Source organism: Kitasatospora sp. NPDC056731 (genome assembly GCF_040687675.1).
In the GTDB taxonomy this organism is placed as follows: Bacteria; Actinomycetota; Actinomycetes; order Streptomycetales; family Streptomycetaceae; genus Kitasatospora.
This window is the reverse complement of the sequence record NZ_JBFBNR010000009.1, coordinates 113,646-226,085: the sequence shown is the minus strand read 5'-3', so window position 1 is coordinate 226,085 and position 112,440 is coordinate 113,646. Positions and strand designations below refer to the sequence as shown.

Below are 112,440 nucleotides of genomic sequence, written 5' to 3'. Positions count from 1 at the left end.
ATCCGCGAGGACCTCTTCGCGGCGCACGCGGCGCTGACCGCCGACATCCTCGCCTGCGGCCCCGAGGGCGCCACCCCGGAGGAGCGCTACACGGCCTGGGCGGACCTCAACGCGACCCTGCTGAACCGAGCCAAGAGCACCCTCGACGACATAAGGGGTTCGGACAACTACGAGCTGTCCAGCCTCTCGGTCGCGATGCGCGTCATCCGCACCCTCCTGCGCACGGGCTCCATGCGCTGACGGCCGACTGCACAGCTAGGCGGCGGGCCCGCGTCCACGGACGCGGGCCCGCCGCTTTTCGTTGCCGCCGGCGGGCGGCCGGCGGGCGGCGGATTCCGGACGGTGACGGAGCCGTCACGCTGCGCGCGAGCCGGGGTGCGGCCGGGAAGTGTCCCCGCGATTAACGTCGCGCTACGAAGTCCGCCCATTCCCACCGGAGTTCCCGTCCGGTCGCGAAATTTCGCCCCAACTGCCCTTTTTGGCAGCTGTTCTGACCTACCGGGAGTTGCAGTAGGCTGACCCCGCGATAGGCGTCGCCGCAGGTCCCGTGCCGGAAAGCACCGCGATGTGATGTGACATCAGGTGTCTTTCGGAGGGGGTTCAGGCCGCCAGTCCCATTCGCGCCTTGGGGCCCGGACCGGCTCCACACGGTGCCACCTGAAGAGAGTTTCATGACGTCATTTGTGCAGGAACCCTTTTTCTGGGTCTTCATCGTGGTGATGCTCGCAGCCGTCGGAGCGGCCCTCCAGGCCCGCAGGACGAACCTCGCCCTGCGGAGGCGAAACGTTTCCCTGGAGGAGGCCGGCGCCCTGGCGCAGCGGCAGCGCGACGAGTTCGCCGTGCTGCACGACCAGCTGCGCAGCCAGCACGCGTCCGAGCTGACGGACGTCCGCCGCGACGCCGAGGAGGACACCAAGGCCGTCCTCAAGGCGGCGATGCGGACGCTGCAGGGCTTGGCCGACGAGCAGCAGGTCGTCATCGACAAGGTGCAGCGCAAGTACGGCGACAGCCCGCAGATCCTGGCCGACCTGATGACGATCGACCACACGAACAGCCAGTTCGGCCGACGCGCCCAGGGCATCGCGGTGCTCTGCGGCGGCTGGCTGGGCCGCCGTGAGAGCGTCGCCTCGGTCTACGACGTGGTCCGCAGCGCCCAGGGCCGGATCCGGCACTTCGACCGGGTGCGGATCCACTCCCAGGTCAGCGTCGCGCTCGTCAGCAAGGTCGTCGAGCCCGTCGCCGTCGTGCTGTCCGAGCTGCTCGCCAACGCGACCAACTACTCCGCCCCGGACACCCCGGTGGAGGTCAGCGTCCAGGCCGTCCCCACCGGCGTCTGCCTGATCGTCGACGACGCCGGCCTCGGCATGGGCCAGGAGGAGAAGGACCGCGCGGCGGTGCTCCTGAACCCGGGCGCGCCGATCGGCCTCACCAGCCTGGGCAACCCCCCGAAGTTCGGCTTCGCCGTCTCCGGCATGCTGGCCGCCCGCTACGGCTTCCGGGTCTCCGTCGACTCGGTCTCCCCGTACGGGGGCGTGCGGGCCGTGGTGCTGCTGCCGGCCGAGCTGCTCAGCAGCGAGGTCGCGGCCCCGGCCCCGGCCACCGCCGTGCACGGCGACCACCAGGCCGCGCACGGCGACCACCAGGGCGCGCGCGGCGACTACCAAGGCGTGCACGGCGACTACCAGGCCCCGCCGGCGGAGCAGCCCGCGCCGGCCTGGGCGCAGGCCCCCGGTCAGCGGCTCGTGTCGCTGCCCGAACCGGCGGCGCCGCTGGCCCCGGTGCCGGCGGCGGCGGTGACGGAACCGGAGATGACCGCGGACGGACAGCTGCCCCGCCGCCGCCGCAACCGCCCGGTGTCCGTCCTCCCCTCCCCGCAGGACCCCGGCCGGGCCGAGGCACCGGTGCGGAGCCCCGTCCAGAACACGCCGTCCCGCCTCGGCGCGTTCCAGCGCGGCACGCTGTCCGGGCGCAACACCACGACCACGGAAGGAACCGAGATCCAGTGAGCCGCGATCTTTCCTGGGTACTCAACGACGTACTCCAGGTACCCGGCGCCCGGCACGCCATCCTCGTCTCCGCCGACGGCCTCCTGCTCGAACGGTCCAGCGAGATAGGCCGTGACGAGGCGGAGACCAACGCCGCCGCGATGAGCTCGATGCAGTCGCTGAGCCGCGCGGTCGCCCCGTTCGTCGGCACCGACGGCGCAGGCGCCGGGGTCTGGCGCCAGACCCTGCTGGAGTACGACCACGGCTGGATCTTCCTGATCGCGGCCGGCAGCGGCGCGTACCTGGCCGCCTCCACCGCCCCCGACGTCGACATGGAGGCGATGTCCTTCCGGATGCAGCAGCAGGTCGGCGCGCTCGGACGGGCGATGTCGGCGGCGCCGCGCCAGAGCACGCTCAGCGGCTCATGACGGCCGGCGGCGAGGAACAGCGGGTCACCGGCGGCTTCATCCGCTCCTACGTGATCACCGGTGGGCGCGAGTTACCGAGTGCGGAGGCCCTGTCTCTGATCACCTTGGTCACCGTCGCGCCCGAGCAGGACCTCCCGGCCCTGCCGAGCCCGGAGACCCGGGCGATCTGGGAGCTGTGCTCCGGCGGCTACCTCTCGGTGGCCGAGGTCGCGGCCCGGCTGGAGCTGCCGGTGGGGGTCGTGAGGCTGCTGCTGACGGACCTGATCCATGAGGGACGGTTGCTGTGCCGGTCGGCCCCGCCCCCGGCCCAGGCCCCGGATCCGAGACTTCTAGAGAAGGTACTGCATGGACTTCAACGCCGGTTCGCCTGAGGACATCTATGTCCCGGGCGCGGTGACGACCGCGGTCAAGATCCTGGTCGTGGGGCACTTCGCGGTCGGCAAGACCACGCTCATCGGGGCCTTGTCGGAGATCGCCCCGCTGAGCACCGAGGAGAGCATGACGCAGGCGTCCATCCGCGTCGACGACCTCCGCGGCGTACCGGACAAGAAGACCACGACCGTCGCCCTGGACTTCGGCCGGCTGACACTCGGCGACGACCTGGTGCTGTACCTGTTCGGCACGCCGGGGCAGCAACGGTTCATGCAGCTCTGGGAGGACATGGCGCGGGGCGCGCTGGGCGCGCTGCTGCTGGCCGACCCGACCCGCCTCGCGGACACCTTCCCCGTCATCGACCTGATCGAGCAGTACGGCCTGGAGTACGCCGTGGCGGTCAACAGCTTCGACCGGCAGGACGAGTACACCGAGGACCAGCTGCGCGAGGCACTCGACCTGCTGCCGCACACCCCGGTGGTGTTCTGCGACGCGCGGGACCAGCGCTCCTCGGCCGACGCCCTGCTGACGCTCGTCCGGCACCTGCTCGCCCGCGCCTCCTGACCTCCCCCGCGCCTCCCTCCCCGCACGCCTCCCGGGTCCGCACCCGCCCGGGGCCACCTCCAAGGAACGACCCATGGATTCTCCGCAGCGACCCGCCCCGCAGTCGCCTCCGCAGGGCTGCCCGATGCACGTCGGCGTGAGCACACCGCTCTACGGGGAGATGTTCTCGTCCGACCCCGGCGCGGTCTACGACAAGCTGCGCGCCAACGGTCCCGCCGCGCCGGTGGAGTTGGCCCCGGGGGTGGAGGCCACCCTGGTCACCTCGCACGAGGCCGCTCTGCGGGTGCTGCAGAACCCGGGGATGTTCGCCCGGGACTCGCGGCGCTGGGCGGCGCTCAACGAAGGACGGGTGCCGATGGACAGCCCCGTCCTGCCGATGATGTTCTACCGGCCCAACTGCCTCTTCACGGACGGCGCCGAGCACCTGCGGCTGCGCAAGGCCGTCACCGAGAGCCTGGGCCGGCTCAACGACAACCGGCTCAACCGGCACGTCGAGCGGATCGCCGGCTACCTGATCGACCAGTTCAGTCCGCTGGGCCGGGCCGACCTGCTCAACGACTACGCCAAGCTGCTGCCGCTGCTGCTGTTCAACCAGCTGTTCGGCTGCCCGGCCGACATCGGCGACCGGCTGACCCGCAGCATGTCCGCGCTCTTCGACGGCCTCGACGTGATCCAGGCCAACGAGGAGCTGACCGCCTGCCTGATGGACCTGGTCGCGCTGAAGCGCCGCCAGCCCGGCGACGACATCACCTCGTGGCTCATCCAGCACCCGGCCGGCCTGCGGGACGAGGAGCTCAAGGACCAGCTGGTCATGCTGATGGGCGCCGGCGTCGAGCCCGAGCGCAACCTGATCGGCAACGCGCTGCTCCTGCTGCTGTCCGGCGAGGGCCGCTCCGGACTGCGCATCGAGGACGCCCTCGACGACGTGCTGTGGAACAACCCGCCGATCGCCAACTACGCCACGCACTACCCGATGCAGGACCTCGACGTGGGCGGGGTCCCGATGGACGCGGGCAGCCCGGTGGTGATCAGCTTCGCCGCCGCCAACAGCGACCCCGCGCTGACGGACGCCCGGCTGACCCTCAGCAAGGGGGCCCACCTGGCCTGGGGCGCCGGCCCGCACGCGTGCCCGGCCAAGTCCCCGGCCCAGCTGATCGCCCTGAGCGCGATCGAGTGCCTGCTCAACGCCCTCCCGGACGTCACGCTCGCGGTGCCCGCGGAGAGCGTGGAGTGGCGGCCGGGCCCGTTCCAGCGCGGCCTGGTCTCGCTGCCGGTCCGGTTCAGCCCGGCGCCCGCCCGCACCACGCGGCCGGCCGCGGGCGCGGACACCGCGCCGGGCGGATCGCCGGCCGGCGCCGAGGCGACGCAGGCGTACCCGCAGGCCAGCGCCCCCGCGCCGGGCCGGGCCGGGCAGAAGAAGGGGTGGTGGAGCTCCTTCCTGGACGTCTTCCGGGTCTGACACACCCCGGGCTCCGATCCGACGCGCCGTCGGAAGCCGTTCCGCCACCGCGGCGTGAACGGAGTCCGACGGCGGTGCGGGTACGTGACGGGGGCAACACGGATCGACGCTTGAGCGCGCTGTTGCTGGGTAGATCGCCGCCGTACTGCCCGCCCGCGCGTAAGGAGCCCCGTGTGACCGCCACGTTGGAAGCCCGCCCCGCAGACCCGGAGCGCCCGGACGGAAGGGTGGTCGACCGCCGTGCCGCCGTGCCGCTCCTGCGCAGGCTGCGGTCGGCCGAGGGACTCGCCGACCCGAGCCCGGTCTACGACGGGCTGCGGGCGCTGGGAGACCTCGTCCCGGCGCCCTGGGGCGGCTACCTGGTCACCGGGTACGACGCGTGCGACCAGGTCCTGCGCGGCAGGACCTGGCTCGTCCCCGACTTCGCGTGGCAGGAACGGCAGACCGAGACGGGGCGCTGGGACGCCGTCGCCACCCAGGAGATGAGCCGGACCCTCTCCCGGCTCAACGCCCCCGACCACACCCGGCAGCGGCGCAGCCTCGGGAACCTCTTCGACCGGAACACCCTGCGGGACATGGAGCCGCAGATCGAGGCCGACGTCGCCGAACTGCTCGACCGCCTGGCCGAGCGAATACGGACGGACGGCGAGGCGGACCTCTCCGCCCTGGTCAGCGAGCAGCTGCCGATCGGCACCGTCGGGCGCTGGCTGGACATCGCCCCGGCGGACTACCCGCACATCCTGACGATGACCCACAACCAGGTGCACGCCCAGGAACTCCTGCCCACCAAGAGCCAGCTGGCGGTCTCCGAGCAGGCCACCATGGACCTGCGCGAGTACTTCACCCGCCTCGTCCGGGAGCGCCGCGACAACGACGGCGACGACGTGATCGCCGGCTGGATCCGCACCTGGGACGCGCTGGAGTCCGACCGCGAGGCCACCGACCGGATGGTCTACCAGCTCACCATGTTCGTCACCATCGCCTCGCTGGAGACCACGGCGACGCTGCTCTCCTCGCTGGTGTGGTCGCTGCTGCGGTCGCCCGGCCGGTGGGAGTGGCTGCGGGAGCGGCCGGAGCACATCGACGACGCGATCGACGAGGCGCTGCGCTACGACCCGCCGGTCCGCGTCAACAGCCGCGTCGCGGGCGAGGACACCGAGCTGGCCGGGGTGTTCCTGCCCAAGGACACCATGGTCCACGTGATGTACGGCGCGGCCAACCGCGATCCGCGCCGCAACCCGGACCCGCACACCTTCGACGTGCTCCGCCGGGGCACCCACCTCACCTTCGGCGGCGGCGCCCACTACTGCCTCGGCGCGGGCCTGGCCAGGCTGGAGGCACGCGCCCTGCTCGGCCAGCTGCTGCGGCGCTTCCCGACCCTGCGGGCGGTGAGCCCGCCCGAGTACGCACCCCGGATGGTCTTCCACCGGGTGACGTCCCTGAGAGTGGCCGCATGAACGTGTTCCCGCAGGTTCCCCAGGTTCCCCAGGTGCCCCAGGTTCCGCAGTACCCGCCGCACGCGGCGCAGCCGTCGTACCTCCCGTACCCGCACCCGTACCCCGAGCCCGTCGCGTCGTTCGTCCCGCCGCCCGCCCCGGAGCCCGTTCCCGCGCCCGCGGTGGCCCGTACGGTCCGTACCGAGCGCCAGGGCCCCGTGCTCCACATCGAGCTGGACAGCCCGGCGACCGGGAACGCCGTCACCTCGGCCATGCTGGACGAACTCCTCGCCGTGCTGGCCGTACCCGACCCGGCCGTGCGCGTGATCGTGCTGTCCGGGGCCGGCCGGGACTTCTGCCTCGGCGGCGACCGCGACGAACTCTTCGCGGGCCTGGAGCAGGACCCGACCGGCGGCGGCATACGGAGCTACGGGGAGAAGGCCCGCAGGGTCTGCGATGCCCTCACCAACAGCTCCGCCGTGACCGTCGCCCGGGTCCAGGGCAGGGCGACCGGCGCCGGCTTCGCCCTGGCGCTCGCCTGCGACCTGCGGGTCGGCGCCGACAACGCCGTCTTCCGGCTGCCCGAACTCGCCCTGGGCCTGCCCGTCGCATGGGGCGGACTGCTGCCCCGGCTGCTCCACGAGGTCGGCGCGGCCCGGGTCCGCGAGATCATCCTCACCAGCCGCCCGGTCGGCGCGGTGGAGGCGCGGGAGCTCGCCATCCTGCAACGCGTCGTCCCCGAGCAGGACCTGGACGGGGCGGTCGCCGAGTGGGTCAGGCCCGTCACCCGCCGCCCCGAGGCCGCACTGCGGGTCACCAAGACGCTGCTCGCCTCCCACGCGGCGGCGACCCGGATGGCCGACGCCTCCGTGCTCGACGCCGAGTTGATGGCCTCGGTCCTGGCCGCCGCCCACTACACCCGCGGCCTCGCCGCCCAGCCCCCGGCCCACTGACCGGCAGCTGCCGTCCGCCGCCGTCCGCCGCCTCCGGAAGACGGCGGACGGCGGGGTGACCAGTCGTCGGCCGTTCACGGCGACGTCCCTTCCGCCGGTGTGGACACCGATTGTGAATGATGCCCGCATATTCGCTACCGTGTGTGATCGACACAGGGGAGGGGATCACCGTGGGGATGATGCGCAGCGCGCGCACGGCGGGGGCCGTACTGACGATGGCTCTGGTCGCGGCCGGAGCGGCGGCCTGCGAGGGCGGCGGGCAGAAGGCCGGCCCGACCTCGGCGGCCAGTACGCCGCCGCAGCCGTTCGGCACCGGCGGCTACCGCGGACTGCAGCTGTCGATGACCAAGGACGAGGCGCTCGCCTCCGGAGCCCTGGAGCCGTCGCCGGTCTCCCTGCTCAACGGCTGCAGCGACTACGTGTACAAGGGCGGCCCGGCGCCGGACCCGGTCCGGATGGCGGCCGAGACGGAGGCCCGCACGAAGGCCGACAAGGCGATGACCAGGATCGACGAGATCAGGGCGAAGCGGAAGCCGGTCGCGCCACTGACGACCGGGGCCTCGCTGAAGGAGCTGCAGGAGTACAACGCGCGCCTCCAGGAGCGGATCCAGCAGGACGCCGCCGACCAGCAGGAGATCTCCGCGCTCGACAAGGACCTGGACCTCATCGGCCCGGCCCGCAAGAACCGGGACCAGGCCTTCCTGGCCACCGGCCGGGTCAACTTCGGTACCGAGGGCCTGCGCCAGCTGGTCGCCCCGGCGGACGCCCGCACCGCCGAGGGAGTCGGCGCCGGCTCGGCGGAGGAGGAGCTCAAGCGGGCCTACGAGGGCAAGGACCTCAAGCCGACCAAGGACGGCACGTACGAACTCCCGGCCGAGGGCGGCAACGGCGGCCCGGACTGGTTCTACGAGTTCACCATGGCCGAAGGCAAGGTCGCCGGCCTCGCCCTGGTCAAGCACAACACGTACTGCTCCTGACGTACCGCTCCTGAGAATCGACGGCGACGCCTCGGCCGAGGAAAGGCGCACGGCGCCAGGACCTCCGTCCGGTCGAGGCGGCACGTACGTGGCTCCGCTTTCGGCGGCCCCGGCCGACCCCGGCCGGGGTCGTCGGCGTGTTCGCGGTCCCTGGGAAGTGGGTGGCGCGCTGGTGCGAGCCGGTCAGTGGGCGGCCGCGCGTTGGAGGGCGCTGGCGAGGAGGGCGAGGTCGGTGGGGCCGTTGCCGAGTTCGCGGACCGGGCGGCGGGCGGGCGGGGCGCCGAGTTGGAGCGGGTCGATCGCGACGACGGTGGGGCGCAGGGTGGCGGTGCGCGGGATGCGGCCGCTGATCCGGGCGGTCTGGAAGGCGGTGACGCCGCCGTCCGGCAGGCGCAGGTAGCCGCGGCCGGGGGTGTCCTCGGGCAGGGCGGCCGCGTCGCCGAGGTGGATCAGCAGGTCGGAGTCGGCCGGGTCCTCGGTGCGCAGCGCGATGCGGAGCAGGGCGGCCTCGTCGACCTCGGTGCCGGCGCTCTCCTCCGGGTGGCCGGTGGTGACCGCGAGGTGGACGCCGAGCGGGCCGCCGTGGCGGGCGACGACGGCGAGGGCGCGGGCGAGCGGGCGGCCGGCCGGGGAGGTGGGGGAGAGGAGGGCGTCGTAGTCGTCCACGACGACGACCAGGCGGGCGGGGCAGGGGGCGGCGGCGGGGGAGGTGCCCGGCCGGGGGCCGTCGCCACCGCTGCGCGGGTGGATGATCTTCGGGGTGGCGGCGGAGGCCGCGCCGACGACGGCGGGCACCGGGACGGCCGGGTGTCCAGCCAGGCCCTGCCCGTCCAGGCTCTGCGCGTCCAGGCTCTGCCCGTCCAAGATACGGGCGGCGTGCCAGGAGGCGAAGTCCAGTCCGTCGAACAGCCGCTCGCGCAGAGCGAGTTCGTCCTCCAGAGCCTCCGCGGCGAGCAGCGCGGCCCGCGGGTCGTCGGCGGCGTTCACCAGGCCGGTGACGTGCGGCAGTTCGGTGCAGCCGTCCAGGCCGTCCTCGGTGGACCGGCCCTCGATGAGGGTGACGGTGAGGCGCTCGGGGCGTTCCGAGACGGCGAGCGAGGCGACCAGGGTGCGCAGCAGCTCGGTCTTGCCGGAGCCGCGGGCGCCGCCGATGAGCAGGTGCGGGCCGCCCGGGTCGGGGGAGGGGAGGGCGAGTTCGGGGTCGGCCAGGTCGAGCGTGCAGAGCTCGTCCCGGGTGGTGCCGAGCAGCGCGGTGGCGGCGCCGATGCCGCCGGCGTGCGCCGCCCAGCGGGCGGACAGCTTGGCCGGGGTGACGGTGTCGAGCTGGAGCAGGTCGAGCAGCCGCAGTGCGTCGGGCAGCGGGCCGCGGGCGGCCGGGGCGGCCTCGCGCAGCGGGGCGAGCACGCGGGCGAGCCGTTCGGCCCAGGCGTCGGAGACGGCGTCCAGGGAGACCTCGTGCAAGGTCTCCCGGCCGCGGGCGACGGGGCGGTCGAGGGAGAGCTGGGTGCCGACCTCACCGGTGATCAGGGCGGTGGCGCCGAGGCCTCGGGGGAGCAGTTCGGGCTGCTCGGCGAGGCAGACCGGGAAGATGCCGACGGCCGGGCCCTGGCGCAGCAGCAGGTCGACGGCCTGCCGGGCGGTCTCGGTGGTCGGGCGGCCGTCCACCACGACGACGGTGGCGGGGTGGCCGCCGAGGCCGGCCGGGCCGCTGAGCCGGGCGGTGAGTTCGGTCAGCCGGGCGGTGGCCTGTTCGTCGTCGAGGCCGAGCAGCAGCCGGCAGTCCTGGCCGTCGGCGGGGCGCAGGTGGGGCAGCCAGAGGGCCCAGGCCCAGGTGTCGGCGCGTTCTTCGGGGGTGCGGGCCTGGTCGGCGTCGACGACGACCAGGCTCAGGCCGGTCGGCGGGTGCAGGGCGGCGAGCTGGGCGACGACGGCCCGGGTGAGTGCGTCCAGGCGTTCGCGCGGGCCGCTGAGGCCGAGGCTGCCGGCGGTCTGCAGGTCGAGGGTGACGGGGACGGCGGGCAGCATGGTGCCGGGTGCGGTGCCGGGGCCGCCGGGGCGGTCGGCGGTGCCCAGGCGCAGGGTGAGCGCGTCGGGGTGGCCGGGGCCGCGCTCCCAGAGCCGGGGGCCGGGGCCGACGGCGTTGAGCAGCAGGGTGGCGAGATCCGGCCACCGTTCGCGCTGGGCGGCGGCCTGGCGCAGCCGTACGGCGGTGTGGTGGCGTTCGGCGCTCTCCTGGCCGGGCGGTTCGGCGGTGCGGCCGAGCCGCAGCGAGAGCAGGCCGCGGCCGCGGCCGGGGGCGGGTTCGGGGGCGGCGGGGGGTTCGGCCACCGGCGGGGTGGGGCGGACCGGGCCGGGGGCGGCGAGCTGGAGGTGGCCGTGGCCGTCGGGCAGGGCGGCGCGGCCGTGGCCGTCGGCCGGGTCGGGGGCGGCCACGTGCAGGGTGGATTCGCCGATGCGCAGCAGGGCGCCGGCTTCCAGCGGGACGGCTTCCTCGGGGGCTCCGGGCGGGACGAGCCGACCGTCCAGGGTGGTGCCGTTGGTGGAGCCGAGGTCGCGGACGGTGATCCTGCCGTCGTCGGCGAGGTGCAGGGCCAGGTGCAGCCGGGAGACGTCGGGGTCGTCGAGCGGGACGTCGGCTTCGCCGGAGCGGCCGATCCGGATCTCCCGGCCGTGCAGCCGGTGCACTCCGCCGGCGTCCGGGCCGCCGACCACGCGCAGTTCGGCGGCGGCGGGGGTGTCGTCGGGGTCGTCGGCGGTCGGGTCGGGCTCGTTGAGGCTGAGGACGGCCCCGTCGAGGAGCGGGGGGTGGCCGAGCAGCGTGTGCTCGTCGACCCGGTGCGCCCCGGCGTACAGGTGCACGTGGGTGGCGGCCCGGGGCCCGCGCACGCCGACGGCGCCCGCGAGGGCGCCCGCGAGGGACCCGAGCGCGGTGCCGACGGGGGCGGTGACCAGCACGTCCACGTAGGGGATGGCGGAGCCGGCGGCGGCCGGGCCGCTGCGCGGTCGGAGGACGGTCAGCCGGATCTGCATCTCGCCCGCGGGTCCCTTCTGCTGGTGTGGAGCCTGGTACCGCTGCCCGGTGTCGTCGCGGGCGCGCGGGGCGGCCGCGGCGACCCTTTGGGCCACACGAGTGGCGAGTGTCCATCCTGCCATCCGTCACGGACAGTCCGCGCACCGTACCGGATTTGACGATCTTGCGATCATCGCCATGGTGGAGGCGACGGAGGGTCAGGTCAACCGGTGCGGGGAGGGCCCCGTCGGCGGGCCCGCCGAACCGGTCCGGGAACTCCCCTAGGGGATGTCCCCCAACCCCTCCGGGATGGCCTGCCGGTCGCCCCAAAAACCTGAACGGACACCGTTAGAGTGGCCGCAGACACGGGCCCGGCAGGCTCACCGCACCGGCGGAGGAGCGCCCCGCGCGGGCGGCACGACGAGGAGTGCGACAGGTGCGGCCAGTCGGCAGCAAGTATCTGCTTGAGGAGACCCTCGGACGGGGTGCCACCGGGACGGTCTGGCGCGGCCGGGTGCGCCCCGACGTCCAGGTGCCCGGCAGCGAGCCCGGGCAGCTGGTGGCGATCAAGGTGCTGCGCGAGGAACTGGCGTCCGACCCGGACGTCGTGATGCGCTTCCTGCGCGAGCGCTCGCTGCTGCTGCGACTGACCCACCCGAACATCGTCCGGGTCCGCGACCTGGTGGTCGAGGGCGAGCTGCTGGCCCTGGTGATGGACCTGATCGACGGCCCCGACCTGGCCCGCTACCTGCGCTCCAACGGCCCGTTCAGCCCGATCGCCGGCGCCCTGCTGATGGCCCAGGTCGCGGACGCGCTGGCGGCCAGCCACGAGGACGGGATCGTCCACCGCGACCTCAAGCCGGCCAACGTGCTGCTCGCCTCCACGGTGTTGGACGGCACCGAGCAGATGCACCCGATGCTGACCGACTTCGGCATCGCCCGCCTCGCCGACTCCCCGGGCATCACCCGCACCCACGAGTTCGTCGGCACCCCCGCCTACATCGCGCCGGAGTCCGCCGAGGGCCGCCCGCAGACCTCCGCGGTGGACGTCTACGGCGCCGGGATCATGCTGTACGAGCTGGTCACCGGCCGCCAGCCGTTCCAGGGCGACAGCGCGATCGCGCTCCTCCACGCCCACCTGGCGCAGGAGCCGCAGCGGCCCAGCACCATGCCCGAGCCGCTGTGGACGGTGATCGAGCGCTGCCTGCGCAAGGACCCGGCGCAGCGGCCGTCCGCGACCTCGCTGGCCCGCGCGCTGCGGGTGGTGGCGGCCGGCGTCGGGGTGCACGCCTCCCCGTCGGCGGTGGACGAGGCGCTCGCGGTCGGCTCGTTGCTGCTGCCGGACCCGCGCCCGACCTCCGTCCCGAGCGCCGGCGCGGGCGTCCCCGGCCTGACGCCGACCACCCCGGCCGCCCCCGCGGCCCCGCAGTACGACCCGGCCGGGGCGACCCAGGTGATGGGCACCCAGCCGCCGCCCGCCCCGCCGTTCGGGGCCCCTGACCGCACCCAGGTGATGCCGCCCACCGTCGTGCCGCCGCCCCCGCCGGGTGCTCCGGGTGTTCCGGGCGCTCCGGCGGAGGAGACGCCGCACCCGTGGCAGACGCAGCTGCGGGCGGCCCGGGACCGCAACCAGCAGACCCAGGTCGGCTACTTCGGCCCGGAGGACTTCGAGGACCCGCAGGTCGCCCCGCGGCCCTTCCAGGCCGGGCCGGCCGGCCCCCCCGGCTACCAGCCGCAGCCGCCGGCCGGCTACCACCCGGACCAGCGGCGCCAGGGCCCGCCGCCGCCCGGGTACGCCCAGCGGCCGCCGGTGGCCCCGCCGCCTTACCAGGGCGGTCAGGGAGGCCAGGGCTACCAGGCCGGGCAGTCCGGTCACGGCGGCCCGCCGCAGCCCGGGCCCGGTGGACGCCCGCAGCCGCCCGGCGGCTACCGGCCGGCCCCGGCCGCGTACGGGCAGTCGCAGGGCGGCTACCCGCCCCCGCCCGCCCCGGTCCCGCGCCGGGCCGAGCCGCCGGCGCCGCAGCACCGCGAGCCCCCGCAGCGTCGGGACGAGCAGCGCCGGGACGAGCCGCGCGAGCAGGACCGCCGCGAGCCCGCCCCGCCGCGCGAGCGGCGCCCGCGCAGCCGCAACCGGATGTACATCCCCGGGCTCGGCTGCCTCAAGGGGTGCCTGATGGTGCTGGTGGTGCTGGTGGTGGCCGGGGTGGCGCTGTGGAACTTCACGCCGCTGCCGCACTACTGGGACAACATCCAGGGCTGGTTCAACACCGTGCGCGACTGGGCGGACGCCCTGTTCGGCAGCTCGAAGAACTGACGCCGGGCCAGGCCCTGCCGCGCGGGCCCGCCCGGTCCAGGGCCGGGCCCGCGCGGCGGGATTGACGCTTTGTCGACAATCCGCAAGATTTCTCGCCCGCGGCTGCCCGCCCAGGGCCCTCGGGCGGCCCGCGCGGGGCGCCGGGGCGCGTAGGTTGGTCGCTGTTGTCCCGCCCCATCGAGCGCACCGGACCCCCGGGCGCGCTCCCGCGCCGCCCACGGAGCAGCATTGGCACGCAAGATCGGCAGCCGGTACACGGTCCACCAGGTGATCGGCCGGGGTTCGGCCGGGACGGTCTGGCTCGGTGAGGGGCCCGACGGCCCGGTGGCGGTCAAGCTGCTGCGCGAGGACCTGGCCGCCGACCAGGTGCTGGTCGGCCGCTTCGTCCAGGAGCGCGCCGCGCTGACCAGCCTCGACCACCCCCGGGTGGTCGGCGTGCGCGACATGGTCGTGGACGGCAGCGACCTCGCCCTGGTGATGGAGCTGGTCCAGGGCACCGACCTGCGCTCCCGGCTGGAGCGCGACGGCGCGCTCCCGCCGCAGACCGCCGCCTCGGTCATCGCGGACGTCGCCGACGGTCTGGCCGCCGCGCACGCCGCCGGCATCGTCCACCGCGACGTCAAGCCGGAGAACGTCCTGCTCGACCTCGCCGCCGCCCCCGGCCCCGGCGGCGCCCCGCGCGCCAAGCTCACCGACTTCGGCGTGGCCCGCCTGGTCGACGCCCCGCGCCGCACCCGGGCCACCCGGATCATCGGCACCCCCGACTACCTCGCCCCGGAGATCATCGAGGGCCTGGAGCCGCGCGCCGCCGTCGACATCTACGCCCTCGCCACCGTGCTGTACGAGCTGCTGGCCGGGTTCACCCCGTTCGGCGGCGGCCACACCGGCGCGGTGCTGCGCCGGCACGTCACCGAGCAGGTGCCGCCGATCCCCGGCCTGCCGGACGGGCTGTGGCGGATCATCTCCGAGTGCCTGGCCAAGGCCCCGGCCTCCCGGCTGCGGGCCGCCGAGCTGGCCGCCCGGCTGCGCGAGCAGCTGCCCTCGCTGGCCGGCCTGCCGGTGCTGGCCGTCCCCTCCCAGGGCCGCGCCCCGGCGGAGGAGGCGCTGACCCCCGGTGAGGCCGTGTACGCCGAGGTGGACGCCGGCCCGGGCATCCACAAGCGCCGCCGGGGCCCGGCCGTCCCGCTGGTGCCCGGCGTCGCCCCCGACTCCACCCGGGACACCCACACCAGCCTGCGCCGCCCTTCCGCGGACGAGCTGGCCGCGTACGCCGCGGAGTCCCGCGCCCAGCGCACCGCCCCGGGCACCGGGCACCGCCGGGACCGGCAGGCGCTGCTGCGCCGCCGCCGGGTGCTGGCCGTCCTGCTGGCCACCGTCCTGCTGCTGGCGGGCGCCGCCGCGGCCTGGACGGCCTTCGCGGCCACCGCCCCGGACGCCGGTCACCCGGCCCGCCCGACGGTGTCCGGCACGGCCCCGCGGGCGCCGTAGCGGGCCGTCGGGCGGGTCCCGAGAGAGCCGGAGGACCCCGGTGTCGTCATGACCACCCCCGGAACCATTACCCTGGGGGCGTGGCAGCCGTCGATCCTTCCGAAGAGCTCAAGAACCTCGAAACGACCATGGGGTCGATCGAGGCCGTCCTCGACCTGGACAAGATCCGGGCCGACATCGCTGTCCTGGAGGAGGCGGCAGGCGCCCCCAACCTGTGGGACGACATCGCGAACGCGCAGAAGGTGACCAGCCGGCTCTCCTTCCTCCAAGGCGAACTGCGCAAGGTCGAGGGCCTGCGCAGCCGCATCGACGACCTGGGTGTGCTGTTCGAGCTGGCCGAGGCCGAGGACGACGCGGACACCCGGGTCGAGGCCGAGTCCGAGCTCGTCTCCCTCCAGAAGGCGGTCGAGGAGCTGGAGGTCCGCACCCTCCTGTCCGGCGAGTACGACGCCCGCGAGGCGCTGATCAACATCCGCGCCGAGGCCGGTGGCGTCGACGCCGCCGACTTCGCCGAGCAGCTGATGCGCATGTACCTGCGCTGGGCCGAGCGGCACGGGTACCCCACCGAGGTGTACGACACCTCGTACGCCGAAGAGGCCGGCATCAAGTCCGCGACCTTCACGGTCAAGGCGCCGTACGCCTACGGCACCCTGTCGGTCGAGCAGGGCACCCACCGCCTGGTCCGCATCTCGCCCTTCGACAACCAGGGCCGCCGGCAGACCTCCTTCGCCGGTGTCGAGGTGCTCCCGGTCGTCGAGCAGTCCGACCACGTCGACATCGACGAGGGCGACCTGCGGATCGACGTCTACCGCGCCTCCGGCCCCGGCGGCCAGGGCGTCAACACCACCGACTCGGCGGTGCGCATCACGCACCTCCCGACCGGTGTCGTGGTCTCCTGCCAGAACGAGCGCTCGCAGATCCAGAACAAGGCGTCCGCGATGAACGTCCTCCAGGCGAAGCTGCTGGAGCGGCGCCGCCAGGAGGAGCGGGCGGCGATGGACGCGCTCAAGGACAGCGGCAGCTCCTGGGGCAACCAGATGCGCTCCTACGTGCTGCACCCGTACCAGATGGTCAAGGACGTCCGGACCGAGTACGAGGTCGGCAACCCGCAGGGCGTGCTGGACGGCGACATCGACGGCTTCATCGAGGCCGGCATCCGCTGGCGCAAGCAGCGCGAGACCGCCGCGCAGTAGGCGCAGGCATATGAAAGGGCCCCCGACCGCAGTGGTCGGGGGCCCTTTCGTATGCCTCGGTGGGGTCAGGCCAGTGCCTGTCGGGCGATCAGCGCCACCGCGAGCAGACCGGCCAGCAGGGCCAGCAGCATCGCGGGGGAGAGCGCCGCGAACGGACCCTGCTGCTCCTGCAGCCGGGCCCGGTTGGCGCGGCAGACCGCGCAGCGCCCGTCACTCACGCGGCCGTTGCAGTTGGCGCACACCAGATGGTCGCAGGTCATGCGATCTCCTCCTCGCTGCTACAGCCAACGCACCGGACGGGGCTTTGGTTCCTCTTCTTGCCCTGTGCGGGGGAGCGCCCGAACACGGACGCCACCTCCACTCTGCCAGGTTCTGACCGTTCCGGCTCCCGGGCTGTGAGATGCCTCCCAATTTTCGGGGCATAACCAGACATTCTCCCCCAGATTTCGACGGCTGTCCTGGGCGGGCCCTGCGCACCGACCGCCGATTCGCGTATGGTCCCAGACCGGGAGCGGCCCTTTCCGCTCCCGCCACCCGCCCCAGGGCCGGGCGCCCGGGGTGGACCGACCGAGGACTGGCGCCGCCTAGGATGGCCTCCGTGATGCAGCCGTGATCAGATTCGACAACGTCTCCAAGACCTATCCCAAGCAGAACCGTCCCGCCCTGGACAACGTCTCGCTGGAGATCGAGAAGGGTGAGTTCGTCTTCCTGGTCGGCTCGTCCGGCTCGGGCAAGTCCACCTTCCTGCGCCTGTGCCTGCGCGAGGAGCGCCCCTCTACGGGCGAGGTGCACGTGCTGGGCAAGGACCTCGGCAAGCTGTCCAACTGGAAGGTGCCGCACATGCGCCGCCAGCTGGGCACCGTCTTCCAGGACTTCCGCCTGCTGCCCAACAAGACGGTCGCGCAGAACGTCGCCTTCGCCCTCGAAGTGATCGGCAAGCCCAAGAGCGCCATCAACAAGGTGGTGCCCGAGGTGCTGGAGCTGGTCGGCCTCGGCGGCAAGGAGGACCGCATGCCGGGCGAGCTCTCCGGTGGTGAGCAGCAGCGCGTGGCGATCGCCCGCGCGTTCGTGAACCGTCCGATGCTGCTGATCGCGGACGAGCCCACCGGCAACCTCGACCCGCAGAACTCGGTCGGCATCATGAAGCTGCTCGACCGTATCAACCGCACCGGCACCACGGTGCTGATGGCCACCCACGACCAGGCCATCGTCGACCAGATGCGCAAGCGCGTCATCGAGCTCGACAAGGGGCTGCTCGTCCGCGACCAGGCCCGCGGCGTCTACGGATACCAGCACTGACCGACCGGCGCAGCCGGCGCTGAACCCGTAGGGCCGTCCGCCCGCGTCGCCAGACCAGCAGTACCGACCCTGGAGTTGTTACCCGCATGCGTGCCCAGTTCGTCCTGTCGGAGATCGGTGTGGGTCTCCGCCGCAACCTGACGATGACCATCGCGGTCGTGGTCAGTGTCGCGCTCTCCCTCGCCCTGGCCGGTTCCTCGCTCCTGGTCCGCGACCAGGTGAACTCCATGAAGGGGTACTGGTACGACAAGGTCGAGGTGAGCATCTACTTCTGCACCAAGTCGGACGCGCGCAACTCGCCGCAGTGCGACAAGGGTGCGGCCACCGACCAGCAGGTGCAGGACATCAAGGCCCAGCTGGACAAGATGGACTCGGTGGTCCAGTCGTCGGCCTTCGAGAGCTCCGCCGAGGCGTACAAGCACTGGAAGGAGATGAACCCGGACAACCCGCTCATCTCCGTCCTGGGCCCGGACGCGATGCCGCAGTCCTGGCGGGTCAAGCTGAACGACCCGACCAAGTACGACGTCATCCAGAGCGCCTTCGCGGGCAAACCCGGCGTCAAGTCGGTGGAGGACCAGCGGAAGATCCTGGAGAACCTGTTCGGCCTGCTCAACGGCCTCCAGACGGCGGCCTTCGTGATCATGGTGCTGATGCTGTTCGTCGCCCTGCTGCTGATCGTCAACACCGTCCGGGTGTCGGCGTACAGCAGGCGGCGCGAAACCGGCATCATGCGCCTGGTCGGTGCCTCGAACTTCTACGTCCAGATGCCGTTCATCGCCGAGGCCGCGTTCTCCGCGCTGCTCGGCGCGGCCATGGCCTCCGGGCTGCTGGTCGGCGGGCACTTCTTCGTCCAGAACTGGCTGGCCGACCGGGTGCAGTTCATCCACTTCATCGGCCTCGGCTCGGTGCTCGCGGTGATACCGCTGCTGATCGTGGTCGGTATGGGCATGGCCGGCGTGGCGGCGTTCTTCACCCTGCGCAAGTACCTCAAGGTCTGACCACCTCCGGCCCCGGCGGCCCCGGACGGCACTGCGCCGTCCGGGGCCGCCGTCGTTTCGCCCGCCGTTGTGGCCCGTCGCGCCCGACACGGTGTCTACACTCCGGTGCCATGCTGGAAACTCCGCGCAGGGCACGTCAGGTGGCCACCCTCAGCCTGGTGTTCGGCGTCGTGCTGATCGCCGGCGCCGCCACCGGCGCCTGGGGCGACCCGCCACGGCACCCGGCCGCCGGCGCCGCCCCGGTCGCGGGCGCCGCCCCGGGCCTCCCGGCGGACCCGGCCGGCACCGCGCTGTCCGAGCAGCAGGCCGAGCACCTGCTCGGGGCCAACGGCGACCGCTGGGGCGCCTACTACAGCGCCCAGGAGTACGCCGCGTTCAGCCAGGGACTGGACGGCCGCTACCTGGGCGTCGGGCTCTCGGTCGGCCGCGGCGAGGACGGCGCCACCGCGGTCTCCCAGGTCGCGCCCGCCGGGCCGGCCGCCACGGCCGGGATCGAGGCCGGCGACCGGCTGCTGCGGATCGACCAGGACCAGGCCGACCACCTGCCGGTCACCGAGGTGGTGGCCCGGCTGCGCGGGCGCGACGGCGAGCGCGGGGTGGGCTCCGAGGTCACCCTCGCCGTGCGGCGCGGTGCCGGCGAGGTCCGCGAACTGCGGCTGCGGCGCGCCCTGTTGGACAGTCGGCAGGTCACCGCCGAGCAGGTGGAGAAGGGCGTGCTGCGGATCGCCGTACGGGCCTTCACCAGCGGCGTGACCGATCAGGTGCGCGCCGCTCTGCGCGCTCCGCACGCCGGTGTGGTGCTCGATCTGCGCGGCAACTCGGGCGGGTTGGTCGAGGAGGCCGCCGGCACCGCCGGGATCTTCCTGGACGGCGGCCCGGTCGGCTCGTACCAGGAGCGCGGCGAGACCAGGGAGTTGACCGCCCCGCCCGGGGGCGACCAGCGCACCCCGCTGGTGGTGCTGGTCGACGGCGGCACGATGAGCGCCGCCGAACTGCTCGCCGGCGCGCTCCAGGACCGCAGCCGCGCCGTGGTGGTGGGCTCCCGGACCTTCGGCAAGGGCACCGTCCAGCAGCCCAGCCGGCTCGCCGACGGCGCCGTGCTGGAGCTGACCGTCGGCCGCTACTACACCCCGGCCGGCCGCTCCCCGGAGGGCTCCGGCCTGACCCCGGACGTCCCGGCGGCGGCCGGCGAGGACGCCGACGCGCTCGCCCTGCGGGTGCTGGCCGGGCTCGGCACCCGGGCCTAAAGGGGCTGCCCCGAACCGGCCGAAGTGCGAGAATGGCCGCGCTATGGCAAAGGAAACCGGACAGAAGCTGATCGCGCAGAACAAGAAGGCGCGACACGAGTACACGATCCTCGACACCTATGAGTGCGGCCTCGTGCTCACCGGCACGGAGGTGAAGTCACTGCGCGAGGGGCGGGCCAACCTGGTCGACGGCTACGCCTACATCCAGAACCACGAGGCCTGGATCGACAACGTGTTCATCCCCGAGTACACCCAGGGGACGTGGACCAACCACGCGGCCCGGCGCAAGCGCAAGCTGCTGCTGCACCGGCTGGAGATCCGCAAGATCGAGAGCACGGTCCGCGACGCGGGCCACACGCTCGTCCCGCTCTCGCTGTACTTCAAGGACGGCCGGGTGAAGCTCGAACTCGCGCTCGCGGTCGGCAAGAAGCTGTACGACAAGCGGCAGACGCTGCGCGAGAAGCAGGACACCCGCGAGACGGCCCGCGCGGTGGCGGCCGCCCGGCGGCGCCAGGGTTAATCCGCTGGACCCTCACCCGCCGCCTCGCGTACTATGGCGTCAGCAACACGGACGGTCACCGTCCGGCTGTTTCTCAACAAAACATGGGGATGATCGGTTTCGACAGGGGATGTTGAAACAGGGGAAGCGAGCCGAGGAACGCGGCAATGATCTCGTTAACCACGTGTCGCAAAAAAATAATCGCCAACTCTAAGCGCGATTCCCAGCAGTTCGCTCTCGCTGCCTAATAAGCACCGATAGCGCTTGGGTGTCAGACCGGGGAGTTCCCGACCCGGACCCTGGCATAATCTAGGGAACTCAACCGTCCGCCCGGGCTGCGAGGGCGGATGGGAAATCAAACAGCAGCTGGGCCTGTTGGCGGCTTGTCCGTGTGACTGCCAGGGCCGAGAAAATCACAGCGGACTGCGCTCGGAGAAGCCCTGAATTAACTCCACTGGACCCGGGTTCGATTCCCGGCATCTCCACCACCCCATGTTGACAGTGAAGGCCGTCCACCGCTTTGCGGTGGGCGGCCTTCACGTTTACCCCGGTTGGGGCGTAGGATCATCCGTCCGCTCGTTTTCCGGAGCCGGATTCCGCCGCTACCACCGAGGCCATGCAGAGCAACACGGACACCACCGCCGCCACCGACCGCGAGACCGTACGCGAGCGCGAGATCGCCGGTGAGCAGCAGCACCTCGACACCGTCTACCACCGGCTGGAGGAGAAGCTTGCCGAGGCCGAGTACATCCTGGAGGACGCCGCCAAGCGGGTCCAGGTCGGCACCCCCGGCGCGCTCGCCGAGCGCGACGCCCAGGTCTACCGGGCCGGTGCCCACCTCCAGCGCCTGAACAACGAGTTCGAGGACTTCCTGTTCGGCCGGATCGACCTCCAGCGGGCGGACGCCCCGGAGGAACACGGCATCCCCTCCGACACGCCGCTCGACCCGGCCGACCCGGCCGTCGCCGAGACCCTGCACATCGGCCGTCTCGGCGTGCTGGACGCCGAGTACGGGCCGCTGGTGATCGACTGGCGGGCGCCCGCCGCCGCGCCGTTCTACCGCGCCACCCCGGTCGAGCCGGGCCGGGTGGTCCGCCGCCGGGTGATCCGCTCCAAGGGGCGCCGGGTGATCGGCGTCGAGGACGACCTGCTGCGTCCCGACCTCACCCCGACCCTGAACGGCCGCGAGCTGGCGGTGGTCGGCGACGGCGCACTGATGGCCTCGCTCGGCCGCGCCCGCAGCCACTCGATGCGCGACATCGTCTCCTCCATCCAGAAGGAGCAGGACGAGGTGATCCGGGCGGCCGCCGCCGGCGCCACGCTCGTCACCGGCGGTCCGGGCACCGGCAAGACCGCCGTCGCCCTGCACCGCGCCGCGTACCTGCTGTACCAGGACCGCCGCCGCTACGCCGGGGGCATCCTGGTGGTCTCGCCGACCCCGCTGCTGGTCTCCTACACCGAGGGCGTGCTGCCCTCGCTCGGTGAGGAGGGGCAGGTCGCCATCCGCGCGGTCGGCTCGCTGGTGGACGGCATCGAGGCGGGCACCTACGACAGTCCGGAGGCGGCCCGGGTCAAGGGCTCGGGCCGGATGGTGCAGCTGCTGCACCGGGCCGCCCGGGCCGCGCTGGAGCTGGGCGCGCCGCAGGAGCTGAAGGTGGTCGCCCGCGGCGAGGTGCTCAAGCTGGACGCGGGCCGGCTCAAGGCCGTGCGCGGCAACGTGATCGGCGCCGGCGGTACCCCGCTGAACCTGCTGCGCCCGCGCGCCCGCCGGCTGCTGCTGGACGCCCTGTGGCAGGAGCTCACCCGGCACCTGCCGAAGCCGACCGACCACTACGCCCGCGAGCAGCGCCAGGAGGAGAAGGAGTCCTTCGACGAGTACGTCTCGGACGAGGCGCCGTTCCTGGACTTCCTGGACGCCTGGTGGCCCGCCGTGACCCCGCGCCGGGTGCTCGGCACGCTCAAGCAGCACCGGCACATCAACCGGATCGCCCGCCGCGCCGTCTCCCCGGACGAGGCGAGGCTGCTGGCGGCGTCCTGGCGCCAGCTGTCCCCGAAGGGAGAGGGCGCGCTGTCCGCGCACGACGTCGCGCTGGTGGACGAGCTCCAGGTGCTGCTCGGCGAGGCGGCCCGGCCGAAGGTGCGCGAGGTGAACGCGGTGGACCTGCTGAGCGGGCTGGAGGAGGTCACCACCTTCGCCGACCGCAGCTCCCGTCAGCGCGAGCGCGTCCCCGTCGAGCGCACCGAGTACGCGCACGTGATCGTGGACGAGGCGCAGGACCTCACCCCGATGCAGTGGCGCATGATCGGCCGCCGGGCCCGGATGGCGACCTGGACGATCGTCGGCGACCCGGCGCAGTCCTCCTGGCCGTTCCCGCAGGAGGCGCAGGCCGCGCTGGACGAGGTGCTGTCCGGCAAGCCGCGCCGCCGCTTCACGCTGACCGTCAACTACCGCAACCCGGCCGAGATCGCCGAGGTCGCGGCCAAGGTGCTGGCGCTGGCCGCGCCGGGCACCCCGTCGCCGACCGCGGTGCGCCGGGTCGGCGTCGAGCCGCGCTTCGCGGCCGTCGTGGATCCCGCCCCGGAGGCCTTCGGCGCGGCGGCCCGGGCGGAGCTGGAGTGGCTGCTGGGCGAGGTGGACGGCACCGTGGCGATCGTGGTGCCGATGGACCGCCGGGCCGAGGCGGCCGGCTGGGCCGAGGGCCTGGGCGAGCGGGCGGTGGTGCTGGGCAGCCTGGAGGCGAAGGGCCTGGAGTACGACGCGACCGTGGTGGCCGACCCGACCGGCATCGCCGGCGAGTCGGAGGCCGGCCTGCGGGTGCTGTACGTGGCGCTCACCCGGGCGACCCAGCGGCTGACCGTGCTGTCCGGTCCGGACGACCTGCCGGACGCGGCCGGCGTGCCCGCGCTGCTGCACGGCTGACGGCCGGTCCGCCGGACGAAGAAGGCCCCTCACCGGATGGTGAGGGGCCTTCAGACGTTAGTGACACCGACCCGCCATGCTCGCCTCGCGGCAAGTGGTCCCTCGAAGGGACGAAGGTTGGGCCCGGGGGCTTGGATCGAGCCGGTGTCCCGTCCAATGTAACGCATCGGCCCGGAGAGGCAAGAAGTTGTCGGGTCCACACACTCAATGAACGTTATTTCTGGCTACCCCTTGGAAGGTGCGACGATCGAGGTCTAGCATGCGCAGGCGATGCCTTCAACAAAATGTTGAACCTGCCGCACGGACGGAAGAAGGAAGCGTCGATGGCGACGGTGCCCAGTGTCTCCAACTCGATCACGGTGCGGCTGGAGGTCCCGGCCCGGGGCAACGCCGTCAGTGCGATCACCACGGCCGTGGAGTCCTCCGGCGGTTCGGTGACCGGTCTCGACGTCACCGCCTCCGGCCTGGAGGCGCTGCGGATCGACGTCACGGTGGCGGCCTCCTCCGTCGCGCACGGCGAGGAGATCGTCGAGAAGCTGCGGGCGATCGACGGCGTGTCGATCGGCAAGGTCTCGGACCGCACCTTCCTGATGCACCTCGGCGGCAAGATCGAGATGTCGTCCAAGCTCCCGATCCGCAACCGCGACGACCTCAGCATGATCTACACCCCGGGCGTCGCCCGGGTCTGCCTGGCGATCGCCGAGAACCCCGAGGACGCCCGCCGCCTCACCATCAAGCGCAACAGCGTCGCCGTGGTCACCGACGGCTCGGCGGTGCTGGGCCTGGGCAACATCGGCCCGGCCGCCGCGCTGCCGGTCATGGAGGGCAAGGCGGCCCTGTTCAAGCGCTTCGCCGGGATCGACGCCTGGCCGATCTGCCTGGACACCCAGGACACCGACGAGATCGTGGCCATCGTCAAGGCGATCGCCCCCGGCTTCGCGGGCATCAACCTGGAGGACATCTCCGCGCCGCGCTGCTTCGAGATCGAGGCCCGGCTGCGCGAGGCCCTGGACATCCCGGTCTTCCACGACGACCAGCACGGCACCGCGATCGTGGTGCTGGCCGCCCTCACCAACGCGCTGAAGGTGGTCGGCAAGGAGATCAGCGACATCCGGGTGGTGATGTCGGGCGCCGGCGCCGCCGGCACCGCGATCCTCAAGCTGCTGCTGGCGGCCGGCGTCGAGCACGCCACCGTGGCGGACGTGCGCGGTGTGGTCCACCAGGGCCGGGAGGACCTCAACGACAGCCTGCGCTGGATCGCCGAGCACACCAACCGCTCGGGCCGCACCGGCAGCCTCAAGGAGGCCGTGGCGGACGCCGACGTCTTCATCGGCGTCTCGGCCCCGAACGTCCTGGACGGCGACGACCTGGCCACCATGGCCGAGGACTCGATCGTCTTCGCGCTGGCCAACCCGGACCCGGAGGTCGACCCGGCCATCGCCCGGCAGACCGCCGCCGTGGTCGCCACCGGCCGCAGCGACTTCCCCAACCAGATCAACAACGTGCTGGTCTTCCCGGGTGTCTTCCGCGGCCTCCTGGACGCCCAGAGCCGCACCGTCAACACCGAGATGATGATCGCCGCCGCCCGGGCGCTGGCCACCACCGTCGCCGACGACGAGCTGAACGCCAACTACATCATCCCGAGCGTCTTCCACAAGGACGTCGCCAAGACGGTCGCCTCGGCGGTGCGCGAGGCGGCGCTGGCGGGCGTCCAGGAGAGCACGGAGCCGGCCCGTCCGACCCCGGGCATCGTCGGCACGCTCGACGCCTCCTCCTTCCCCACCGTCAAGCTCTGACCGGCGAGGCGGCCGACGTGTCGCTGATCGGTCAAATGTCCGAATAGCGGCCTTACCCGTCCGAGTCCGCCCCGAACCCTTGCGACACAAGGGCGAGGGGCGTGTTTGGGCTTGTCGTGCCTAGGGCGTACGGTAGCCCTGCACGGGGCAGGCGTGTCCGACAAGTACGGAACGTCCCCCTGGTCTTCCGGCGCGTCGTCCCGACCGCCGCCCGGGCCCGGTCCGCCGGAGCCGACGGAGCGTCACACCTCCAACGGGCGGGGTTCGTTCGGGTGTCGTGGCCGGGGCCCGATTGGCTTTCTCGGGGCCGGTCGGGGCAGGATTCGTATCCAGGCAGGCGGACGGGCCTTCGACGGCACCGGCGCGCGGCATCGGGTACGGACCCGGCCTGCGACCACGCATTGCCTGCATGAGCACAGTGTGCGGACCTGCGGCCTATCCGGGTGCCCCCCGGTGGGAGTACCGATGGGCCCCCGCACACCGCAAGCGAACAGACCACAGGAGTACACATGAACCGCAGTGAGCTGGTGGCCGCGCTGTCCGAGCGCGCCGAGGTGACCCGCAAGGACGCCGACGCCGTTCTGGCCGCCTTCGCCGAGATCGTCGGCGAGGTCGTCGCCAAGGGCGACGAGAAGGTCACCATCCCCGGTTTCCTGACCTTCGAGCGCACCCACCGCGCCGCCCGCACCGCCCGCAACCCGCAGACCGGTGAGCCGATCCAGATCGCGGCCGGCTACAGCGCCAAGGTGAGCGCCGGCTCCAAGCTGAAGGAAGCCGCCAAGGGCGCCTGAACCACCCCTTGAACGCCCGAGAGGCCGGGCTCCCCTTCTGGGGGAGCCCGGCCTCTCGTCGTGGCCTACGGGCCCGTAGGCCCGTAGGCCCGTAGGCCTACGGGCCCTGCGGGTCAGGCGTCGACCAGCTGCTCGGACGGCAGCTCGACGTGGGCGCCCAGGTCGCGCAGCTTGTCCATGAAGTTCTCGTAGCCGCGGTTGATCAGGTCGATGCCGTGCACGGTCGAGGTGCCCTCGGCCGTCAGCGCCGCGATCAGGTACGAGAAGCCGCCGCGCAGGTCGGGGATGACCAGCTCGGCGCCCATCAGCTTGGACGGGCCGGAGACGACCGCCGAGTGCAGGAAGTTGCGCGCGCCGAAGCGGCACGGGGTGGCGCCCAGGCACTCGCGGTACAGCTGGATGTGCGCACCCATCTGGTTGAGCGCGCCGGTGAAGCCGAGCCGCGACTCGTACACCGTCTCGTGGATGATGGACAGGCCGGTGGCCTGGGTCAGGGCGACGACCAGCGGCTGCTGCCAGTCGGTCTGGAAGCCCGGGTGCACGTCGGTCTCCAGGGCGATCGCCTTGAGCTCGCCGCCCGGGTGCCAGAAGCGGATGCCCTCGTCCTCCACCTCGAAGGCGCCGCCGACCTTCCGGAAGGTGTTCAGGAAGGTCATCATCTCCAGCTGGCGGGCGCCGCGGACGTAGATGTCGCCCCTGGTGGCCAGCGCCGCGCAGGCCCAGGAAGCGGCCTCCAGGCGGTCCGGCAGCGCGCGGTGGGTGTAGCCGCCCAGCTCGTCGACGCCGGTGATCAGGATGGTCCGGTCGGTGCCCAGGGTGATGATCGCGCCCATCTTCTGCAGCACGCAGATCAGGTCGACGATCTCCGGCTCGATGGCCGCGTTGCGCAGCTCGGTGACGCCCTCGGCGAGGACGGCGGTGAGCAGCACCTGCTCGGTCGCGCCGACCGAGGGGTAGGGCAGCTCGATCTTGGTGCCGCGCAGGCGCTGCTGGGCGACCAGGTAGGTGCCCTGCGGGTGCTTCTCGATGGTGGCGCCGAACTGGCGCAGCACCTCGAAGTGGAAGTCGACCGGGCGGCCGCCGATGTCGCAGCCGCCCAGGCCCGGGATGAAGGCGTGGCCGAGGCGGTGCAGCAGCGGGCCGCAGAACAGGATCGGGATCCGCGAGGAGCCCGCGTGCGCGTCGATGTCGGCGACGTTCGCACTCTCCACGTGCGACGGGTCGAGGATCAGCTCGCCGTCCTCGTCGCCGGTCCGCACGGTGACCCCGTGCAGCTGGAGCAGGCCGCGGACCACCTTGACGTCGCGGATGTCCGGGACGTTGCGCAGTCTGCTGGGGCCCTGGCCGAGGAGGGCGGCGACCATGGCCTTGGGCACCAGGTTCTTCGCACCGCGGACGCGGATCTCGCCTTCGAGCGGGTTTCCGCCGTGGACCAGCAGGACGTCGTCGGTCATCGTTCTCGCAATCCGGGGTGCCAGAGGGGTGGGAAGGCTCCGGTAGAGAGCCGGTGGTGGACCGGTTGGTACGGGCGCGCTCGGGCCCCCGGCAAAACCGAGTCGGCACCGTAGAAGGGCGTCCACCATCCGTAGATGGTAGTGGGCGTGCCGATGGTTCCCGTGAGCCTCTCCCGTGATGGTCCTCTCTCCGGGCTCGCTCCCGCCCGCCGGAGGGGCCGTTCGGGTGTTTGTCCGGCGTGGCGGGGTTTCGATCGTTGAGGTGTCCGACCCCGGCCGTTCTGCGGGATCATGTGGGCATGACGGCGGCCCACTCGCACGCAGGACGGTCCCACACCGGCCGTCTGCTCGTCGCGACGCCCCTGCTCACCGACCCGAACTTCGCCCGGGCGGTGGTGCTGCTCCTCGACCACGACGTCGAGGGGGCGCTCGGCGTGGTCCTCAACCGGCCGACGCCGGTCGAGGTGGGCAGCGTCCTGGACGGCTGGGGGCGGCTGGTCGGGCAGCCCGCCGTGGTGTTCCAGGGCGGACCGGTGGCGCTGGACTCGGCGCTCGGCCTCGCCGTGGCGCCGGGGGAGCCGGGCACCGGCGAGCCGCTCGGCTGGCGGCGGGTGCACGGCGCGATCGGCCTGGTGGACCTGGAGGCGCCGCCCGAGGTGCTGGCCGGCGAGCTGGGCGCGCTGCGGATCTTCGCCGGGTACGCCGGCTGGTCGCCGGGCCAGCTGGAGACGGAGCTGGGGAGCGGCGCCTGGTACCTGGTGGACTGCGAGCCGGGGGACATCTCCAGCCCGGAGCCGGAGCGGCTGTGGCGCTCGGTGCTGCGCCGCCAGCGCGGCCCGCTGGCGCTGCTCGCGACCTATCCGGACGACCCGACGCTGAACTGACGTACGGGCCGCCGTCGCGATACTGGCCGGGTTTCGCGGGGCGCCCATAGACTTGGCACCTATGAGCACTCTTGAGCCCGAGCGCGGCCTCGGCACCGGCACCCTGGTCGAGCCAGTCCCCCAGGTGTCCCACGGGGACGGCGACCACGAGCGCTTCGCGCACTACGTCCAGAAGGACAAGATCATGGAGAGCGCGCTCTCCGGCTCGCCCGTGGTGGCGCTCTGCGGCAAGGTCTGGGTGCCCGGGCGCGACCCGAAGAAGTACCCGGTCTGCCCGATGTGCAAGGAGATCTACGACGGCATCGGCAAGCCGCAGGGCGGCGACGACAACAACGGCGGCAAGTAGCACCGGCCGCCGCGGGCCGGTGCCCGGCGCCGTTGTGCACGGTGTGATTGTGCACAGTGCCGTTTTGCATAGTGCCGAGTTTCCGAAGTGGTCTATGCCAGTCGTCCGGGGCGGGGGCAGGATGTCGGAATGGACCTCATTCCCGTGCCTTCGAGTGCCGTCCGCCGCCCGGACGAGGACTTCCCCCTCGACGACGCCACCACGCTGACCGCTCCGCCCGGGCTGGCCGACGCCGAGCGGTGGCTGCGCACCACGCTGACCGCGGCCACCGGGCTGCCGCTCGGCCCGGGTCGGCCGGGCACGGGCATCGAACTGGTCCAGGACGACGCGCTGGCCGCCGAGGCGTACCGGATCACGGTGCGCCCCGGCCACGCCCTGATGGCCGCGGGCGGGCCGGCCGGTGCGCTGTGGGGCGCGCAGACCCTGCGGCAGCTGCTCGGCCCGGACGCCTTCCGCCGGTCCCCGCTGCGCGGCACCGGCTGGGTGCTGCCCGGCGCGGACATCGAGGACGCCCCCCGGTTCGGCTGGCGCGGCGCGCTGCTCGACGTCGCCCGGCACTTCCTGCCCAAGTCGGACGTGCTGCGCTTCGTCGACCTGCTGGCCGCGCACAAGCTCAACGTGCTGCACCTGCACCTGACCGACGACCAGGGCTGGCGGGTGGAGATCAAGCGCTACCCCGGCCTGACCGAGCGCGGCGCCTGGCGGGACCGCTCGATGGTCGGCTACCGGGCCGGCCAGCGCCGCGACGACCGCCCGCACGGCGGCTACTACACCCAGGACGACCTGCGCGAGATCGTCGCCTACGCGGCCGCGCGCGGGGTCACCGTCGTCCCGGAGGTCGACCTGCCCGGGCACACCCAGGCCGCCGTCGCGGCCTACCCCGAGCTGGGCAACACCGACGTGGTGGACACCGCGGCGCTCGGCGTCTGGACGGACTGGGGCGTCAGCCACAACGTGCTCAACGCCTCCGAGGACACCCTGCGCTTCTTCGAGGGCGTGCTGGAGGAGGTCCTGGAGCTCTTCCCGTCCGAGTTCATCCACCTCGGCGGCGACGAGTGCCCCAAGGAGCAGTGGAAGGACAGCGCGGCCGCCCAGGCGCGGATCCGCGAGCTCGGCCTGGCCAACGAGGACGAGCTGCAGAGCTTCGTGATCCGGCACTTCGACCGCTGGCTGGCCGAGCGCGGCCGCCGGCTGATCGGCTGGGACGAGATCCTGGAGGGCGGGCTCGCCCCGGGCGCCGCCGTCTCCTCCTGGCGCGGGTTCGGCGGCGGGGTCGCCGCGGCCAAGGCCGGGCACGACGTGGTGATGTGCCCCGAGCAGCACGTCTACTTCGACCACCGGCAGGCCGACGGCCCGGACGAGCCGATCCCGGTCGGCTTCGTGCGCACGCTGGAGGACGTGTACCGCTTCGAGCCGGTGCCCGGGCAGCTGGACGAGACGGCCGCCCGGCACGTGATCGGCACCCAGGCAAACCTGTGGAGCGAGTTCATGGACAGCGCCCGGGACATCGACTACCGGGCCTTCCCCCGGTTGGTGGCCTTCGCCGAGGTCGCCTGGTCCGACCTGCCCACCGATCCGGCCGAGCGCGACTACGCCGGCTTCGAGCACCGGCTGGAGGCGCACCTGAAGGTGCTGGACGCGCTCGGCGTGGAGTACCGCCCGGCGGACGGCCCGCGCCCGTGGCAGCGCTGGCCCGGGGTGGCCGGCCGGCCGATCGAGGGCCCGCCGCCGGTGCGCTGAGCGCGACGGACTTGCTCTTGCGGGAACTTCTGAGTGGTCATCTGACGTCAAGAACAGATGAACATCTGCCCAGGTCCGGTTCGGGCCTGGGCAGATACCGCCCGGTATCCGTCCCAATCGGGCAGTCCCGTTCACCTGCCCCGAAATGATCATCGAGCATTGTGTGCCAGAGTTGCCCAACCCGGCCCGATCGCCCGTACCCTACGGGCCAGGCCGGGCTGCTGACGCGGACACCACGGCCGAAGGCCGCGGGCGGCAGCCGATCGATGAGCAAGTGGAGCACGGTGGGACCCAGGTGAACCGGACGATCATGCTGCCGGCCTCCCTCGACGAGGCCGTCGACGCGCTGGCCGCCACCCCGGCCGCGGTACCGGTGGCCGGCGCCACCGACCTGATGGAAGCCGTCAACGCCGGACGGCTACGCCCCGCCGCCCTGGTCGGCCTCGGCCGGATCACCGAACTGCGCGGCTGGCGCTACGAGGACGGCGGCACCGCCGTCCTCGGCGCCGGACTCACCCACGCCCGGATGGACCGCCCCGACTTCGCCGCGCTCATCCCCGCGCTCGCGGACGCCGCTCGCACCGCCGGCCCGCCGCAGGTCCGCAACGTCGGCACCCTCGGCGGCAACATCGTCACCGCCGCCCCGGCCGGCGACACCCTCCCGGTGCTCACCGCCCTGGAGGCCAGCGTCACCCTCGCCCGGGCCGGCGCCAGCCGCGAGGTGCCGGTCAGTCACCTGCTCACCGGCCTCGACCCGGTGCGCCCCGGCGAACTCCTCACCTGGGTGCGCGTCCCGCTGCTGCACGCCCCGCAGGTCTTCCTCAAGGCCACCGGCCGCAGCGGCCCGGCCCGCGCCACCGCCTCCGTCGCGCTGGTCCTCGACCCCGCCCGGCGCGCCGTGCGCTGCGCGGTCGGCGCCGTCGCACCGGTGCCGCTGCGCCCGCTGGAGGCCGAGGCCTGGGTCGCCGGCTGCATCGACTGGGACGGCAGCCGGGAGATCGACCCGGCCGCGACCGCCGCCTTCGGCGAGTACGTGGCCGCCGCCTGCGTCCCCGACAGCTACGGCGCCGAAGGCGCCTGGGAGGCCGCGACCGAGGGGCCGAGCGCGGCCGCCGTTCGGCTGCGGCGTACCGTATCGGTGCTGGCCCGACGGGCACTGGGAAGGGCGCTGAAGTGACCACAGACCCCATCGAGACCCTCGACGCCGACCCGCTCGGCCTCACCCCGCAGGTCAGCCGCGAGCTGCGCCCGTGCGCCTCGTACACCTTGCGGGTCAACGGTTTCGAACGGCCCGTCACCGACGCCTGGATCGGCGAGAGCCTGCTCTACGTGCTGCGCGAGCGGCTCGGCCTGGCCGGCGCCAAGGACGGCTGCGAGCAGGGCGAGTGCGGAGCCTGCTCGGTGCAGGTGGACGGCCAGCTGGTGGCCGGCTGCCTGGTGCCCGCCGCGCTGGCCGCCGACAGCGAGATCAACACCGTCGAGGGCCTGTCGGCCGCCGGCGGCGCGAGCGACGTCCAGCAGGCGCTGGCCGAGTCCGGCGCGGTGCAGTGCGGCTACTGCACCCCCGGCATGGCGATGGCGGTGCACGACCTGCTCCAGCGCAACCACCGCCCGACCGAGGTCGAGGCCCGCCAAGCGCTCTGCGGCAACCTCTGCCGCTGCACCGGCTACCGCGGCGTGCTGGCCGCCGTCCAGAGCATCGCCGACGCGCGCGCCGAGGACGTCGAGGAGGCGGAGGAGACGGCCGCCGCGACCGCCGCCCAGGCCGCCTCACCGGCCACCGACCAGGCCGCCGACCAGCCCGCCGGGGAAGCGGCCGCCGGACCGCAGCAGGCCGCCGAACCGCCGGTCTACGCCGACGCCGACGCCTGGATCGAGCACGTCCCGCAGCCGCCCGCCGAGCAGCCCCCGGCCGGCGCCGACCAGCCGTACGGCGACGGCCAGGGCGGCTACGACACCGGCGTGTACGACACCGCCGTCCTGACGCCGGTCCAGGGCATCCCCGCCCAGACCGCCGACGACCAGGTGTACTACCCGCCGCAGGGCTACCCCGAGCAGCCGTACCAGGGCACCCCCGCCCACGGCACCTACGTGCCCGGCGGCTACCCGCAGCAGAACGGCTACGACGCCGGGTACGACGCCCCGGTCTACGAACCCACCCCCGCGCACGGCACGCCGCTGCCCGGGGCCGCCTTCGACGGCACGCCCCCGCACGGCACGCCCTACGTCGCCACGCCCCCGCACGGCGCTCCGGCCGGTGGCACCGCCCCGGCCGGCGTCCCGTACGGCGCCACCCCCGCCCACGGCATCCGGCTCCCCGAGGACGACCACGCATCATGACGTCGCCTACCGACATCGGCGCAGCACTCCAGCAGGACGGCGGCGAGGGCGGCGCACCGGAGCCGTTCGGCCTGGGCAGCTCACCGCTGCGCAGCGACGCGCTGCCCAAGGCGCTCGGCATCTACCCGTACGCGGCCGACCTGTGGGCCGAGGGGCTGCTCTGGGGTGCGGTGCTGCGCTCGCCGCACCCGCACGCCCGGATCAGGGGCATCGACACCGCGGCGGCGCTCGCGCTGCCCGGCGTGCACGCCGTGGTCACCGCCGCCGACCTGCCGCCCGGCCCGGACGGCGCCCCGGACGGCGCCCCGGCCGGGCCGATCGTCGCCGACCGGCCGGTGCTGGCCGCGGGCGTGGTGCGTCACCACGGCGAGCCGATCGCCGCGGTGGCCGCCGACCACCCGGACACCGCCCGGCTGGCGGTCGGTCTGATCGCGGTCGACTACGAGCCGCTGGAGGCCGTCACCGACCCCGAGCAGGCCTTCACCGCCCCGTCGCTGCACCCGGACGGCAACCTGTTCCGCCACCTGCCGCTGCGCACCGGGGACCCGGACGCGGCCGGCGAGATCATCATCGAGGGCCTCTACCAGGTCGGCCGTCAGGACCCGGCCCCGCTCGGCGCCGAGGCCGGGCTGGCCGTACCGCGCCCGGACGGCGGCGTCGAACTGCACCTGTCCTCCACCGACCCGCACGGCGACCGCGACCGCACCGCCGCCTGCCTCGGCCTGGAGCCCGACCGGGTCCGGCTGGTGGTCACCGGCGTGCCGGGGGCCACCACCGACCGCGAGGACCTCTCCTTCCAGGTCACCCTGGCGCTGCTGGCGCTGCGCACCGGCCGCCCGGTGAAGATGACCCTCACCCGCGAGGAGTCCTTCCACACCCATCCCTCGCGCCACCCCGCGCTGCTGCGCTACCGCCACCACGCCGACGCCGAGGGCACCCTGGTGAAGGTCGAGGCGCAGATCCTGCTGGACGGCGGCGCGTACGCGGACGTCTCCGCCGAGGCGCTGGCCGCCGCCACCGCGTTCTCGGTCGGCCCGTACGTCTGCCCGAACGTCTTCGTGGACGCCTGGGCGGTGCGCACCAACAACCCGCCGGCCGGGCGGATGCGCGGCGAGGGCGCGTTGCAGGCCTGCTTCGCCTACGAGTCGCAGCTGGACCAGCTGGCCGCCCGGATCGGCGTGGACCCGGTGGAGATCCGCCGTCGCAACGCGATGGCCACCGGCGACCCGATGCCCACCGGACAGGCCGTCACCTGCCCGGCGCCGGTCGGCGCGCTGCTGGAGGCCGTCGCGGCCGAGCCGCTGCCGGCCCTGCCGGTGGACGACCCGGACGCCGAGTGGCTGCTGCCGGGCGGGCCCGGTGGCGCCGGCGACCCGGCGGCGGTGCGGCGCGGGATCGGCTACGCCGTCGGCATGGTGCACATGCTCGGCGCCGAGGGCGAGGACGAGGTCTCCACCGCCACCGTGCGGGTCAGCGGCGACCACGCCACGGTGATCTGCGCGGCCGTCGACTCCGGACAGGGCTTCGCCACGCTGGCCCGGCAGATCGTGCAGACCGTGCTGGGCGTCAGCGAGGTGTACATCGCGCCGGCCGACAGCGACCAGTCGATCGCCGGTCCCTCCGCCCGCGGCCGGCACACCTGGGTCTCCGGCGGCGCCGTCGAGCGCGCCGCGCTGATGGTCCGCCACCAGCTGCTGCAGCCGATCGCCGCCAACTTCGGGATGTCGGTGGAACTGCTGCAGATCGCCGACGGCAAGATCACCTCGTACGACGGGGTGCTCGGCATGCCGGTCGCCGAGGCGCTGGAGGGCAAGGAGCTCTGGGCGACGGCCCAGTGCCGCCCGCACCCCACCGAGCCGCTGGACGAGTCCGGGCAGGGCGACGCCTTCGTGTCGATCGCGTTCTGCGCGATGCGCGCGGTGGTGGACGTGGACATCGAGCTGGGCGCCGTCCGGGTGGTCGAGATGACGGTCGCCCAGGACGTCGGCCGGGCGCTGAACCCGCGGCAGATCGAGGACCGGATCGAGGCGGGCGTGGCCCAGGGCGTCGGCCTGGCGCTGCTGGAGGACCTGCGCACCGAGGGCGGCGTGCTGCTGAACCCCTCGCTCACCGGCTACCGGCTGCCCACCGCGCTGGACACCCCGCAGGTACGGATCGCCGCCCTGCTGGAGGAGCGGGACGTGGTCGCCACCTTCGGGGCCAAGGCGGTCAGCGCCGCCCCCGCGGTGGTCGCCCCGGCGGCGGTGGCCGCCGCCGTCCGGGCGGCCACCGGCCTGCCGGTCGGCCGGCTGCCGATCCGGCCGGAGGACGCGGTCGCGGTCTGAAGGGCGGGGGCGGCGGTTTCGGCCGACCGCCCCGGAAATGGCGGAAACAGGAATTGCCGGTCGACGGAATGTCGACCGGCAATTCCATTTCCGGCGAGGCCATGACGGGAATCGAACCCGTGTACACCGCTTTGCAGACGGTTCCCTAAGCCACTCGGGCACACGGCCAGTGAATTCATAGTGGCGGAATGCGCGGGGGGCCGTCAACGGTGGAATGTAAATTCTGTATGGCGGCTTGTGCTACGGTCGGAACCAGGTGGTCGGTTGCCCGGCCGCCCCGGACGAGCGCGTCGTACCCGGTGACGACAAGACGGCGCAGTTCAGCGGCAATCCGGCCGCTGTGGACTGCGGAGGTAGGCCGTCATGGCATGGCTCGTTCTGATCATCTCGGGTGTCCTGGAGACCGTGTGGGCGGTGGCCCTGGAGTCGTCCAAGGGCTTTTCCCGGCTCACCCCCAGCCTCGTCTTCGGTGTGACCCTGCTGCTGAGCATGGGCGGGCTGGCGTACGCGATGCGCACCATTCCGATCGGCACCGGCTACGCGGTCTGGGTCGGCATCGGTGCGGTCGGCACCGCGCTCTACGGCATGGCCGTCCTGGGGGACGCGGTGACGGCGGCCCGGATCGGCTGCCTGCTGCTCATCGTCTCCGGCGTGGTCGGCCTGAAGGTGCTCCACTGACCGCCGCCTGAGCTTCCCCTGACCCTGGTCCTAAGCCCTGCGGACTAGCTGATCACCGACTCGGGTCAGGGGTCATGAAGGCAGACGGCCCTTACGATGTTACGTATGACCACTGCCTCCCCCACCTCGGTCGACTCCGCCTCGATACCCTCCGAACCCGACCCCGGTGGCGGGGTCCTCAGCGGCCGCTACCGCGCTCTGACGCTGGGGATCGTGTCGGTGGTCCTGGTGATCGCCTTCGAGGCGACCGCCGTCAACACCGCGATGCCGACCGCGGCCCGCCAGCTGAACGGCATCGGGCTGTACGCCTTCGCCTTCTCCGGCTACTTCACCACCACGCTGTTCGCGCTGGTCGTCTCCGGGCAGTGGTGCGACCGGCGCGGACCGTTGCAGCCGCTGTTCACCGGCATCGCGGTGTTCGGCGTGGGCCTGGTGGTGGCCGGGACGGCGCCGGGCATGTGGGTGTTCGTGGCCGGGCGGGCGATCCAGGGCCTGGGCGGCGGGCTGGTGATCGTCGCGCTGTACGTGGTGGTCGGCCGGGCCTACCCGGAGCGGCTGCGGCCGGCGGTGTTCGCGGCCTTCTCCTCGGCCTGGGTGCTGCCCTCGATCATCGGGCCGCTGGTCTCCGGCGCGATCACCCAGCACCTCGGCTGGCGCTGGGTGTTCCTGGCCGTGCCGGTGCTGATCCTGCTGCCGCTGGCCGTGATGGGCCCCGCGCTGACCCGCTCCGAGCGGGAGCACCCGGTGGCCAGGGGCGCGGAGTTCGACCGCCGGCGCACCCTGCTGGCCGCGATGGCGGCGCTCGGTGCCGGCCTGCTGCAGTACGCGGGCGGGCGGCACGACCTGATCGGGCTGCTCCCCGGGACCGTCGGGGCGGCGCTGCTGGTGCCGGCCGTCCTGGGGCTGTTGCCCGAGCGGACCCTGCGGGCCGGGCGGGGGCTGCCGGCGGTGATCCTGCTGCGCGGACTGGCGGCCGGGGCGTTCCTCGGGGCCGAGGCCTTCGTCCCGCTGATGATGACCACCGAGCGAGGCCTCTCGCCGACGATGTCGGGGCTCACTCTGACCAGCGGCGGGCTCACCTGGGCGCTGGGCTCCTGGCTGCAGGGGCGGCCGGGGGCCGAGCGCTACCGCGAGGCGATGATCCGGGGCGGGTTCGTGCTGACCGCGGTGGCGATCGCGGGCGCCGCGCTGGTGCTGGTCCCGGCGGTGCCGGCCTGGGTGGCGGCGGTGGCCTGGGGCGTCGGCGGCATCGGGATGGGACTGACGGTCGCGAGCGTCAGCGTGCTGATGATGAAGCTCTCCGCGCCGGAGGACGCCGGGGTGAACTCGGCGGCCCTGCAGATGAGCGACGCGCTCGGCAACGTCCTGCTGACGGGCCTGGCGGGAGTGATGTTCGCGGTGCTGGGCGGCGGCTCGCTCGCCGCCGCCCACGAGGGTGCCGGGGCCACCGGCTCCTCCGGTGCCGCCGGGTCGCCCGTGGCGTTCGCGGTGATCCTGCTGGCCATGGCCGGCGTGGCGCTGCTGGGGGCGCTGCTCTCCGGCCGGGTCCGGACCCGGTCCTGAGGGTCAGCCGGCGGCGGGCACCGGCGGCGTCCCGGGGGTGCCGAGGAAGGCCTCCCAGCCGCCGGTCGGCGCCTGGCCCGGGGCGAGGCCCTGGAGCTTGCGCAGCACCGCCGGGTCCTGGGCGTCCAGCCAGTCCACCAGTTGGCGGAACGAGACCAGCCGGACCTCCGGCTTGTCCGCGATCGTCCGGAGCACGTCCTCGACGGCGTTCATGTAGATGCCGCCGTTCCACTCCTCGAAGTGGTTGCCGATGACGTAGGGCGCCCGGTTGCCGTTGTAGGTGCGGTCGAAGCCCAGCAGGTAGGAGTCGCGGGCCTGGGCCTGGAAGCCCGGGTAGAGCGCCGGGTCGGCCTTGGTGTTGGGGCCGCACTGGTTGTACATGATGTTGTAGTCCATCGACAGCACCTGGAAGGTGTGCCCGGGGAAGGGGATGGACTGCAGCGGGAGGTCCCAGAGCGCGCCGCCCTGGATCTTCTGCGGCCACACCTGGGTGCCGTTGCCGCTGCTGTCGTAGCGCCAGCCGCGCTTGACCGCGGTGGGCAGCAGGTTGCGCTGGCCCTCCAGGCAGGGGGTGCGGCTGCCGACCAGCTCCCTGTGGTAGTCGAAGGGCAGCGCCGGCAGGTCGGTGAAGCCGGTGTTGGTGCGCCAGTTCGTCACGAAGTCCATGGCCTGCTGGATCTCGCTGTCCCACTCCTCCGGGGACCACTTGCCGACGCCGGTGGAGCCGCAGAAGTGGCCGTTGAAGTGGGTGCCGATCTCGTGGCCCTCCAGCCAGGCCGCGTGCACGTTCTCCAGGGTGTCGTGGATGTGCTGGTCGGTGAGGTAGCCGATCTCGGAGGCGCCGACCTTGTGCTGCGGGGGGCGGTAGAGGTCCTTCTTGGACTCGGGCAGCAGGTAGAGGCCGCTGAGGAAGAAGGTCATCGAGGCGTTGTGCTCCTGCGCCAGCCGGCGGAAGCGGGCGAACAGGCCGTTGTCGAGTTCGCCGGCGCCGTCCCAGGAGAAGACCACGAACTGCGGCGGCCTCTCGCCGGCCTTGAGCCGCTCGGGGGTGGGCTGGTGGGGCTGGGCCCCGGTGTCGGAGGTGGAGCCGTCGCCGATCAGGACGGCCTGCGGCTCGGCGGTGTCCGTGGGGCCGGCACTCTCGTCGACGGCCGCGCCGGTGGGGGGGACGGCCGAGCCGACCATCGGCTTGTCGGCGCTGTTGCTTCCGCAGCCGGTCGCCAGGGTGGCGGCGGAGGCCGCACCGGCGGCCAGCAGGGTGCGGCGGGAGAGAGCGGCCATGGTCACTCCGTTCATGAGGCGTTCGGCAGGCGTACAGGCGTACAGGCGTGCGGAAATCCGGTCGGACAAGTGGGGTGATAGAACCCGTGACCGGGTCAGCATGCCAGCTGGGCCCGATCGGTCGACGAGGCGCCACCCGCGGTCGTCATCGATCGCCCGATTGACGCAACCGGACAGGCCCCCCGCGCCGTCGAAGCTCGTACCGAGGCGTTCCGGTGGCGCCGTCACCTGGGAAACGGCCGTCGCGTTCCGTCACCGGGTGCCCACTGGGCGCACGGATTCGGGCGATTGCCCTGCCGAACGGGGGGTGTCATTACGCCCATCGTGTGGACGTGCTTTAAGGTCCGATCCGATTGAATTGTTTCCCAGGAAACTCCCAGGATCGGGAATCCGTCGGTAGAGGGGAGCGCCCGTGGGCGTCCAGCAGAGCAGGAGCCCGTGGCCGGGCACCCTGGCGGCCGGTGCCGCGCTGGTACTCGGCGCCTGGCTGCTGCACGACGGCGGGCAGGGCGCGCTGCCGCCCGCCCCCGGCAGCACGCAGACGCTGTCCGGCTTCGCCCCGGTCTCCGTCGCCCCGCCACTGGGCCCGTCCGACCCCACCCGCATCCGCATCCCGGCCGTCCGGCTGGACGCCCCGGTCACCGCGCTCGGCCTCGACCCCGACGGCCACCTCCAGGCCCCGCCCGAGGCGGACCGCAACCTGGCGGGCTGGTACCGCGGCGGGGCCAGCCCCGGGCAGCGCGGCACCGCCATCCTGGCCGGGCACGTCGACAACAAGGCCGGCCCGGCCGTCTTCTACAACCTGGGGGCGCTCCGGCGCGGAGACCGGATCGAGATCGCCCGCGCGGACGGCGCCGTCGCCGTCTACCAGCTGTACGCCATCGAAGTGCACGACCGAAAGGACTTCCCGGACGACCGGGTCTACCGCCAGGCCGCCGACGCTCAGCTGCGGGTCATCACCTGCGGCGGCGCGTACAGCGCCGAGCACGGCTACGAGGGCAACGTCGTCGCCTACGGCTTCCTGGCCGACACCACCCGGCCGGGCAAAGCCGCATGACCACGCTGACCCTCGCCACCCGCTGGAACCCGATCGACTGGCCGCTCACCCACGGCCCGATCCCGTACGCCGTGCTCGCCGCGGGCTGGGGGTCGCTGGTCCTGCTCGCGTTCTCCCGCCACGAACGCTGGCGGGCCCCGCGCCTCTTCGGCGCCCTGATGCTGGCCGGAACGCTCACCGCCCTGGTGAAGCTCGGCGTCGACGGCTGGTGGCACCCCTTCCCGGAGGGCACACCGGACTTCGTCCTGCGCTGGATAGCCGTCGCGCTGTTCGCGATATCCCTGGTCTGCTTCCGCGCGCCGCTGCTCGCCGTCCGCCGGCGGCTGCTGGCGACCGGAGCTGCCGTCCTGGTGCTGCTGATGGCCGCCTCGCAGGTCAACCGGGGCTTCGACCAGTACCCGACCGCCCGGGCCATGCTGGTGCCCGAGATCCAGGCGCTGACCACGGGCAAGGTGGCCAGCACCGTCGCCGCCACGCCCGGCAAGCCCGTCGAGGAGCTCTGGCACGCGCCGCCCGGCCTGCCCGCGAAGGGCACCCTCTCCACCGTGACCATCCCCGGCGCCAAGTCCGGCTTCACGGCCCGCGACGGGTACGTCTACCTGCCGCCCGCCTACCAGGCCAATCCCCGGCCGCTGCTGCCCGTCGTGGTGCTGCTGCCCGGCCAGCCCGGCGCCCCGGTGGACTGGATCACCTCCGGGGCCATCCAGGAGACCCTGGACGCGTTCGCCGCCGACCACCAGGGCCTCGCCCCGATCGTGGTGGTCGCCGACCCCACCGGCAGCCCGTTCACCAACACGCTCTGCATGGACTCCCGGATCGCCAAGGCGCACACCTACCTGGCCACCGACGTCCCGGACTGGATCCACCACAACCTGCAGACCGCCACCGGCCGGGGCGCCTTCGCCATCGGCGGGCTCTCGCTCGGCGGCACCTGCTCGCTCCAGCTGGCCGTCAACGCACCCGGGGTCTACGGCACCTTCCTGGACATCTCCGGCCAGGACGAGCCGACCCTGGGCGACCGCGGCGAGACCGTCGACAAGGCCTTCGGCGGTGACGAGGCCGCGTTCGACGCCGTCGACCCGGTGCACGTCATGGCCCGGCAGAAGTTCCCCGACACCGCAGGCATGTTCGTGGTCGGCGCCAACGACCCGGACTTCCGACCCATGCAGGAGAAGGCCTATGCGGCGGCACAGGCGGCCGGAATGAAGGTCGGCTACCAGACCATCCCCGGCTGGCACAGCTGGGTGGTGTTCCGCCAGGCCTTCGAGCAGAATCTGACCTGGCTCTCCCAGCAGACCGGACTGATCCGGTGATCCGGCTCCCCGCGGCCCCCGCGCCGGCCAAGGAGCAGGAGTGGCCGTCGGACCGCGCGCCGGTCGCCGGAACGCCGGAGCCGCGCCCGCAGCGGGCCTGGCGGGCGACCCGGACGTTCGGCGTGTGGCTGCGCTCGGCGCCGCTCACCCTGGTGCTGCTGGCCGGGCTCTGGGCGCTCGGCGCGGCCACCGGCAGCCTGGCCCACGGGCCGTCCGAGCGGCTGCTCGACCGGGTCGGCGTCGGCGTGCCCACGCTCGCCGAGGGCCACTGGTGGACGCCGTTCACCTCGCTGTTCTGGTGCTCCGGCCTGGGCTCGTACGTGTTCACCAGCCTGCTGCTGGTCCTGGTCGGCCCGGCCGCCGAGCACCGGCTCGGGTGGCTGCGCACGCTCGCGGTGCTGGTCGGCGGGCAGCTGGCGGGCACCCTGCTCGGCACCGGGCTGATCGCGGTCGGCTCCCGGGTCGGCGAGCAGTGGACCGTCTCGGTGGCCGACCAGACCTCGGTCGGCCCCGGCGTCGGCCTGTTCGCGCTGGCCGGGGTGCTCGGCTACCGGCTCACCGTGCTCTGGCGCCGCCGGCTGCACCTGCTGGTGCTGCTCGCCCCGCTGGTCATGACGCTCTACGTGGGCCACCTGCAGAGCGTCCAGCGGTGCGCCGCCGCGTTCGTCGGGCTGGGCGCCGGCGCGCTGCTCGCCCGGGGCGGGCTGCACCTGCGCACCCACCGCTCCTCGCACTCCGAGACCCGGGTGCTGGTGGCGCTCTGCCTGGTCGCCGCCGCCCTCGGGCCGCTGATCGCCTCGCTGTACGACAACGCCAGCGGGCCGTTCAACACCTTCTCCGAGCTGTACTTCTCGCACCGGCTCAGCCCGGAGGAGGTGGCCGACTTCTGCGCGCTGTCGGCGCACGACTGCGCCCGCGCGCACGCCGTCGAGCGGATCTTCGACACCCCGGGCCGACTGATGGCCGCGCTGTTCCCGGCGCTGCTGCTGGTCCTGGCCGAGGGGCTGCGCCGGGGGCTGCGGCTCGCCTGGCGGATCACCGTCGCCACCGAGCTGCTCTGGGCGGCGCTGCTGGGCTGGCTGTACCTCGACTCCGGCCCGGTCAGCGGCGACGTGGTCCAGTACTTCGTCGAGGCGCTGCTGCTGCCGCTGCTCACCCTGGGCCTGCTGCTGGCCACCCGGCAGCGCTTCCGGCTGCGGCTGGCCGGCCGGGCGGTGCTGCGGCTGGGCGCGCTGCTCGGCGGCGCCGCCCTGGCGGCCTCGGCCGCGTACGTGGGGCTCGGGCGCCTCGCGGCCGACCAGTTCGAGCCGGGGGCGAACATCCGTCGGTTGCTGCACGGGCTGCCCGCGCAGTTCCTGCCGCCCGCCTACAACGACCTGCTGCCGGACTACCCGATCGCGGTCGGCCCGGTGGCGCTGTTCCTGGAGACGTACTGCGGGCTGGCCTTCTGGGTGGTCGCGCTGACCGCGCTGCTGCTGGCCTTCCGCCGGCCGGTGCTGCACACCGACGCGGAGGCGGCCGCCCGGGCCAGGGCGCTGCTCACCGCGTACGGCGGCGGGACGCTGTCCTTCATCACCACCTGGGACGGCAACCACTACTGGTTCGACGAGGAGGGCCGGGCGGCCGTCGCCTACCGGGTGCACAACACGGTGGCGCTGACCACCGGCGACCCGTTCGGCGCGCCGGAGGCCCGGGCCCGGGCGGTGGCCGGGTTCGCCCGGTTCTGCGACCAGCGCGGCTGGACCCCGTGCTTCTACAGCGTCTCCCCGCAGACCCGGGAGGCCACCGCGCAGCTCGGCTGGCGCTCGGTGCAGGTCGCCGAGGACACCGTGGTGGCGCTGCCCGAGCTGGCCTTCACCGGCCGCAAGTGGCAGGACATCCGGACCGCGCTGAACAAGGCCGGCAAGCAGGGCATCACCGCCGAGTGGTGGTCCCACCACGAGGCGCCGCGCGCGCTGCGGGACCAGATCCGGGCGATCTCCGAGGAGTGGGTCTCCGAGAAGGGCCTGCCCGAGATGGGCTTCACGCTCGGCGGACTGGAGGAGCTGGACGACCCGGACGTACGGGTGCTGATCGCGGTGGACGAGCAGCGCGTCGTGCACGGGCTGACCAGCTGGATGCCGGTGTACGAGAACGGCGTGCCGGTCGGCTGGACGCTGGACTTCATGCGCCGGCGCTCGGACGGCTTCCGCGGCGTCAACGAGTTCCTGATCGCCTCGGCCGCGCTGGGCTTCAAGGAGGAGGGCGCGCGCTTCCTGTCGCTGTCCGGCGCGCCGCTGGCCCGCTCCGGGCAGGACGAGGAGCCCTCCGGCCTGCAGCGGATGCTGGACTGGATGGGACGGGTGCTGGAGCCGGTCTACGGCTTCCGCTCGCTGCTCGCGTTCAAGTCGAAGTTCCAGCCGGAGTACCGGCCGATGTACATGGCCTACCCCGACCCCGCCGCGCTGCCGAGCATCACCAGGGCGATCGGCAAGGCGTACCTGCCGCACCTGACGCCGGCGCAGGGCGTCCGGCTGATGCGCAGGCTGTCGGGCTGAGGCGCCCCGGGCCCCGGACCCGGGTGACGGCCGGAAGCGCGGTGACGCCCCCGGACGCCGGCCCCGCGCGCCGCTCAGCCGAGCAGTTCGGCGAGCGCGCGGTCGGCGTCCAGGTGCAGGTGCTCCTCGCCCTCGGGGACGAGCAGCCGGCTGCGCCACAGGAAGCGGCGCAGGTCGGTGGTGTCGAACTGGAGCAGCGCGGTGCCCTCCGGCGCCCGCAGTTCGACCATGGTGCGCCGGCCGACCGCGGGCCGGACGTGGACGTCGCCGACGCCGGCCGGCAGCTCCAGGCCGGCCGAGAGCAACTGGCGGGCGAAGACCCAGACGATGTCGTCGGCGCCGTCCGCGCCCGGGCCCGCGCCGCCGTCCGCCGGTTCGTCCAGCGAGAACTCGGCGGGGAAGGCCATCCGGACGGCGAGCGGGTCCTCCGGCAGGTAGCTCAGGACCACCCGCAGCCGGACGGAGCGGTGGAGCGAGAGGATCAGACGGGCCTGGACGGTCTCTTCGGCGGCGGTGTGCACGGCGAGTCCCTTCGGGTCGGTGTGAGGCCGGTCGACAAGGGGGAGGGTTGGGGCGGCCTCACCCTGGTGAGAGTCCCGGGACCGGCCGTGATTACTCGGTTTCGGAACCGATCGGATGTGATCCGGGTCACGTCGATTTCCGGCCGCCCGGGCCCGGCGCGGAGCCTCGCCTGGCCGCCCCGACGGCGCCGGGCCGGTACGCTGGGCGGGTTGTCCGATCGCCGCCCTTCCGCGGGGCGGGGCTGAGAAACCGCCCCTGACCTGCGATGATCCCCCCCTCGGAGACCGTGAGTACTGCCGCCGCCTCCTCGATGCCGCTGTTCTCCGACGTGTCGGAGCCGCAGGCGCCCGCCCGGGGTGCCGGACCTGCCGCGTCCGCCGCCTCGCACCACCTCTCGCCGGCCTTCCCCGGCCGCGCCCCCTGGGGCACCGCGGGCAAGCTGCGGGCCTGGCAGCAGGGCGCGCTGGACAGGTACATCGAGACGCAGCCGCGCGACTTCCTCGCGGTCGCCACCCCGGGCGCCGGTAAGACCACCTTCGCGCTCACCCTGGCCTCGTACCTGCTGCACAACCACCTGGTGCAGCAGGTGACCGTCGTCGCGCCGACCGAGCACCTGAAGAAGCAGTGGGCCGAGGCCGCCGCACGGATAGGCATCCGGCTCGACCCGGCCTACTCCTCCGGCCCGCTCTCCCGGGACTACCACGGCATCGTGGTCACCTACGCGGGCGTCGGGGTCAACCCGATGCTGCACCGCAACCGGACCGAGGGACGCAAGACCCTCGTGATCATGGACGAGATCCACCACGCCGGCGACTCCAAGTCCTGGGGCGAGGCCTGCTTCGAGGCCTTCGAGCCGGCCACCCGCCGCCTGGCGCTGACCGGGACGCCGTTCCGCTCCGACACCAACCCGATCCCGTTCGTCCAGTACGAGGCCGGCGGCGACGGTATCCGCAAGTCCGTCGCCGACTACACCTACGGCTACGGGCACGCGCTCGCCGACCACGTCGTCCGCCCGGTGATCTTCCTCAGCTACAGCGGCAACATGCGCTGGCGCACCAAGTCCGGTGACGAGCTGGAGGCCCGGCTCGGCGAGCCGATGACCAAGGACCTGATCGCCCAGGCCTGGCGCACCGCGCTGGCCCCGCAGGGCGAGTGGATCCCGTCCGTGCTGCAGGCCGCCGACCGGCGGCTGTCCGAGGTCCGCAAGGCGATCCCGGACGCCGGCGGGCTGGTCATCGCCACCGACCAGAACACCGCGCGCGCCTACGCCAAGATCCTGCGCGAGATCTCCGGCGAGAAGGCCACCGTCGTGCTCTCCGACGAGACCGAGGCCTCCCAGCGGATCTCCGACTACGCGGCCGGGGACTCGCGCTGGATGGTCGCGGTCCGGATGGTGTCCGAAGGCGTCGACGTGCCCCGGCTGTGCGTCGGGGTGTACGCCACCTCGATCTCCACCCCGCTGTTCTTCGCCCAGGCCGTCGGCCGCTTCGTACGAGCCCGCAAACGCGGCGAGACCGCCTCGGTGTTCCTGCCGACCATCCCGACGCTGCTCGGCTTCGCCAACGAGATGGAGGTCCAGCGCGACCACGTGCTGGACCGGCCGAAGAAGGAGGGCGAGGGCCTCTTCGACGAGGAGGACCGGCTGCTCGCCGAGGCCGAGCGGGCCAACGACGGGCCGGACGGCGCGGGCGGCGACGAGTTCTCCTACGAGGCGATCGGCTCCGACGCGGTCTTCGACCGGGTGCTGTACAACTCCATGGAGTTCGGCATGCAGGCCCACCCGGGGAGCGAGGAGGAGGACGACTACCTCGGCATCCCGGGCCTGCTGGAGCCGGACCAGGTGCAGATGCTGCTGCAGAAGCGCCAGCACCGGCAGATCCAGCGCAGCAAGGGCAAGCCCGCCGAGGAGGCAGACCTGCTGGAGCTGCCGGCCGAACAGCGGCCGGTCGTCACCCACCAGGAACTCCGGGAGCTGCGCAAGGAGCTGAACGCGCTGGTGGCCGCCTGGCACCACCGCACCGACCAGCCGCACGGCACCGTCCACAACGAGCTGCGCCGCCAGTGCGGCGGCCCGCTGACCGCGCAGGCCACCGCGAACCAGCTGAAGGCGCGGATCGCCAAGATCCGCGAGTGGGCGAAGTAGCCGCGGAATCGGTCGCGGAATCAGTCGCGGGAACGGTACGGCGCGCGGCCGCGGGCCGGCCGTCCCGCTCCCGTGTGTCCGGACTCCGGAGCGCGGCCGGACCCGCGCGCTGACGGGCCCGGAGAAATGCAGGCATTTGTCCCGGTTCCGTCGCGCTGTTGAGAACGATCACGCCCGAATTTTGGACAACCACTTCCGTCACGACATTTCCTTCACTACCTTTCCCCCACGCTCTTCCACCGGGCAACCCCCACAGGACGGGCGCCGCAGGACCGCACGCACGTCAAGGACGACACCGCGAGCGGTCCGAGCGCGGCCACCCCACCTGCGCGCGACACCGAACCCGGTCCGGCGCCGCCTGCCCCCGCGAGCGCCGCGGAAAGGATGCCCGTCGTGACTGCCGAGACCTCCCAGACCCTGGACCGTGGCGTCCGGGTCCTCAAACTCCTCGCCGACTCCGAGCGCGGGCTCACCGTCACCGAGCTGGCCGCCCGACTGGCCGTCAACCGCACCGTCGTCTACCGGCTGCTGGCCACCCTGGAACAGCACGGCCTGGTCCGCCGGGACATCGGCGGCCGCGCCCGGGTCGGCCTGGGCGTCCTGCGCCTGGCCCACCGCGTGCACCCGCTGCTGCGCGAGGCCGCGCTGCCAGCCCTGCGCAGCCTGGCCGAGGACCTCGGCGCCACCGCCCACCTCACCCTGGTGGACGGCAACGAGGCGCTGGCCGTCGCCGTCGTCGAGCCGAGCTGGACCGACTTCCACGTCGCCTACCGCACCGGGCTGCGCCACCCGCTCGGCGAGAGCGCCGCCGGCCGGGCCATCCTGGAGGCGCGCACCTTCCCCAGCCAGCGCCGGCCGGAGCAGGGCTTCGTCATCACCCGTGCGGAGGAGCAGTCCGGGGCCTGCGGCGCGGCCGCCGCGCTGATCGGACTGAGCGGCATCGAGGGCAGCGTCGGCGTGGTGATGCTGAACGGGATGGTCCCCGAGCGGGTCGGCCCCCGGGTGGTGGAGGCGGCGACCGAGGTGGCCGACGCGCTGCGGTAGGCCGGCACGGGCCCCGGTGTGTTTGGATTCCCCTTGTGTCCGACACCAAGCTGCCCAAGGCCCTCACCTCCCCGCGGACCCGCGCGCTCACGCTCTGCGGGGTGCTGGTCGCCGCGCTGTTCGGCGTGGCCGCCTTCGTCCCGCTGCCGTACACGCTGACCTGGCCGGGCCTGACCGCGGACACCCTCGGCACGTACAAGGACAAGCCGGTCCTCACCGTGACCGGGGCGCCGCTGCGCACCACCGAGGGCGAGCTGCGGATGGTCACCATCTCGGCCACCAACCCGGGCGAGAAGACCACCTTCTGGCGCGCGCTCCAGGCCTGGTTCGACCAGGACGAGGCGGTGCGCCCGACCGACACGGTCTACCAGCCGGGCAACCCGGCCAAGGCCGAGGAGCAGACCGCCCAGCAGATGGCCGAGTCGCAGAACAGCGCCACCGCCGCCGCGCTCGGCTACCTCCACCTCTCGCCGGACCAGGTCAAGGTGAAGGTCGACCTGGGTGACGTCGGCGGCCCGAGCGCCGGGCAGATGCTGGCGCTGGGCATCATCGACAAGCTCGCCGGCGACGGCAAGGGCGGCGACCTCACCGGCGGGCTCACGATCGCGGGCACCGGCACCATCGACGACCAGGGCGTCGTCGGCGCGGTCGGCGGCGTCCCGCTCAAGACCCAGGCGGCCGCCCGGGACGGCGCGACGGTGTTCCTGCTGCCCAAGGACGAGTGCACGGACGCCAAGGTCAACACGCCCAAGGCGCTGCGCCTGGTGCCGGTCGGCACGCTCGGCGAGGCGGTCTCGGCACTGGAGGCGCTGAAGAGCGGCGGCAGCGTCCCCAGCTGCTGACCGGGGCGCAGGCCGCTGCCGCCGGGCGCGGGCCCTACTCGGCGGCGGCCTGGTCCACCAGCGGCAGGATGCGGTACGGCACCGGGTTCTCCAGCGCGATCGCGGTGGCCGAGCGGACGATCCCGTCGAAGCCCACCACCCGGTCGATCACCCGTTGCAGGTCGGCGTTGGAGCGGGCCACGATCCGCACCATCATGTCCCCGGCCCCGGTGATGGTGTGCAGTTCCAGCACCTCCGGCACGCTCGCCAGGTGCGCCCGGACGTCGGCGCCCTGGCCCTGGGAGATCTCCAGGGTGGCGAAGGCCGTCACCGGGTAGCCGAGCGCCGCCGGGTCGACCTCCGGGCCGAAGCCGCCGATCACCCCCTTGGCCTGCAACCGGTCCAGCCGGGCCTGCACGGTGCCCCGGGCGACCTGGAGCCGGCGCGAGCACTCCAGCACCCCGATCCGGGGCTCCTCGGCGAGCAGCCGGATCAGCCGGCCGTCCAGCGCGTCGATCGAGTCGTTCCCGCCGCCTGTCCCGGGGGCGGCCGAAGCGCCCGGCGGAGCGGGGGAGTTGGGCGAGCCGGGGGAGCTCGGGGACTGGGCGTGGGGCATCGCGGCTCCGTCCTCCGGTGGGCATTGTGTACAGCGGCGCCGCCGATTCTCCCGCCCCGGCGCACAGCTTGACCAGGAGGAAACGGAACAGTTGCGCGCCGGTCGGCTCGGCGCCACCCTCCAGCCACAACGCCGTGCACCGGGCCCCACACCGGCGCACGGTCGCACCCGCCGTGGTCCGCACGCCTACCGGGAGGGCCGTCATGACCGACACCGCCGCCGAACCCGTCCTGCTCGCCGCAGGGCTTGGAGAGTCCGCCCCCCTCCCGATGGGCCGCGCCGACGCGGTGGTCTTCGCGGTCGGCGACGCCGAGCGGGCCGCCCGCCGCTACACCGCCGCGCTCGGGCTGCGCTGTACCGCGTACGCCGGGCCGGAGACCGGGGAACCGGAGACGGTCTCGTACGTGCTGGACGCGCCCGGGACCAGGATCGTGCTCACCTCGCTGGTCCAGGTGATCGGCCCGCGCGGCCGGGAGCTGGCCGCGCACCTGGCCCGGCACGGGGACGGGGTGCTGGACCTCGCGGTGAGCGTGCCGGACGTCTTCTACGCGTACGACTACGCGGTGGACCGGGGCGCCCTGTCGCTGGCCGAGCCGTACGAGGCGCGGGACCGCTTCGGCACGGTGGTGCTCGCGACGATCGGGGTGCCGGGCGGGACCAGGCACACCCTGGTCGACCGGTCCGGCTACGCCGGGCCGTACCTTCCGGGGTACCTGCCGTTCGAGACCTGGTGAGGGGGGCTCAGCGGATGGCCGTCTCGACCACCGGCGGGTGGCCGTTCCAGTAGACGAAGACCGAGTTGGCCTGCTCGCCCTTGGTGAAGTCCACCCGCATCCACTGGTCGCCGTTCCACACCTGCATCTGCCAGCCCGGGTCGGGGGTGGCGGAGACCAGCGAGGCCTTGTCGGGGCGGATGTCCAGGGCGACCTTGCCGCCCGGCACCGGGTAGCTCTTCACGGAGGACGTCACGGAGGACGTCGCCGCGGTGGTGGTGGCGGGGGTGGGGCGGCGGGTGGCCGGCGGGGAGGCGGCGGAGAGGGTGGTGGCGGGGGCCGGCCCGCGCGTCGTCGTCGTGGCGGCCGTCGGGGAGGCCGGTGGTGGGGCCGGGGCCCCGGTCTGGGTGGCCGACCGCGGCTGCTCGGGGGTGACGGTCGCGGTGTGCGGCGTGCCGTCGGCCCTCGGCGAGGGCAGCGGCAGGGCCGTGGGCTGCTCGAACGCGGCGCCGGTCAGCACCGCGTGCACGCCGAGCCAGGACAGCGCCACCGCTGCCCCGGTGGCCGCCGCCCAGGCGCCGAGCTGTACCAGTCCGTTCCGCATCGTCCGCTCATCCTGCCGTATTGCGGGCCTGCGCAGCCGGGCAGCCCCGTTATTAGTCAGGGGAGTTGCACAATGTCCGGAGGCCACCCCGAGGTACAGACCACTGCCCGTCGATGGCGTACCGTGCAGGGCCATGGCAACAGTGCTCGTGGTCGAGGACGACCCCTTCGTACGATCCGCCCTCATCCGGCACCTGACCGACACCGGTCATGCGGTCCGCAGCGTGGGCACGGCACTTGAGGCGCTGCGGGAGGTCGCCCAGGTCGGCTGTGACCTGGTGATCCTCGACCTTGGCCTGCCGGACCTGGACGGCAGCGAGGCGCTCAAGATGATCCGGGGCCTGACCAATGTGCCGGTGATCATCTCGACCGCCCGCGACGACGAGGCCGAGATCGTCCGGCTGCTCAACGACGGCGCCGACGACTATCTGGTGAAACCTTTCTCCGGGGAACACCTCAGCGCCCGGATGGCCGCCGTGCTGCGCCGGCTCGGCGGCGGCGCCGCCCCCGTCGCCCAGGTCCTGCGGGTCGGCGGCCTCGCCATCGACCTCCAGCGCCGCGAGGCCTCGCTGGACGGGCGGCTGCTCGACCTGACCCGCCGTGAGTTCGACCTGCTGGCCTTCCTGGCCGGGCGCCCCGGCGTGGTGGTGCCGCGCAAGGAGATCCTGGCCGAGGTCTGGCAGCAGACCTACGGCGGCGACCAGACCATCGACGTCCACCTGTCCTGGCTGCGCCGCAAGCTCGGCGAGACCGCCTCCAGCCCCCGCTACCTGCACACCGTCCGCGGAGTCGGGGTCCGGCTGGAGGCCGCCGGGGGACTGGCGGAGCACCAGACATGAGGAGGTTCGGGCGCTCGCTGCGCTGGGCCCTGATCAAGGCCGCCGTCGCCGGGACCACCATGGTCGCGCTGGCCTTCCTCATCCCGCTCGGCCTGATGGTCCAGCAGACCGCCCGGGACCACGCCTTCACCGCCGCCGAGCGGCAGGCCGCCGCGCTCGGCCCGGCCCTCGCCATCACCACCGACCAGATCGCCATCGACCGCGCCCTGGCCAGCACCGACGCCGGCGGGCAGGGCCGGATGGCGGTCCACCTGCCCGCCCCGGCCGCCCCGGACGCACTCCCCGGCGCGGGCGGCCCCGGCGGGCCCACCATCGGCGAGGCCCGTGCCGCCGCCGGCGACGTGTCCACCGCCGGCGGCCAGGGCCGCTCCTTCACCGTCGAGGTGCCCGGCGGCTACGCGCTGCTCCAGCCGGTCGCGGTGGACACCGGGCGCACCGCCGTGGTCGAGGTGTTCGTCGCCGACGGCGACCTCACCCGGGGCGTCTCCACCGCCTGGCTGGTGCTCTCGGGCGTCGCGCTCGGCCTGGTCGCCATCTCGGTCCTGGTCGCCGACCGGATGGGCGGCCGGATCGTGGCCTCCGCCCGGCGGCTCGCCGGCGCCGCCCGCTCGCTCGGCGCCGGCAACCTCGCCGTACGAGTCCCGGTGGACGGCAAGCAGGCCGCCGGCAGCCCCGAGGAACTGCGCGAAGCCGCCCACGCGTTCAACACCATGGCCGACCGGGTGGTCCAACTCCTCGCCGCCGAACGGGAACTGGCCGCCGACCTGTCCCACCGGCTGCGCACCCCGCTGACCGTGCTGCGGCTCAACGCCGCCTCGCTCGGCGAGGGCGACGCCGCCGACGCCACCCGGCACGCGGTCTCCCAACTGGAGCGCGAGGTCGACCAGATCATCCGCTCGGCCCGCCGCGACCCCGAGGACGCGCCCGCCGTCGCGGTCGGCTGCGACGTCGCCGAGGTGGTCCGCGAACGAGTCGGCTTCTGGTCCGCGCTGGCCGAGGACGAGGGGCGCCGCTGGCAACTGGCCGGCGCCGACCGGGCGACGCCCGTCCCGGTCCAGCGCGCCGACCTGGCCGCCACCGTCGACGCGCTGCTCGGCAACGTCTTCCGGCACACCGCCGTCGGCACCGCCTTCTCGGTGGACGTGCTCGCCACCGAGACCTCGGTGATCGTCCTGGTCGGCGACGCCGGCCCCGGCTTCAGCGACCCGGCCGCCGCCCTCAAGCGCGGCGAGGGCCACGGCGGCGAGGGCTCCACCGGGCTCGGCCTCGACATCGTCCGCAAACTCGCCGAGTCCACCGGCGGCGACCTGGCGCTCGGCCGCTCCGCCGTGCTCGGCGGCGCGGAGATCCGGCTGCGGCTGCGGACCCGCCCGGACGGCACCCCCGCGCGGGCGGGGCGGCGGCGCAGCCGGGGCGCGCTGTTCCAGAAGTGACCGCTTCCTCGGCCGCTCCCTCGGCGCCCGGGGGAATCGTGGTGGCCGGTTTCGCACGCACGCGCCTGATGCGCCGCCAGTTTCCGGATCTTCCTTAAGCGCGTCCTAAGGGAGTTCTTCCCCTCGCTCAGCCCGCCGGTTCGGCCCCCCGGCCGCCGCTAGCGTCGGTCGCGCCGGTCACCCGACCGAGCCGGGCCGGCCGCCCGGACGTCCGCACGCACCCGCGCCCGGACCGCGGCCGACCGACGGCACCCCGGAGGTAACGCGCCATGACCACCCAGCCCAACCGCCGCCCAGGCCGCCGCAGGCGCAGCCGCAAGGGCGCGATCGTCGGGGCCTCGGCGGTCGCCGCCGCCCTGGTCGCGGGCGGTGTCGTCGTCCTCGCCTCCTCGGCCAGCGCCGCCTCGCTCGGCGCCGTCTACAGCCGGACCAGCAGCTGGGACTCCGGCTACACCGGCCAGTACCTGGTCACCAACCCGGACAGCGGCCCGATCGAGGACTGGACGCTCAGCTTCGACCTCCCGGCCGGGGCGAAGATCGACTCGCTCTGGAACGCCACCTTCACCGCCGCCGGCCAGCACGTCACCGTCAAGCCGGAGGCGTGGAGCAAGCGGCTGGAGCCCGGCAAGAGCGTGGTGGTCGGCTTCGTCGCCCAGGGCACCGGCGCCGCACAGGCCGAGCCCGGCAACTGCCTGGTCAACAACACCTCCTGCAAGGCCGGCGACGGCACCGTGCCCACCCCTTCGGGCCGCCCGACCGCGACGGCGACGCCCACCACCGTGCCGACCAGTCCGGTGTCGGCCAGCCCCGTGCCGACCACTCCCGTGCCGACCCGGACCGGGACCGGCACCCCGGCTCCCACGGCGACGGCCACCGCGAGTGCCACCGCCACCGCCACCGCGAAGCCGACCACCCCGACCGCCACCCCCACGGCGACCGGTGTGCCCGCACCCCCGGCCGGCGCCGGGGCCGGCTTTGCCCCGTACGTCGACACCTCGCTCTACCCGCCGTACGACCTGGTCGCCACCGCCAAGGCCACCGGGGTCAAGAACTACACCCTCGCCTTCGTGGTGTCCGGCGGCGGCTGCCAGCCCAAGTGGGGCGGCGTCAGCGACCTGTCCGCCGACGCGGTGGCCGCCCAGATCGGCTCCCTGCGGGCGATCGGCGGCGACGTCCGGGTCTCCTTCGGCGGCGCCAACGGCAGCGAGCTGGCCCTCGCCTGCGGCTCCACCGCCGACCTGGCCGCCGCCTACCAGAAGACCGTCGACGCCTACGGTCTGACGAGGCTCGACTTCGACGTCGAGGGCGGCGCGATCGCCAACACCGCCGCCAACACCCGCCGCGCCCAGGCCATCGCCCAGCTGCAGAAGAACGCCGCCGCCCAGGGCAAGGCGCTCGACGTCTCCTTCACGCTGCCCGCGCTGCCCTCCGGCCTGACCCAGGAGGGCGTCAACCTGGTCGCCGACGCCAAGAACAACGGCGTCGCGATCGGCGCGGTCAACATCATGGCCATGGACTTCGGCGACGGCGTCGCCCCGAACCCGCAGGGCCAGATGGGCAAGTACGCGATCGCCGCGGCCACCGCCACCCAGGCCCAGGTCAAGAGCGTGCTCGGACTGGACGACGCGGCCGCCTGGCGCAAGGTCGCCGTCACCCCGATGATCGGCGTCAACGACGTCGCCAGCGAGGTCTTCACCGTCGCCGACGCCAAGCAGCTCGCCGACTTCGCGGCGTCCAGGCACCTCGCCTGGCTGGCGATGTGGTCCGGCACCCGCGACAAGGCCTGCGACGGCGGGGCCAAGGCCTACGCCGACGCCAGCTGCAGCAGCATCGTCCAGCAGCCGCTGGACTTCACCCGGGCCCTCGGCGCCTACACCGGCTGAGGTGCGGGACCACTGAGGCTCTGAGCCTTCCCCCCGGTGGCCCCGGCCGTCCGTGCTCCGCCCGCAACGGAGTACGGCCGGTCGGGGCCCATTCGTCACCCTGCGTGATCATCCGTGCCCAGGCCCGGTCGGCCCGCATCCGGTATCGTCGGCGATTGGTCGAGCGGTGGACGGAGTGGACTGGTGACAGCGGTGCAAGACGAGCGCAGCCCGGTGCGGACCGCACCCGACCCCGCGCCCGCCCCCCTGTCGGACCGGCTGCGGACTGCGCTCGGCGCCCCCGTCCGCGCGCTGCGCGAGGCCCCCCGCCGACCGCTGCTGGCCGCCTCGGCCCTGGCGCTCCTGTCCCTGGTCGTGTACGCGGTGGTCCGCCACTTCGTCAACACCTCGATGGTCGACATGATCGTCTACCGGGCCGAGGGCGCCGCCGTGGCCAACGGCACCGACCTGTACGCACTGCGCGTCACCGAGTGGAACCTGCCCGCGACGTACCCCCCGTTCGCGGCCATGCTGTTCGTGCCCACCACCTGGTTCCCGGTCCCGTTCCTCCGGGTGGCGATCACTCTCGGCAACCTCGGGCTGCTCGCCCTGCTGACCCACCTGTCCTTCAAGCTGGTCGGCTGGCCGCGCCGCGAACTGCGGCCGATCGGCGTCATCCTGGTGACCGGCCTCGGCGTCTGGCTCGAACCCGTCTTCACCACGCTCCGGTACGGCCAGATCAACCTCGCGCTCGCCTGCCTGATCCTCTGGGACCTCACCCGTTCGGACGCCCGCCGCAGCAAGGGCATGGCGATCGGCATCGCCGCCGGCCTCAAGCTCACCCCCGGCCTCTTCGCCGTCTACCTGCTGATCACCGGCCGGGTCCGGGCCGCCTTCGTGGCCGGCCTCACCTTCCTCGGCACCTTCCTGATCGGCGCCCTCGTCCTGCCCGACGCCACCTGGGGCTTCTGGACCAAGTACCTCTACGACTCCTCCCGGGTCGGCAAGACCGAGATCGTCGACAACCAGTCGCTGCGCGGCGCCCTCGCCCGGCTGCTGCACACCGCCGACCCCGGCACCCTCGCCACCCTCGCGGCCGGCCTCGTCGCGGTGGCCGGCCTCGCCGTCGCCGCCTGGGCCCACCGCAGCGCCCGCTGGCTGCCCCGGGCCGAGGCCTGGGGCGTCTGCTGCGCCGCCGTCACCGCCGTGCTGATCTCACCGATCAGCTGGACCCACCACTGGGTCTGGTGCGTGCCGGTGCTCGTCCTGCTCGCCACCGAGGCCTCCGTCGAGCACGCCCGCCCGGTCGGCGTCCGCCGACTGCGCTGGCGGGCCGCCTTCTGGGCGACGCTGCTCGCGTTCCTCTCCTTCGCGATGTGGGCCGCCAAGCCGCTCGGGCCGGCCGTCCTCCACATGGCGCCGCTGCGCCAGCTGCCGACCTCGGTCTACCCGTGGGTCGGGCTCTGCTTCCTGCTCGCCGCCGCCATCCGGATAAGGGCCCGGCGACGCTCCGCCGGGGCACCGCTGGTCCGACTGCCCGGACAGCGCGACGGCGGTGGCCCGGACGCCACCCGCGGCCGTCAGCAGGCCCCCGCGGCCCGCTGAGCCGGCGGGGGCGCGGCTCCCGTCGCGTCGCGCGGTCCCGGCCGGGTGCGCGGCCGAGGCTTTGTGCCCGTTCGCGGGCGTGCGCGTGCTCACGCAAGCAGGTCCGCGAGCGATCCGTCCATGTCCAGCGCGGCCATCTCGCTGCCCGGCGGGACCAGCCGGTGGGCCCGCTCCAGCCAGGCCGCGACGACCGGCAGCGGCGCCTCCAGCAGGGCGTCGCCGGCCGGGGAGCTCAGCGCCAGGCAGAGCACGCTGCGCCGGCCCGAGCGGGTCGGCCAGATCCGCACGTCGCCCTGGCCGCACGGCCGGAAGGTGCCTTCGACCAGCAGCTCGCGGGCGAACACCCAGGTCACCGGGGAGCCGGTGTCCAGGTGGAAGGTGATGTGCACCGCGTACGGGTCGTGGCTGCCGTAGGACAGCCGGGCCGGGACGGGGACGCTGTGCTCGGGGGAGAGCACCAGGTTCAGCTCCAGTTCGTGCTCGACCACGCTGGTGGGGCGCTCCATGATCGTCTTCCTCTCTGCCTTCGATTCCTGCCCGGTTCCGGGCCCGGTGACCTTTGAGAGGGCGGTCCACGCCGGCTCTTACACACGTTTCCGGGATTTCTTCGGGAAGTTCGACGAGGGGGGTGAGGCGAGGGGTGGTGACCGGTGGGGACCGCGGCGCGCGGACACCCGCCGCACGCCGGGACGGTTCGGCCGCCCCTACCCCGGAGGGCCCGCCGCTGTCAGGTGATTGACCAACTTTCCGTCGGCGCCACGACGAGGCACTACCCTTTGTGACTACCCGGCGACTGTCCGCCTACCAGCGGTGCCCCCACCCATGCGCGCCGGGCGGCTCGCGGGTGCGCCGGGCGGGCGTGCCGTGTCGGCCCCGCCAGGACCCGCCAGGAGAGAAGACCCCCATGACGGACCGCCCCTTCGCCGGCGCCGGCGACCCGGCCGTCGGACCCGAGCCGGGCTACTACCCCGACCCCTCCATCCCCGGCTTCGTCCGGTACTGGGGCGGCTCGGCCTGGGTGCCGGGCACCAGCCGGCTCGCACCCGCCGAGGGCGAGGTGATGGAGCCGCCCCGGTTCGCGTCCCGGCGGCCCGCCGCCGGCGCGGCCGGGACGGCGCGGGTGGTGCCGCCACCGGTGCTGCCGGAGCCAGCCGTTCCGGAGACGGCGGCCCCGGAGCCGTCCTGGGGCGGGGCCGCGCACGGTGGGGGCAGGGGCGGGGACACCGGGCCGGTGTACTTCGACCAGACCACGGGCGGGGCGAAGTTCGTCCTCGGGTCGCGGGCGGCGGAGGTGATCGGCGGGCCGGTGTTCCGGACGGTCGGGGAGCCGGGGGCGTCCGAGAGCCCTGAGGTGTCTGGACTGGAGATGGCGGCGGTCGAGGTGTCGGTCTTCGGTGAGGTGGTCCTCGGCGAAGCGGTCCTTGGCGAGCCGATGGTCGAGGTTTCGGCGGTCGGGGGTGCGGCAGGCCAGGGCGAGGTGGAGGAGCTCAGCTGGCAGGTCGTTCCGCAGGCGCAACGGGGGCCGATGGAGACGGATGGCGAGCCGCACCGGGTCTCCTGGGGGGTGCTTTCGGGGGCGCCCGACGGGGAGGAGGGGCGCGCGAGGGAGGTCCGCGCTTCGGTTGCTGTTCCGGTCGGGGCCTCGGCCGGGCCTTCGGTCGGGGTGGAAGTGGCCGCCGTCTCCGGAGTGCCCGCGACCGTCCCGGCGGCGGTGGCCGTGCGGGAGGCGCCGTCGCCCATTGAGACGCCCGTCGCGGCGTCCGTTCCGGCGGCTGTGCGCGGGGCCGGGCGTGCCGTCGAGCCCGCGTCCGAGCCCGAGCCTGCCGTGCCGGCCCCGGCCGCGCCGGTCGCCGCCGGAGCGGTTCCGGCCCGGGCCCAGGGCCGGCCCCCCGCGCCCGCCGCGTCGCTGCCGGCTGCGCGCCCGGCCCGGGAGGCCGTCGCACGGCGCCGACCCGCCCCGACGGCGCCCGCCCCCACCGTGCCCGCCTCCGCGACGCCCGCCGGACTCGGGCGTCGGCTGGCCGCGCGCGCCGTGGACACCGTCGTACTCCTCGTGGTCGCCGTCGCCGCCGGAATCCCGCTCGGCCGCTCGGCGTCCGAGCACCTCCAGCAGAAGCTCGACCAGGCCCGGATGGCCAGTTCCCTCACCCGGCGCCAGGTCCAGGTCTGGCTGGTGGACGACGTGGTGCTGGGCAAGGTCGCGGTCCTGCTCGGCATCCTGCTCTTCGTCAGCCTGCTCTACGAGGTGCTGCCGACCGCCCGCACCGGCCAGACCTTCGGCAAGCGACTGGCCCGGATCCGGGTGGCGGACGCCACTGCCCCCGGCGCCCGGACCAGGCTGAGCCTCGGCCGCTCGCTGCTCCGATGGGCCGTCAGGCAGCTCGGCCTGCTGCTGCTCCTCGGCCTGGTCTGGCCCGCGTTCGACCGCCCGGCCCGGCGTGGCTGGCAGGACCGGGCCGCCCGCACCCGGGTGGTCCGCGACTGAGGCCTCCCGGCGTGGCGGCCGACTCCGGGCGCGGAGGCGCCATCCGGCCCTGGCGGCAAAACGGATAGAATGTCCCAAACCGCGAGAATGTGTGATGTTCTACTCGACGGATGAGCACTCACGACCCCTCAGGCTCCCAGCCGGAGGGGGGCGGCCAGCCCTCCTTCGACAAGCAGTCCCCGCAGCCGGGCGGCGGCACGCCGGAAGACCGGCCGTCGGACCCGAACCCGTCGCCCGCCCCGCCGCCCACCGGCGGCCCGTCCGACGGCACCTCCAGCACCCCGTCCGAAGGCCCCGGCGCGTACGGCGGCACCTACGGCGGCCCGACCGGCGGTCAGAGCCCGCCCGGCCAGAACCCCTACGACCAGCCCCCGCCCGGCTACGGCCCCACCGGCTACGGAACCCCCGGCGCCGGGCCCGTCCCCGGCATGCCGCCGATCGGCAGCTGGCCCAGGCGCATCCTCGCCCGCCTGATCGACTACCTCCTCGTCCAGGCCGTCGCCGTGATCCTGGTGGCCCCCTTCGCCGACTTCAACAACCGCTCCGGCGAGGTCGGCGCGTTCTGGCTCGGCTGCGGCATCTACCTCCTCTACGAAGGCCTGATGCTCGGCCGGGACGGCCAGACCCTCGGCAAGAAGGCGATGCACGTCCGCGTCGCCATGCTGATCGACGGCAACAAGCCCACCCAGAGCGCCGCCTGGACCCGCGCGGCCGTCTACATCCTCCCCGCCGTGATCTGCTGCGCCGCCTTCTGGTGGATCATCGACGGGATGTTCGGCGTCTTCGACAAGCCCTACCGGCAGTGCATCCACGACAAGGCCGCGAAGACCGTGGTGGTCACCACCGACTGACCGGCCGAGCGGGCCGCGGACGCCCGGCGGCGGACAGGACCTAGCGTTGCTAGCGCTGCCGGGCGTACTCGTGTCCGGCCGCGGCCGGGGAGGCCGCTCCCGCCCTCGCCGCCGACCGGCCGGACACGGCGAGCGACAACACCGTCACCACGGTGCCGAGCGCCAGCGCGAACCCCTCCAGCACCATGACCTCCAGGACGCCCGAGGCGCCCGAAACGGCCAGCAGTGCCACGGTGGCGGCGACGACGGTGAACGAACCGAGGCAGTACTGGGCAGCGGACGGACGAGGCATGGCGGGGGGTCCTTCGCGCGTCGGGGGGAACGAGCGGGAATCGTGCCGGTCCCAGAAGTGCTTCCCGGCAAGGGAGTTCGGTAAGTCCAGGCTAACCCGCCGGACCGGGAGCACGGGGGGCGCACAGGCTCACCCCGGGGTCGTCCGCCCCTCGGTACGGTGAACCCGACCGCGCCCGCCCCACCCACCCGGGGGAACACCCGTGCCCATCCCCGCCGACTGGCCCACCACCGAAGCCCAGGCACTCGCCGAACAGGAACGCCTGCGCCCCCTCGTCCAGACCCACGACCCCGACGACGCCTACGGTTCCGGGGGCTCCGACGGTTCCGGCTCCGGCAGCGGGGTCGGGCGGCTCATCGCCGGCGTCGACGTCGCCTACGACGACGAACACGACCTCGTCGCCGCCGCAGCCGTCCTCCTCGACCACGACACCCTCGCCGTCGTCGAACAGTCCACCGCCGTCGGCCGCATCCCCTTCCCCTACACCCCCGGACTGCTCGCCTTCCGCGAACTCCCCGCCGTCCTCGACGCCCTCGCCGCCCTCACCCGCACCCCCGACACCGTCGTCTGCGACGGCTACGGCCTCGCCCACCCCCGCCGCCTCGGCCTCGCCAGCCACCTCGGCGTCCTCACCGGCCTGCGCACCCTCGGCGTCGCCAAAACCCCGTTCACCTTCCACCACCACGACCCCGACACCCCCCGCGGCTCCACCACCCCGCTCACCGACCCCGCCACCGGCGAAGAAGTCGGCCGCGCCCTCCGCACCCGGCCCGGCGTCAAACCCGTCTACGTCTCCATCGGCCACCGCATCAGCCTCGACACCGCCGTCCGCACCACCCTCCAACTCGCCCCCCACTACCGGCTCCCCGAAACCACCCGGCACGCCGACTCCCTCTGCCGCCGCGCCCTCGCCGACGCCCTCCACACGAGGACGCCTGCGAACTGACCAGGTACCAGGCGGAATTCGGGCCCCGTGTGTTAGACATGAGACACCGGGGCCCAACCCCGACAGCGACCCACGGACGCACGGGGGAGGCGCCGAAGTGGCAACAGGAACCGGCACGACCGGAGGCGCCGGCCAGGGCTACCGCGTCGAGGTCGAACAACTCCGCGCCTTCGCCGCCCAAGTCCGGCTCCTCCTCGCCGAATTCCAGCACCACGCCGACGGCACCGGCACCCACGGGCGCAGCGGCATCGGCAGAACCGCCTTCGGCACCTTCGCCGAAGCCACCGAGATCCACAACCGCTACAACACCATGCGCGACGGCCTGCGCGACGTCCTCAACCAACTCCAACAAGCCGTCGACGAAGCCCAGAAGAACGCCGAACTCACCGCCACCACCTACGAAGAACACGACCAGCACACCGCGAAGAAACTCAAACTCGGCGACGACGGCTGGTCCGTCGCCAACCCCTCCGCCAGCAGCAAGGCCGCCTACGAGCACACCGTCGCCCCACCCGCCCCCTGACCCCCGGCCACCCCCGGCCGAGCCCGAACGGAGGCGAACCCCCCATGGCCTACACCGACTTCACCACCTACAGCCACGCCCAACTCCGCACCATGGCCCAGGCCCTCAACCCCGGCGAAGTCATGGCCGCCGGCGACCCCTGGCGCCACGCCGCCGACACCCTCAAGGCCATCCGCGCCACCCTCACCCGCGCCAGCACCGAAGCCGCCGTCACCTGGGAAGGCGCCACCAGCGACGCCTTCCACACCCGCATGCTCCACCTCGCCGACAGCATCAACAACGCCGCCTCCTACGCCAACGACGCGGCCAACACCCTCCACAACATGTCCGAGGCCATCGCCAAGGCCAAACGCGACATGCCCGAGGAACCCAGCACCTGGGAAAAGGTCAAGGACACCGTCGGCGACGGCGTCTCCTCCGTCTTCGGCGGCGACGACGAACACATCCCCGTCGCCGACCGCCGAAAAGCCGAAGCCGCCACCGTCATGCAAACCCTCGCCATGCACTACCGCATCGCCACCCCCACCCTGAAGCCCCCACCGAATCTGCCGCCGTTGCAGAAGTCGGATGAGACACGCGATGTGACACCACAGGAGGATCCGGCCGGGGCGGCGGTGGCGAGCGCGATGATGTCGGGAACCTCGATGGGCGTCGCGGGAACATCAGGGCGGGTGACGACCAGCCCACTACCACAGAGTCCGAAGACCTCCGGACCGGAGATGCCAGCCCGCTCCACGTCGAGGAGTGCGCCTGTTCCGACCGATTCGGGGATCAGGGGTGGTACGGCGCAGACTCCGCCGAAGCCTCTGGGCTCGGTGAACTACGGCCCGGGCACGGGCATCGCGGGCACGCCAGCGGTCGTCCCCAACAGGACCGTGGTCACCACCGTCGCCCCGGGAACTGAGGTGTCCGGGGCTGGTGTTGTGCCGCCTGGTGGCGCTGCGGGCAGCCTCCCGGGAAGCAACGGCGGGCAGGGGATCTCCAATCCCGCAGGCCCGGCGGCGGCTGGTCTACCTGTCGGTTCCGGCATCGGCGAGGCCGGGGTCGGATTCGGCGGTCGGGGACTCCCGGACGGCGCGTATCCGATGGGCGGCCCCGGACCGGGCGGGGGCGCCGGGGGCCGAGGTGGCTCCAGTGCCCGGCCGGTGGGTGGGTCTGCAGGCCGACTTGGTGGGATCGTCGGTGGGACGGTAGGACCGGTCGAGGGAATGCGCGGCAAGCAGGCGTTCACGGAAGGCGGTTCCGGCCTGGGAGCTCGGAACCGGCCCTGGGGCGAACCCGGCGCTGGCGGCCCAGGCGGCATGGCCCCTGGCCTGCCGCTCACCGGTGTGCAACGGCACAAGGAGGACCGGGAGAAGGGGCGGCGGAGACCCGACTACCTCGTCGAGGACGAGGAGACCTGGGCGGCGGACAAGCCGGCCAATCCGAACGTGGTGGAATGAGCCCGGTCCTGAAACGGATGGGTGATCTGATCGCGTCCCGCAGATCGGTGATCTGCGGGACGCCTCGCTGAGTGGGGTGACCAGGCTTGACGAGCCGTCGGTTGGCGCGTGGTACAGCGGCCCTTGCCGCCGGGGCATTGATCTGGAGTGTCGCGGCACCGACGGCATCGGCGGATCAGATCAGAGACGAGCAGTGGGCTCTGAAGACCTTCGAGGCCGAGACGAAAGTCTGGACTGTCAACCAGGGCGAGGGCGTGATCGTCGGTGTGGTCGACAGTGGGGTCAACCAGGACCATCAGGACCTCACCGGACAGGTGCTTGCGGGGGGTGACTTCTCCGGTACGAACACGGACGGCCGTACCGACGGCGACGGCCATGGCACCGGGATGGCGAGCCTGATCGCAGGGCACGGGCACGGTGCGCAGGCGGGGATCATGGGCTTGGCGCCGAAGGCGAAGATCCTGCCGGTGAAGGTACGGACCGACGGCGAGAATCAGGATCTCCAGCAGAACGGCCTCGCCGAGGCGATCCGCTTTGCTGTGGATCACGGTGCGAAGGTCGTCAACATGTCGGTAGGGGGGACGTCGAGGTTCGACTCCCCGGCACGTGAAGCCGTCAACTACGCGGCCTCCAAGGACGTCGTGCTGGTTGCCGCCACCGGGAACAACGGCGACAGCCTGAGCGGTGTCCAGTACCCGGCGGCCTTCCCCGGAGTGGTGGCGGTTGGCGCGGTGGACCGGCAGGGGCGACTGTGGGAGAAGTCGAGCTACGGACCGGAGACCACACTGGTCGCCCCCGGGGCGGAGATCTACCGGGCCAGTGCGAAGACCTCTGCCGGCTACGGCGTGGGCAACGGCACCTCTGATGCCACCGCCTACGTCTCCGCCACCGCCGCGTTGATCCGGGCGAAGTATCCGGAGCTTTCGGCTGGGCAGGTGATCAATCGGATGATCAGGACTGCCACGCCGCCGCGGGACGGGTCGGCGGTGCCGGGGAGCAGATACGGCTTCGGGGTGCTGGCGCCGGCGAAGGCGTTGGAGGCCGATCCGGTGGTGGACGGTGGGTCTCGGGTGAATCCGTTGGTGGGGCGGGGGGAGTCGCAGGGGGCTGCGGGGGGCGGGGTGACGGAGGAGCCGGGTGGCGAGGCTGTGGTGCCTGCGGCGGGGGCCGGTGGGGCGGGCGGGGGCGGCTGGTTCGGGGTCGGGGTTGCAGTGGGGGTGGCGTTGTGGGGGGTGCTGGTCGGCGGGGTGGTGGCGGTCGTGGTGTGGGTGGTGCGGGTGCGGCGGCGCAGGGGTGCGGGCGGCTGAGGGCGGCGGGCGGGGTGGCAGCATTTTGGTGGCGGTTGGCGTCCTTGCCGCTGGTGGGGTGGGTGGTGGGGTGGCCATGCTGGGGCCATGAGTGCTTCTGAGTGTGGCGTGGATCCGGTGGGTGTGGTCGTTCCGGACGGCAAGGACTGGACGTGGGTGTTGGAACGCCCGTGTCCGGATTGTGGGCTGGATGTTGCGGCGGTGGTGCGGGAGGACGTCGCGGGGATGGTCCGGGCCAATGCGGAGGCCTGGGTGGCGCTGTTGGCCGGGGCCGAGGAGGGTTTGCGCCGGCGGCCGCGGCCGGGGGTGTGGTCGGGGCTGGAGTACGCGTGCCATGTCCGGGACGTGTTCCGGCTGTTCCGGGTCCGGTTGGACCTGATGCTGGCCGAGGAAGCCCCGCTGTTCCCGAACTGGGACCAGGACGAGACGGCGGTCGCCGAGCGGTACGGGGAGCAGGTGCCGGCGGTGGTGGCCGGGGAGTTGGCGGCGGCCGCGGAGGTGCTGGCGGCGGCGTTCGGGCGGGTGGCGGGCGAGCAGTGGGGGCGGACCGGGGGCCGTAGTGACGGGGCGCGGTTCACGGTGGAGTCGTTCGCCCGTTATCTGATCCACGACCCGGTGCATCACTTGTTCGACGTGACGGGCGAGCGGGTCTGAGGGGGCTCACCAGCCGGAGGCCTCCCACAGCATGGTGCGCCGGAGCCGGCCGGCGACGCTGGCGGTGTCGGTGCCGATGACGTCGGCGATCTCGGGGGCGGCGAGGCCGACGACGTAGTGCAGGATCGCCAGGTCGTCGTCGGCGGGGTGGCGGTCCGGTGCGGCGGGCACGTGCCGGGTGTGGTCGGCGACGGTGCTGCGCAGGATCTGCCAGGCGTTCGCGGTGGGGTTGGAGCTGCCCAGCAACTCGCGCCATTGGACGGCGATTTCGGCGAATGCCTGTTGGACGGCGGTGGCCGCGCTGCTGTGCTCGGTCAGCCACACCCGGGCGTAGCTGATGTACCGGGGGCGGTGGAGTTCGCAGAAGGCGGCGAACTCCAGTGGTACGTCCTCCGGTTCACCGGGCCTCGGGGGCGGCTCGGCGGAACTCGCGTGACGGTTGGTCATCTCGGCTTCTCGGAAAGGGAGATGGACGGCTGACGGTCGATCATCTGCGCTCACTCTACGATATGCCCTCGGTGCGCTGGGTTACCAATCGGATTGAATGCCCGGAACCCGCCGCCGCTCGGCCGGTTCCGGTGTCGACCGGTGGGGCGCGGTGGTGCAGCGGTGGTGGGGCGGCCGGGCGGAGGATCGGTGGGGGAGGGTGGCGCAGTGGTGCGGGGGGTGTAGTTGCGAGCGCGTCGCGGCTGGTCAGGGGGTGCAGAAGGGCCGTGGTTGCAGGACGGTTGATGTGCCACCGTAGGGCTTATGGAGGCTGGCGTCCACGCCCACGGCGCGAAGCTGCGGCCGCACAACCATCCGCGCAACCACACCTTCGGTCGCGCCCGTACCGGCGTGGCGCGACGGGCCGGATGGGCACCGCCGTGCATGCCTCCGCCGGGGGCGCGCAGCCCGGGTACGGGCGGTGGATGCGGGCGGTGGGTACGAGGTGGACGCGCTGCGCGCCGAGGCGGGTGTGGCGGGGGGCGTGGCGGCAGGGGTGGTGGGTGGACGGTGCGCTCGCCGTGGCGGCGGCGCACCGGGTGGCCGAGGGGGCGGAGCAGGCGTTGATCCGGGTGGTCCCGCGCCTGCTGGCCGCCACCGTGCATGTCGGCCACGCCTCGGCGGCCTGGGGCCGTCCGGCCCGGGTGGCCGAGGCGCGGGCGGGGTGATCTGCCGTCAGGGCTGCGGTCGGGCCTCCGTCGGGGAGAGGCGGTCGTCGACGGCGCTGCTCCGTTCGACCTGGGCGGGGAAGGATTCGATGGCCCGCCGCCGGGCGAGTTGGGCGGCGGTGGCGGCTGCGGCCGCAGTCGCCGCAGCGGCCCCGGCGGCGGCTTCCTCGCGTTCGCACCGGTGTGCGGCGCCAGCGGGGTGTCCGGTGGAGTGCCCGGCGGTGGCGGGGTGTGCGGCGCCGGCGGGGTGTCCGGTGGTGGCGGGGTGTCCGCCGGCGGTTCGTCGGCGGCGGCCGAGCGCGGTGCGGGCGGCGTGTTCCTCGGCCGCCTGTCTCGCGGCCAGGTAGGCCTGGACGGCGGCCATGCCGTAGACCGGCTGGATGAGCTGGTGGCCTTTGAAGAAGGGTCTGGCCGGGGCGAACCCGGCGGCGACCACGAGGTCGCGGATCTCGGCTATCTCGGCCTCGCTGCGGGCGGTGAAGCGGACCTCCCAGCCCTTCTTGTACGTATGGCCCTGTTCGCCGCTGCGGCGGGCCGGGTCCGGGCGGCGGACGTATCCGGGCAGACGGCCAAGGCGGAGCTGGGCCGCGCGGAGGCCGGCGGTCTCGTCACGTGACATGACGCAAGCCTAGGCAATTCCCGGGGCGGGTTTGACGCCTGGAGGGTCTCCCGGCGTATGCCTTTGGTCACTCTGGGTCAGGCGGCCTGGTGGGCGATCGTTTTCGATCAGATATGACAACCTGACGACCGTCAATTACTCCGATTGAGTGAGGGTATGGGGACTTTAGTGCGAGCTGATCCCGGTTTCGCGACGGTTGGGTAACAGTGCGTCAGGTGGCCGGTGGCGGGTCGGAGCGGTTGGGGATGGTGTCCGCATGAGCTACCGGATTCCCACGCCGCCGCCGTCCCTGGAGGAGCTGGCGAAGCGTCAACAGAACGTCGTCACCGCGAGCCAGTTGCGCGCCCGGGGCGTGCCGGCCCGGGTCATCACCGAGCACTGCCGTAGCGGCGGGCCCTGGCGGCGGCTGCTGCCCCGGGTGTACCTGCTGCAGTCCGACGGGCCGACCCCGGAGCAGCGGATGTGGGCCGCCCTGCTGTACGCGGCGCAGAACGGTCGCGAGGAGGGTCGTCGCGAGGGCGCGGTGATCACCGGTGCGGCCGCGCTCGCGCTGTACGGCTTCGCCGCGGTGCCCCGGCTGCCGGCGGTGATCGGGGTGGACGTCCTGGTGCCCCGCCAGCGCCGGCTGAAGGACGCCGGGGAGGTGCGGATCCTGCGTACCGAGCGGGAGTTGGTGGCCCGCTCGGTGCACGGCCTGGCCTGCGCGCCGGTCGCCCGGGCGGTCGCGGACGCGCTGTGCGAGTGGACCGTGGAGGAGGGGGGTGCCCCGATGCCGGTGCGGGAGGTGCTGCGCGAAGCCGTCTCCAGGCCCGACGGCCCGTGCACCGTGCGGGAGTTGGCGTCCGAGCTGACCGAGTCCGGGCTGACCGGCGAGCCCCGGGTGCGCGCCGCGCTGGACGAACTGCTGGCCGGTGAGCGGGACTTCGTCCTGGACCGGGTCGGCGAGCTGGTGGACGAGTGCCTGCTGCCCGTCCCGCTGGTCGGCCCCGAGCTGCGGATGCGCGGCGGCACGTACATCGCCGTCCCGGACCTCTACTGGCCGGAGCAGGGCGTTGCCGTGGAGGTGGATTCGGACCTGCGCTGCGTCAGCGAGGGCGAGGCCGCCTGGGTGCGCGGCGGCCAGCACCGGATGGAGTACCTGGGGATCCGGGTGGTGTACGTCTCCGGCGCCCGGCTCGCGGCCGACCGGGACGCGGTCGGCGCCGAACTGCGCGAGGCCCACCGGGTGGGCGGTTCGGACGTGGTGGAGTTGATGGTCGGTTAGCTCGGGATCGGATCCATCCGCACCCGGACCCGGAGCCGTGGCTACCCCCGAACCACCGGGGCGCCGACCAACTCGACCCCGGCGGCCCGCAGTTCGGTGAGCGCGGCGGCGGTGGTCGCCGGCGCGACCCCGGCGGTGAGGTCGAGCAGGACGCGGGTGGTGAAGCCGGCCCGGGCGGCGTCCAGGGCGGTGGCCCGGACGCAGTGGTCGGTGGCGATGCCGACCACGTCGATCTCGTCGACCTGCCGTTCGCGCAGCCACTCCACCAGGCCGCGGTTGTTCTCGTCCAGCCCCTCGAAGCCGCTGTACGCCGCCGAGTAGGCGCCCTTGTCGAAGACTGCCTCGACCGCGCCGGAGATGACGGAGGGGGCGAAGTTGGGGTGGAAGCCCACGCCTTCGGTGCCGGCCACGCAGTGCACCGGCCAGCTGGTGACGTAGTCGGGCTCGGTGGAGAAGTGGTCGCCCGGGTCGATGTGGTGGTCGCGGGTGGCGAGGATGTGCTGGTAGCCGGGGGAGGACTCGGCGATCAGGTCGGTGATGGCGGCGGCCACCTCGGCGCCGCCGGCGACGGCCAGGCTGCCGCCCTCGCAGAAGTCGTTCTGCACGTCGACGACGATCAGTGCCCGGTGCATGGCTCGCATCCTCGGATGTGGGGGGCGGCCGTGGTGGCGCGCCGGTGGGGGGGAGCCCTCGGGAGTACTCGGCCCGCGGCGGGGCTCGGGGGTTCTCGGGGAGCTCCGGGGGAACTCTACGGTTGACTCTAGGGAGTGGCGTGCGGGGGCGGAAGGCCTGGGGCGGACCCCGGGCCGGCTCCCGGCGCGAACCGCCGGACCGCGGCGAACCGGCGGACCGGTGAACCGCGGCGAACCGGCGAACCGCCGGACGGCCCCGGGGCCGGCTCCCGGTCCGCGCCGGTCGGCCGGGGCGGGGTCAGAGCACGAGTTCGGTCGGCAGCACCGGGTCGCCCTTGGAGAGCTGGGTGGCCGACAGCGGCAGTGCGGCCCGGGCCCGGATGTGCCGTTCGCGCGCGGCGGTGAGCGGTTCGCGGCCGACGGCCTGGCCGGCCCGCACCAGCGGCACCTGCATCAGGTGCGGCTCCAGGTCGGCGGGGACCGCTCCGGTGCCGACCACCTCGGCCTCGGCGACGCCGTCGGCGTCGGGCCGGCGGGCGGCCCACTTGCGGCCGCCGATGCTGGTCTTGCCGCCGGCCGCGCGCTTGGCCACCGGCACCAGCGGCCCGTCCGCGCTCTCGGCGCGGGCGACCAGCTTGTAGACCATCGCGCAGGTCGGGTGGCCGCTGCCGGTGACCAGACTGGTGCCGACGCCGTAGCCGTCCACTGGGGCGGCGGCGAGCGCGGCGATGGCGTACTCGTCGAGGTCGGAGGTGACGATGATCCGGGTCTTCGTGGCGCCGAGGTCGTCCAGCTGGCGGCGGACCCGGTGGGCCAGCAGGGTGAGGTCGCCGGAGTCGATCCGGACGGCGCCCAGTTCGGGGCCGGCCACCTCGACGGCGGTGCGGACGGCCTCGCGCAGGTCGAAGGTGTCGACCAGCAGCGTGGTGCCCTTGCCCATGGAGGCGATCTGCGCGCGGAAGGCGTCCCGCTCGCTGTCGTGGACGAGGGTGAAGGCGTGGGCGGCGGTGCCGGTGGTCGGGATGCCGTGGGTGAAGCCGGCCTCCAGGTCGGAGGTGGCGGCGAAGCCGGCCACGTACGCGGCCCGGGCGGCGGCGACGGCGGCCTGCTCGTGGGCGCGCCGGGCGCCCATCTCGATCACCGGGCGGCCGCCGGCGGAGGCGGTCATCCGGGAGGCGGCGGCCGCGATCGCGGAGTCGTGGTTGAGGATCGAGAGGATCACCGTCTCCAGGATCACCGCCTCGGCGAAGCTGCCCTCGACGGTGAGCAGCGGCGAGCCGGGGAAGTAGACCTCGCCCTCGGGGTAGCCGTGGATGTCGCCGGCGAAGTGGTAGTCGGCGAGGTAGCGCAGGGTGTCGTCGTCGACCACGCCCTGGCCGGCCAGCCAGTCGAGCTGCGGGGTGGTGAAGCGGAAGTCCTCGATGGCGTCGAGCACCCGGCCGGTGCCGGCCATGACGCCGTAGCGGCGGCCGCTGGGCAGGCGGCGGGTGAACACCTCGAACACGGAGCGGCGGTGCGCGGCCCCGCTGCGCAGGGCGGCCTGCAGCATGGTGAGCTCGTAGCGGTCGGTGAGGAGCGCGGTCGAACCGGCCGCGCGCACTGAAGTGGCGTCCATGCGGATGATGCTACTACCACTTAGCGTCAGAGTGACGATTTCTCGTGCTGCGAGCCGGGCCGGAATCGCCCGGGGGTCCCCCGGATGGCAGCATGGGGCTGAAGAGGCGTGGACGGACTGCGCAGCGAGGAGGACCCGGCGGTGAGTGTCGCGCCCGTGGAGATCGAGCGCCCGGAGGTCGAAGGACTACCGGTGGTGGAGCCGGACACGCCTTGGGTGACCATCGTGCACAACGACCCGGTGAACCTGATGAGCTACGTCCAGTACGTCTTCCAGGCCTACTTCGGCTACCCGAAGGACAAGGCCAGGAAGCTGATGATGGAGGTGCACACCAAGGGTCGGACGGTGGTCTCCAGCGGCTCCCGCGAGGAGATGGAACGCGACGTCCAGGCGATGCACGGCTACGGCCTCTGGGCGACGCTGCAGCACGACTGACCGCAGCACGACCGGCAGCAGCGCGGCGGCCGCGGCGCGAGTTGCCGCGGCCGCGGAGCCGGTACCCCACCCGAGACGACGAAGACGGGCTGACCGATAGACATGGCTGGGTTGTTCGAGAGTGCCGGCGGCGGGAGCGCGACGATCGCGCTGGACGAGCTGGAGGCCTCCATCCTGCGCTCCCTGGAGGTGGGGATCCTGCAGCTGATCGGGCCCGGCCCGGGTGGGGACGGCGGCGATCCGCTGGCCGCGCTGTTCGCCGAGGGCCCGACCGAGGCGCCGGCCAACCCGATGCTCGCCCGGCTCTTCCCGGACGCCTACGGCGACCCGGCCGGGCCGGAGGACCAGGAGAGCCGGGCCGCCTCGGGCGAGTTCCGCCGCTACACCGAGGTGGACCTGCGGACCCGCAAGCGCGAGGACGCCCTGCACGTCGTCCGGATGCTCGACCGGCTCGGCGGCGAGGGCGGGGTGCTCAAGCTGGACCCCGCCGACGGCCTGCGCTGGCTGGGCGCGCTCAACGACCTGCGGCTGACCCTGGGCGTCCAGCTGGAGGTCAGCGAGGACGACGAGGAGCTCTACGAGCTGCCGGACGAGGACGACCGCAAGCCGCTGGTGATGGCGTACGTCTGGCTGGGGGCGCTCCAGGAGACTCTCCTGGAGGCGATCGCGGACTGATCCTGCCCGCTTCCGGGCAGGCCCCGGTCGATTCGTCCAATATGTGGACGGATGGCCGGGGCATTTCTCTTTAAATCGGGCAAACCCTAGCAGGTCATGCTCAAATAACGCTCAGATGAACACCGCTATCCGAACCCTGCGTGGTACGACTTCTCCACCCCACGAGACCCACCCAGGACGGTGCACCATGGCCGAGCAGCTGTACGACGACGTGGTCGACGCGAAACCGGACGAGGAGGGCTATCACCGGGGGCTGGGAAGCCGCCAGATCCAGATGATCGCGATCGGCGGTGCCATCGGCACCGGCCTCTTCCTCGGCGCGGGAACCGCGATCTCCCGGTCCGGCCCGAGCCTGATCCTCTCCTACGCCGTCGCCGGCGTGGCGATCTTCGTGATCATGCGCGCCCTCGGCGAACTCCTCACCTACCGCCCGGTCTCCGGCAGCTTCGCCGAGTACGCACGCGAGTTCCTCGGCCCCTTCGCCGGCTACGTGACCGGCTGGACGTACTGGCTGTTCTGGGTGGTCACCGGCATGGCGGAGACCACCGCCGCCGCCGTGTACGTGAGGTTCTGGGCGCCCGACATCCCGCAGTGGGCCAGTGCGCTGACCTTCCTGGTGATCCTCTACGCGGCCAACCTGATCTCGGTGAAGCTGTTCGGCGAGATCGAGTTCTGGTTCTCGATGGTCAAGGTCACCGCCATCATCGGCATGATCCTGATCGGCATCGGGGTGCTCACCCTCGGCTTCAGCAAGGCCGGTGACACCGCGTCGATCACCCACCTGTGGCAGGACGGCGGCTTCTTCCCCAAGGGCATCGGCGCCACCGTGATGACGCTGCAGATCGTCATGTTCGCCTACCTGGGCGTCGAACTCGTCGGCGTCACCGCCGGGGAGAGCGAGAACCCCGAGAAGACCCTGCCGCGCGCCATCAACACCCTGCCCTGGCGCATCATGCTGTTCTACATCGGCGCGCTGGTGATCATCCTCTCGCTCGTGCCGTGGACCGAGTTCCAGCCCGGCGTCAGCCCGTTCGTGGCCGCCTTCGGCAAGATCGGCATCCCGGCCGCGGCCGGCATCATCAACTTCGTGGTGCTCACCGCCGCGCTCTCCTCCTGCAACTCCGGCATGTACTCCACCGGCCGCATGCTGCGCGACCTCGCCCTGCGCGGCCAGGCCCCCGGGCAGCTCACCAAGCTCAACTCCCACCGCACCCCGGCCTTCGCGATCACCCTCTCCTGCCTGCTGATGGGCGTCGGCGTGGTGCTCAACTACCTCGTCCCGGCCAAGGCGTTCGAGTACATCACCTCCGTCGCCACCGTCTGCGGCCTGTGGACCTGGGCGATGATCCTGATCTGCCAGATCCGCTACCGCAAGGCCTGGCGGGCCGGCCACCTGCCGCCGCCCACCTTCAAGGCGCCCGGCGGCGCCTGGACCAGCTGGACCGCGCTCGCCTTCCTCGCCCTGGTCGTGGTGCTGATCGCGTTCGACTCGGTCAACCGGATCTCGCTGTACGTCTTCCCGGGCTGGGCCGTCCTGCTGGTGATCGGCTACCAGGTGCTCAAGCGCCGCAACCCGCGGGCCGCCCACGGCGTCGCCCACGACCACCTGCACGTGCGCAACGGCGGCTGAACCGCCGGCGCCGGGCCGCCGCGCCCAGGTGGCGGACACCCGGTGACCGCGCTCCGGACGCCCCGGCGGACACCCGCCGGGGCGTGGCTATCCTGACCGCATGCTGACCATCACCCGAGAACTCCGCGACCGGATCGTGGCCCACGCCCGCGCCGACCACCCGGACGAGGCCTGCGGCGTGGTCGCCGGACCGGCCGGCAGCGGACGGCCCGAACGGTTCATCCCGATGCTCAACGCGGCCCGCTCGCCCACCTTCTACGAGTTCGACTCGGGCGACCTGCTCAAGCTCTACCGCGAGATGGACGACCGCGACGAGGAGCCGGTGATCGTCTACCACTCGCACACCGCCACCGAGGCCTACCCCTCGCGCACCGACGTGAGCTACGCCTCCGAGCCGTTCGCCCACTACGTCCTGGTCTCCACCGCCGACGGCAACGGCGAGGACGACCCGTTCCAGTTCCGCTCGTTCCGCATCGTGGACGGCGAGATCACAGAGGAAGACGTCCAGGTCGTCGAGGCCCACCCGGCCTGACCAGCACCCACCTGGGCGCGGCCCGCCGACCGCCCGCGAGCGGTCGGCGGGCCCGTGTCGTCTCAGCCCGAGAAACGGGAGCATCCGGATCCCGAGACGGGCATGGAGGAGCGGGCCCGGGAATCTATACGATGAGCCCATGCGTTCCGTCGATGTGAGCAACCAGGCCCCGGGCACCCGCCTCGTGGCGCGCCTGCACGTCGACCTGTGCCGGCTCGCCAGTGCGATCTGTCCCGGCACGCCCGCGCGCTCGCGCTGAGCCGCCCCGCCCCACCCGGGCCCACCGCCTGCCGGCGACGCCGAGCCCCGGGACCACCCTCCCCGCCGCGCCCGTCGCGGCCCACCCGCCTCACGACTCGCACAGGAGCGCACCCATGGCCATCGAGGTCCGCATCCCGACCATCCTCCGCACCTACACCGACGGCGCCAAGGCCGTCGAGGGCACCGGCAGCAACCTCGGGGAGCTCTTCGCCGACCTCGACGCCCGTCACCCGGGCATCGCCGCCCGCCTGGTCGAGGGCGGCGAGCTGCGCCGCTTCGTCAACGTCTACCTGAACGACGAGGACGTCCGCTTCCTGGAGGGCATCTCCACCGCCCTCGCCGACGGCGACAGCGTCACCATCCTGCCCGCCGTGGCCGGCGGAGCCCGCTGACCTCCCGCCCTCCCGCCCGCCCCGCGGCGGGCGGGAGGGCGCCCTTCCGCACCCTCACCGCCGTGGCCGGAGGCCTCCCTTGCGTTACGACAGCCCGCTCGAAGCCGTCGGCAACACCCCGCTGGTCCGCCTGCCGCGGCTGTCCGCAGCTGTCCCCGGCAACACCGACGGACAGGTGACGCTCTGGGCCAAGCTGGAGGACCGCAACCCCACCGGCTCGATCAAGGACCGCCCGGCGCTGCACATGATCGAGCGCGCCGAGGCCGACGGCCGGCTCACCCCCGGCTGCACCATCCTGGAACCCACCAGCGGCAACACCGGCATCTCGCTCGCCATGGCCGCCAAGCTCAAGGGCTACCGGATGGTCTGCGTGATGCCCGAGAACACCAGCGAGGAACGGCGCGAACTGCTCCGCATGTGGGGCGCCGAGATCATCCCCTCGCCGGCCGCCGGCGGCTCCAACACCGCCGTCCGGATCGCCAAGGAGATCGCCGCCGAGCACCCGGACTGGGTCATGCTCTACCAGTACGGCAACCCCGACAACGCGGGCGCCCACTACGCCACCACCGGCCCCGAGATCCTCGCCGACCTGCCGACCGTCACCCACTTCGTGGCCGGCCTCGGCACCACCGGCACCCTGATGGGCGTCGGCCGCTACCTGCGCGAGAAGGTCCCCGGCGTGCGGATCGTCGCCGCCGAACCCCGCTACGACGACCTCGTGTACGGGCTGCGCAACCTCGACGAGGGCTTCGTCCCCGAGCTGTACGACGCCGCGGTGCTCACCACCCGCTTCTCGGTCGGCTCCGCGGACGCCGTCCGTCGCACCCGCGAACTCCTCCAGCAGGAGGGCATCTTCGCGGGCGTCTCGACCGGCGCGATCCTGCACGCCGCGCTCGGCGTCGGCCGCAAGGCCGCGGCGGCCGGGGAGCGCGCCGACATCGTGTTCGTGGTCGCCGACGGCGGCTGGAAGTACCTGTCCACCGGCATCTACACCGCGGAGACCACCGAGGCGGCCGTCGAGGCGCTGCAGGGGCAGCTCTGGGCCTGAGGCCCTAGCCGCGCTGCAGGGCCTGCTGCGCGCGGGACCAGACCTGCCGGTCCACCGTGCCGGCCCGGCGGCGGAAGGCCGACAGCGGCACCTCGCGCAGCTCGTCGGTCTCCAGCCAACTGGTGCGGCCCTGCCGGTCGCCCACCGAAGCGGGCGGCAGCGGTAGCACGCCCGGGCGTTCGGCGTGGTGCTTGCTGGTGATCTTCGCGACGGTGGCGGTGCGGCCGTGCACCCGCAGCACCAGGCACGGGCGGTCCTTCGACCCCGGGCCGTCCTCGAACGGGACCTCCGCCCACCAGATCTCCTGCGGCTGCGGCCCCGGGCGGCCCTTCGCCGCCGGGCGCGGTCGCGGAGCCGTCGGCCCGGCCGGTCGCGGCGCCGGGCGGGTGCGCCGGACCAGCGCCCGCACGACGGCGGCCAGCAGCGCGACGCCCGCCACCGCCAGGACCACCCAGACCCCGGTCGAACTGTTCATGGCGCGAACCGTACCGGGCCCATGGCGGCCCCCACCACCGTGAGTGCCGAGACGGCCGGGCATTTGTCCGCAGCGTGCTCCCGGTTCGTCACGGAATGACCACGGTGCCCGTTCTGTGGTGAAGAGTCGCCAACGCCCGGACAGGCTGCCTCACGTACGCCCGCCCCGCCCCTCCGGAGGTGCCTCGTGGGGAGAAGCTCCGAGCTGTGGTCCTACGCCGAGATCGCCCGCCACATCAACGTGCAGGCCGAGACCGTCCGCAACTACCGGCGGCACGGTCTGCTGCCCGCCCCGGACGTCCTCGACGGCAGCGGCCACCCCCGCTGGTACCCCGACACGATCAAGGCCTGGGCCCGCAACCGCCCCCGCCACCGCTGACCCGACGGCACCCGAACGGACGGCACCGCCCCCGCCCCGGCGTTCTGGTGATTCCAGCCACAGCCCGGCACGGGGACGGGGGCAAAGTGCCGCTCCGCCCTTACTCTCGACACGCGAAGCAGTGCTACCGGCCGGTTTCACCGGCCCGGCCTGCCGTTTTCCAGCAGCAGCCAGGACGTGTCGGGGCGGAGGGGCTCGGATGAAACTGACCGTGGTGGGGTGCTCGGGGAGCTTCCCGTCCGCCGAATCGCCCTGCTCCAGTTACCTCGTCGAGGCCGACGGCTACCGCGTCGTGCTCGACCTAGGCAACGGCGCCCTCGGCGCCCTGCAGAAGTACGTCGACCTCTACGAGGTCGACGCCGTCCTGCTCAGCCACCTGCACGCCGACCACTGCGTCGACCTGTGCGCCTACTGGGTCGCCCGCAACTACCGCGCCGAGGGCTGCCCCGACCCGATGCCCGTCTACGGCCCGGCCGGCACCGCCGAACGGCTCGCCCGCGCCTACGACATGCCGGAGAACCCGGGGATGAAGGAGGTCTTCGACTTCCACACCCTCACCCCCGGGGCCTTCGACCTCGGCCCGTTCCGGATCGAGGTCGCCCAGGTCAACCACCCCGTCGACGCCTTCGCCTTCCGCCTCGAACACGACGGCCGCGCGCTCGTCTACTCCGGCGACACCGGCGAGAGCGCCGAACTCGTCGAACTCGCCCGCGACGCCGACCTCTTCCTCTGCGAGGCCGCCTACATCGACGGCCGGGACACCTACCAGGCCGTCCACCTCAACGGCCGGGAAGCCGGCGAGCACGCCGCCGCCGCCCACGTCCGCCGGCTCGTCCTGACCCACATCCCCCCGTGGACCGACGCCGAGCACAACCGCCGCGACGCCGCCGCCGCGTACCCGGGCCCCGTCGAGGTCGCCCGGGCCGGCGCGGTGTACCGGATCTGAGCGGGCGCTGACCGGCCCGGTCGTTCCAGCGTCGGCCGTCTCAGCGCCGACCGGGGAGCGGCAGGCCGAGGTGGTCGCGCAGGGTCGTCCCGCTGTAGTCGGTGCGGAACACCCCGCGTTCCTGGAGCAGCGGCACCACGCGGTCGACGAACGCGTCCAGGCCGCCCGGGGTCAGGTGGGGGACGAGGATGAAGCCGTCGGCCGCGTCGTTCTGCACGAAGAAGTCGATCCGCTCGGCGACCGTCGCGGGGGAGCCGATGAAGGACTGCCGGCCGGTCACCTCGATCACCAGCTCGCGGCTGGTGAGCTTCTTCTCGGCGGCCAGGGCCCGCCAGCGGGCGGCGACGGCCAGTGGGTCGCCGATCCGGACCCGGCCCTGGGCCAGGGCGCTGTCCGGGTCGGGGTCGACGGCGGGCAGCGGACCGTCCGGGTCGTGGTCGGACAGGTCGATGCCCCAGACCTGTTCCAGGAAGGCGATCGTGGTCTGCGGCCCGACCTGGGCCCGGCGGACCTCGGCGGCGAGTTCGGCGGCCTCGGCGTCGGTGTCGCCGAGGGCGAAGGTGACGCCGGGCATGATCTTCAGCTCGTCCGGCTTGCGGCCGTACGCGGCGAGCCGGCGCTTGACGTCCGCGTGGAAGGCCTGGCCGTCGGCGAGGGTGGAGTGCCGGCTGAAGACGACGTCGGCGGTCGCGGCGGCGAACTCCCGGCCCTCGTCGGAGTCCCCGGCCTGGATGACCACCGGGTGGCCCTGCGGCGGGCGGGGCAGCGAGAGCCGGCCCTCGACCTCGAACTGCGGGCCGCGGTGCCGGACGGTCTCCGCTCCGCCGTCCCAGAACTCCCGGGCGAGCTGCACGAATTCGGCGGCCCGGGTGTAGCGGTCGGCGCGGTCGAGGTAGCCGCCGCGGCGGAAGTTCTCCCCGGTGAAGGCGTCCGAGGAGGTGACCACGTTCCAGGCCGCGCGCCCGCCGGAGAGGTGGTCCAACGAGGCGAAGCGGCGGGCCAGTTCGTACGGTTCGTTGAAGGTGGCGTTGACGGTGCCGGCCAGCCCGAGGCGGGTGGTGACGGCGGCCAGCGCGTTCAGCACGGTGATCGACTCGGGGCGGCCGACCACGTCCAGGTCGTGGATGCGGCCCTTGTTCTCGCGCAGCCGCAGGCCCTCGGCGAGGAAGAAGAAGTCGAACTTCCCGCGCTCGGCGGTCTCGGCGAGGTGGCGGAAGGAGTCGAACTCGATGTGGCTGCCGGAGTTCGGGTCGCTCCACACCGTGGTGTTGTTGACGCCGGGGAAGTGCGCGGCGAGGTGGATCTGCTTGAGCGGGCGGTCCGTCATCGGGTCACCTCGGCGAGAGCGGCAGCGGACGGGGCGGCGGTGGCGGCGGTGTTGGTGGCGTCGGCGGCGGTGGCGTAGCGGCTGGCCGGGCGGGCCAGGCCGAGGTGGTCGCGCAGGGTGCGGCCGGCCGCGTACCCGGCGCGGAACAGCCCTTGGGCGCGCAGCACCGGGACGACCCGTTCGGCGAGGGCGGCCAGGTCCCGTTCGGGCTCGGCGGGGACGAGGTGGAAGCCGTCGACGCCGGTGCCGATCGCGGCGAGGTCGGCGAGCAGACGGTCGGCCGCGGCGTCGTCGGGCAGGGCGGCGTCGGTCCGGGCGAGGATGCGCAGGTGCTCGCCGGCGCGCAGCCGCAGTTCGGTGGCGGCCGCCAGCCGGGCGGCGTGGTCGGGGGCGTCCAGCAGCACGACGTCGGCGTACCGGATCGCCGTCGCGACCCGGGCGCGCCCGCCGGGAGAGGCGTACGGGGCGAGGTCGACGGCGGCCACCGGGACGGCGACGACCGGGCGGCCCTGCGGTGGGCGCGGGGTGATCGACGGTCCGCGGACGGAGAAGTGCGGACCCTCGAAGTCGACGTAGTGCAGCTTGTCGCGGTCGACGAACCGCCCGGTGGCGGTGTCGCGGATCTCCGCGTCGTCCTCCCAGCTGTCCCAGAGCCGGGCGGCGACCTCGACGGCGTCGGCGGCCTCGGCCCAGAGCGCGTCCGCGGGGGCGGTCGGGCGGCGGCCGAAGGCCTTGGCCTCGGCCTCGGTGGCGGAGACGCCGACCAGCCAGCCGGCCCGGCCCCGGCTCACCCAGTCCAGGGTGTTGACCGCGATCGAGGTGTGGAACGGCTCGGTGTGGGTGGTGGTGACGGTGGGCACCAGCCCGACCCGCTCGGTCAGCGGGGCGATCCGGGCGAGGGTGGCGAGGGCGTCGGGGCGGCGCGGTTCGGGGGTGAAGGAGTCGTCGAGGGTGACGAAGTCGAGGGTGGCCCGCTCGGCGAGGCGGGCGAGGGCGGCGTAGTGCCCGGCGTCGACGTGGCCGGGGCTGTCCAGGGCGGCGGAGAGGTGCAGTTGGCGGGGCATGCTGAGGCCTGACTTTCCTCGTGCGGACGCGTGCGGGCGACGCCGGCGAACGCGCACAGGGTGTGTGCGGGTGCGTACGGCCGCGCGCGGGTGCGCGGTGACGGCCCGGAGGCGGGCGGGGCCGTGCGGGCGGGAGGGGAGGAACGGCGCCGGGCGGGAGGTCAGCCGGGCGGCGGGGGGAACGGTCGGCTCAGCCGCGACACGCCGCGGACCACACGCGACCGAAGTCGATGTGGCTGCGGGTCACCAGCGGGCAGGACGCGTTCACGGCTTCAGTTGACCAGTGCCTCCGCCGGTTCGTCAACCGCCGTTCCCGCCGCCCCGGGGCGGAACGCGCGACGGGCCCCGCCGGGATGCGCGACGGGCACGGACCGGGATGCACGACGACCCCGCCCCGCCGCTGGGGGAGCAGCGGCGGGGCGGGGTCGTGGAGTGCGGACGGACGGGGCCTCAGGCCTTGGTCACGTCCTCGATCTCGTCGTCGTCCTCGCGACCGGGGGTCTTGAGGTCGAACTTGGTGATCGCGAAGCGGAAGAGGAAGTAGTACAGCGCGGCGAAGACCAGGCCGATCGGGATGATCAGCCACGGGTCGGTGGCCTTGCTCCAGGCCAGCGCGTAGTCGATCAGGCCGCCGGAGAAGGTGAAGCCGTCGTGCACGCCGAGCGCCCAGGTGACGGTCATCGAGACGGCGGTGAGCACCGCGTGGATGACGTACAGGGCCGGGGCGATGAAGACGAAGGCGAACTCGATCGGCTCGGTGACACCGGTGACGAAGGAGGTCAGGGCCAGCGAGACCATCATGCCGGTGATGGCCTTGCGGCGGTGGGGCTTGGCGGCGTGGGCGATGGCCAGGGCGGCGGCGGGCAGCGCGAACATCATGATCGGGAAGAAGCCGGACATGAACTGGCCGGCGGTCGGGTCACCGGCGAAGAAGCGCGGGATGTCGCCGTGCACGATGGTGCCGTCGGCCTTGGTGAAGTCACCGGTCTGGAACCAGGCGTAGGAGTTCACGAACTGGTGCATGCCGACCGGCAGCAGACCGCGGTTGACCAGGCCGAAGGCGCCCGCGCCGAGCGCGCCGGCACCGATCAGGGAGTCGTTCAGGCTCTTGATGGCGTCGCCGACCGGGCCCCAGGTCAGGGCGAACAGGACACCGATGCCGGTGCCGACGAAGGCCATCATGATCGGCACCAGGCGGCGGCCGTTGAAGAAGCCGAGCCAGTCGACCAGCTTGGTGCGGTGGTACTTCTGCCACAGGATGGCGGCCAGCAGGCCGATCACGATGCCGCCGAGGACACCCGGGTTCTGGTAGGTCGGGGCGACCCACTTGCCGTCGGCGATGTGGCCTTCGGCGATCGGGAACGCGGTCAGCACGTTCTTGTAGACCAGGAAGCCGACCAGGGCGGCGAGGGCGGTGGAGCCGTCCGCCTTCTTGGCGAAGCCGATCGCGATACCCACCGCGAACAGCAGCGGCAGGTTGTCGAAGACCCCGCTACCGGCGGTGTTGAACACCGCGGCGACCTTGTCCCAGCCGAGGCCGTCCTTGCCGAACACGTCGTCCTGGCCGAGGCGCATCAGCAGACCGGCGGCGGGGAGCACGGCGATGGGCAGCTGGAGGCTGCGGCCGATCTTCTGCAGGCCCTGGAGGAGGTTCTGGCCGAACTTCTTGGCGGGGCTTGGCGTGGCCGGAGCCGAGGCGGGCGTCGGTGCCTGCGCTGACTGACTCATTGGGGTGGGTTCCTAACGGCATGGCGGTCGGGGGAGGGGCACAGGGGGCCGAACCGCGAACTGGTCTACACCACGTGTGGTGTAGACCAGTTTTGTAGCACGGGTGGAGAAGGGGGGGAACCCCGGAAAGCGCCCCTGCCGGGAAGCGCTATGAAATCGAAACCTAGTTGCGGAACGACGATCATGATTACCCGCCGTGATTGGGATTTTGGCTATTTGCGCAACAAAAAGGCCCGGCCCCGTCCGGAGGCCCCGCCGAGGCCTCGTCAGGGGTCCGCCGCGGGCCCGGCGGTGCGCGAACGGGGATCGGGCCGGCGGGGTTCGCGGGCGGACGCGGCGGTGCCCGGGCGGAGGCGGCCCCCGGAGCTCGGGTGCCCGCCCGCCGGGGTCCGGGTCGGGCGCGGCGCGCGGCGGGGGAGGGGCCCGCCGGGGTGTCGGACATCACGAACGACCGTCGGCCGGGAGGAGTCCGGGCCCCACCCCGTCCGGCTTCGGCCAATCCGCGGCTTTCCGACCCCCCGCGGCGCATGGTCGGGGCCGGCGCGGAAACGGCGGCGGCCGATTGCCGGCCACCGCCCGCGCCGGGCGGCGGCGGCCTTTCCCCACCCCCGGCGCGCCCACGCCCGGCGGCCCGGCGGCCGGGCGGTGCGGGCCGCCCCGGCCCCGCCTGGCACGGCCGACGGCCCGCCGGGGAATCCCCGGGGCGCATATCGGAATTGTTTTACCGCCCGGGCATTTGGTCCTTTCCAAAAATGCCGAAGGCCTCCGGGCCGTCGGGTCCGGAGGCCATTGCGGGTGCTGCCCGGTGACGCTCGGTTTCAGAGCTTGGTGACGTCCTCGACCTCGCTCTCGTCCTCCCGCCCGGGTGTTTTCAGATTGAATTTGACGATGATGAACCGGAAGAGCGCGTAGTACACGGCGGCGAAGCAGAGCCCGATCGGGATGATCAGCCACGGCTTGGTGGCCAGCCCCCAGTTGATGACGTAGTCGATCAGGCCGGCCGAGAAGCTGAAGCCGTCGTGCACCCCGAGCCCCCAGGTGACGGCCATCGAGGCGCCGGTCAGCAGCGCGTGCACGCCGTACAGGGCCGGGGCGACGTAGGCGAAGGAGTACTCGAGCGGTTCGGTGACGCCCGTCACGAAGGAGGTCAGGCCGACCGAGAGCATCAGGCCGTAGATCTCCTTGCGGCGGTGCGGTTTCGCCGAGTGCGCGATCGCCAGTGCGGCGGCGGGCAGCGCGAACATCATGATCGGGAAGAATCCGGACTGGAACTGGCCGGCCGTCGGGTCGCCCGCCAGGAAGCGCGGGATGTCGCCGTGCGCGATGGTGCCGTCCGGCTTGATGAACTCGCCGAACTGGAACCAGACGAATGTGTTCAGCAACTGGTGCATGCCGATCAGCAGCAGCGCGCGGTTGAACAGGCCGAAGATGCCGGCGCCGCCCGCGCCCAGGTCGGCCAGGGTCTGGCTGAAGTCGTTGAGCCCGCGGCCGATCGGCGGCCAGACCCAGAGCGCCACGCAGGCGGTGGCCAGGCCCACCACCGCGGTGATCATCGGCACCAGGCGGCGGCCGTTGAAGAAGCCCAGCCAGTCGACCAGCCTGGTGCGGTGGAAGCGGACCCAGAGCCAGGCCGACATCAGGCCGATCAGGATGCCGCCCAGGACGCCCGGGTTCTGGTACGTCGCGGCCGCCGCCTTGGCCGAGCTGTAGTCCACGCACTGGCCGGTCCAGGAGTCGGTGACCAGGACCGTCCCGATCTTGCAGCTCTCCGGGAACGCGTGCAGGACCTTGTAGTAGACGAGGAAGCCCACCACGGCGGCCAGCGCGGTCGAACCGTCCGCCTTCTTCGCCATGCCGATCGCCACACCGACGCAGAACAGCATCGGCAGGCCGAACGAGGAGTCCAGCAGGGCGCCGCCGGCCGCGGCGAAGACCTTGGCGACGTCGGTCCAGCCGAGGCCGTCCTGGCCGAAGACATCGGGCTGGCCGAGCCGGTTGAGGATGCCGGCCGCGGGGAGCACCGCCACCGGGAGCTGCAGGGAGCGGCCCATCTTCTGGAGGCCGCCGTAGAAGGTGTGCCACCACACGCGCTGCGGGGCCGTGGCGCCTGCCGAACTCATCCTTCGCCCTCCGAGAGCAGTTGCCGGCCGGTGGCCCCCGGCGGGACCCCCGGGCGGGGATCCGGAACACCCGGGGTCCTTTCTGCGTTCATCGGAGTACACATATATTGGTGTAGACCACTTTGGGACGCAGGCCGCACGCCGGGCGCGAGCCCGCTGCTCGTCATCCTCTGGTGGCGGCCGGGACCATGCGCGCCGGAATGGGCCAAAAGTGGACTAACGTGGCAGATCGGACCGGAGCAGGTGATGCTGGTCGCGCTGCCCGGCGGCGCGACCGCGGCTGAACCCGCGTCAGCACCGGTACCGACCACGCCGGCCACCGGTCGGCGGACACCCCAGCACAGCGCAGGACGGCACCCGGCAGAGCGGCCGGCGGGCCGAGACAGAGGGAGAAATCAGATGGCCAGCAAGGCTGAGAAGATCGTCGCCGGTCTGGGCGGCATCGACAACATCGAAGAGGTCGAGGGCTGCATCACCCGCCTTCGCACCGAGGTCAAGGACGCCTCCCTGGTCAACGAGGCCGCCCTCAAGGCCGCCGGCGCCCACGGCGTCGTCAAGATGGGCACCGCCATCCAGGTCGTCATCGGCACCGACGCCGACCCGATCGCCGCTGACATCGAGGACATGATGTGAGCTGAGCCACCGGGCTCACCCCACCCCCGGCCCGCCGCCCCACCCGGGAACGGCGGGCCGAGGCGCACCCGGAACACCCGCGCCGAGCGACTACGCTCAGTGCCTATGTCACGCATCGACGGCCGCACCCCCGACCAGCTCCGCCCCATCACCATCGAACGGGGCTGGAGCAAGCACGCCGAAGGATCCGTCCTCATCTCCTACGGCGACACCAAGGTGCTGTGCACCGCCAGCGTCACCGAGGGCGTCCCCCGCTGGCGCAAGGGCAGCGGCGAAGGCTGGGTCACCGCCGAGTACTCCATGCTCCCGCGCGCCACCAACACCCGCGGCGACCGCGAGGCCGTCAAGGGCCGCATCGGCGGCCGCACCCACGAGATCAGCCGGCTCATCGGCCGCTCGCTGCGCGCCGTCGTCGACCACCGCGCCCTCGCCGAGAACACCATCGTCCTCGACTGCGACGTCCTCCAGGCCGACGGCGGCACCCGCACCGCCGCCATCACCGGCGCCTACGTCGCCCTCGCCGACGCCGTCGCCTGGGCCCGCGACCGCAAGCTCCTGCGCGCCAAGGGCCAGCCCATCACCGGCGGTGTCAGCGCCGTCAGCGTCGGCATCATCGACGGCGTCCCGATGCTCGACCTCCAGTACGAGGAGGACGTCCGCGCCGAGACCGACATGAACATCGTCTGCACCGCCGACGGCCGCTTCGTCGAGGTCCAGGGCACCGCCGAGGGCGCCCCCTTCGACCGCGCCCTGCTCGACCGCCTGCTCGACCTCGGCACCCTGGGCTGCGCCGAGCTCGACGAGATCCAGCGCAAGGCCCTGGAGGCCTGAACCGGTTCGGCCCACGGCGCCGTGGACCCGGATGTACCCGCCGCCGTACGGGCCGCTGTACACGCCGGGCCCGAAGCCCGTACGGTTCCCGCAGCACCCCTGCTGCGGGAACCGCGCACCCCCCGGCGCGCGTCCCGTCCCACGGAACCCGCGCGCCCCACAGGAGGACCGGATGCCGTCCAGCATCGCCCGCCCCGCCGCCCTCGCCGTGGCCGGCCTGATCGCCATCCTCCCGCTCAGCATGGTCAGTTGCTCCGCAGCCCAGAAGGCGATCGACTGCGGCAACACGGCGGTCAGGATCACCGGCGACCTCGCCGACGTCACCAGCGCCTACGGCAACGCGAGCAACGACTCGGCGGCCGCCGCGAAGGCGCTGGAGAAGCTCAGGACCGACCTCAACCAGGTCGGCAGGAACTCCAAGAACACCGACGTCGCCAAGGCCGTCGCCGACCTGCAGAAGCAGGCCGACAAGGTCCAGCAGGCCGTCGACAAGAAGGAGGTCCCCGACCTCAAGCCGCTCGGCGACGCGGCCGGCAACCTCACCTCGGTCTGCACCGGCTGACGCCGGAACGGCTGCCGATAGGGTGGGCGATATGTCCACCCGATTGATCCTCGCCACCCGTAACCAGCACAAGGTCGCCGAACTCCGCGCCATCCTCGGCGAGGCCGGCCTGGACGTCGAACTCGTCGGCGCCGACGCCTACCCCGAGATCCCGGACGTCCCGGAGACCGGCGTCACCTTCGCCGAGAACGCGCTCCTCAAGGCCCATGCCCTCGCCCGCGCCACCGGCCTGCCCGCCGTCGCCGACGACTCCGGCCTCTGCGTCGACGTCCTGAACGGCGCCCCCGGCATCTTCTCCGCCCGCTGGGCCGGCAAGCACGGCGACGACCGCGCCAACCTCGACCTGCTGCTCGCCCAGCTCTCCGACATCTCCGACCCGCACCGCGGCGCCCACTTCTTCTGCGCCGCCGCCCTCGCCCTCCCCGACGGCACCGAGCGCGTCGTCGAGGGCCGTCTCCTCGGCACCCTGCGCACCGCCCCCTCCGGCGACGGCGGCTTCGGCTACGACCCGATCCTCCAGCCCCTCGGCGAGACCCGCACCTGCGCCGAACTCACCCCCGCCGAGAAGAACGCCATCAGCCACCGCGGCCAGGCCTTCCGCGGCCTCGCCCCGGTCGTCAAGGACCTCCTGGGCTGACAGCTCGCAGGAACGGCGATGGCCCTCTGTCCTTCGAATCGAAGGACAGAGGGCCATTTCGCTTGGTACGCCCGGTGGGACTCGAACCCACGACACTGCGGACCTAAACCGCACCTCTCTAGCCAGCTGGAGTACGGGCGCACGCCACGCCAAGCGTACCGGGTGACGGCTTCCGATGCGGCCACCTTTCCCTGTCGGCTGCCGCGTTAGGCGGCATCCCTCTCCGCGTCGTCGCGATTCCTGTTTCGGCCGCAGTAGGTCGGCGTGATGGAGTGGCAGTTGGGGCAGAGCAGGCGGAGGTTGTCGCGTCGGTTGTCGAGCCAGTCGCCGTTGACGTGGTCGACCTCCAGGGTCATCGGCTGCCCGAGCCAGGTCGGAGGCGTGCCGCACAGCTCACACACGTCCGGGTGCCCGATGTGTACGAGCATGGCGCGGAGCCGGTCGCCCGGAACGCGGTGGCTTCCTGGCGGGCGTCGTACCAGTAGCTCCTCGGCCGTGCGCCGGGGCCCGGTCTTCCGGCCCTTGTTGTGTGCCCGCCCGGTGAAGTGGCCGGTGTCGAGCTGGTGGTGGTCGATGGCCTCCCGCACCAGCGTGCGCGAGTTGCCGCAGTCGGTCATCCCGACGGCAAGGATCACGCCGCGGATGCTTCGATGCGTGGCCACGGCCTGCGCCAGCACCTCCTTGGGAATGGCTGCGGCCTTGTTGCGGCCGTCGCCCCTGAACGTGAAGTGCGCGGTGTCGATGTCGAACTCGACCAGGCGCTTCTTCAGGTACGAGTAGAGGCTGTCGTACGGCGTGACGCCCAGGTAGGCCATCATGCCGTTGATGCTGTCGCTGTGCGCCGCCGCCTCGGCCATCACGTCCCGCGGGTACCGGCGCCGCCCGTAGTCGGGCCTGCTGTGGTTGAAGTGCGAGGTGTCGATGCCGTAGTGCCGGAGCCGCCGGCTCAGGTAGCTGTGGGTGCCGCCCGCCATCGGCACGCCGAGCTTTCGCATCATGTCGTTGACGTTGCTGGACTCGGCCGCGAGCGACGCGAGCAGTTCGCGGGTGTACTTGACCGGCATGGTTGTTCCCCTTCGGGCAGTGGTTCGCCCGTCCCCCGGTGTGCGAACGATCGGTGGGGGATTTGGTTACGGGTGACGGGGTTTCGGCCAGGGGGTGACTTGTTGTCGTCGGTGGGGTGACCGGCGGGGTTGGGGGTTTGATTACCAATTGGTACAGACCTATTGACCTATGTGGTTCAGACCACATAGCTTCGGCGCCAATTGCAATCCCCCACGTGCGTGCTCCCCCACAGGCACGCGCCGACACTCTCTCCCGGAGGACCGAGTGTTGATCCGAAACACGGCGGAGCGGCGTCCCACCGCCGCACTCCGTCGCAAGAGCCCGGCTGCCCGGGCGGGCGCGATCTCGCTGGCGGCGGCCGGTCTGGCCGGTCTGCTGCTGTCGACGCTGGGCGCGGTGCCCTCGCAGGCGTCCGCGACCGTCGACAACGGGGCCTGTCGCCCCGACGGCCTGTACCAGACGCCCGGCGTGGACGTCCCGTACTGCTCGGTCTACGACACCGGCGGCCGCGAGAAGATGGGCGCGGACCACCAGCGCCGCATCATCGGCTACTTCACCGGCTGGCGCACCGGCAAGAACGGCGACCAGCCCTATCTGGTGAACGACATCCCCTGGGACAAGGTCACCCACCTCAACTACGCGTTCGGCCACGTCGGCGGTGACAACAAGCTCTCCGTCGGCGCCGACGGCCCGACCAACGAGGCCACCGGGATCTCCTTCCCGGGCGTGCCCGGCGCCGAGTTGGACCCGACGCTGCCCTACAAGGGCCACTTCAATCTGCTGACGAAGTTCAAGAAGCAGTACCCGAACGTCAAGACCCTGATCTCGGTGGGTGGTTGGACCGAGACCGGCGGTTATTTCGGGGACGACGGCAAGCGCGTCAACTCCGGCGGCTTCTACTCGATGACCGTCAACCCGGACGGCAGCGTCAACCAGGCCGGCATCGACACCTTCGCCGCCTCGTCCGTCGACTTCATCCGCAAGTACGGTTTCAACGGCGTCGACGTCGACTACGAGTACCCGACCTCGATGAAGGACGCCGGCAACCCGCTGGACTGGCAGCTCGCCAACTCCAAGCGCGGCTCGCTGGCGAAGGGCTACGCGGCGCTGATGAAGACGCTGCGCGAGAACCTGGACCGGGCCGGCGCCGCCGACGGCAGGCACTACCTGCTGTCGGTCGCGGCCCCGTCGTCCGGCTACCTGCTGCGCGGCATGGAGACCTTCCAGGTGGCACAGTACCTGGACTACGTCAACATCATGTCGTACGACCTGCACGGCGCCTGGAACAAGTACGTCGGCCCGAACGCCTCGCTGTTCGACGACGGCAAGGACGGCGAGCTGGCGGCGGCCAACGTGTACGGCACCGGCCAGTACGGCGGCATCGGCTACCTGAACGCCGACTGGTCGTACCACTACTTCCGCGGCGCGATGCCGGGCGGCCGGATCAACGTCGGCCTGCCGTACTACACCCGGGGCTTCAAGAACGTCACGGGCGGCACCAACGGCCTCTGGGGCACCGCGGCGGCGACCACCTGCCCGGTCGGCTCCGGCCTGACCTCCTGCGGTGACGGCGCGGTCGGCATCGACAACATCTGGAACGACAAGGACGACGCGGGCAAGGAGTCCCCGGCCGGGTCGAACCCGATGTGGCACGCGAAGAACCTGGAGAAGGGCATCCTGCCCGACTACCTGGCCAAGTACGGCGTGAAGGACACCGCGCTGCAGGGCACCTACGCCCGCAACTACAGCAGCAGCCTGGTGGCGCCGTGGCTGTGGAACGACGCCAAGAAGGTGTTCCTCTCCACCGAGGACGAGCAGTCGGTGGGTGCCAAGGCGGACTACATCGTCAACCAGGGCGCCGGCGGCGCGATGATCTGGGAGCTCGCGGGCGACTACAAGTGGGACGCGGGCGCCAACGGCGGCAAGGGCGAGTACGTGCCGGGTTCGACGCTGACCTCGCTGATGTACGACAAGTTCAAGGCGGCCACGCCGTACGGCGCGACCCGTTCGACGGTCCCGCTGCCGCAGCAGACCCTGCCGATCGACGTGTCGTTCACCAACTTCGCGCTGGGTGACTCGAACTACCCGATCAACCCGAAGATCCACATCGTCAACAACTCGACGACGACCCTGCCGGGCGGCACCGAGTTCCAGTTCGACTACAGCAACTCGGCTCCGGGCAACGCCAAGGACCAGTCAGGGTTCGGCCTCCAGGTCATCAGGCAGGACAACCCCGGTCCGGGCAACGTGGGCGGCCTGAAGGGCACCTACAACCGGGTGTCGGTCAAGCTGCCGGGCTGGCAGTCGCTGGCGCCGGGCGCCTCGGTGGACCTGGACTTCGTCTACTACCTGCCGGTCTCGACCCCGTCGAACTGGACGGTCAACGTGAACGGCACGCTGTACGGGCTCAAGGGCGACCTGACCCGGGGCGCGGTGGACGGTGGCACGCCGACCCCGACGCCTACCCCGACCCCGACGCCTACCGCGACCGCGACCGCGACCGCTACTGCTTCGCCGACGGCCTCCCCGACGGCGACGGCCTCGCCGACCGCGACGGCCACGGCCACCGCGACCGCCACCCCGACGACGGGGGCCTGCACGGCCGCCCCGAGCTGGGACGCGGGCACCACGTACGCGGCCACCACCAAGGTGTCGTGGAAGGGCCACTACTACCAGAACAAGTGGTGGACCAAGGGCGACGACCCCGCGGCCAGCGGCTCGTGGGGCGTCTGGAGCGACCTCGGGGCCTGCTGACGGCGCCCTGAGGTGAGAGACGGCGGTGGCGGTGCACCCGGTCGGGGGGTGTGCCGCCACCGCTTCGTTCAGCGGGGTGCCGGGCGAGCGGGGCGCCGGGCGCCGGGGCGTCAGGCGGTCTCGACCTTGAGGTCGCGCAGCAGCTTGGCGACGTGCCCGGTGGCCTTCACGTTGTACAGCGCGCGCTCGACCTTGCCCTGCTCGTCCACGATCACGGTGGAGCGGATCACGCCGACGTAGGTGCGGCCGTAGTTCTGCTTCTCGCCGTAGGCGCCGTAGGCCTCCAGCGCCTGGTGGTCCGGGTCGGACACCAGGGTGACCTTGAGGTTCTCGGCCTCGCGGAACTTGCCGAGCTTCTCCGGCTTGTCCGGGGAGACGCCGATGACGTCGTAGCCGGCGCCGGCGAGGACCTCCAGGTTGTCGGTGAAGTCGCAGGCCTGCTTGGTGCAGCCGGGGGTGAGCGCGGCCGGGTAGAAGTAGACGATGACCTTGCGGCCCAGGTGGTCGGCGAGGGACACCTGGTTGCCGTCGGCGTCGGACAGGCTGAAGGCGGGCGCGGTGTCGCCGGGCTGGAGACGCTCACTCACGGGTAAATCTCCTGTTGCTGGGGCGGGCGGTCATAGCACGGCAAACTTACCTCCGATGGTGGGTGGGGTCGCGCGGCCCTGCTCGGCAACTGACAGACTGGGTCAGTCGCACAGGACAACATCAGCAAGTGAATGGGGTGGCCCGAGTGGGCGAGGCGAGCACGAAGGACAAGTCGGCGCGGACGACCGCCCAGATCGAGGCGGACATCTCCCGGACCCGCACCCAGCTGGCGGCCACCCTGGACGAGCTGGCCGTGCGCGTCCACCCGAGCACGATCAGCGCCCAGGTGAAGGCGAAGGCCGTGGCCGCCGTCGAGGAGAAGGCCGGCCGGGCGTACGTGGCCGCCAACGGCGTGGTGGAGAAGGTGCGGGCGCAGTTCGTGGACGAGAAGGGGCAGCCGCGTACGGAGCGGATCGTCCCGGCCGCGCTGGTCGGCGTGGGCGTGCTGCTGCTGGTGGCTTCCGCCCGGAAGCGCCGCAAGGGCTGAACGGGCGCGGGGTGAGGGCCGGGCGCGGGAGGCGTCCGGCTTTCGGTGTGCCCGGGCCCGGAAGGTGTGCCCAGGTCCGGGGAGTGTGCCCTGACCTGGGGGTGTGCCCGGCCTCGCGGGTGCCGCGGCTTCCCGCATGCCGGGCCCGCGTCACGCCGCGCGCCCGGGGGCGGTACCTTCGGGATCGTGAGTACGAACGACGAACCGACCCCGCAGGCCTCCTCCGCCGCACCCGAGTACGAGGCGGCGCGGCACGACCGGCTGGGCGAGAAGCTGCCGATCCGGATGCTGCACGACCGCGTGCTGGTGCGGATCGAGGGCAGCGAGGGTGAGCGCCGCTCGACCGGCGGCATCCTGATCCCCGCGACCGCGGAGCTGTCCAAGCGCTGCACCTGGGCGGAGGCCGTCGCGGTGGGCCAGAGCGTCCGCTCGGTGGAGCCGGGTGACCGCGTCCTGTACGACCCGGAGGACAAGCTGGAGGTCGAGGTCCGCGGCGCCACCTACGTGCTGCTGCGCGAGCGTGACCTGCACGCGGTGGCGGCGACCCGCTTCGGCGACACGGAGGGTTCGACCGGGCTCTACCTCTGAACCTCTGAGCACGGACGTGGCGTGAGCCGGTCGGGGCGGTGCCCCGGCCGGCTCCTTGCGTCCGGGCCTGTCGGTGGTGGGGGCACTGGGGTCCGGGCCTGTCGGTGGTGGGCGCTAGGGTCCCGGCATGACGAGGCGTGTGCCGGTGATCGGCGAGGGTGAGCGGCGGGCCCGGGTGGGGCGGCGGCAGTTGCTGGCGCCGTCGGTGCGGGTGGCGCGGGTGGAGCAGGTGGTGGACGCGCTGGTGGGGCTGCACGCGTCGGACCCGGCGACGGTGTACCTGTCGGCGTGCGCGCGGCTGGTGGAGCCGTCGGCGGCGGAGGTGGACCGGGCGCTGTACGAGGACGTCACGCTGGTGAAGCTGCTGTCGATGCGGCGGACGCTGTTCGCGGTGACGGAGGGCTTCGCGCCGCACGTGAGTTCGTCGACGGCGCGGGCGATCGCGGCGAGGGAGCGGGCGACGCTGCTCAAGCACCTGCGGGACCACGCGGACGGCTGGGACGAGGCACGGCTGGCCGGGGCGGAGCGCGCGGTGCTGGCCGCCGTGGCCCGGCGCGGCGAGGCGACGACCAAGGAACTCGGGGACGACGTACCGGAGTTGCGCGAGACGATGCTGATGTCGGCGGGCAAGCCGTACGAGAGCCGGCAGAGCGTGGGCAGTCGGCTGCTGCGGGTGCTGGCCGCGGACGGGCACGTGCGGCGGGGCCGTCCGCGTGGGTCCTGGCTGAGCAACGTCTACCCGTGGGCGCCGGTGCCGCAGTGGCCGGAGGCGCCGGTGCGGGAGGCGAAGGCGGAGGTGGTGCGGCGCTGGCTGGCCGGGTACGGCCCGGCGACCGTCGAGGACGTGAAGTGGTGGACGGGCTGGACGCTGGGGGACACCCGCCGGGCGCTGGCGGACGTGGGCGCCGAGGACGTGGAGCTGGCGGGCGGGGCGGCGGCGCTGGTGCTGCCGGGGGATGCCGGGCCGGTGGCGGAGCCGGAGCCGTGGGCGGCGCTGCTGCCGGCGCTGGATCCGACGGTGATGGGCTGGCGGGGGCGGGACTGGTACCTGCGGCCGGAGGACGTGCCGGCGCTGTTCGACCGGGCGGGGAACGCCGGGCCGACGGTGTGGTGGTGCGGCCGGGTGGTGGGCGGCTGGGCGCAGCGGCCGGACGGCGAGGTGGTGTGGCGGCTGTTCGGTGATGTGGGGGCGGAGGCCGGGGCGGCGATCGCGGCGGAGGCGGCGCGTCTGGCGGGCTGGCTGGGGGAGGTGCGGGTGACGCCGCGGTTCCGGTCGCCGTTGGAGCGGGAGTTGGCGGCGGGGTAGGCCACCGGCCGGCGGGGTGGTTCACCGATCGGCGGGGTGGTTCAGCGGCCGGCGGGACGGCGCGTTGGGCCGGTGAAGCGGCTCACTGGGCCGGCGGGGTGGCCCGCTGGGCCGGTGGTGTCGCGCTCGTCGCCGGGTTGGTGGCGGCGCCGGTGGTGCTGGGTGGCGTGGTCGGGTGGGTGGGCCGGGTCTGGATGGGTCGGGGGGTGGGGCTGGACTGCTCCTGGGTGGTGGTGGGCTGGGGTGCCTGCGGGCTGGGCTGTTCCTGGGTGGTGGTGGGCTGCGGGGCGGGCGCGCTGGGGGCGTGGGTGGGGGTGTCGGGCACGGGGGTGCTGCTGGGGGGTTCCTCGCTGCTGCCGCCGCCGGTGGTGGGGGTGGTGGCGGTGGGGCTGGGGGTGGTGGTGGCGCTGCTGTTGGGGCTGAAGCCGGGGGCGGGGGTGTCGCGGCCGGTCTGGAGGTCGAACTGCTGGGTGGCGGTGCCGTCGAGGGCGGCGCTCATGTAGGCGGTCCAGATCCGGGTGGGGAAGGTGCCGCCGTTGATCCGGGCGAGTCCGGCGGTGCCGGCCAGTGGTTCCTTGGCGTGGGTCTTCGGGTTCTCGCGGAACAGGCCGACGGTGGTGGCGAGTTCGGGGGTGTAGCCGGCGAACCAGGCGGAGAGGTTGGAGTCGGTGGTGCCGGTCTTGCCGGCGGCGGGGCGGCCGAGGTCGAGGGCGGCGGCGCCGGTGCCGCGGGGGCCGATGACGTCGCGCAGGACGTCGGTGACGGTGTCGGCGTAGGGCCGGTCGATGGCGTCGACGGGGGTGTGGTCGGGCATCTTGGGGGCGTCGACGGCGCCGCCGGTGTGGACGCGTGCGAGTTTGAGGACGGACCAGGGGGCGTTCGCCTGGCCGTGGTTGGCGAGGGTGGCGTAGGCGCCGGCCAGGTCGAGGGCGCTGGGGGTGGCGGTGCCGAGGGTCATCGAGGTGTTGGCCGGGTCCATGCCGCGGACGCTGTCGGGGATGCCGAGTTTGACGGCGGTGTCGCGGACGCGGGCGAGGCCGGCGTCGACGCCCTCCTGCGCGTACACGGAGTTGACGGACTTCACCATGGCGTAGCGCAGGGTGATGTTGCCGTAGTCGACGTCGTCCTCGTTGGGCGGCGCGTAGGGGGTGGGGCCGCCGGTGACGGGGCGTTCGCTGGTGCCGTCGTAGCGGGTGTCGGGGGTGATCGGCCGGCCGTCGAGGGTGTGTTGGGCGATGAGGCCGGCGGCGAGGTCGACGGGTTTGAAGGTGGAGCCGATCTGGTTGTCCTGGCGCAGGGCGTCGTTGTAGGGCTGTTTGGCGTAGTCGGGGCCGCCGTAGACGGCGACGACGCGGCCGGTGGCGGCTTCGACGGAGGCGCCGGCGACCCGGACGTCGGTGTCGGTGGCGGGGCGGCGCTGGGGGTCGAGTTCGTCGGTGAGTTCGTCCTGGACGGCCTTGTGGAAGGCGTCCTGCTTGGGCTTGTCGAAGGTGGTGGTGATGCGCCAGCCGCCGGCCTTGAGGGTGGCGGTGTCGATGATGCCGGCGGAGACGAGGTAGTCGTCGGCGACGCCGACGAGGTAGCCGGCCTGGCCGGAGAGGCCGGTGGCGGGCTGGGGGTCGATCGGTTCGGGGAAGGTGGTGGCGGTGCGTTCGGCGTCGGTGAGGAAGCCGAGTTGGACCATGCCGTCGAGGGTGTAGTGCCAGCGGGCGATGGCCTTCTCGCGGTTGGCGGGGGTGGCGGTCTTGACGTCGTAGCTGCTGGGGGCCTGGAGGAGGGAGGCGAGGTAGGCGCCCTGGGCGAGGGTGAGGGCGGAGACGTCGACGCCGTAGTAGGCGTGGGCGGCGCTCTGGATGCCGTAGGCGCCGCGGCCGAAGTAGCTGCTGTTGAGGTAGCCGGCGAGGATCTCGGGCTTGTCGCGTTGCTGGTCGACCTTGAGGGCGATGAAGAGTTCTCGGCCCTTGCGTTCGATGGTCTTGTCCTGCGTCAGGTAGTAGTTCTTGACGTACTGCTGGGTGATGGTGGAGCCGCCTTGGGTGCCCTTGCCGGTGAGGGTGTTCCAGCCGGCCCGGAGCATGCCTTTGAGGTCGATGCCGCGGTTGCGGTAGAAGGTGCGGTCCTCGGCGGAGACGACGGCGTGCTGGGTTTGCGGGGGGATCTGGTCGATGGTGACGTCGGTGCGGTTGACGGCGCCGGTGCGGGCGATCTCGGTGGTGTCGTCGGCGTAGAGGTAGATGTTGTTCTGGGCGACGGCGTGGGCGTTGGGGTCGGGCACCGGGACGATGACGTAGAGCACGGCGAAGGCGCCGGCGGTGAGCAGGAGCGCGGCGGTGAGGGCGCCGAGCGTGATGCGCCAGGTGGGCAGGAGCCGGCGCCAGCGGGGGAGGGCTCGGCGGGCCGCGCGGCGGGCGGCTCGTTTGGCCTGGCGTCGGGTGCTCAAGGTCATGCCGCGATTATGTGCTATTTGATGGCCGATCAGGGGGTGGTCGGGGGGTTGGCGTGCTCGGGGAAACCGGGTGCGGCGGCTGGTCCTCGGCGCTACGGTGAAAGGTGCAAACCAGGTAGCGCCTCGCATGGCGCCCTCGCATAGCGCACCCGCACAGCGCACCCAGTTCCGTCAGCTCCGCGCGTTCGGCCCGGTACCCCCGGGTTCGGCCGGTCGGAGCCGCTGGGGTGTGCGCGGACGTCGGCGGGCATCCATCTGCCCGTATTTGTCGACAAGGAGACAATATGCTGAATCTCGCACCCGCGGAGACGCGGACCGCACGCCCTCCTGATCCCACCGGACCGCTCCCCGTCCTCGGGCTCTACGCGGCCGTCGCCCGCGGCGCCTTCCGCCGCTACTCCACCTACCGGGCCGCCACCCTGGCCGGCACCTTCACCAACACCGTCTTCGGCATCATCCTGGCCTCCTCCTTCCTCGCCCTCTGGCAGGCCCGCCCCAGCCTCGGCGGCTACGACCAGAGCCAGGCCGTCACCTACATCTGGGTCAGCCAGGCCCTGCTGGTCACCGTCGCGGTGTGGGGCGGCGGCTTTCAGGACGACCTCCAGGACCGCTTCCGCAGCGGGGACATCGCCGTCGACCTCTACCGCCCGGTCGACTTCCAGGGCTGGTGGCTGGCCACCGACCTCGGCCGGGCCGCCTTCCAACTGCTGGTCCGCGGCACCGTGCCGCTGCTCGTCGGCGCCCTGGTGTTCCGCACCCGGATGCCCGAGCAGCCGCTGACCTGGGCGGTCTTCCTGCTCTCGGTGCTGCTCGCGCTGGTGGTCAGCTTCGGGCTGCGCTTCCTGGCCTCGATCACCGGCTTCTGGCTGCACGACTCGGACGGGGTGCGCTCGGTGATGCTGGTGGTCTCGATGTTCTTCTCCGGGATGCTGCTGCCGATCGTGCTCTTCCCCGGCCTGCTCGGCGATCTCGCCGCGGTGCTGCCCTGGGCGGCGCTGGTGAAGGTGCCGACCGACGTCTTCCTGGAGCGCTCGACCGGCGCCGGCCTGCTCGGCGCGCTCGGCTTCCAGCTCGCCTGGGCCGTCGCCCTGCTCGCCGCGGGCCGGGGCGCCCAGTGGCTGGCGACCCGCAAGGTGGTGGTGCAGGGTGGCTGAGCCGATCGTGCCCCGCACCGCGTGGGCGGTCCGCTCCTGGTGGCTGTGCGCCCGGATGTGGATGCGCTCGATGATGGCCTACCGGGCCTCCTTCGCCCTGAACCTGGTGGCCAGCCTGGCCACGCACTCGCTGGACTTCGTCGTCCTGGTGCTGATGTTCCGGCACACCGACCAGCTGGGCGGCTGGCGCCTGCCGGAGATCGCCTTCCTCTACGGCACCGCGACCTTCGCCCTCGGCGTGGCCAACCTGCTGGTCGGCTCGGTCGAGGGCCTCGGCGTGCGGATCCTCAACGGATCGCTGGACACCATGCTGATCCGGCCGGCGCCCGCGCTCGCCCAACTGTGCGCCGAACGCTTCTCGCTGCGCCGGCTCGGCCGCCCGATCCAGGCCCTGGCCGTGCTCGCCTGGTCACTGGCCACCCTGGACGTCCACTGGACCTGGGACCGCGTGCTGCTGGTGCCCGCCCTGCTGGTCTGCGGCAGCGTCATCTTCGGCGCGATCTACGTCGGCGGCGCGACCGTGCAGTTCTGGTGGGGCGAGTCCAAGGAGATCCAGAACTCCTTCACCTACGGCGGCGCGACCCTGCTGCACTACCCGCCGACCATCTTCGCCAAGGAACTGGTGGCCGGCGTGGTCTTCGGCGTCCCGCTGGCCTTCGTCAACTGGCTGCCCGCCCTGCACATCCTCGGCCGGCCCGACCCGCTCGGCCTGCCCAGCGCCTTCCAGTACGCCTCCCCGCTCGCCGCCGCGCTCTGCGTCGTCGCCGCCGGGCTCGCCTGGCGGGCCGGGCTGCGCGCCTACCGCGGCACCGGCAGCTGAACCTACCGAGGCGCCGGTAGCTGAACCCCCCTCCTACGCAAGGAACCCCCATGGCACTGATCGAACTCGAGGACGTCCGCCGCACCTTCACCGTGCGGGCCCGCACCGGCCGCTTCAGCCGGGTCAAGCGCGAGGTGCGCGCGGTGGACGGGCTGAGCTTCACCGTCGAGGCCGGCGAGTGCGTCGGCTACATCGGCCCCAACGGCGCCGGCAAGTCCACCACCATCAAGATGCTCACCGGCATCCTCGTGCCCAGCGGCGGGCGGCTGCGCGTCGCCGGAGTGGACCCGGCCCGCGAACGCGTCGCGCTGGCCCGCCGGATCGGCGTCGTCTTCGGCCAGCGCACCACGCTCTGGTGGGACCTCCCGCTGTGCGACTCCTTCGAACTCGCCCGCCGGATCTACCGCATCCCCGACCGCCGATATCGCGAGAACCTCGCCCGCTGCGTCGAACTGCTCGACCTGGAAGAGCTGCTGGACACCCCCGTCCGCCAGCTCTCGCTCGGCCAGCGGATGCGCGGCGACCTCGCGGCGGCGCTGCTGCACGACCCGCAGGTGCTCTACCTGGACGAGCCGACCATCGGCCTGGACGTGGTCAGCAAGGGGAAGGTGCGCGAGTTCCTGCGCGAGGTCAACCGGGACCGGGGCACCACCGTGCTGCTCACCACGCACGACCTGACCGACATCGAGCAGCTCTGCGGCCGGGTGATGGTGATCGACCACGGCCGGGTCGTCTACGACGGCGGGCTGGACGGCCTGCACGCCACCGGGCGCAGCGAGCGCACCCTGGTGGTCGACCTGGCCGAGGCCCGGCCCGCGATCGAGGTGGCCGGCGCCCGGGTGGTGAAGGTCGAGGGGCCCCGGCAGTGGCTGGCCTTCCCGGCGCAGCAGAGCGCCGCGCCGATCGTGGCGGCGGTGGCCGCGCGCTATCCGCTGGTGGACCTGTCGGTGCGCGAGCCGGCGATCGAGGACGTGATCGCGCGGATGTACACGGAGGTGGCGATCGGCTGAGCGTCCTGGCTCCGGACGCTCCGGACGCCCTGGACGCCCTGAAACGTCCGTTCGGGCGCTGTCACCCGTCCGGGGAGGGCACGTGACTCCCCGGCGGGCAGCCGAGTTGACGTTGCATCGCTCGGCGAACAGCACACCGGAGGGCAGCGCTTCTCGATGACCGGACCCGATGTGACCGTGGTGGTCGCGGTCTACAACACCATGCCCTACCTCACCGCCTGCCTGGACTCGCTGGTCGGGCAGACCCTGGCGCCCGGGCGGCTGGAGGTGGTGGTCGTCGACGACGGCTCCACGGACGGCGGCGAAGTCGTCCTGGACGACTACGCCGCCCGCCACCCCGGGCTGTTCCGGGTGGTGCACCAGCCCAACTCGGGCGGCCCGGCGGCCCCCACCAACCGGGGCCTGGCGCTGGCCCGCGGCCGCTACGTGCTGTTCCTCGGCGCGGACGACTGGCTCGGCGCCGAGGCGCTGGAGCGGCTGGTCACGGCGGCCGACGCCTGGGGTTCGGACGTGCTGGTGCCCAAGCAGGTCGGGGTGAACGGGCGGCTGGTGCCGCAGGGGATCTTCCACGCCAACGCCGAGTCCGTCGGCTTCACCGACTCGGCGCTGGCCTGGGCGCTGTCCGACACCAAGCTGTTCCGGATGGACCTCGTCCGGCGCCACGGGCTGCGCCGCGACGAGGAGTTGAAGGTCTTCTCGGACCAGCCGTTCACCCTGGAGGCCTGCCTGCGGGCCGGCCGGGTATCCGTCCTCGCCGACTATGACTGCTACTTCCTGGTGCTGCGCCAGGACTTGGGCAACGTCACCCAGCGGGCCGGGGTGCTGGACCGGCTGTGCGGGATCGCGGCGTTGCAGCAGGTCGCCGCCGATCTGGCCGCGCCCGGCGGGGAGTTGGACGCGATCCGGGCCCGCAGCTTCGCCTGGGACGTGCCGCGGCTGCTCCAGGACGACTTCCTACTGCTCGACGATGCCGTGCAGGAGCAGGTCTGCGCCGAGGTCGGCCGGCTGGTCGAGCGCTTCGACGCCCGCGCGGTCTACCCGCGGCTGCCCGTCGCCGAGCGGCTGCGGCTCGAACTCGCCGCCGCCGTCCGGCCGGAGGCGCTGCGGGACCTGATCCGGTACGAGGCCGCGCACGGCGACCCGCCGGTGGTCGTCGACGGGCGGCGGCACTACGCGGGCTACCCGGCGTTCCGGGACGCCCGGCTGGGCCTGCCGGACGAGCTGTTCCTGCTGGGCGAGGAGCCGGTGCGGCTGCCGGTGGAGGTCCCGTCGCTCAACCTGGCCCAGCAGGTGTGGCGCGGCGCCGTGCCGGCCCAGTTGCGGCGCGGGCTGCGGCGGTACCCGGTGTGGCGCCGGCTTGCCAACACGGTGAACGGGGGCCGGGGGTGAGCGGGCCCCCGGAGGCCGGGGACGCCGGAGGCTGGGCGCCCCGGAGGAAAGGGGACGCGAGGATGAGCGGGGTGCGGGGATGAGTCGGGCGATGGACGTCTGCGTGGTCGGGCTGGGCAAGCTGGGCCTGCCGCTGGCCGTGCAGTTCGCGCTGAAGGGGCACCGGGTGACGGGGGCGGACATCGCCCCCGGGGTCGTCCACAGCGTCAACCAGGGCGTGCCGCCGTTCCCTCGGGAGGCGGGTTTGGACGAGGCACTGAAGCGGGTGGTCGCCGAGGGCTGGCTGCGGGCCACCACCGACACCACGGCCGCCGTCGCCGCCGCCGAGGCCGTGGTGCTGGTCGTCCCGCTGGTCACCGTCGCCGACGGCACCCCGGACTTCGGCCTGCTCGACGCGGCCACCGACGCCGTCGCCGCCGGGCTGCGCCGGGGCACCCTGGTCAGCTACGAGACCACCCTGCCGGTCGGCGTCACCCGGGGCCGCTGGGCGCCCCGGCTGGCGGCCGGCTCCGGGCTGGCCGCCGGGGCGGACTTCGCGCTGGTGTTCAGCCCGGAGCGGGTCCGCACCGGGCGGGTCTTCGCCGACCTGCGGCGCTACCCCAAGCTGGTCGGCGGCGTGGACGCCGCCTCGACCCGGCGCGGCGCCGAGTTCTACCGGGCCGCGCTGGACTTCGACCCGCGCCCCGACCTGCCCCGGCCCAACGGCGTCTGGGAGCTGGCCTCGGTGGAGGCGGCGGAGTTCGCCAAGCTCGCCGAGACCACCTACCGGGACGTCAACATCGCGCTCGCCAACCAGTTCGCCCGGTACGCCGACCGGGTCGGGGTGGACTTCGCGGAGATCGCCGACGCGTGCAACTCGCAGCCGTACAGCCACCTGCACCGGCCCGGCATCGCGGTCGGCGGGCACTGCATCCCGGTGTACCCGCGGCTGTACCTGTGGAACGACCCGGGTGCGACGGTCGTGCGGGCCGCCCGGGAGGCCAACCTGGAGATGCCCGGGTACGCGGTCGGGGTGCTGGACGGCGCGCTGGCGGGCGGGATCGCCGGGCAGGGCGTGCTGGTGCTCGGGGCGGCGTACCGGGGCGGGGTCAAGGAGACGGCGTACTCGGGGGTGTTCCCGCTGGTCGAGGCGGTGCGGGCGGCGGGGGCGCGGCCGTACGTCAGCGATCCGCTGTACCGGGGCGGGGAACTGGCGGCGCTCGGGCTGCCCCCGTACGACGGGGAGCCGGTGGTGGCGGCGGTGCTCCAGGCGGACCACCCGGAGTACCGGGGGCTGGCACCGGAGGACCTGCCGGGGGTGCGGGTGCTGCTGGACGGGCGGCGGTGCACGGATCCGGCGGCGTGGGCGGTCGAGGGGGTGCGGCGGATCGTGCTGGGCGGGGCGTGATCGTGCCGGGCGGGGCCTGAGGGGGCTGCGGTTCAGGGCCCGAGGACGCGTGGTGCGGGGCGCGCGGTTCGCCGCGTCGGCGGGCACGGCGTACCGCACGCGGCGTGAGCGGGCGGGTACGGGGCGTGCGCCTGGTTGCGCGCGAGGCGTGCCCGGGCGCGCAACCAGGCGCGTGATCGCGGGGCGCGCCCTCGCCCGCGCTGGGCAGCGGGCAGACTGGCGGGGTGAGTGACGAAGCCTTCAGCGGTACGGGCCCCGGGGTCCGGTTCACCGCCGCCGACGAGCAGAAGAGACATGGCGTCCGCCGGATGAAGACCATCGCGACCGGCCTGCTGGCCTTCGCGAGCCTGGTCTTCGCCCTCGCCACCTGGGCCAAGGCGGCCGGCGCCGGCGCCTGGGCCGGGTACGTGGCGGCGGCCGCCGAGGCGGGCATGGTCGGCGCGCTGGCCGACTGGTTCGCGGTGACGGCGCTGTTCCGCCGCCCGTTGGGCCTGCCGATCCCGCACACCGCGATCATCCCGACCAAGAAGGACGCCTTCGGGCGCTCGCTCGGCGACTTCGTCGGCGACAACTTCCTCTCCGGTCACGTGGTGCGCGGCCGCCTCGCGTCGCTGGGCATCGCCCGGCGGCTGGGGGAGTGGCTGGCCGCGCCGGGCAGTGCCGAGCGGGTCACCAAGGAGGCCTCGGCGGCGCTGCGCGGGGTGCTCGCGGTGCTCCGGGACGACGACGTGCAGGCGGTCGTCGCCGAGGCGGTGACCAGGCGGGCGGCGGCCACCTCGGTGGCCGAGCCGATGGGCCGGATGCTGGGCAAGGTGGTCGCGGACGGCGGGCACCACGGCGTGGTCGATCTGGTGGCCGTCCGGGCGCACGGCTGGCTGACGGCCAACCACGAGGAGGTGGTCCAGCGGGTCACCCAGAAGACCCCGGGCTGGACGCCCAAGTTCCTCGACCACCAGGTCGGCGAGCGGGTCTACAAGGAGCTGATGCGGTTCGTCACCGACATCCGGGACGACCCGGACCACCCGGCCCGCGGCGCCATCGACAACTTCCTCGCCGACTTCGCGACCGAACTGCAGACCGACCCGGAGACCATCGCCCGGGTGGAGCGGGCCAAGGTGGAGCTGCTGGCCCGACCCGAGGTGCAGGACCTGATCGCCTCCACCTGGGCAGCCGTCCGCACCCTGGTGGTGAACGCGGCCGAGGACGAGGACAGTGAACTGCGCCGGCGCATCCGCGAGGGCGTGAGCAGCTTCGGTGCGCGCCTGGCCACCGACGCCAAGCTCCAGGCCAAGGTGGACGGCTGGCTCCAGGACGCCGCCCAGTACCTGGTCGACACCTACCGCGCCGAGATCACCTCGCTGATCTCCGAGACGGTGGCGGGCTGGGACGCCGACGACGCCTCCCGCAAGATCGAGGCCAACGTGGGCCGCGACCTGCAGTTCATCCGGATCAACGGCACCGTGGTCGGTGCCATGGCCGGGCTGCTCATCCACACTGTGGCGACCGCCCTCGGAGGCTGACCCCGGGGCGGCCTATCCTTGCCAGCACCTGTCGGTACGCGTGTAGAGGAAGTAGGGAACCACCGTGGTCCAGCCGGACGGAAGTCGGATCGGAAACCCCAGTGGCCAGGGGGGCATCGAGGCGTTCATCGCCGGGATGCCCAAGGCGGAGCTGCACGTCCACCACGTGGGCTCGGCCTCGCCGCGCGTCGTCGCCGAGCTGGCGGCCCGCCACCGCGGCCGGTCGAAGGTGCCGGTCGACCCGGCGGCGCTCGCCGAGTACTTCACCTTCACCGACTTCGCGCACTTCGTCGACGTCTACCTGAGCGTCGTGGATCTGATCCGTGACGCCGAGGACGTCCGCGCGCTCACCTACGGCGTGGCCGAGGACATGGCGCGCCAGAACATCCGGTACGCCGAACTGACCATCACCCCGTACTCCTCGGTCAAGCGGGGCATCCCGGACGTCGCCTTCATGGAGGCGATCGAGGACGCCCGGCTGCGCGCCGAGAAGGAACTCGGGGTCGTACTGCGCTGGTGCTTCGACATCCCCGGCGAGGCCGGCCTGGAGGCCGCCGAGGAGACCGCCCGGCTCGCCGTCGACCTGGCCCCCGAGGGCCTGGTCAGCTTCGGCCTCGGCGGCCCGGAGATCGGCGTGCCGCGCCCGCAGTTCAAGCCCTACTTCGACCGGGCGCGGGCGGCCGGCCTGCGCAGCGTCCCGCACGCGGGCGAGACCACCGGGCCGGAGACGGTCTGGGACGCGATCCGGGTGCTCGGCGCCGAGCGCATCGGGCACGGCACGCAGTCGGTGAAGGACCCGGCGCTGCTGGATTACCTGGGTGAGCACCGGATCCCGCTGGAGGTCTGCCCGACCTCGAACATCGCCACCCGGGCGGTGGAGCGGATCGAGGAGCACCCGATCAAGCGGATGGTGGACGCCGGGCTGCTGGTCACCGTCAACAGCGACGACCCGCCGATGTTCGGCACCGACCTCAACACCGAGTACGCCGTCGCGGCGCGGCTGCTGGGCCTGGACGAGTCCGGGGTGGCGGCGCTGGCGCGCAACGCGGTCGAGGCGTCCTTCCTGGACGTGGCGGGCAAGGCGCGGCTGGCCGGCGAGATCGACGCGTACCTGGCGGGCTGGAAGGCCTGATTCCCGGCGTCCGCCCTGGTGGACGCCCCGTGAAGTGCCCCGTGAACCGCCCCGCCGGCAGCTGCCGGCGGGGCGGTTTTCTGTTCCCGCTCGGAAGTGGCGCCAAAGTGGCGCCATTAATGGCTCGACATGGCACCACTGCTGTGCCATGCTGAAGCCATGGACCTCACGCCGTACGTCGAAAACCTTCGGAACGAGCTCGCGGTGGCTGCGGGCACGGGCGGGGACGAAGCCCGCGCGCTGGCCGAGCGGCTGACGCTGCCGCTGGATTCGGCCGTGCGGCTCACCCTGCTCAACGCGCTCTCGGCCGCGATGGGCGAAGTGACCCGCGAGCTCGCCCCCGGCTCGGTGGACGTGCGGCTGCGCGGGCTCGATCCCGAGTTCGTGGTCACCGTACCGCCCGGCGCCGACACCTTCCACGGTGATGTGCCGTCCGTGGTGCCACCGATGGCGCCGATGGTGGCATCGGTGGCGCCAGTGGCGCCGCCCATGGTGCCGGAGTCTGACGAGACGGGCACCGCCCGGATCAATCTGCGCCTGCCCGCCCACCTCAAGGCCCGGGCCGAGGAGGCCGCCGGGCAGGAGGGCCTCTCCCTCAACGCCTGGCTGGTCCGGGCCGTCGCCGGCGCGCTGGAGGCGGGCGAGCCGGCCGCCCGCCCGGCCGCCACACCGGCCCCCCAGCCGACGGTCCGCCCGCGCCGCGGCGGCCAGGGCTTCACCGGCTGGGTCCACTGACGCTTCCGCCCGCTCCATCCGCTCCGCCTGCTCGACCCGCTCCGCCTGCTAGACCCGCTCCGCCTGCTAGACCCGCTCCATCCGCTCCATCCGCGCTCCATCCGCAACGACGTCACTCCCGCTCCGACCAGCGGGAACACCCATCAGAGTCAAGAGGACGGGACAGCCATGCCTACGTACGAGACCGACGGACCGATCTCCGCCACCCTCGAATTCGAGATCGGCTCGGTGCGCATCAGCGCGAGCAAGCGCACCGACACCGTGGTCGAGGTCAAGCCCGCCAACCCCGCCGAGGAGGCGGACGTCAAGGCCGCCCAGCAGACCCAGGTCGACTACGCCGGCGGCCGGTTCACCCTCAAGGGCCCGAAGAAGCGCTCGCCGTTCGGCCGGATCGGCTCGATCGACATCCTGATCGAGCTGCCGGCGGGCTCGGAGATCAACGCCGACGCCCCGATGGCCACCTTCGTCGCCGAGGGCCCGCTCGGCGACTGCCGGCTGAAGACCTCGCTCGGCCGGATCCAGGTCGAGCAGGCCGCGAGCGCGCGGCTCAAGACCGACCACGGGGAGGTCCGGGTGGACTCGGTCGACGGGGACGCGGAGGTCTCCGGGCTCGGTCGGGTCGCGGTCGGCACGGTCGGGGGCACGCTGACGGTCAAGAACAGCAACGGCGACACGGAGGTCCGCGAGGTCCACGGGGCGCTCAAGGCGAGCTCCTCCTTCGGCCGGATCGAGGTCGGCACCGCCCACGCGGGGGTGGACGCCAAGACGGCGCACGGCCCGATCCGGATCGGCCGGGTGGTGCGCGGCCAGATCACCATGCAGACCTCCCTGGGGGACTTGGAGGTCGGCATCGCGGAGGGCACGGCTGCCTGGCTCGACGTGCACAGCAAGGTCGGCACCGTGCGCAACGCCCTCGGTGCGACGCAGGGCCCGGGCGACGCCCGGGAGACCGTCGAGGTCCGCGGCCGCACCCAGCTCGGCGACGTCGTGATCCGGAGGGCGTGATGGCGGCGATCTCGGCAGTCGGACTGACCAAGTCCTACGGCGACAAGGCCGTGCTGAACGGCATCGACCTGGAGATCCCGGCGGGCAGCGTGTTCGCCCTGCTCGGGCCGAACGGCGCCGGCAAGACCACCACCGTGCAGATCCTCTCCACCCTGATCCCGGCCGACGGCGGGGTGGCTCGGGTGGCCGGGCACGACGTGGTCGAGCAGGCCTCCGGGGTGCGGGCGGCGATTGGTGTCACCGGCCAGTTCTCGGCGGTGGACAACCTGCTCACCGCCGAGGAGAACCTGCTGCTGATGGCGGACCTCAACCACCTCCCCCGTCGGGAGGGGCGGAGGCGGGCCGAGGATCTGCTGCGGCGGTTCGACCTCACGGAGGCGGCGCGCAAGCCGGTCGTCACCTTCTCCGGCGGCATGCGGCGCAAGCTCGACCTGGCGATGACGCTGGTCGGCGATCCGCGGGTGATCTTCCTCGACGAGCCGACCACCGGGCTGGACCCGCGCAGTCGGCGGACGATGTGGGAGATCATCCGGGGGCTGGTCGCCGACCACGGGGTGACGATCTTCCTCACCACCCAGTACCTGGAGGAGGCCGACGAACTCGCCGACCGGATCGCCGTCCTGGACGGCGGGCGGATCGTCGCCGAGGGCACGGCGGACGAGCTGAAGCGGATCGTCCCCGGCGGGCGGATCCGGCTCCAGTTCGCGGACGCGGTCCAACTGGGGGCTGCCGCTGGGCTGTTCGACTACGCGGCGGTCGACACCGAGGCGCTGCGGCTGGACATCCCGGGGGACAACTCCGTGGTCACCGTGAAGGCGGTGCTGGACGCGCTCGACAACGCCTCGGTCCGGGCCGAGTCGCTGGTCGTGGAGACGGCCGATCTGGACGACGTGTTCCTCACCTTGACCGGGGAGGGCGTCCGATGAGCGCTTCAGTGAGCTACGCGGTCAGTGACTCGCTGACCATGCTGCGGCGCAACCTCAAGCACGCGCTGAGGTACCCGTCCCTGACCTTCGCAGTCGTGATCATGCCGGTCATGATGCTGCTGCTGTTCAACTACGCCTACGGCGGCGCGCTCGGCGCGGGCATCGGCGGCGGCAGCTACATCGACTACGTGACGCCCGGCATCCTGCTGATGGCGGCGGCCTCGGGGTCGCTGGTCACGGCGATCGGGGTCTGCGTCGACATGACGGAAGGCATCGTCAACCGCTTCCGCACGATGGCGATATCCCGTTCGGCCTTCCTGGCCGGGCACGTGGTCGGCAGCGTGATACAGACCATGCTCGGCCTGGTCCTGGTGGTCGGCGCGGCCCTCGCGATGGGCTTCCGGCCCAACGCCGGGCTGGTGGAATGGCTGGCGGCCGTCGGGCTGCTGCTGTTCGTCACCATCGCGCTGACCTGGATATCGGCGGGCATCGGGCTGGTCGCCAAGACGGTGGAGAGCGCCAGCAACCTGCCGATGCCGATACAGTTCCTGCCCTTCATCGGCAGCGCCATCGTCCCGCCCGACTCGATGCCGACCGCCCTGCGGTGGTTCGCCGAGTACCAGCCGTTCACGCCGATCATCGAGACCCTGCGGGGGCTGCTGATGGGCACCCCGATCGGCAACAGCGCCTGGAGCGCGCTGGCGTGGTGCACCGGACTGACGCTGATCGGCTTCTTCTGGTCGAGGAGCGTCTTCTACCGGCGGTGACGGGGGTACGGCCGGTAGCGGGAGGCCCGGGCGGACAGCGATGTCCGCCCGGGCCTCCCGGCGTCGTGGCCAGTACTGCGTCGTGGCCGGTCCTGAGTCGTGGCCGGTGCCGGTAGACGTCCCGGGCCTGGGCCGGAGCCGACCGGAGTCTCAACCGCCGGACATCCGGTAGTAAAGTCCGGGCAAAGGCTCACCCTGGGGAGGGGCGCATGACGGCGGCACGTCGCAAGCGGATCGTGTGGTGGCTCAGAGGTGTGGCGCTGGCGGCGCTCCTGGTCTATCTGCCGGGCTATCAGGCCTCGTTCTCGGGTGGGCTGGTGGAGGTCGAGCGCTGGCTCAACCACCCGCTGCCGCTGCTCGGAGCCACCGTCGTGCTGGCCGTGGTCTCGCTGGTGATCCAGTTCGAGTTCCGCACCTGGTGGTCGCAGGTCGGCTGCGCGGCCGCCCTGGTGTCGCTCGTCTTCCTCGGGGGGTTGGCCGTGCTCCTGTCGTTGCTGCTCGACCGCGACGGGCAGCCCGTCAGCCGGAAGAGCCACCCGGAGCGCCCGGACCGCGTACTGACCGTGACCGACGTCGCCTTCTCGATCGACCCGATCTACCGGGTCGAGCTGTTGACCGGCAGCGGCTGGTCCGCCCGGCACTGGGAACTGGGCGAATGGGACATCCGTGGCGGCGAGTTCGGCAGGGTCGACTGGTCCGGGCCGGACCGGATCGCTGTGACCGGGGTGAAGGGGACCGAGACCGTGGTGTTCACCCTCGATCCGGACGGCCGGCCGAGCCGGCAGGGCCCGACGCCCCGGTAGGCCGGTAGGCCGGTAGGCCGGTAGGCCGGTAGAGCTGGGGAGGCGGTAGGCCCTCGCGCGGCGGGGAGGCCGCGCGAGGGCCCGGGCGGGGTTACCAGGTGTCGATGCCCATCTTCTTGGCCGCGTCGTGGACGGCCTTGTAGTGGGCGTGCGACATGCCGGACTGCTTGTCCTTCTCGGGCAGGTTCTTGTCCGTCGCGCGGAACTCGTCGCGGGCCTCGGCGAGCAGGCTCGTGCCGTAGGAGACGGGGACGTCCTTGACGCCGTGGGACGGGTGGGTCTTCTCGGCCGTCTTGCTGCCCGCCTTGATCAGGATGTCGCGGGCCTTGTTGAAGTCGTCGGCCTTGACCGTCTTCGGGTTGCTGAGCTGCGCCTGCACCCGGGCCGTCGGCTGGGCCGGCGCGGTGCCTGCGGCCATGGCGGGGGCGGCAGCGGCGGCGCCGAGGGCGCCGGCGGCGGCGACTGCCACGAGGGCGTTCCGGAGGGTCCTGTTCATGGATATCGATCCCTTCACAATGTCTAACGATCAGTGCCCGCACCGGACTTGGAGTCCGTGGGAGTGCGAACCCCTCGGCACTACCCCGGCCCTCCTCGGCGGCAAACCGGTGTCCGGGCGGGGGCGGTTGGGGAACGGCGGGATCAGGCCGTCTTGTGAAAATGGGGTTATCGGACTGCAGGGTCAGCAGGGGTGGAAGGGCCTCAAGGGGGACGGCCAGGGCGGGCCGTTCGACGAACGGCCCGCCCGTTGCGGTGGGTTAGGCGTCGAACTCGCCGGCGCGGATGGCGGAGAGAAGGTCGCGCCATTCGTCGGTGGTGAGTTGGGCGATGGCGTCGGGGAGCAGACTGCTGCGGACGTAGACGGCGTCGGAGGTGACGGCTACCTCCGGGCAGCTCGGGCCCTCGCCGCAAGCCTCAGGACGCTGCCAGGTCAGATCCTTCATTGTGCTGGCCTTCCTAGGTTCGGGCCTACCGGTCGAACTCTCCGGCGCGGATGGCGGAGACGAGGTCGTGCCATTCGGTGACATCGAGTTGGGCGATGGCGTCGGGCCGGAGGCTGCTGCGGACATAGACGGCATCGGAGGAGACGGCCACCTCAGGACAGTTGTTGCCGTCTCCACAAGCCGCGGGGCGTTTCCAGGTCAGGTCTTTCATCGTGCGGATTGCCTCTGTTCGGCGCGCTACAGGTCAAACTCGCCACCGCGTATGCCAGAGGCGAGGTCGCGCCACTCGTCCTTGGTCAACTCGGCTATGGCGTATGGCTGAAGGCTACTTCGAATGTAAACGGCATCGGATGTGATGGCCACCTCGGCGCAGTTACTGGAATCAGCACACGCAGAAGGACGGGTCCACGGGAGGTTGTCCATCGGGCTACATGTCCTTCTTGATCTGTGTGATCAGGTCGCGCGAGTCCTCCACGGTGAGAGACCTCCGAGTCATTATCTCTATGATCCGACGGTAGTTATCCAGTTGGTTCCTGTCGTGGAGGAACACTGGGCCGCCCACTGCGTCCAACAGAACGGTGTCCAGGCGCGGCACGACACCGTTCGCGTAAGTGACGGTCTGACCAGCCCCTTTGAAGCCATCAGCCACGAAGCTGACGACGCGGATGGTCACGTGCGGGAGGTGGGAGAACTCAAGCAGCTGATCCAGCTGTGCTCGGGCGACATCGCTTCCTCCGAACCGCATGCGCAGCGCAGCCTCGTGGATGATCGCTGTATGGCTGGGCGTGCCCTCGGCCATGAGACGCTGGGAACGCTGCACGCGGTACTCCACCCGTGTTTCCAGGAGGCGAGGCGTCAGTGGTGGATGTGCTTCGCGAAAGATCGCCCGACAGTAGTCCTCGGTCTGCATAGCGCCTGGTAGGTGGCAGATCTGGTAGGAGAGCAAGTCCCGAGAGTGATGCTCAAGTTCGGAGATGTCGAGAAACCCGACAGGGACGAATCCGCGGTACGCCTCCCACCATCCCTTCGCCCTGTCCTCTGCCATTGCTGCGAGGGCGTCGACGTAGTCGGCGTCGCTCTCCTCGAAGTCGGCGGCGAGTGCCCGGACGCGCTCGGCCGTGATCGGATAGTTCCCCTTCTCGACCTGGGTGATCTTCGTTCGGTCAAGACCGAAGATGGCTGCGGCTTGGGCGGTCGTCCGGCCTGCGCCGTCTCGCATCTTGCGCAGCTCGATGCCCAACCGTTCTTGTCTGGCCGTTGGGGTGGTACGTGGTGGCATGGCCCAAGCATCTACGCCGACTCAGCAACAGTCCAGAGACTGAAGGTGGTCCATGTTTCCAGATCTGGTGGCACATGTGAGCCTTGATGTCCTACAGTCTGTGATGCACCGCTCACCGAGCGGATTGTCGGTAGTGCGCTCGGGCACTGAAGAGCACCCATCTCCGTCACTGGGAGACATCGTGCGTAACCTCAACTCCCCCTCCCTCACCCTCGCTCGCGACACCCTCCGCGACGGCATGACCCGCGTCGGCTGGTCGTCCTCCTCCATCGCGGACGCCGAGCTCGCCCTCGTCGAACTGATCGTCAACGCCTGGCGTCACGGCGAGACGACCTCCCCCGTCGTCCTCATCCACTTCCTCTCGAATACTCTCCGCGTCACCGTCGCGGACCGCTCCTCCACCCTCCCCGAGCAGCCAACGCCGTGCCCGCTCGCCGAGTCCGGTCGGGGCCTCCAGCTGGTCGCCGGTCTCACCCACCGCTGGGGCGTCGACCCCCTGAAGCTGGGCAAAATCGTTTGGTTCGAGCTGGACGGTGTCGCGTGATCGCCCACCACCCCATCCACCCGGCCGATCCGGCACTGCGGCACCTCACGGCCCACCAGATCACCGGACTCATCGTCGAACTCCGCACCGAGGGTCGCGAGTTCGGGCTCCTGTGGCCCTCCGCCCAGCCCGGCGAGACCAACCTCAACGGCCGCGCCCTCGTCTCCCTCGGCAACATCCCGGCCAGCACCCTCATCAACCTCCTCGCCCTCCTCCGCGAGTACAAGCGCGAGCGGGACCGCCGCCGATGCTAGGCCTCCTGACCTTCAACCTCCTGGCGGCTCTCCTCGGCGCTCTCTGCGAAACCCGCGCCCGTCACCTCCACGACCGCACGGTCACCCGCGCAGTGCTTTCCGAGTGCCAAGCTCGTGAATCCGTCGAAGAAGTGAGCGCCAACTGATGGACGACTACGCACAGTTGCTGACCCGGATGGAATCAGCGGGGGCGCTGGGCGAGGGGTGGCGGGGCGCGTTCGAGCGCGCCCCGCGCTCTTCCTTCGTCCCGGACTCCGTCTGGGCCCCGGACGGCGACAGCCCGACCGGCTACGGCCGGATCACCCGGGCCGACCACCCGGACACCTGGTGGGCGCTGGTGAACGCCGACGAGGTGGTGGTCACCCAGATCGATGACGGCCTCGATACCGGGCCGGGCATCGCCACCTCCTCGGCCTCCATGCCGTCCCTCGTCGCGAGAATGCTCCGGCACCTGGACGTGGTCGACGGGAACACCGTGCTCGACATCGGCACCGGCACCGGATGGACGAGCGCGCTCCTCGCCGCCAGGCTCGGCGACGCCCACGTGACCACCGTCGAGGTCGATCGAGCGGTCGCTGCCGCAGCGGCCCGACGACTCACCGCAGCAGGCTTCCATCCAAGTTGCTCGACCGGCGACGGCCTCGAAGGCCGGCCCCTCCGGGCGCCTTACGACCGCATCCAGTCCACGGCGGCGGTTCGCCGACTGCCACGCGCCTGGCTCGAACAGACCCGCCCCGGCGGCGTGATCGTCACCCCCTGGGGCACGCCCTACGCCAACGCCGGACTCCTGCGCGTGGTGGTCGGCGACCCGGGGGAGCCCTCCCACGGCGGGTTCGTGGACAACGTCAGCTTCATGTGGGCCCGCAGCCAGCGCCCCCACCCGGTGACCGAGCCGACCGACCGGCCGATCCACCGGAGCTCGTCGCCGATCGACCCGGAGCTGGCGCTGGAGAACGTGGACGTGGCGTTCGCCATCGGCCTCCGAGTGCCCGGCGTTCGGTATCACCACACCTGGGACGACACGGACCCCGGCGGCACCTACCGCATGCAACTCTCCGACGGCGCCGGCTCCTGGGCGTCCGTCCGCCACCACGACTGGGGCGCCGCCGACGCCGTCCAGCAGGCCGGGCCCCGCCGCCTGTGGGACGAGATCGTCCGCGTCCGCCGGGGGTGGCTCGCCGACGGCGAACCGGACCTCACCCGCTTCGGCGTGACGATGACGCCGGCCGGCGAACAGCACGTGTGGCTCGACGAGCCCGGCAACCTGATCGGATGATCCGGCCGCGAAGGTTCAAGCGCCTGACCTGAGCCCCCGCGCAGGAAGTCGGCCCGGCCGACTTCCTGCGCACAACCTCAGAATCCCGGCCGCATCCTGGCCGTCCTTTTCGGCGCCTTTTGTGAAGCTCGCGCTCGTGCGGTGGAACCGGCGGCAGGCGCAGACGGTCACCTTCGGTGTGACCTCGAACGAATCGCAGACCGATCCCGTCCGCCCCCACGTCAGCCGCAGGCGCATGCTGCTGGGCGTCGCCGGCGTGGCGGGGGCCGCTGTCACCGTCGGGGGCATCGGCTGGTGGGCGCGGCGGGACGCCGACACCGGCCACCGCGTCTGGAGCCGGACCGGTACCGGCAGTCGCGTCGCCCTGTCGGCCACCCCGCAGCCCGACCTCTACGTCGCGGACTTCGACGGCACGGTCAGCGCCCTCGACCTGCGGACCGGCACCCCGCGCTGGAGCGCCAAGGTCACCTCGCACAATCCCGCCGACAGCAACTTCGGCTGGCCGATCGCCGCAGGTGGCGGACTGGTCTGCGTGACCACCGACTCCCACGTCCACGCCCTGGACGCCGCGTCCGGAGCCGTCCGGTGGGCCGTACCCGCGCCGGGGGAGTACCTGTCCGGATGGACGGACGGCCCCACCGTCAGCGGGGACGTGTTCGTGACCTGCGACGGCCGCGTCCACTCCTACGACGCGGCGACCGGCGAGGCCCGGTGGGCCGGCCCGCTGGAGGCCGCCTGCGGGCCGGCGGTCGCGGGCGGCACCGTGTACCTCGCCGCCCCCTCGGGTGGGATCTCCGCCTTCGACGCGAAGAGTTGTGAGCGGCGCTGGGAGCAGCCCGCCGTCGGCAAGCTCGTCTACCGGCCCGTGGTCCACGAGGGCGTCCTCTACCTGTCCGCTTCCGCCGGCGCCGCTTCGACCACCTCCGCCTCGACCGTCTCCGCCCTGGACGCGGCGACCGGCCGGGTGCTCTGGCAGCGTGACGACCTCGGCCACCCCGGTGTCCAGCCCGCCCCGGTCGCCGACGGGACGCTCTGCCTCCTCGACAACGACCGGGTCATCGCCGTGGACGCGGGCACGGGCCGCAGCCGGTGGACCTCCTCGGTGCCGGACGGCCTGGGCCGGGGCATGAGCACCATGGCCGTCGCCGACGGCCGGGTCTACGTGGCGCTGAACGACGGTCGGCTGCATGCCCTCGACCTCGCCACCGGCCGGCTTCAATGGCAGGACGATCCGGCCAAGTTCGGCACCGAGTACACCGGGCTCTCGCTGACCGCCTTCGGCGGCGTCGCCTACCGCGGCAGCCGGGCCGGCCTCTACGCGGCGGGCATACCCGCGGCCTGACCACCGCGCGAGGTCTC

At 72.8% G+C, this 112,440-nt stretch carries 105 protein-coding genes, 2 tRNA genes, 1 other RNA gene, 1 pseudogene and 1 riboswitch (1 of these 110 cut by a window edge); of the genes and pseudogenes, 81 read left to right on the top strand and 28 right to left on the bottom strand.

Going from position 1 to position 112,440, the window contains the following annotated elements:
- The 9 genes from AB0R04_RS12295 to AB0R04_RS12255 all read left to right on the top strand — a co-directional run.
- A protein-coding gene (locus AB0R04_RS12295) for an NAD-glutamate dehydrogenase (protein ID WP_363370347.1) crosses the window boundary here: on the top strand, nt 1-240 show its final stretch. Its footprint begins 4,707 nt before the window's first position; only the last 240 of its 4,947 coding nucleotides appear in the window; its start codon lies off the left edge, out of view; the stop codon is at nt 238-240.
- A gap of 431 nt (nt 241-671) precedes the next feature.
- Nucleotides 672-2,006 (top strand): ATP-binding protein, encoded by a 1,335-nt coding sequence (locus tag AB0R04_RS12290; protein ID WP_363370345.1) that lies wholly within the window; start codon nt 672-674, stop codon nt 2,004-2,006.
- Nucleotides 2,003-2,413: a roadblock/LC7 domain-containing protein gene (locus AB0R04_RS12285; RefSeq protein WP_363370343.1), complete on the top strand. Its 411-nt coding sequence runs from the start codon at nt 2,003-2,005 to the stop codon at nt 2,411-2,413. Before AB0R04_RS12290 ends, AB0R04_RS12285 begins: the two co-directional genes overlap by 4 nt.
- Entirely contained in the window at nt 2,410-2,784 is a 375-nt protein-coding gene (locus AB0R04_RS12280) for a DUF742 domain-containing protein (RefSeq protein ID WP_350881090.1), read from the top strand. Before AB0R04_RS12285 ends, AB0R04_RS12280 begins: the two co-directional genes overlap by 4 nt.
- Nucleotides 2,759-3,349, top strand: a complete 591-nt coding sequence (locus AB0R04_RS12275; RefSeq protein WP_063349167.1) for an ATP/GTP-binding protein — start codon at nt 2,759-2,761, stop codon at nt 3,347-3,349. Before AB0R04_RS12280 ends, AB0R04_RS12275 begins: the two co-directional genes overlap by 26 nt.
- A 124-nt stretch (nt 3,350-3,473) precedes the next feature.
- Complete coding sequence (locus AB0R04_RS12270) at nt 3,474-4,808, top strand: cytochrome P450 (RefSeq protein ID WP_363370389.1); 1,335 nt, start codon at nt 3,474-3,476, stop codon at nt 4,806-4,808.
- A gap of 266 nt (nt 4,809-5,074) precedes the next feature.
- A complete protein-coding gene (locus tag AB0R04_RS12265) occupies nt 5,075-6,265 on the top strand; it encodes a cytochrome P450 (RefSeq protein ID WP_363370387.1) in 1,191 nt (396 codons plus the stop codon).
- Nucleotides 6,262-7,197 carry an enoyl-CoA hydratase/isomerase family protein gene (locus AB0R04_RS12260; protein WP_363370341.1) on the top strand — a complete coding sequence of 312 codons (936 nt, stop codon included), beginning with the start codon at nt 6,262-6,264 and terminating at the stop codon, nt 7,195-7,197. The genes AB0R04_RS12265 and AB0R04_RS12260 overlap by 4 nt, the downstream gene beginning before the upstream one ends.
- A gap of 143 nt (nt 7,198-7,340) precedes the next feature.
- Nucleotides 7,341-8,174, top strand: coding sequence for a hypothetical protein (locus AB0R04_RS12255; RefSeq protein WP_363370339.1), 834 nt, complete (start codon nt 7,341-7,343; stop codon nt 8,172-8,174).
- Nucleotides 8,175-8,357: 183 nt separating this feature from the next.
- Here the strand turns inward: AB0R04_RS12255 and AB0R04_RS12250 are convergent, their stop codons facing one another.
- Entirely contained in the window at nt 8,358-11,204 is a 2,847-nt protein-coding gene (locus tag AB0R04_RS12250; protein ID WP_363370385.1) for an FtsK/SpoIIIE domain-containing protein, read from the bottom strand.
- Nucleotides 11,205-11,620: 416 nt separating this feature from the next.
- On the opposite strand from AB0R04_RS12250, the gene AB0R04_RS12245 reads away from it, so the two are divergent.
- The 3 genes from AB0R04_RS12245 to prfB all read left to right on the top strand — a co-directional run bounded on the left by AB0R04_RS12245 (nt 11,621) and on the right by prfB (nt 16,179).
- Complete coding sequence (locus tag AB0R04_RS12245; protein WP_363370337.1) at nt 11,621-13,498, top strand: serine/threonine-protein kinase; 1,878 nt, start codon at nt 11,621-11,623, stop codon at nt 13,496-13,498.
- A 228-nt stretch (nt 13,499-13,726) separates the two neighbouring features.
- On the top strand, nt 13,727-14,986 hold the full coding sequence (locus tag AB0R04_RS12240) for a serine/threonine-protein kinase (RefSeq protein ID WP_063349170.1): 1,260 nt from the start codon (nt 13,727-13,729) through the stop codon (nt 14,984-14,986).
- Between the two features lie 80 nt (nt 14,987-15,066).
- Nucleotides 15,067-16,179, top strand: coding sequence for a peptide chain release factor 2 (prfB, locus tag AB0R04_RS12235; protein ID WP_063349171.1), 1,113 nt, complete (start codon nt 15,067-15,069; stop codon nt 16,177-16,179).
- Between the two features lie 65 nt (nt 16,180-16,244).
- Here prfB and AB0R04_RS12230 read toward each other — a convergent pair whose 3' ends face one another.
- Entirely contained in the window at nt 16,245-16,439 is a 195-nt protein-coding gene (locus AB0R04_RS12230) for a hypothetical protein (RefSeq protein WP_363370334.1), read from the bottom strand.
- 349 nt (nt 16,440-16,788) lie between these two features.
- On the opposite strand from AB0R04_RS12230, the gene ftsE reads away from it, so the two are divergent.
- The 8 genes from ftsE to AB0R04_RS12190 all read left to right on the top strand — a co-directional run bounded on the left by ftsE (nt 16,789) and on the right by AB0R04_RS12190 (nt 25,729).
- Entirely contained in the window at nt 16,789-17,478 is a 690-nt protein-coding gene (gene ftsE, locus AB0R04_RS12225) for a cell division ATP-binding protein FtsE (protein WP_063349173.1), read from the top strand.
- An 86-nt stretch (nt 17,479-17,564) separates the two neighbouring features.
- Nucleotides 17,565-18,476: a permease-like cell division protein FtsX gene (ftsX, locus tag AB0R04_RS12220; protein WP_063349174.1), complete on the top strand. Its 912-nt coding sequence runs from the start codon at nt 17,565-17,567 to the stop codon at nt 18,474-18,476.
- A 110-nt stretch (nt 18,477-18,586) separates the two neighbouring features.
- The gene (locus tag AB0R04_RS12215) at nt 18,587-19,723 is read left to right on the top strand and encodes a S41 family peptidase (RefSeq protein WP_363370332.1); all 1,137 of its coding nucleotides are present in this window, start codon (nt 18,587-18,589) and stop codon (nt 19,721-19,723) included.
- Between the two features lie 43 nt (nt 19,724-19,766).
- A complete protein-coding gene (gene smpB / locus AB0R04_RS12210; protein ID WP_063349176.1) occupies nt 19,767-20,243 on the top strand; it encodes an SsrA-binding protein SmpB in 477 nt (158 codons plus the stop codon).
- An 85-nt stretch (nt 20,244-20,328) separates the two neighbouring features.
- Nucleotides 20,329-20,710: a transfer-messenger RNA gene (ssrA, locus tag AB0R04_RS12205) on the top strand.
- 128 nt (nt 20,711-20,838) lie between these two features.
- On the top strand, nt 20,839-23,142 hold the full coding sequence (locus AB0R04_RS12200) for a UvrD-helicase domain-containing protein (protein WP_363370330.1): 2,304 nt from the start codon (nt 20,839-20,841) through the stop codon (nt 23,140-23,142).
- A 323-nt stretch (nt 23,143-23,465) separates the two neighbouring features.
- Nucleotides 23,466-24,938 (top strand): NAD-dependent malic enzyme, encoded by a 1,473-nt coding sequence (locus AB0R04_RS12195; RefSeq protein WP_363370328.1) that lies wholly within the window; start codon nt 23,466-23,468, stop codon nt 24,936-24,938.
- A gap of 509 nt (nt 24,939-25,447) precedes the next feature.
- Nucleotides 25,448-25,729 carry an HU family DNA-binding protein gene (locus tag AB0R04_RS12190; protein ID WP_030059737.1) on the top strand — a complete coding sequence of 94 codons (282 nt, stop codon included), beginning with the start codon at nt 25,448-25,450 and terminating at the stop codon, nt 25,727-25,729.
- Between the two features lie 113 nt (nt 25,730-25,842).
- Here AB0R04_RS12190 and murA read toward each other — a convergent pair whose 3' ends face one another.
- A complete protein-coding gene (gene murA, locus AB0R04_RS12185; RefSeq protein ID WP_363370326.1) occupies nt 25,843-27,183 on the bottom strand; it encodes a UDP-N-acetylglucosamine 1-carboxyvinyltransferase in 1,341 nt (446 codons plus the stop codon).
- 299 nt (nt 27,184-27,482) lie between these two features.
- Here murA and AB0R04_RS12180 point away from each other — a divergent pair, with 299 nt between their 5' ends.
- From AB0R04_RS12180 to AB0R04_RS12155, 6 genes and pseudogenes are all read left to right on the top strand, one after another.
- On the top strand, nt 27,483-28,067 hold the full coding sequence (locus AB0R04_RS12180) for a YqgE/AlgH family protein (protein ID WP_063349180.1): 585 nt from the start codon (nt 27,483-27,485) through the stop codon (nt 28,065-28,067).
- Between the two features lie 61 nt (nt 28,068-28,128).
- Nucleotides 28,129-28,413, top strand: a complete 285-nt coding sequence (locus tag AB0R04_RS12175; RefSeq protein ID WP_063349181.1) for a DUF3039 domain-containing protein — start codon at nt 28,129-28,131, stop codon at nt 28,411-28,413.
- A gap of 129 nt (nt 28,414-28,542) precedes the next feature.
- Nucleotides 28,543-30,153: a beta-N-acetylhexosaminidase gene (locus AB0R04_RS12170; RefSeq protein ID WP_363370323.1), complete on the top strand. Its 1,611-nt coding sequence runs from the start codon at nt 28,543-28,545 to the stop codon at nt 30,151-30,153.
- A 310-nt stretch (nt 30,154-30,463) separates the two neighbouring features.
- Complete coding sequence (locus tag AB0R04_RS12165) at nt 30,464-31,330, top strand: FAD binding domain-containing protein (protein ID WP_363370383.1); 867 nt, start codon at nt 30,464-30,466, stop codon at nt 31,328-31,330.
- 77 nt (nt 31,331-31,407) lie between these two features.
- A pseudogene (locus AB0R04_RS12160) lies at nt 31,408-31,854 on the top strand ((2Fe-2S)-binding protein); the annotation flags it as partial.
- Nucleotides 31,855-32,489: 635 nt separating this feature from the next.
- Nucleotides 32,490-34,817 (top strand): xanthine dehydrogenase family protein molybdopterin-binding subunit, encoded by a 2,328-nt coding sequence (locus tag AB0R04_RS12155; protein WP_363370322.1) that lies wholly within the window; start codon nt 32,490-32,492, stop codon nt 34,815-34,817.
- A gap of 96 nt (nt 34,818-34,913) precedes the next feature.
- Here the strand turns inward: AB0R04_RS12155 and AB0R04_RS12150 are convergent.
- A tRNA-Cys gene (locus tag AB0R04_RS12150) sits at nt 34,914-34,985 on the bottom strand.
- Nucleotides 34,986-35,070: 85 nt separating this feature from the next.
- Nucleotides 35,071-35,137, top strand: a riboswitch (guanidine-III (ykkC-III) riboswitch).
- Between the two features lie 43 nt (nt 35,138-35,180).
- Here AB0R04_RS12150 and AB0R04_RS12145 point away from each other — a divergent pair.
- Nucleotides 35,181-35,495 carry an SMR family transporter gene (locus tag AB0R04_RS12145; protein ID WP_063349183.1) on the top strand — a complete coding sequence of 105 codons (315 nt, stop codon included), beginning with the start codon at nt 35,181-35,183 and terminating at the stop codon, nt 35,493-35,495.
- A gap of 105 nt (nt 35,496-35,600) precedes the next feature.
- Nucleotides 35,601-37,058, top strand: coding sequence for an MFS transporter (locus tag AB0R04_RS12140; protein WP_363370319.1), 1,458 nt, complete (start codon nt 35,601-35,603; stop codon nt 37,056-37,058).
- A gap of 3 nt (nt 37,059-37,061) precedes the next feature.
- Here the strand turns inward: AB0R04_RS12140 and AB0R04_RS12135 are convergent, their stop codons facing one another.
- Nucleotides 37,062-38,339: a hypothetical protein gene (locus tag AB0R04_RS12135; protein ID WP_363370318.1), complete on the bottom strand. Its 1,278-nt coding sequence runs from the start codon at nt 38,337-38,339 to the stop codon at nt 37,062-37,064.
- A 412-nt stretch (nt 38,340-38,751) separates the two neighbouring features.
- On the opposite strand from AB0R04_RS12135, the gene AB0R04_RS12130 reads away from it, so the two are divergent.
- The 3 genes from AB0R04_RS12130 to AB0R04_RS12120 are packed head-to-tail and all read left to right on the top strand — an operon-like array spanning nt 38,752 to nt 43,246.
- Nucleotides 38,752-39,396 (top strand): class F sortase, encoded by a 645-nt coding sequence (locus AB0R04_RS12130; protein WP_063349186.1) that lies wholly within the window; start codon nt 38,752-38,754, stop codon nt 39,394-39,396.
- A complete protein-coding gene (locus AB0R04_RS12125) occupies nt 39,393-40,709 on the top strand; it encodes an alpha/beta hydrolase-fold protein (RefSeq protein WP_363370316.1) in 1,317 nt (438 codons plus the stop codon). The genes AB0R04_RS12130 and AB0R04_RS12125 overlap by 4 nt, the downstream gene beginning before the upstream one ends.
- A complete protein-coding gene (locus AB0R04_RS12120) occupies nt 40,706-43,246 on the top strand; it encodes a phosphatidylglycerol lysyltransferase domain-containing protein (protein ID WP_079135850.1) in 2,541 nt (846 codons plus the stop codon). Before AB0R04_RS12125 ends, AB0R04_RS12120 begins: the two co-directional genes overlap by 4 nt.
- Nucleotides 43,247-43,320: 74 nt before the next feature.
- Here the strand turns inward: AB0R04_RS12120 and AB0R04_RS12115 are convergent, their stop codons facing one another.
- Entirely contained in the window at nt 43,321-43,767 is a 447-nt protein-coding gene (locus tag AB0R04_RS12115; protein ID WP_063349188.1) for an SsgA family sporulation/cell division regulator, read from the bottom strand.
- Between the two features lie 311 nt (nt 43,768-44,078).
- Between AB0R04_RS12115 and AB0R04_RS12110 the strand changes: the two genes are divergently transcribed.
- The 3 genes from AB0R04_RS12110 to AB0R04_RS12100 all read left to right on the top strand — a co-directional run bounded on the left by AB0R04_RS12110 (nt 44,079) and on the right by AB0R04_RS12100 (nt 47,797).
- Nucleotides 44,079-45,911, top strand: a complete 1,833-nt coding sequence (locus tag AB0R04_RS12110; RefSeq protein WP_363370381.1) for a DEAD/DEAH box helicase — start codon at nt 44,079-44,081, stop codon at nt 45,909-45,911.
- Nucleotides 45,912-46,304: 393 nt separating this feature from the next.
- Entirely contained in the window at nt 46,305-46,955 is a 651-nt protein-coding gene (locus tag AB0R04_RS12105; protein WP_063349190.1) for a helix-turn-helix domain-containing protein, read from the top strand.
- Nucleotides 46,956-46,990: 35 nt separating this feature from the next.
- Nucleotides 46,991-47,797 carry a S16 family serine protease gene (locus tag AB0R04_RS12100; protein ID WP_244293447.1) on the top strand — a complete coding sequence of 269 codons (807 nt, stop codon included), beginning with the start codon at nt 46,991-46,993 and terminating at the stop codon, nt 47,795-47,797.
- A gap of 34 nt (nt 47,798-47,831) precedes the next feature.
- Here the strand turns inward: AB0R04_RS12100 and AB0R04_RS12095 are convergent, their stop codons facing one another.
- Entirely contained in the window at nt 47,832-48,392 is a 561-nt protein-coding gene (locus AB0R04_RS12095; RefSeq protein WP_363370312.1) for an Lrp/AsnC family transcriptional regulator, read from the bottom strand.
- 203 nt (nt 48,393-48,595) lie between these two features.
- Between AB0R04_RS12095 and AB0R04_RS12090 the strand changes: the two genes are divergently transcribed.
- The gene (locus AB0R04_RS12090) at nt 48,596-49,126 is read left to right on the top strand and encodes a VOC family protein (protein WP_063349191.1); all 531 of its coding nucleotides are present in this window, start codon (nt 48,596-48,598) and stop codon (nt 49,124-49,126) included.
- Nucleotides 49,127-49,133: 7 nt separating this feature from the next.
- On the opposite strand, the gene AB0R04_RS12085 is transcribed toward AB0R04_RS12090, so the two are convergent.
- The gene (locus AB0R04_RS12085) at nt 49,134-49,709 is read right to left on the bottom strand and encodes a hypothetical protein (protein ID WP_363370310.1); all 576 of its coding nucleotides are present in this window, start codon (nt 49,707-49,709) and stop codon (nt 49,134-49,136) included.
- A 133-nt stretch (nt 49,710-49,842) separates the two neighbouring features.
- Between AB0R04_RS12085 and AB0R04_RS12080 the strand changes: the two genes are divergently transcribed.
- From AB0R04_RS12080 to AB0R04_RS12065, 4 genes are all read left to right on the top strand, one after another.
- On the top strand, nt 49,843-50,547 hold the full coding sequence (locus AB0R04_RS12080) for a response regulator transcription factor (RefSeq protein WP_063349193.1): 705 nt from the start codon (nt 49,843-49,845) through the stop codon (nt 50,545-50,547).
- A 17-nt stretch (nt 50,548-50,564) separates the two neighbouring features.
- Nucleotides 50,565-51,980 (top strand): HAMP domain-containing sensor histidine kinase, encoded by a 1,416-nt coding sequence (locus AB0R04_RS12075; RefSeq protein ID WP_363370379.1) that lies wholly within the window; start codon nt 50,565-50,567, stop codon nt 51,978-51,980.
- 269 nt (nt 51,981-52,249) lie between these two features.
- On the top strand, nt 52,250-53,863 hold the full coding sequence (locus tag AB0R04_RS12070) for a cellulose binding domain-containing protein (RefSeq protein ID WP_363370307.1): 1,614 nt from the start codon (nt 52,250-52,252) through the stop codon (nt 53,861-53,863).
- A gap of 183 nt (nt 53,864-54,046) precedes the next feature.
- A complete protein-coding gene (locus AB0R04_RS12065; RefSeq protein WP_363370305.1) occupies nt 54,047-55,447 on the top strand; it encodes a glycosyltransferase 87 family protein in 1,401 nt (466 codons plus the stop codon).
- An 89-nt stretch (nt 55,448-55,536) separates the two neighbouring features.
- Here AB0R04_RS12065 and AB0R04_RS12060 read toward each other — a convergent pair whose 3' ends face one another.
- Nucleotides 55,537-55,953, bottom strand: a complete 417-nt coding sequence (locus AB0R04_RS12060) for an SsgA family sporulation/cell division regulator (protein ID WP_063349195.1) — start codon at nt 55,951-55,953, stop codon at nt 55,537-55,539.
- Between the two features lie 398 nt (nt 55,954-56,351).
- Between AB0R04_RS12060 and AB0R04_RS12055 the strand changes: the two genes are divergently transcribed.
- Together AB0R04_RS12055 and AB0R04_RS12050 are read left to right on the top strand one after the other, a co-directional pair.
- Nucleotides 56,352-57,932 carry an RDD family protein gene (locus AB0R04_RS12055; RefSeq protein WP_363370303.1) on the top strand — a complete coding sequence of 527 codons (1,581 nt, stop codon included), beginning with the start codon at nt 56,352-56,354 and terminating at the stop codon, nt 57,930-57,932.
- A 110-nt stretch (nt 57,933-58,042) separates the two neighbouring features.
- Nucleotides 58,043-58,783 carry an RDD family protein gene (locus AB0R04_RS12050; RefSeq protein WP_363370301.1) on the top strand — a complete coding sequence of 247 codons (741 nt, stop codon included), beginning with the start codon at nt 58,043-58,045 and terminating at the stop codon, nt 58,781-58,783.
- A gap of 49 nt (nt 58,784-58,832) precedes the next feature.
- Here the strand turns inward: AB0R04_RS12050 and AB0R04_RS12045 are convergent, their stop codons facing one another.
- Nucleotides 58,833-59,075 carry a hypothetical protein gene (locus tag AB0R04_RS12045; protein WP_363370300.1) on the bottom strand — a complete coding sequence of 81 codons (243 nt, stop codon included), beginning with the start codon at nt 59,073-59,075 and terminating at the stop codon, nt 58,833-58,835.
- A 202-nt stretch (nt 59,076-59,277) separates the two neighbouring features.
- On the opposite strand from AB0R04_RS12045, the gene AB0R04_RS12040 reads away from it, so the two are divergent.
- The 5 genes from AB0R04_RS12040 to AB0R04_RS12020 all read left to right on the top strand — a co-directional run bounded on the left by AB0R04_RS12040 (nt 59,278) and on the right by AB0R04_RS12020 (nt 63,947).
- A complete protein-coding gene (locus tag AB0R04_RS12040; protein ID WP_363370299.1) occupies nt 59,278-60,021 on the top strand; it encodes an endonuclease V in 744 nt (247 codons plus the stop codon).
- A 97-nt stretch (nt 60,022-60,118) separates the two neighbouring features.
- Nucleotides 60,119-60,544: a hypothetical protein gene (locus AB0R04_RS12035; protein ID WP_363370297.1), complete on the top strand. Its 426-nt coding sequence runs from the start codon at nt 60,119-60,121 to the stop codon at nt 60,542-60,544.
- Between the two features lie 92 nt (nt 60,545-60,636).
- Entirely contained in the window at nt 60,637-61,986 is a 1,350-nt protein-coding gene (locus tag AB0R04_RS12030) for a hypothetical protein (protein ID WP_363370295.1), read from the top strand.
- An 86-nt stretch (nt 61,987-62,072) separates the two neighbouring features.
- Nucleotides 62,073-63,293, top strand: coding sequence for a S8 family serine peptidase (locus AB0R04_RS12025; protein WP_363370293.1), 1,221 nt, complete (start codon nt 62,073-62,075; stop codon nt 63,291-63,293).
- Nucleotides 63,294-63,416: 123 nt separating this feature from the next.
- Nucleotides 63,417-63,947, top strand: coding sequence for a DinB family protein (locus AB0R04_RS12020; RefSeq protein WP_063349203.1), 531 nt, complete (start codon nt 63,417-63,419; stop codon nt 63,945-63,947).
- 6 nt (nt 63,948-63,953) lie between these two features.
- On the opposite strand, the gene AB0R04_RS12015 is transcribed toward AB0R04_RS12020, so the two are convergent.
- Nucleotides 63,954-64,394 carry a hypothetical protein gene (locus tag AB0R04_RS12015; RefSeq protein ID WP_363370291.1) on the bottom strand — a complete coding sequence of 147 codons (441 nt, stop codon included), beginning with the start codon at nt 64,392-64,394 and terminating at the stop codon, nt 63,954-63,956.
- Between the two features lie 542 nt (nt 64,395-64,936).
- On the opposite strand from AB0R04_RS12015, the gene AB0R04_RS12010 reads away from it, so the two are divergent.
- Nucleotides 64,937-65,101, top strand: coding sequence for a hypothetical protein (locus tag AB0R04_RS12010; RefSeq protein ID WP_363370290.1), 165 nt, complete (start codon nt 64,937-64,939; stop codon nt 65,099-65,101).
- 7 nt (nt 65,102-65,108) lie between these two features.
- Here the strand turns inward: AB0R04_RS12010 and AB0R04_RS12005 are convergent, their stop codons facing one another.
- Nucleotides 65,109-65,720: a hypothetical protein gene (locus AB0R04_RS12005; RefSeq protein WP_363370288.1), complete on the bottom strand. Its 612-nt coding sequence runs from the start codon at nt 65,718-65,720 to the stop codon at nt 65,109-65,111.
- A 256-nt stretch (nt 65,721-65,976) separates the two neighbouring features.
- Between AB0R04_RS12005 and AB0R04_RS12000 the strand changes: the two genes are divergently transcribed.
- Entirely contained in the window at nt 65,977-66,984 is a 1,008-nt protein-coding gene (locus AB0R04_RS12000) for a hypothetical protein (protein ID WP_363370286.1), read from the top strand.
- Nucleotides 66,985-67,025: 41 nt separating this feature from the next.
- On the opposite strand, the gene AB0R04_RS11995 is transcribed toward AB0R04_RS12000, so the two are convergent.
- On the bottom strand, nt 67,026-67,616 hold the full coding sequence (locus AB0R04_RS11995; protein WP_363370284.1) for an isochorismatase family protein: 591 nt from the start codon (nt 67,614-67,616) through the stop codon (nt 67,026-67,028).
- A 298-nt stretch (nt 67,617-67,914) separates the two neighbouring features.
- Complete coding sequence (locus AB0R04_RS11990) at nt 67,915-69,231, bottom strand: nicotinate phosphoribosyltransferase (RefSeq protein ID WP_363370282.1); 1,317 nt, start codon at nt 69,229-69,231, stop codon at nt 67,915-67,917.
- A gap of 141 nt (nt 69,232-69,372) precedes the next feature.
- Between AB0R04_RS11990 and clpS the strand changes: the two genes are divergently transcribed.
- From clpS to AB0R04_RS11955, 7 genes are all read left to right on the top strand, one after another.
- On the top strand, nt 69,373-69,666 hold the full coding sequence (gene clpS / locus AB0R04_RS11985; RefSeq protein WP_063351371.1) for an ATP-dependent Clp protease adapter ClpS: 294 nt from the start codon (nt 69,373-69,375) through the stop codon (nt 69,664-69,666).
- Between the two features lie 102 nt (nt 69,667-69,768).
- Complete coding sequence (locus AB0R04_RS11980; protein WP_363370280.1) at nt 69,769-70,341, top strand: DUF2017 domain-containing protein; 573 nt, start codon at nt 69,769-69,771, stop codon at nt 70,339-70,341.
- Nucleotides 70,342-70,528: 187 nt separating this feature from the next.
- A complete protein-coding gene (locus AB0R04_RS11975) occupies nt 70,529-71,971 on the top strand; it encodes an amino acid permease (protein ID WP_363370278.1) in 1,443 nt (480 codons plus the stop codon).
- A gap of 100 nt (nt 71,972-72,071) precedes the next feature.
- Nucleotides 72,072-72,503, top strand: coding sequence for a M67 family metallopeptidase (locus AB0R04_RS11970; RefSeq protein WP_063349211.1), 432 nt, complete (start codon nt 72,072-72,074; stop codon nt 72,501-72,503).
- A 139-nt stretch (nt 72,504-72,642) separates the two neighbouring features.
- Nucleotides 72,643-72,762, top strand: coding sequence for a putative leader peptide (locus tag AB0R04_RS11965; protein WP_347878546.1), 120 nt, complete (start codon nt 72,643-72,645; stop codon nt 72,760-72,762).
- Between the two features lie 115 nt (nt 72,763-72,877).
- Complete coding sequence (locus tag AB0R04_RS11960; RefSeq protein WP_363370276.1) at nt 72,878-73,156, top strand: MoaD/ThiS family protein; 279 nt, start codon at nt 72,878-72,880, stop codon at nt 73,154-73,156.
- 79 nt (nt 73,157-73,235) lie between these two features.
- Nucleotides 73,236-74,204 (top strand): cysteine synthase, encoded by a 969-nt coding sequence (locus tag AB0R04_RS11955; protein ID WP_063349213.1) that lies wholly within the window; start codon nt 73,236-73,238, stop codon nt 74,202-74,204.
- Between the two features lie 4 nt (nt 74,205-74,208).
- On the opposite strand, the gene AB0R04_RS11950 is transcribed toward AB0R04_RS11955, so the two are convergent.
- On the bottom strand, nt 74,209-74,679 hold the full coding sequence (locus AB0R04_RS11950) for a type II toxin-antitoxin system PemK/MazF family toxin (RefSeq protein ID WP_363370274.1): 471 nt from the start codon (nt 74,677-74,679) through the stop codon (nt 74,209-74,211).
- Between the two features lie 186 nt (nt 74,680-74,865).
- On the opposite strand from AB0R04_RS11950, the gene AB0R04_RS11945 reads away from it, so the two are divergent.
- Together AB0R04_RS11945 and AB0R04_RS11940 are read left to right on the top strand one after the other, a co-directional pair.
- Nucleotides 74,866-75,057 carry a MerR family transcriptional regulator gene (locus AB0R04_RS11945; protein WP_208869099.1) on the top strand — a complete coding sequence of 64 codons (192 nt, stop codon included), beginning with the start codon at nt 74,866-74,868 and terminating at the stop codon, nt 75,055-75,057.
- Nucleotides 75,058-75,256: 199 nt separating this feature from the next.
- The gene (locus AB0R04_RS11940; protein ID WP_063349215.1) at nt 75,257-76,003 is read left to right on the top strand and encodes an MBL fold metallo-hydrolase; all 747 of its coding nucleotides are present in this window, start codon (nt 75,257-75,259) and stop codon (nt 76,001-76,003) included.
- 40 nt (nt 76,004-76,043) lie between these two features.
- Here the strand turns inward: AB0R04_RS11940 and AB0R04_RS11935 are convergent, their stop codons facing one another.
- From AB0R04_RS11935 to AB0R04_RS11920, 4 genes are all read right to left on the bottom strand, one after another.
- Nucleotides 76,044-77,330, bottom strand: coding sequence for an LLM class flavin-dependent oxidoreductase (locus AB0R04_RS11935; protein WP_363370271.1), 1,287 nt, complete (start codon nt 77,328-77,330; stop codon nt 76,044-76,046).
- Complete coding sequence (locus AB0R04_RS11930; RefSeq protein ID WP_363370269.1) at nt 77,327-78,394, bottom strand: LLM class flavin-dependent oxidoreductase; 1,068 nt, start codon at nt 78,392-78,394, stop codon at nt 77,327-77,329. The genes AB0R04_RS11935 and AB0R04_RS11930 overlap by 4 nt, the downstream gene beginning before the upstream one ends.
- Before the next feature lie 450 nt (nt 78,395-78,844).
- Nucleotides 78,845-80,122: a PTS transporter subunit EIIC gene (locus AB0R04_RS11925; protein ID WP_363370267.1), complete on the bottom strand. Its 1,278-nt coding sequence runs from the start codon at nt 80,120-80,122 to the stop codon at nt 78,845-78,847.
- A gap of 818 nt (nt 80,123-80,940) precedes the next feature.
- Entirely contained in the window at nt 80,941-82,242 is a 1,302-nt protein-coding gene (locus AB0R04_RS11920; protein ID WP_363370265.1) for a PTS transporter subunit EIIC, read from the bottom strand.
- 399 nt (nt 82,243-82,641) lie between these two features.
- Between AB0R04_RS11920 and AB0R04_RS11915 the strand changes: the two genes are divergently transcribed.
- The 4 genes from AB0R04_RS11915 to rdgB all read left to right on the top strand — a co-directional run bounded on the left by AB0R04_RS11915 (nt 82,642) and on the right by rdgB (nt 84,905).
- Nucleotides 82,642-82,875, top strand: coding sequence for a PTS glucose/sucrose transporter subunit IIB (locus AB0R04_RS11915; RefSeq protein ID WP_063349220.1), 234 nt, complete (start codon nt 82,642-82,644; stop codon nt 82,873-82,875).
- A gap of 105 nt (nt 82,876-82,980) precedes the next feature.
- The gene (gene rph, locus AB0R04_RS11910; RefSeq protein ID WP_063349221.1) at nt 82,981-83,706 is read left to right on the top strand and encodes a ribonuclease PH; all 726 of its coding nucleotides are present in this window, start codon (nt 82,981-82,983) and stop codon (nt 83,704-83,706) included.
- Nucleotides 83,707-83,878: 172 nt separating this feature from the next.
- Nucleotides 83,879-84,268, top strand: a complete 390-nt coding sequence (locus AB0R04_RS11905) for a hypothetical protein (protein ID WP_063349222.1) — start codon at nt 83,879-83,881, stop codon at nt 84,266-84,268.
- Between the two features lie 31 nt (nt 84,269-84,299).
- Entirely contained in the window at nt 84,300-84,905 is a 606-nt protein-coding gene (rdgB, locus tag AB0R04_RS11900) for an RdgB/HAM1 family non-canonical purine NTP pyrophosphatase (protein WP_063349223.1), read from the top strand.
- 63 nt (nt 84,906-84,968) lie between these two features.
- Here the strand turns inward: rdgB and AB0R04_RS11895 are convergent.
- Nucleotides 84,969-85,046: transfer RNA gene (locus AB0R04_RS11895), tRNA-Leu, on the bottom strand.
- A gap of 65 nt (nt 85,047-85,111) precedes the next feature.
- A complete protein-coding gene (locus AB0R04_RS11890) occupies nt 85,112-85,969 on the bottom strand; it encodes an HNH endonuclease (RefSeq protein ID WP_363370261.1) in 858 nt (285 codons plus the stop codon).
- A gap of 343 nt (nt 85,970-86,312) precedes the next feature.
- On the opposite strand from AB0R04_RS11890, the gene AB0R04_RS11885 reads away from it, so the two are divergent.
- Entirely contained in the window at nt 86,313-88,724 is a 2,412-nt protein-coding gene (locus AB0R04_RS11885; protein ID WP_363370377.1) for a chitinase C-terminal domain-containing protein, read from the top strand.
- A gap of 110 nt (nt 88,725-88,834) precedes the next feature.
- Here the strand turns inward: AB0R04_RS11885 and bcp are convergent, their stop codons facing one another.
- Nucleotides 88,835-89,311: a thioredoxin-dependent thiol peroxidase gene (gene bcp / locus AB0R04_RS11880; protein WP_363370259.1), complete on the bottom strand. Its 477-nt coding sequence runs from the start codon at nt 89,309-89,311 to the stop codon at nt 88,835-88,837.
- A gap of 146 nt (nt 89,312-89,457) precedes the next feature.
- Between bcp and AB0R04_RS11875 the strand changes: the two genes are divergently transcribed.
- The 3 genes from AB0R04_RS11875 to AB0R04_RS11865 all read left to right on the top strand — a co-directional run bounded on the left by AB0R04_RS11875 (nt 89,458) and on the right by AB0R04_RS11865 (nt 91,693).
- Entirely contained in the window at nt 89,458-89,799 is a 342-nt protein-coding gene (locus AB0R04_RS11875) for a DUF3618 domain-containing protein (protein ID WP_063349226.1), read from the top strand.
- Between the two features lie 285 nt (nt 89,800-90,084).
- The gene (locus AB0R04_RS11870; RefSeq protein WP_079136310.1) at nt 90,085-90,387 is read left to right on the top strand and encodes a co-chaperone GroES; all 303 of its coding nucleotides are present in this window, start codon (nt 90,085-90,087) and stop codon (nt 90,385-90,387) included.
- 127 nt (nt 90,388-90,514) lie between these two features.
- On the top strand, nt 90,515-91,693 hold the full coding sequence (locus AB0R04_RS11865) for a winged helix DNA-binding domain-containing protein (protein ID WP_363370257.1): 1,179 nt from the start codon (nt 90,515-90,517) through the stop codon (nt 91,691-91,693).
- Between the two features lie 82 nt (nt 91,694-91,775).
- On the opposite strand, the gene AB0R04_RS11860 is transcribed toward AB0R04_RS11865, so the two are convergent.
- Entirely contained in the window at nt 91,776-94,139 is a 2,364-nt protein-coding gene (locus AB0R04_RS11860) for a transglycosylase domain-containing protein (protein ID WP_363370255.1), read from the bottom strand.
- Nucleotides 94,140-94,423: 284 nt separating this feature from the next.
- On the opposite strand from AB0R04_RS11860, the gene AB0R04_RS11855 reads away from it, so the two are divergent.
- The 12 genes from AB0R04_RS11855 to AB0R04_RS11800 all read left to right on the top strand — a co-directional run bounded on the left by AB0R04_RS11855 (nt 94,424) and on the right by AB0R04_RS11800 (nt 106,787).
- Nucleotides 94,424-95,293: an ABC-2 family transporter protein gene (locus AB0R04_RS11855; RefSeq protein WP_079135855.1), complete on the top strand. Its 870-nt coding sequence runs from the start codon at nt 94,424-94,426 to the stop codon at nt 95,291-95,293.
- Nucleotides 95,286-96,113: an ABC-2 family transporter protein gene (locus AB0R04_RS11850; protein WP_363370252.1), complete on the top strand. Its 828-nt coding sequence runs from the start codon at nt 95,286-95,288 to the stop codon at nt 96,111-96,113. Before AB0R04_RS11855 ends, AB0R04_RS11850 begins: the two co-directional genes overlap by 8 nt.
- 50 nt (nt 96,114-96,163) lie before the next feature.
- Nucleotides 96,164-97,123 carry an ATP-binding cassette domain-containing protein gene (locus AB0R04_RS11845; protein WP_363370250.1) on the top strand — a complete coding sequence of 320 codons (960 nt, stop codon included), beginning with the start codon at nt 96,164-96,166 and terminating at the stop codon, nt 97,121-97,123.
- Nucleotides 97,124-97,279: 156 nt separating this feature from the next.
- Nucleotides 97,280-98,512, top strand: a complete 1,233-nt coding sequence (locus AB0R04_RS11840; RefSeq protein WP_363370248.1) for a glycosyltransferase — start codon at nt 97,280-97,282, stop codon at nt 98,510-98,512.
- A gap of 91 nt (nt 98,513-98,603) precedes the next feature.
- Nucleotides 98,604-99,899 carry a nucleotide sugar dehydrogenase gene (locus AB0R04_RS11835; protein ID WP_363370375.1) on the top strand — a complete coding sequence of 432 codons (1,296 nt, stop codon included), beginning with the start codon at nt 98,604-98,606 and terminating at the stop codon, nt 99,897-99,899.
- 224 nt (nt 99,900-100,123) lie between these two features.
- On the top strand, nt 100,124-101,419 hold the full coding sequence (locus tag AB0R04_RS11830) for a DUF445 domain-containing protein (RefSeq protein ID WP_363370246.1): 1,296 nt from the start codon (nt 100,124-100,126) through the stop codon (nt 101,417-101,419).
- 64 nt (nt 101,420-101,483) lie between these two features.
- Complete coding sequence (locus AB0R04_RS11825; protein WP_363370244.1) at nt 101,484-102,551, top strand: adenosine deaminase; 1,068 nt, start codon at nt 101,484-101,486, stop codon at nt 102,549-102,551.
- A gap of 159 nt (nt 102,552-102,710) precedes the next feature.
- Nucleotides 102,711-103,286, top strand: coding sequence for a YlcI/YnfO family protein (locus AB0R04_RS11820; RefSeq protein ID WP_363370242.1), 576 nt, complete (start codon nt 102,711-102,713; stop codon nt 103,284-103,286).
- A gap of 168 nt (nt 103,287-103,454) precedes the next feature.
- Complete coding sequence (locus tag AB0R04_RS11815) at nt 103,455-104,291, top strand: DUF4097 family beta strand repeat-containing protein (RefSeq protein ID WP_363370240.1); 837 nt, start codon at nt 103,455-103,457, stop codon at nt 104,289-104,291.
- Nucleotides 104,291-105,217 carry an ATP-binding cassette domain-containing protein gene (locus AB0R04_RS11810; protein ID WP_363370238.1) on the top strand — a complete coding sequence of 309 codons (927 nt, stop codon included), beginning with the start codon at nt 104,291-104,293 and terminating at the stop codon, nt 105,215-105,217. Before AB0R04_RS11815 ends, AB0R04_RS11810 begins: the two co-directional genes overlap by 1 nt.
- On the top strand, nt 105,214-105,984 hold the full coding sequence (locus AB0R04_RS11805) for an ABC transporter permease (protein WP_363370236.1): 771 nt from the start codon (nt 105,214-105,216) through the stop codon (nt 105,982-105,984). The genes AB0R04_RS11810 and AB0R04_RS11805 overlap by 4 nt, the downstream gene beginning before the upstream one ends.
- Nucleotides 105,985-106,193: 209 nt before the next feature.
- Nucleotides 106,194-106,787 (top strand): hypothetical protein, encoded by a 594-nt coding sequence (locus tag AB0R04_RS11800; protein WP_159398501.1) that lies wholly within the window; start codon nt 106,194-106,196, stop codon nt 106,785-106,787.
- A 91-nt stretch (nt 106,788-106,878) separates the two neighbouring features.
- Here AB0R04_RS11800 and AB0R04_RS11795 read toward each other — a convergent pair whose 3' ends face one another.
- The 5 genes from AB0R04_RS11795 to AB0R04_RS11775 form a co-directional block, all read right to left on the bottom strand.
- Nucleotides 106,879-107,283 (bottom strand): hypothetical protein, encoded by a 405-nt coding sequence (locus AB0R04_RS11795; protein ID WP_363370234.1) that lies wholly within the window; start codon nt 107,281-107,283, stop codon nt 106,879-106,881.
- Nucleotides 107,284-107,542: 259 nt separating this feature from the next.
- Nucleotides 107,543-107,728 carry a DUF397 domain-containing protein gene (locus AB0R04_RS11790; RefSeq protein ID WP_363370232.1) on the bottom strand — a complete coding sequence of 62 codons (186 nt, stop codon included), beginning with the start codon at nt 107,726-107,728 and terminating at the stop codon, nt 107,543-107,545.
- Between the two features lie 25 nt (nt 107,729-107,753).
- Nucleotides 107,754-107,939 (bottom strand): DUF397 domain-containing protein, encoded by a 186-nt coding sequence (locus AB0R04_RS11785; RefSeq protein WP_363370230.1) that lies wholly within the window; start codon nt 107,937-107,939, stop codon nt 107,754-107,756.
- A gap of 26 nt (nt 107,940-107,965) precedes the next feature.
- A complete protein-coding gene (locus AB0R04_RS11780) occupies nt 107,966-108,151 on the bottom strand; it encodes a DUF397 domain-containing protein (protein ID WP_363370228.1) in 186 nt (61 codons plus the stop codon).
- 4 nt (nt 108,152-108,155) lie between these two features.
- On the bottom strand, nt 108,156-108,968 hold the full coding sequence (locus AB0R04_RS11775) for a helix-turn-helix transcriptional regulator (RefSeq protein WP_363370226.1): 813 nt from the start codon (nt 108,966-108,968) through the stop codon (nt 108,156-108,158).
- Between the two features lie 220 nt (nt 108,969-109,188).
- On the opposite strand from AB0R04_RS11775, the gene AB0R04_RS11770 reads away from it, so the two are divergent.
- The 4 genes from AB0R04_RS11770 to AB0R04_RS11755 all read left to right on the top strand — a co-directional run bounded on the left by AB0R04_RS11770 (nt 109,189) and on the right by AB0R04_RS11755 (nt 112,423).
- Nucleotides 109,189-109,551, top strand: coding sequence for an ATP-binding protein (locus tag AB0R04_RS11770; RefSeq protein ID WP_363370224.1), 363 nt, complete (start codon nt 109,189-109,191; stop codon nt 109,549-109,551).
- A complete protein-coding gene (locus AB0R04_RS11765; RefSeq protein WP_363370222.1) occupies nt 109,548-109,805 on the top strand; it encodes a hypothetical protein in 258 nt (85 codons plus the stop codon). The genes AB0R04_RS11770 and AB0R04_RS11765 overlap by 4 nt, the downstream gene beginning before the upstream one ends.
- A 145-nt stretch (nt 109,806-109,950) precedes the next feature.
- Nucleotides 109,951-111,081, top strand: a complete 1,131-nt coding sequence (locus tag AB0R04_RS11760; protein WP_363370220.1) for a methyltransferase domain-containing protein — start codon at nt 109,951-109,953, stop codon at nt 111,079-111,081.
- Between the two features lie 178 nt (nt 111,082-111,259).
- Nucleotides 111,260-112,423: a PQQ-binding-like beta-propeller repeat protein gene (locus tag AB0R04_RS11755; RefSeq protein WP_363370218.1), complete on the top strand. Its 1,164-nt coding sequence runs from the start codon at nt 111,260-111,262 to the stop codon at nt 112,421-112,423.
- Nucleotides 112,424-112,440: the final 17 nt, after the last annotated feature.

Excerpts from the sequence above, each read along its gene's own strand:
- AB0R04_RS12290 (WP_363370345.1), top strand. The coding sequence starts at position 672 with ATGACGTCATTTGTGCAGGAACCCTTTTTCTGGGTCTTCATCGTGGTG.
- AB0R04_RS12280 (WP_350881090.1), top strand. The coding sequence starts at position 2,410 with ATGACGGCCGGCGGCGAGGAACAGCGGGTCACCGGCGGCTTCATCCGC.
- AB0R04_RS12275 (WP_063349167.1), top strand. The coding sequence starts at position 2,759 with ATGGACTTCAACGCCGGTTCGCCTGAGGACATCTATGTCCCGGGCGCG.
- AB0R04_RS12270 (WP_363370389.1), top strand. The coding sequence starts at position 3,474 with ATGCACGTCGGCGTGAGCACACCGCTCTACGGGGAGATGTTCTCGTCC.
- AB0R04_RS12260 (WP_363370341.1), top strand. The coding sequence starts at position 6,262 with ATGAACGTGTTCCCGCAGGTTCCCCAGGTTCCCCAGGTGCCCCAGGTT.
- AB0R04_RS12250 (WP_363370385.1), bottom strand. The coding sequence starts at position 11,204 with ATGCAGATCCGGCTGACCGTCCTCCGACCGCGCAGCGGCCCGGCCGCC.
- AB0R04_RS12230 (WP_363370334.1), bottom strand. The coding sequence starts at position 16,439 with ATGACCTGCGACCATCTGGTGTGCGCCAACTGCAACGGCCGCGTGAGT.
- ftsX (WP_063349174.1), top strand. The coding sequence starts at position 17,565 with ATGCGTGCCCAGTTCGTCCTGTCGGAGATCGGTGTGGGTCTCCGCCGC.
- AB0R04_RS12215 (WP_363370332.1), top strand. The coding sequence starts at position 18,587 with ATGCTGGAAACTCCGCGCAGGGCACGTCAGGTGGCCACCCTCAGCCTG.
- smpB (WP_063349176.1), top strand. The coding sequence starts at position 19,767 with ATGGCAAAGGAAACCGGACAGAAGCTGATCGCGCAGAACAAGAAGGCG.
- AB0R04_RS12200 (WP_363370330.1), top strand. The coding sequence starts at position 20,839 with ATGCAGAGCAACACGGACACCACCGCCGCCACCGACCGCGAGACCGTA.
- AB0R04_RS12195 (WP_363370328.1), top strand. The coding sequence starts at position 23,466 with ATGGCGACGGTGCCCAGTGTCTCCAACTCGATCACGGTGCGGCTGGAG.
- AB0R04_RS12190 (WP_030059737.1), top strand. The coding sequence starts at position 25,448 with ATGAACCGCAGTGAGCTGGTGGCCGCGCTGTCCGAGCGCGCCGAGGTG.
- murA (WP_363370326.1), bottom strand. The coding sequence starts at position 27,183 with ATGACCGACGACGTCCTGCTGGTCCACGGCGGAAACCCGCTCGAAGGC.
- AB0R04_RS12180 (WP_063349180.1), top strand. The coding sequence starts at position 27,483 with ATGACGGCGGCCCACTCGCACGCAGGACGGTCCCACACCGGCCGTCTG.
- AB0R04_RS12175 (WP_063349181.1), top strand. The coding sequence starts at position 28,129 with ATGAGCACTCTTGAGCCCGAGCGCGGCCTCGGCACCGGCACCCTGGTC.
- AB0R04_RS12170 (WP_363370323.1), top strand. The coding sequence starts at position 28,543 with ATGGACCTCATTCCCGTGCCTTCGAGTGCCGTCCGCCGCCCGGACGAG.
- AB0R04_RS12165 (WP_363370383.1), top strand. The coding sequence starts at position 30,464 with ATGCTGCCGGCCTCCCTCGACGAGGCCGTCGACGCGCTGGCCGCCACC.
- AB0R04_RS12155 (WP_363370322.1), top strand. The coding sequence starts at position 32,490 with ATGACGTCGCCTACCGACATCGGCGCAGCACTCCAGCAGGACGGCGGC.
- AB0R04_RS12145 (WP_063349183.1), top strand. The coding sequence starts at position 35,181 with ATGGCATGGCTCGTTCTGATCATCTCGGGTGTCCTGGAGACCGTGTGG.
- AB0R04_RS12140 (WP_363370319.1), top strand. The coding sequence starts at position 35,601 with ATGACCACTGCCTCCCCCACCTCGGTCGACTCCGCCTCGATACCCTCC.
- AB0R04_RS12135 (WP_363370318.1), bottom strand. The coding sequence starts at position 38,339 with ATGGCCGCTCTCTCCCGCCGCACCCTGCTGGCCGCCGGTGCGGCCTCC.
- AB0R04_RS12125 (WP_363370316.1), top strand. The coding sequence starts at position 39,393 with ATGACCACGCTGACCCTCGCCACCCGCTGGAACCCGATCGACTGGCCG.
- AB0R04_RS12110 (WP_363370381.1), top strand. The coding sequence starts at position 44,079 with ATGCCGCTGTTCTCCGACGTGTCGGAGCCGCAGGCGCCCGCCCGGGGT.
- AB0R04_RS12095 (WP_363370312.1), bottom strand. The coding sequence starts at position 48,392 with ATGCCCCACGCCCAGTCCCCGAGCTCCCCCGGCTCGCCCAACTCCCCC.
- AB0R04_RS12090 (WP_063349191.1), top strand. The coding sequence starts at position 48,596 with ATGACCGACACCGCCGCCGAACCCGTCCTGCTCGCCGCAGGGCTTGGA.
- AB0R04_RS12085 (WP_363370310.1), bottom strand. The coding sequence starts at position 49,709 with ATGCGGAACGGACTGGTACAGCTCGGCGCCTGGGCGGCGGCCACCGGG.
- AB0R04_RS12080 (WP_063349193.1), top strand. The coding sequence starts at position 49,843 with ATGGCAACAGTGCTCGTGGTCGAGGACGACCCCTTCGTACGATCCGCC.
- AB0R04_RS12070 (WP_363370307.1), top strand. The coding sequence starts at position 52,250 with ATGACCACCCAGCCCAACCGCCGCCCAGGCCGCCGCAGGCGCAGCCGC.
- AB0R04_RS12060 (WP_063349195.1), bottom strand. The coding sequence starts at position 55,953 with ATGGAGCGCCCCACCAGCGTGGTCGAGCACGAACTGGAGCTGAACCTG.
- AB0R04_RS12055 (WP_363370303.1), top strand. The coding sequence starts at position 56,352 with ATGACGGACCGCCCCTTCGCCGGCGCCGGCGACCCGGCCGTCGGACCC.
- AB0R04_RS12050 (WP_363370301.1), top strand. The coding sequence starts at position 58,043 with ATGAGCACTCACGACCCCTCAGGCTCCCAGCCGGAGGGGGGCGGCCAG.
- AB0R04_RS12045 (WP_363370300.1), bottom strand. The coding sequence starts at position 59,075 with ATGCCTCGTCCGTCCGCTGCCCAGTACTGCCTCGGTTCGTTCACCGTC.
- AB0R04_RS12030 (WP_363370295.1), top strand. The coding sequence starts at position 60,637 with ATGGCCCAGGCCCTCAACCCCGGCGAAGTCATGGCCGCCGGCGACCCC.
- AB0R04_RS12015 (WP_363370291.1), bottom strand. The coding sequence starts at position 64,394 with ATGACCAACCGTCACGCGAGTTCCGCCGAGCCGCCCCCGAGGCCCGGT.
- AB0R04_RS12005 (WP_363370288.1), bottom strand. The coding sequence starts at position 65,720 with ATGTCACGTGACGAGACCGCCGGCCTCCGCGCGGCCCAGCTCCGCCTT.
- AB0R04_RS12000 (WP_363370286.1), top strand. The coding sequence starts at position 65,977 with ATGAGCTACCGGATTCCCACGCCGCCGCCGTCCCTGGAGGAGCTGGCG.
- AB0R04_RS11995 (WP_363370284.1), bottom strand. The coding sequence starts at position 67,616 with ATGCACCGGGCACTGATCGTCGTCGACGTGCAGAACGACTTCTGCGAG.
- AB0R04_RS11990 (WP_363370282.1), bottom strand. The coding sequence starts at position 69,231 with ATGGACGCCACTTCAGTGCGCGCGGCCGGTTCGACCGCGCTCCTCACC.
- AB0R04_RS11980 (WP_363370280.1), top strand. The coding sequence starts at position 69,769 with ATGGCTGGGTTGTTCGAGAGTGCCGGCGGCGGGAGCGCGACGATCGCG.
- AB0R04_RS11975 (WP_363370278.1), top strand. The coding sequence starts at position 70,529 with ATGGCCGAGCAGCTGTACGACGACGTGGTCGACGCGAAACCGGACGAG.
- AB0R04_RS11970 (WP_063349211.1), top strand. The coding sequence starts at position 72,072 with ATGCTGACCATCACCCGAGAACTCCGCGACCGGATCGTGGCCCACGCC.
- AB0R04_RS11965 (WP_347878546.1), top strand. The coding sequence starts at position 72,643 with ATGCGTTCCGTCGATGTGAGCAACCAGGCCCCGGGCACCCGCCTCGTG.
- AB0R04_RS11960 (WP_363370276.1), top strand. The coding sequence starts at position 72,878 with ATGGCCATCGAGGTCCGCATCCCGACCATCCTCCGCACCTACACCGAC.
- AB0R04_RS11950 (WP_363370274.1), bottom strand. The coding sequence starts at position 74,679 with ATGAACAGTTCGACCGGGGTCTGGGTGGTCCTGGCGGTGGCGGGCGTC.
- AB0R04_RS11940 (WP_063349215.1), top strand. The coding sequence starts at position 75,257 with ATGAAACTGACCGTGGTGGGGTGCTCGGGGAGCTTCCCGTCCGCCGAA.
- AB0R04_RS11935 (WP_363370271.1), bottom strand. The coding sequence starts at position 77,330 with ATGACGGACCGCCCGCTCAAGCAGATCCACCTCGCCGCGCACTTCCCC.
- AB0R04_RS11930 (WP_363370269.1), bottom strand. The coding sequence starts at position 78,394 with ATGCCCCGCCAACTGCACCTCTCCGCCGCCCTGGACAGCCCCGGCCAC.
- AB0R04_RS11925 (WP_363370267.1), bottom strand. The coding sequence starts at position 80,122 with ATGAGTCAGTCAGCGCAGGCACCGACGCCCGCCTCGGCTCCGGCCACG.
- AB0R04_RS11920 (WP_363370265.1), bottom strand. The coding sequence starts at position 82,242 with ATGAGTTCGGCAGGCGCCACGGCCCCGCAGCGCGTGTGGTGGCACACC.
- AB0R04_RS11915 (WP_063349220.1), top strand. The coding sequence starts at position 82,642 with ATGGCCAGCAAGGCTGAGAAGATCGTCGCCGGTCTGGGCGGCATCGAC.
- rph (WP_063349221.1), top strand. The coding sequence starts at position 82,981 with ATGTCACGCATCGACGGCCGCACCCCCGACCAGCTCCGCCCCATCACC.
- AB0R04_RS11905 (WP_063349222.1), top strand. The coding sequence starts at position 83,879 with ATGCCGTCCAGCATCGCCCGCCCCGCCGCCCTCGCCGTGGCCGGCCTG.
- rdgB (WP_063349223.1), top strand. The coding sequence starts at position 84,300 with ATGTCCACCCGATTGATCCTCGCCACCCGTAACCAGCACAAGGTCGCC.
- AB0R04_RS11890 (WP_363370261.1), bottom strand. The coding sequence starts at position 85,969 with ATGCCGGTCAAGTACACCCGCGAACTGCTCGCGTCGCTCGCGGCCGAG.
- AB0R04_RS11870 (WP_079136310.1), top strand. The coding sequence starts at position 90,085 with ATGCTGCACGACCGCGTGCTGGTGCGGATCGAGGGCAGCGAGGGTGAG.
- AB0R04_RS11865 (WP_363370257.1), top strand. The coding sequence starts at position 90,515 with ATGACGAGGCGTGTGCCGGTGATCGGCGAGGGTGAGCGGCGGGCCCGG.
- AB0R04_RS11860 (WP_363370255.1), bottom strand. The coding sequence starts at position 94,139 with ATGACCTTGAGCACCCGACGCCAGGCCAAACGAGCCGCCCGCCGCGCG.
- AB0R04_RS11855 (WP_079135855.1), top strand. The coding sequence starts at position 94,424 with ATGCTGAATCTCGCACCCGCGGAGACGCGGACCGCACGCCCTCCTGAT.
- AB0R04_RS11845 (WP_363370250.1), top strand. The coding sequence starts at position 96,164 with ATGGCACTGATCGAACTCGAGGACGTCCGCCGCACCTTCACCGTGCGG.
- AB0R04_RS11840 (WP_363370248.1), top strand. The coding sequence starts at position 97,280 with ATGACCGGACCCGATGTGACCGTGGTGGTCGCGGTCTACAACACCATG.
- AB0R04_RS11835 (WP_363370375.1), top strand. The coding sequence starts at position 98,604 with ATGGACGTCTGCGTGGTCGGGCTGGGCAAGCTGGGCCTGCCGCTGGCC.
- AB0R04_RS11820 (WP_363370242.1), top strand. The coding sequence starts at position 102,711 with ATGGACCTCACGCCGTACGTCGAAAACCTTCGGAACGAGCTCGCGGTG.
- AB0R04_RS11815 (WP_363370240.1), top strand. The coding sequence starts at position 103,455 with ATGCCTACGTACGAGACCGACGGACCGATCTCCGCCACCCTCGAATTC.
- AB0R04_RS11810 (WP_363370238.1), top strand. The coding sequence starts at position 104,291 with ATGGCGGCGATCTCGGCAGTCGGACTGACCAAGTCCTACGGCGACAAG.
- AB0R04_RS11805 (WP_363370236.1), top strand. The coding sequence starts at position 105,214 with ATGAGCGCTTCAGTGAGCTACGCGGTCAGTGACTCGCTGACCATGCTG.
- AB0R04_RS11800 (WP_159398501.1), top strand. The coding sequence starts at position 106,194 with ATGACGGCGGCACGTCGCAAGCGGATCGTGTGGTGGCTCAGAGGTGTG.
- AB0R04_RS11795 (WP_363370234.1), bottom strand. The coding sequence starts at position 107,283 with ATGAACAGGACCCTCCGGAACGCCCTCGTGGCAGTCGCCGCCGCCGGC.
- AB0R04_RS11790 (WP_363370232.1), bottom strand. The coding sequence starts at position 107,728 with ATGAAGGATCTGACCTGGCAGCGTCCTGAGGCTTGCGGCGAGGGCCCG.
- AB0R04_RS11785 (WP_363370230.1), bottom strand. The coding sequence starts at position 107,939 with ATGAAAGACCTGACCTGGAAACGCCCCGCGGCTTGTGGAGACGGCAAC.
- AB0R04_RS11780 (WP_363370228.1), bottom strand. The coding sequence starts at position 108,151 with ATGGACAACCTCCCGTGGACCCGTCCTTCTGCGTGTGCTGATTCCAGT.
- AB0R04_RS11760 (WP_363370220.1), top strand. The coding sequence starts at position 109,951 with ATGGACGACTACGCACAGTTGCTGACCCGGATGGAATCAGCGGGGGCG.